The sequence below is a fragment of the Haemophilus sp. CCUG 60358 genome, from assembly GCF_001679485.1.
Lineage (GTDB): Bacteria > Pseudomonadota > Gammaproteobacteria > Enterobacterales > Pasteurellaceae > Haemophilus_D.
Genome location: NZ_LZOZ01000019.1, coordinates 115,343 through 216,580, shown reverse-complemented (window position 1 = coordinate 216,580; position 101,238 = coordinate 115,343). Strand labels below are relative to the sequence as shown.

At 38.7% G+C, this 101,238-nt stretch carries 92 protein-coding genes and 1 tRNA gene (1 of these 93 running past the window's edge); 62 read left to right on the top strand and 31 right to left on the bottom strand.

Annotated features, from left to right (window positions below):
* Positions 1-138 precede the first annotated feature (138 nt).
* Positions 139-1,237 (bottom strand): peptide chain release factor 2 gene (prfB, locus tag A9500_RS10595; protein WP_143421598.1). Its coding sequence is split into 2 segments (ribosomal slippage): positions 139-1,161 and positions 1,163-1,237, totalling 1,098 coding nucleotides; the frame shifts between segments, so codons are not numbered across the junction.
* A gap of 128 nt (positions 1,238-1,365) precedes the next feature.
* Here prfB and dsbC point away from each other — a divergent pair.
* The 4 genes from dsbC (at position 1,366) to A9500_RS10085 (ending at position 5,289) form a co-directional block, all read left to right on the top strand.
* Positions 1,366-2,052, top strand: coding sequence for a bifunctional protein-disulfide isomerase/oxidoreductase DsbC (gene dsbC / locus A9500_RS10100; protein WP_065244839.1), 687 nt, complete (start codon positions 1,366-1,368; stop codon positions 2,050-2,052).
* A gap of 103 nt (positions 2,053-2,155) precedes the next feature.
* Entirely contained in the window at positions 2,156-3,880 is a 1,725-nt protein-coding gene (recJ, locus tag A9500_RS10095) for a single-stranded-DNA-specific exonuclease RecJ (RefSeq protein WP_065244838.1), read from the top strand.
* A 48-nt stretch (positions 3,881-3,928) separates the two neighbouring features.
* Positions 3,929-4,600 (top strand): thiol:disulfide interchange protein DsbA/DsbL, encoded by a 672-nt coding sequence (locus A9500_RS10090; protein ID WP_257005720.1) that lies wholly within the window; start codon positions 3,929-3,931, stop codon positions 4,598-4,600.
* Entirely contained in the window at positions 4,600-5,289 is a 690-nt protein-coding gene (locus tag A9500_RS10085; RefSeq protein WP_065244836.1) for a 5'-methylthioadenosine/adenosylhomocysteine nucleosidase, read from the top strand. The genes A9500_RS10090 and A9500_RS10085 overlap by 1 nt, the downstream gene beginning before the upstream one ends.
* Before the next feature lie 102 nt (positions 5,290-5,391).
* Here the strand turns inward: A9500_RS10085 and A9500_RS10080 are convergent, their stop codons facing one another.
* Positions 5,392-8,259, bottom strand: a complete 2,868-nt coding sequence (locus A9500_RS10080) for a TonB-dependent receptor domain-containing protein (protein ID WP_065244835.1) — start codon at positions 8,257-8,259, stop codon at positions 5,392-5,394.
* A 390-nt stretch (positions 8,260-8,649) separates the two neighbouring features.
* Here A9500_RS10080 and cmk point away from each other — a divergent pair, with 390 nt between their 5' ends.
* The 7 genes from cmk (at position 8,650) to yciH (ending at position 14,109) form a co-directional block, all read left to right on the top strand.
* On the top strand, positions 8,650-9,327 hold the full coding sequence (gene cmk, locus A9500_RS10075; protein WP_065244834.1) for a (d)CMP kinase: 678 nt from the start codon (positions 8,650-8,652) through the stop codon (positions 9,325-9,327).
* A 96-nt stretch (positions 9,328-9,423) separates the two neighbouring features.
* Positions 9,424-11,073 (top strand): 30S ribosomal protein S1, encoded by a 1,650-nt coding sequence (rpsA, locus tag A9500_RS10070; protein ID WP_065244833.1) that lies wholly within the window; start codon positions 9,424-9,426, stop codon positions 11,071-11,073.
* Between the two features lie 151 nt (positions 11,074-11,224).
* A complete protein-coding gene (locus tag A9500_RS10065) occupies positions 11,225-11,509 on the top strand; it encodes an integration host factor subunit beta (protein WP_065244832.1) in 285 nt (94 codons plus the stop codon).
* Positions 11,510-11,601: 92 nt separating this feature from the next.
* Complete coding sequence (locus A9500_RS10060; protein ID WP_049369025.1) at positions 11,602-11,895, top strand: LapA family protein; 294 nt, start codon at positions 11,602-11,604, stop codon at positions 11,893-11,895.
* Entirely contained in the window at positions 11,895-13,073 is a 1,179-nt protein-coding gene (gene lapB / locus A9500_RS10055) for a lipopolysaccharide assembly protein LapB (RefSeq protein ID WP_065244831.1), read from the top strand. Before A9500_RS10060 ends, lapB begins: the two co-directional genes overlap by 1 nt.
* 21 nt (positions 13,074-13,094) lie before the next feature.
* Positions 13,095-13,787 (top strand): orotidine-5'-phosphate decarboxylase, encoded by a 693-nt coding sequence (gene pyrF / locus A9500_RS10050; protein WP_065244830.1) that lies wholly within the window; start codon positions 13,095-13,097, stop codon positions 13,785-13,787.
* Between the two features lies 1 nt (position 13,788).
* Complete coding sequence (gene yciH / locus A9500_RS10045) at positions 13,789-14,109, top strand: stress response translation initiation inhibitor YciH (protein ID WP_065244829.1); 321 nt, start codon at positions 13,789-13,791, stop codon at positions 14,107-14,109.
* Between the two features lie 47 nt (positions 14,110-14,156).
* On the opposite strand, the gene A9500_RS10040 is transcribed toward yciH, so the two are convergent.
* Both A9500_RS10040 and ettA read right to left on the bottom strand, forming a co-directional pair.
* A complete protein-coding gene (locus tag A9500_RS10040) occupies positions 14,157-14,513 on the bottom strand; it encodes a SirB2 family protein (RefSeq protein WP_065244828.1) in 357 nt (118 codons plus the stop codon).
* A 55-nt stretch (positions 14,514-14,568) separates the two neighbouring features.
* Complete coding sequence (gene ettA / locus A9500_RS10035) at positions 14,569-16,239, bottom strand: energy-dependent translational throttle protein EttA (RefSeq protein ID WP_065244827.1); 1,671 nt, start codon at positions 16,237-16,239, stop codon at positions 14,569-14,571.
* Positions 16,240-16,586: 347 nt separating this feature from the next.
* On the opposite strand from ettA, the gene zevA reads away from it, so the two are divergent.
* Positions 16,587-17,219: a zinc transporter binding subunit ZevA gene (gene zevA, locus A9500_RS10030; protein ID WP_065244826.1), complete on the top strand. Its 633-nt coding sequence runs from the start codon at positions 16,587-16,589 to the stop codon at positions 17,217-17,219.
* Between the two features lie 4 nt (positions 17,220-17,223).
* On the top strand, positions 17,224-18,201 hold the full coding sequence (gene zevB / locus A9500_RS10025) for a zinc transporter permease subunit ZevB (protein ID WP_065244825.1): 978 nt from the start codon (positions 17,224-17,226) through the stop codon (positions 18,199-18,201).
* A 41-nt stretch (positions 18,202-18,242) separates the two neighbouring features.
* On the opposite strand, the gene A9500_RS10020 is transcribed toward zevB, so the two are convergent.
* From A9500_RS10020 to A9500_RS09985, 8 genes are all read right to left on the bottom strand, one after another.
* Positions 18,243-18,905 (bottom strand): NAD(P)H-dependent oxidoreductase, encoded by a 663-nt coding sequence (locus A9500_RS10020; RefSeq protein ID WP_054419333.1) that lies wholly within the window; start codon positions 18,903-18,905, stop codon positions 18,243-18,245.
* A gap of 48 nt (positions 18,906-18,953) precedes the next feature.
* Positions 18,954-19,697 carry a YdcF family protein gene (locus A9500_RS10015; RefSeq protein ID WP_065244824.1) on the bottom strand — a complete coding sequence of 248 codons (744 nt, stop codon included), beginning with the start codon at positions 19,695-19,697 and terminating at the stop codon, positions 18,954-18,956.
* A complete protein-coding gene (locus A9500_RS10010; protein WP_065244823.1) occupies positions 19,697-20,653 on the bottom strand; it encodes a polysaccharide pyruvyl transferase family protein in 957 nt (318 codons plus the stop codon). The genes A9500_RS10015 and A9500_RS10010 overlap by 1 nt, the downstream gene beginning before the upstream one ends.
* Positions 20,650-22,173 carry a lipopolysaccharide biosynthesis protein gene (locus A9500_RS10005; protein WP_065244822.1) on the bottom strand — a complete coding sequence of 508 codons (1,524 nt, stop codon included), beginning with the start codon at positions 22,171-22,173 and terminating at the stop codon, positions 20,650-20,652. Before A9500_RS10005 ends, A9500_RS10010 begins: the two co-directional genes overlap by 4 nt.
* Before the next feature lie 134 nt (positions 22,174-22,307).
* Positions 22,308-24,068 (bottom strand): ABC transporter ATP-binding protein/permease, encoded by a 1,761-nt coding sequence (locus A9500_RS10000; RefSeq protein WP_065244821.1) that lies wholly within the window; start codon positions 24,066-24,068, stop codon positions 22,308-22,310.
* A 65-nt stretch (positions 24,069-24,133) separates the two neighbouring features.
* Positions 24,134-26,377 carry a TonB-dependent siderophore receptor gene (locus tag A9500_RS09995; protein ID WP_065244845.1) on the bottom strand — a complete coding sequence of 748 codons (2,244 nt, stop codon included), beginning with the start codon at positions 26,375-26,377 and terminating at the stop codon, positions 24,134-24,136.
* A gap of 184 nt (positions 26,378-26,561) precedes the next feature.
* Entirely contained in the window at positions 26,562-27,404 is an 843-nt protein-coding gene (locus A9500_RS09990; RefSeq protein WP_049374314.1) for a DNA adenine methylase, read from the bottom strand.
* Between the two features lie 42 nt (positions 27,405-27,446).
* Positions 27,447-28,817, bottom strand: coding sequence for a ParB N-terminal domain-containing protein (locus A9500_RS09985; protein WP_049374315.1), 1,371 nt, complete (start codon positions 28,815-28,817; stop codon positions 27,447-27,449).
* Between the two features lie 819 nt (positions 28,818-29,636).
* On the opposite strand from A9500_RS09985, the gene A9500_RS09975 reads away from it, so the two are divergent.
* The 19 genes from A9500_RS09975 to A9500_RS09890 all read left to right on the top strand — a co-directional run bounded on the left by A9500_RS09975 (position 29,637) and on the right by A9500_RS09890 (position 42,995).
* A complete protein-coding gene (locus A9500_RS09975) occupies positions 29,637-30,824 on the top strand; it encodes a phage major capsid protein (RefSeq protein WP_065244819.1) in 1,188 nt (395 codons plus the stop codon).
* A gap of 53 nt (positions 30,825-30,877) precedes the next feature.
* Positions 30,878-31,444 carry an HK97 family phage prohead protease gene (locus A9500_RS09970; protein WP_065244818.1) on the top strand — a complete coding sequence of 189 codons (567 nt, stop codon included), beginning with the start codon at positions 30,878-30,880 and terminating at the stop codon, positions 31,442-31,444.
* A gap of 1 nt (position 31,445) precedes the next feature.
* The gene (locus A9500_RS09965; RefSeq protein ID WP_065244817.1) at positions 31,446-32,678 is read left to right on the top strand and encodes a phage portal protein; all 1,233 of its coding nucleotides are present in this window, start codon (positions 31,446-31,448) and stop codon (positions 32,676-32,678) included.
* Positions 32,662-33,018, top strand: coding sequence for a phage head closure protein (locus A9500_RS09960; protein WP_065244816.1), 357 nt, complete (start codon positions 32,662-32,664; stop codon positions 33,016-33,018). Before A9500_RS09965 ends, A9500_RS09960 begins: the two co-directional genes overlap by 17 nt.
* Positions 33,005-33,319, top strand: coding sequence for a head-tail connector protein (locus A9500_RS09955; protein WP_065244815.1), 315 nt, complete (start codon positions 33,005-33,007; stop codon positions 33,317-33,319). The genes A9500_RS09960 and A9500_RS09955 overlap by 14 nt, the downstream gene beginning before the upstream one ends.
* 14 nt (positions 33,320-33,333) lie before the next feature.
* On the top strand, positions 33,334-33,690 hold the full coding sequence (locus A9500_RS10590) for an HNH endonuclease signature motif containing protein (RefSeq protein WP_083180425.1): 357 nt from the start codon (positions 33,334-33,336) through the stop codon (positions 33,688-33,690).
* Positions 33,691-34,012: 322 nt separating this feature from the next.
* On the top strand, positions 34,013-34,381 hold the full coding sequence (locus A9500_RS09950) for a phage terminase small subunit P27 family (protein WP_065244814.1): 369 nt from the start codon (positions 34,013-34,015) through the stop codon (positions 34,379-34,381).
* A 7-nt stretch (positions 34,382-34,388) separates the two neighbouring features.
* The gene (locus tag A9500_RS09945; RefSeq protein ID WP_065244813.1) at positions 34,389-36,056 is read left to right on the top strand and encodes a terminase large subunit; all 1,668 of its coding nucleotides are present in this window, start codon (positions 34,389-34,391) and stop codon (positions 36,054-36,056) included.
* A 15-nt stretch (positions 36,057-36,071) separates the two neighbouring features.
* On the top strand, positions 36,072-36,539 hold the full coding sequence (locus tag A9500_RS09940; RefSeq protein ID WP_065244812.1) for an HK97-gp10 family putative phage morphogenesis protein: 468 nt from the start codon (positions 36,072-36,074) through the stop codon (positions 36,537-36,539).
* Between the two features lie 462 nt (positions 36,540-37,001).
* Positions 37,002-38,006: a SlyX protein gene (locus A9500_RS09935; RefSeq protein ID WP_065244811.1), complete on the top strand. Its 1,005-nt coding sequence runs from the start codon at positions 37,002-37,004 to the stop codon at positions 38,004-38,006.
* 143 nt (positions 38,007-38,149) lie between these two features.
* Positions 38,150-38,353: an AlpA family transcriptional regulator gene (locus tag A9500_RS09930; protein ID WP_065244810.1), complete on the top strand. Its 204-nt coding sequence runs from the start codon at positions 38,150-38,152 to the stop codon at positions 38,351-38,353.
* Positions 38,354-38,363: 10 nt separating this feature from the next.
* Complete coding sequence (locus tag A9500_RS09925) at positions 38,364-38,714, top strand: hypothetical protein (RefSeq protein WP_065244809.1); 351 nt, start codon at positions 38,364-38,366, stop codon at positions 38,712-38,714.
* Complete coding sequence (locus A9500_RS09920; protein ID WP_065244808.1) at positions 38,711-39,034, top strand: hypothetical protein; 324 nt, start codon at positions 38,711-38,713, stop codon at positions 39,032-39,034. The genes A9500_RS09925 and A9500_RS09920 overlap by 4 nt, the downstream gene beginning before the upstream one ends.
* A gap of 46 nt (positions 39,035-39,080) precedes the next feature.
* On the top strand, positions 39,081-39,677 hold the full coding sequence (locus A9500_RS09915; protein ID WP_143421597.1) for a host cell division inhibitor Icd-like protein: 597 nt from the start codon (positions 39,081-39,083) through the stop codon (positions 39,675-39,677).
* Positions 39,670-39,999: a hypothetical protein gene (locus A9500_RS09910; protein WP_065244807.1), complete on the top strand. Its 330-nt coding sequence runs from the start codon at positions 39,670-39,672 to the stop codon at positions 39,997-39,999. Before A9500_RS09915 ends, A9500_RS09910 begins: the two co-directional genes overlap by 8 nt.
* On the top strand, positions 39,996-40,205 hold the full coding sequence (locus A9500_RS09905; RefSeq protein ID WP_179854571.1) for a hypothetical protein: 210 nt from the start codon (positions 39,996-39,998) through the stop codon (positions 40,203-40,205). Before A9500_RS09910 ends, A9500_RS09905 begins: the two co-directional genes overlap by 4 nt.
* Complete coding sequence (locus tag A9500_RS10780) at positions 40,186-40,797, top strand: hypothetical protein (protein WP_065244806.1); 612 nt, start codon at positions 40,186-40,188, stop codon at positions 40,795-40,797. Before A9500_RS09905 ends, A9500_RS10780 begins: the two co-directional genes overlap by 20 nt.
* 1 nt (position 40,798) lies before the next feature.
* Positions 40,799-41,242, top strand: coding sequence for a hypothetical protein (locus A9500_RS09895; RefSeq protein WP_049381862.1), 444 nt, complete (start codon positions 40,799-40,801; stop codon positions 41,240-41,242).
* Positions 41,226-42,995 carry a phage/plasmid primase, P4 family gene (locus A9500_RS09890; RefSeq protein WP_065244805.1) on the top strand — a complete coding sequence of 590 codons (1,770 nt, stop codon included), beginning with the start codon at positions 41,226-41,228 and terminating at the stop codon, positions 42,993-42,995. Before A9500_RS09895 ends, A9500_RS09890 begins: the two co-directional genes overlap by 17 nt.
* A 172-nt stretch (positions 42,996-43,167) precedes the next feature.
* On the opposite strand, the gene A9500_RS09885 is transcribed toward A9500_RS09890, so the two are convergent.
* Positions 43,168-44,385 (bottom strand): integrase arm-type DNA-binding domain-containing protein, encoded by a 1,218-nt coding sequence (locus tag A9500_RS09885; protein WP_065244804.1) that lies wholly within the window; start codon positions 44,383-44,385, stop codon positions 43,168-43,170.
* Positions 44,386-44,576: 191 nt separating this feature from the next.
* Positions 44,577-44,653, bottom strand: a tRNA-Val gene (locus A9500_RS09880).
* Between the two features lie 226 nt (positions 44,654-44,879).
* Between A9500_RS09880 and pyk the strand changes: the two genes are divergently transcribed.
* From pyk to pgi, 4 genes are all read left to right on the top strand, one after another.
* Positions 44,880-46,316, top strand: a complete 1,437-nt coding sequence (gene pyk / locus A9500_RS09875) for a pyruvate kinase (RefSeq protein WP_049374316.1) — start codon at positions 44,880-44,882, stop codon at positions 46,314-46,316.
* 148 nt (positions 46,317-46,464) lie between these two features.
* A complete protein-coding gene (locus tag A9500_RS09870) occupies positions 46,465-47,871 on the top strand; it encodes a replicative DNA helicase (RefSeq protein WP_065244803.1) in 1,407 nt (468 codons plus the stop codon).
* 23 nt (positions 47,872-47,894) lie between these two features.
* On the top strand, positions 47,895-48,977 hold the full coding sequence (gene alr, locus A9500_RS09865) for an alanine racemase (RefSeq protein WP_065244802.1): 1,083 nt from the start codon (positions 47,895-47,897) through the stop codon (positions 48,975-48,977).
* Positions 48,978-49,033: 56 nt separating this feature from the next.
* A complete protein-coding gene (gene pgi, locus A9500_RS09860) occupies positions 49,034-50,683 on the top strand; it encodes a glucose-6-phosphate isomerase (RefSeq protein ID WP_065244801.1) in 1,650 nt (549 codons plus the stop codon).
* Positions 50,684-50,735: 52 nt separating this feature from the next.
* Here the strand turns inward: pgi and A9500_RS09855 are convergent, their stop codons facing one another.
* The 7 genes from A9500_RS09855 to A9500_RS09825 form a co-directional block, all read right to left on the bottom strand.
* Complete coding sequence (locus A9500_RS09855) at positions 50,736-51,908, bottom strand: MFS transporter (protein WP_143421599.1); 1,173 nt, start codon at positions 51,906-51,908, stop codon at positions 50,736-50,738.
* A gap of 71 nt (positions 51,909-51,979) precedes the next feature.
* Complete coding sequence (locus A9500_RS09850; RefSeq protein ID WP_065244799.1) at positions 51,980-52,597, bottom strand: dual specificity protein phosphatase family protein; 618 nt, start codon at positions 52,595-52,597, stop codon at positions 51,980-51,982.
* Between the two features lie 9 nt (positions 52,598-52,606).
* Positions 52,607-54,061 carry a glycoside hydrolase family 32 protein gene (locus tag A9500_RS09845; RefSeq protein ID WP_065244798.1) on the bottom strand — a complete coding sequence of 485 codons (1,455 nt, stop codon included), beginning with the start codon at positions 54,059-54,061 and terminating at the stop codon, positions 52,607-52,609.
* Between the two features lie 62 nt (positions 54,062-54,123).
* Entirely contained in the window at positions 54,124-55,050 is a 927-nt protein-coding gene (locus A9500_RS09840) for an aminoimidazole riboside kinase (RefSeq protein WP_065244797.1), read from the bottom strand.
* A gap of 75 nt (positions 55,051-55,125) precedes the next feature.
* A complete protein-coding gene (gene tyrS / locus A9500_RS09835; protein WP_005695949.1) occupies positions 55,126-56,313 on the bottom strand; it encodes a tyrosine--tRNA ligase in 1,188 nt (395 codons plus the stop codon).
* Positions 56,314-56,521: 208 nt separating this feature from the next.
* Positions 56,522-57,238 (bottom strand): DNA/RNA nuclease SfsA, encoded by a 717-nt coding sequence (gene sfsA / locus A9500_RS09830; protein WP_065244796.1) that lies wholly within the window; start codon positions 57,236-57,238, stop codon positions 56,522-56,524.
* 91 nt (positions 57,239-57,329) lie between these two features.
* On the bottom strand, positions 57,330-58,076 hold the full coding sequence (locus tag A9500_RS09825) for an SIMPL domain-containing protein (protein ID WP_049366926.1): 747 nt from the start codon (positions 58,074-58,076) through the stop codon (positions 57,330-57,332).
* A gap of 242 nt (positions 58,077-58,318) precedes the next feature.
* Here A9500_RS09825 and A9500_RS09820 point away from each other — a divergent pair, with 242 nt between their 5' ends.
* From A9500_RS09820 to odhB, 4 genes are all read left to right on the top strand, one after another.
* On the top strand, positions 58,319-58,981 hold the full coding sequence (locus tag A9500_RS09820; RefSeq protein ID WP_005699490.1) for a Bax inhibitor-1/YccA family protein: 663 nt from the start codon (positions 58,319-58,321) through the stop codon (positions 58,979-58,981).
* Positions 58,982-59,106: 125 nt separating this feature from the next.
* Positions 59,107-59,811, top strand: a complete 705-nt coding sequence (locus A9500_RS09815) for a helix-hairpin-helix domain-containing protein (protein ID WP_065244795.1) — start codon at positions 59,107-59,109, stop codon at positions 59,809-59,811.
* Positions 59,812-59,959: 148 nt separating this feature from the next.
* Complete coding sequence (gene sucA, locus A9500_RS09810) at positions 59,960-62,767, top strand: 2-oxoglutarate dehydrogenase E1 component (protein WP_065244794.1); 2,808 nt, start codon at positions 59,960-59,962, stop codon at positions 62,765-62,767.
* A gap of 57 nt (positions 62,768-62,824) precedes the next feature.
* Positions 62,825-64,051 carry a 2-oxoglutarate dehydrogenase complex dihydrolipoyllysine-residue succinyltransferase gene (odhB, locus tag A9500_RS09805; protein WP_065244793.1) on the top strand — a complete coding sequence of 409 codons (1,227 nt, stop codon included), beginning with the start codon at positions 62,825-62,827 and terminating at the stop codon, positions 64,049-64,051.
* A gap of 101 nt (positions 64,052-64,152) precedes the next feature.
* Here the strand turns inward: odhB and cytX are convergent, their stop codons facing one another.
* Entirely contained in the window at positions 64,153-65,331 is a 1,179-nt protein-coding gene (gene cytX, locus A9500_RS09800) for a putative hydroxymethylpyrimidine transporter CytX (RefSeq protein ID WP_065244792.1), read from the bottom strand.
* A gap of 144 nt (positions 65,332-65,475) precedes the next feature.
* On the opposite strand from cytX, the gene sucC reads away from it, so the two are divergent.
* The 5 genes from sucC (at position 65,476) to cysB (ending at position 70,297) form a co-directional block, all read left to right on the top strand.
* Positions 65,476-66,642, top strand: a complete 1,167-nt coding sequence (gene sucC, locus A9500_RS09795; protein WP_065244791.1) for an ADP-forming succinate--CoA ligase subunit beta — start codon at positions 65,476-65,478, stop codon at positions 66,640-66,642.
* Between the two features lie 2 nt (positions 66,643-66,644).
* Entirely contained in the window at positions 66,645-67,514 is an 870-nt protein-coding gene (sucD, locus tag A9500_RS09790; RefSeq protein WP_065244790.1) for a succinate--CoA ligase subunit alpha, read from the top strand.
* Between the two features lie 122 nt (positions 67,515-67,636).
* The gene (locus A9500_RS09785) at positions 67,637-68,260 is read left to right on the top strand and encodes an L-threonylcarbamoyladenylate synthase (protein WP_065244789.1); all 624 of its coding nucleotides are present in this window, start codon (positions 67,637-67,639) and stop codon (positions 68,258-68,260) included.
* Positions 68,261-68,299: 39 nt separating this feature from the next.
* Positions 68,300-69,310 (top strand): 23S rRNA pseudouridine(2605) synthase RluB, encoded by a 1,011-nt coding sequence (gene rluB / locus A9500_RS09780; RefSeq protein WP_083180424.1) that lies wholly within the window; start codon positions 68,300-68,302, stop codon positions 69,308-69,310.
* Between the two features lie 15 nt (positions 69,311-69,325).
* Positions 69,326-70,297 carry an HTH-type transcriptional regulator CysB gene (cysB, locus tag A9500_RS09775; RefSeq protein WP_054419379.1) on the top strand — a complete coding sequence of 324 codons (972 nt, stop codon included), beginning with the start codon at positions 69,326-69,328 and terminating at the stop codon, positions 70,295-70,297.
* 55 nt (positions 70,298-70,352) lie between these two features.
* On the opposite strand, the gene A9500_RS09770 is transcribed toward cysB, so the two are convergent.
* Both A9500_RS09770 and prmB read right to left on the bottom strand, forming a co-directional pair.
* Positions 70,353-71,417, bottom strand: coding sequence for an MFS transporter (locus A9500_RS09770; RefSeq protein ID WP_065244788.1), 1,065 nt, complete (start codon positions 71,415-71,417; stop codon positions 70,353-70,355).
* Between the two features lie 98 nt (positions 71,418-71,515).
* The gene (gene prmB, locus A9500_RS09765; RefSeq protein ID WP_065244787.1) at positions 71,516-72,460 is read right to left on the bottom strand and encodes a 50S ribosomal protein L3 N(5)-glutamine methyltransferase; all 945 of its coding nucleotides are present in this window, start codon (positions 72,458-72,460) and stop codon (positions 71,516-71,518) included.
* An 84-nt stretch (positions 72,461-72,544) separates the two neighbouring features.
* Here prmB and smrB point away from each other — a divergent pair, with 84 nt between their 5' ends.
* Entirely contained in the window at positions 72,545-73,054 is a 510-nt protein-coding gene (gene smrB / locus A9500_RS09760; protein ID WP_065244786.1) for an endonuclease SmrB, read from the top strand.
* A gap of 33 nt (positions 73,055-73,087) precedes the next feature.
* On the opposite strand, the gene argS is transcribed toward smrB, so the two are convergent.
* Positions 73,088-74,821, bottom strand: a complete 1,734-nt coding sequence (gene argS / locus A9500_RS09755; protein WP_065244785.1) for an arginine--tRNA ligase — start codon at positions 74,819-74,821, stop codon at positions 73,088-73,090.
* Positions 74,822-74,909: 88 nt separating this feature from the next.
* Here argS and A9500_RS09750 point away from each other — a divergent pair, with 88 nt between their 5' ends.
* The 4 genes from A9500_RS09750 to dapD all read left to right on the top strand — a co-directional run bounded on the left by A9500_RS09750 (position 74,910) and on the right by dapD (position 77,244).
* Positions 74,910-75,479: a VOC family protein gene (locus A9500_RS09750; protein ID WP_065244784.1), complete on the top strand. Its 570-nt coding sequence runs from the start codon at positions 74,910-74,912 to the stop codon at positions 75,477-75,479.
* A gap of 4 nt (positions 75,480-75,483) precedes the next feature.
* Complete coding sequence (locus A9500_RS09745) at positions 75,484-75,783, top strand: hypothetical protein (RefSeq protein WP_049365853.1); 300 nt, start codon at positions 75,484-75,486, stop codon at positions 75,781-75,783.
* 23 nt (positions 75,784-75,806) lie between these two features.
* Positions 75,807-76,271, top strand: coding sequence for a glycine zipper 2TM domain-containing protein (locus A9500_RS09740; protein ID WP_065244783.1), 465 nt, complete (start codon positions 75,807-75,809; stop codon positions 76,269-76,271).
* A gap of 145 nt (positions 76,272-76,416) precedes the next feature.
* Positions 76,417-77,244, top strand: a complete 828-nt coding sequence (gene dapD / locus A9500_RS09735) for a 2,3,4,5-tetrahydropyridine-2,6-dicarboxylate N-succinyltransferase (RefSeq protein ID WP_065244782.1) — start codon at positions 76,417-76,419, stop codon at positions 77,242-77,244.
* A 72-nt stretch (positions 77,245-77,316) separates the two neighbouring features.
* Here the strand turns inward: dapD and tehB are convergent, their stop codons facing one another.
* A complete protein-coding gene (gene tehB, locus A9500_RS09730; RefSeq protein ID WP_065244781.1) occupies positions 77,317-78,177 on the bottom strand; it encodes an SAM-dependent methyltransferase TehB in 861 nt (286 codons plus the stop codon).
* 104 nt (positions 78,178-78,281) lie between these two features.
* On the bottom strand, positions 78,282-80,330 hold the full coding sequence (gene metG, locus A9500_RS09725; protein WP_065244780.1) for a methionine--tRNA ligase: 2,049 nt from the start codon (positions 80,328-80,330) through the stop codon (positions 78,282-78,284).
* Between the two features lie 161 nt (positions 80,331-80,491).
* Here metG and apbC point away from each other — a divergent pair, with 161 nt between their 5' ends.
* Positions 80,492-81,604, top strand: a complete 1,113-nt coding sequence (gene apbC, locus A9500_RS09720) for an iron-sulfur cluster carrier protein ApbC (protein WP_049364122.1) — start codon at positions 80,492-80,494, stop codon at positions 81,602-81,604.
* A gap of 73 nt (positions 81,605-81,677) precedes the next feature.
* Here the strand turns inward: apbC and A9500_RS09715 are convergent, their stop codons facing one another.
* The 4 genes from A9500_RS09715 to A9500_RS09700 all read right to left on the bottom strand — a co-directional run bounded on the left by A9500_RS09715 (position 81,678) and on the right by A9500_RS09700 (position 86,944).
* On the bottom strand, positions 81,678-82,307 hold the full coding sequence (locus A9500_RS09715; protein ID WP_065244779.1) for a histidine phosphatase family protein: 630 nt from the start codon (positions 82,305-82,307) through the stop codon (positions 81,678-81,680).
* 53 nt (positions 82,308-82,360) lie between these two features.
* Entirely contained in the window at positions 82,361-83,728 is a 1,368-nt protein-coding gene (locus A9500_RS09710) for a TolC family protein (RefSeq protein WP_065244778.1), read from the bottom strand.
* Between the two features lie 84 nt (positions 83,729-83,812).
* Positions 83,813-85,744 (bottom strand): MacB family efflux pump subunit, encoded by a 1,932-nt coding sequence (locus tag A9500_RS09705; RefSeq protein WP_065244777.1) that lies wholly within the window; start codon positions 85,742-85,744, stop codon positions 83,813-83,815.
* A gap of 18 nt (positions 85,745-85,762) precedes the next feature.
* A complete protein-coding gene (locus tag A9500_RS09700) occupies positions 85,763-86,944 on the bottom strand; it encodes an efflux RND transporter periplasmic adaptor subunit (RefSeq protein WP_065244776.1) in 1,182 nt (393 codons plus the stop codon).
* 221 nt (positions 86,945-87,165) lie between these two features.
* Here A9500_RS09700 and glnS point away from each other — a divergent pair, with 221 nt between their 5' ends.
* The 11 genes from glnS to thiL form a co-directional block, all read left to right on the top strand.
* Complete coding sequence (gene glnS / locus A9500_RS09695; protein ID WP_049365844.1) at positions 87,166-88,839, top strand: glutamine--tRNA ligase; 1,674 nt, start codon at positions 87,166-87,168, stop codon at positions 88,837-88,839.
* 66 nt (positions 88,840-88,905) lie between these two features.
* Complete coding sequence (locus A9500_RS09690; RefSeq protein ID WP_065244775.1) at positions 88,906-89,346, top strand: YcgN family cysteine cluster protein; 441 nt, start codon at positions 88,906-88,908, stop codon at positions 89,344-89,346.
* Positions 89,347-89,490: 144 nt separating this feature from the next.
* A complete protein-coding gene (locus A9500_RS09685) occupies positions 89,491-89,904 on the top strand; it encodes a 4-alpha-glucanotransferase (protein WP_257005718.1) in 414 nt (137 codons plus the stop codon).
* A gap of 11 nt (positions 89,905-89,915) precedes the next feature.
* Positions 89,916-92,105 (top strand): 1,4-alpha-glucan branching protein GlgB, encoded by a 2,190-nt coding sequence (glgB, locus tag A9500_RS09680; protein ID WP_065244774.1) that lies wholly within the window; start codon positions 89,916-89,918, stop codon positions 92,103-92,105.
* Between the two features lie 17 nt (positions 92,106-92,122).
* On the top strand, positions 92,123-94,141 hold the full coding sequence (gene glgX / locus A9500_RS09675; RefSeq protein WP_065244773.1) for a glycogen debranching protein GlgX: 2,019 nt from the start codon (positions 92,123-92,125) through the stop codon (positions 94,139-94,141).
* Entirely contained in the window at positions 94,131-95,429 is a 1,299-nt protein-coding gene (gene glgC, locus A9500_RS09670; RefSeq protein ID WP_065244772.1) for a glucose-1-phosphate adenylyltransferase, read from the top strand. Before glgX ends, glgC begins: the two co-directional genes overlap by 11 nt.
* A gap of 90 nt (positions 95,430-95,519) precedes the next feature.
* Positions 95,520-96,959 carry a glycogen synthase GlgA gene (glgA, locus tag A9500_RS09665; RefSeq protein WP_065243231.1) on the top strand — a complete coding sequence of 480 codons (1,440 nt, stop codon included), beginning with the start codon at positions 95,520-95,522 and terminating at the stop codon, positions 96,957-96,959.
* 114 nt (positions 96,960-97,073) lie between these two features.
* Complete coding sequence (locus A9500_RS09660) at positions 97,074-99,539, top strand: glycogen/starch/alpha-glucan phosphorylase (protein ID WP_065244771.1); 2,466 nt, start codon at positions 97,074-97,076, stop codon at positions 99,537-99,539.
* Between the two features lie 105 nt (positions 99,540-99,644).
* Positions 99,645-100,118: a 6,7-dimethyl-8-ribityllumazine synthase gene (gene ribE, locus A9500_RS09655; RefSeq protein ID WP_005695997.1), complete on the top strand. Its 474-nt coding sequence runs from the start codon at positions 99,645-99,647 to the stop codon at positions 100,116-100,118.
* 5 nt (positions 100,119-100,123) lie between these two features.
* Positions 100,124-100,561 (top strand): transcription antitermination factor NusB, encoded by a 438-nt coding sequence (gene nusB / locus A9500_RS09650; RefSeq protein ID WP_065244770.1) that lies wholly within the window; start codon positions 100,124-100,126, stop codon positions 100,559-100,561.
* A 57-nt stretch (positions 100,562-100,618) separates the two neighbouring features.
* Positions 100,619-101,238 carry the 5' portion of a thiamine-phosphate kinase gene (gene thiL, locus A9500_RS09645; RefSeq protein ID WP_065244769.1) on the top strand. 361 nt of this gene lie beyond the right edge of the window, so 620 of the gene's 981 nt are visible here — the first part of the coding sequence; the start codon lies at positions 100,619-100,621; the stop codon falls past the right edge of the window.

Genomic DNA, 101,238 nt, shown 5'->3' with positions numbered 1-101,238 from the left:
AGGTTGAAGAACCTGTAATTTAAATTCTGTTGTGTAGTGTTTACCCATAAAAAAATCTGCACCTCAATTGTTGGTTGTTTAGTCCAACTTTTGGGGTGCAGATCAAAATTGACCGCACTTTTTTTGTATAAGAGATGATTAAAGTCCCGCTTTTAAGCTTGCTTCAATAAAGCGGTCAAGATCGCCATCTAGCACGGCTTGTGTATTACGATTTTCAACGCCTGTGCGGAGATCCTTAATACGTGCATCATCTAACACATAAGAACGAATTTGGCTGCCCCAACCAATATCAGATTTATTATCTTCCATCGCTTGTTTATCCGCATTTTTCTTTTGTAACTCAAGCTCATACAATTTCGCTTTTAACTGCTTCATGGCTTGATCTTTATTTTTGTGTTGAGAACGATCGTTTTGACATTGCACGACAATTCCACTTGGCATGTGAGTAATACGCACCGCACTTTCAGTTTTATTGACGTGCTGACCACCCGCACCGGATGCACGATAAACGTCAATACGTAAATCAGCCGGATTAATTTCAATATCAATATCGTCATCAATTTCAGGATAAACGAAAGCCGCTGCAAACGATGTATGACGACGGTTATTGGAGTCAAATGGACTTTTACGCACCAAACGATGGATACCGGTTTCAGTACGTAACCAACCGAAAGCATATTCGCCACTAACACGAATCGTCGCTGATTTTAAACCCGCAACATCGCCATCAGAGATTTCCATTAATTCAGTTTTAAAGCCTTTGCTTTCAGCCCAACGAAGGTACATGCGAAGTAACATTTCCGTCCAGTCTTGCGCTTCTGTTCCACCAGAACCTGCTTGTAAATCGACATAACAATCGCATGCATCATGTTCACCGCTAAACATGCGTCGGAATTCGAGTTTTGCAAGTTGTTGTTCAAGCTCATCTAATTCAGCAACGGCCTCATTGAAGGTCTCTTCATCTTCCGCTTCAATAGCTAACTCAAGCAGTCCTTCAACATCTTCTAAACCTTGTTCTAAATTCTTGATGGTATCAACCACTTGTTCAAGTGAAACACGTTCTTTCCCAAGAGCTTGGGCTTTTTCGGGCTCGTTCCACACATCAGGTTGTTCTAATTCGGCATTAACTTCTTCTAAACGCTCGACTTTTGCGTCGAAGTCAAAGATACCCCCGAAGCACAGAAGTGCGCTCGGAAAGATCAGCGATTTTGTTTTTGATTGGATTGATTTCAAACATAATAAATAAACCTCTATAAGCGGCAGAAGTATAAGTCATTTTCAGTTTTTTGGGTAGTTTGGCTTGCACAAATTATCGATCCATTTATAATTCTAATCTTTGTTGTTTAGATATATTTAGGAATAAAAATGAAAAAATTACTCACCGCACTTTTAATCACTGCTTCTGCCACTGCAATGGCGAGTGATGCTGAGATTAAATCGAAGTTACAGGCATTAGGTGCGAAAAATATTGAGGTGAAAGATTCACCGGTAAAAGGCCTTAAAACAGCTGTGACTGATCAAGGTATTTTATATGTGAGCGAAAATGGTCAATATGTTTTGCAAGGCAAAATGTATGAATTAACAAATAAAGGTCCAGTTGATGTAGCGGGTAAACTTTTAGCGGATAAAGTGAATGCATTAAAAAGCGAAATGATCGTTTATCCTGCAAAAAATGAAAAATATGTTGTGACCGTATTCATGGATATTACTTGCCATTATTGCCACATCCTTCACCAACAAGTGAAAGAATATAATGATTTAGGTATTACCGTTCGTTATCTTGCATTCCCACGTGCTGGAATGAATGAAACCGCTCGCCAAATGGAAGCAATTTGGACATCGAAAGATCCGGTATTTGCATTGAACGAAGCAGAAAAAGGTAACTTACCGAAAGAATTGAAAACACCTAATATTGTGAAAAGACACTATGATTTAGGTGTACAACTCGGCGTACAAGGTACACCAAGTATTGTGACTTCAACAGGTGAATTGATTGGGGGATATTTAAAACCCAAAGATTTATTAGCTGCCTTGAAGGAATCAGCACAATAATTTTTAGTAGTGAGGGCGTATTGTATACGCCCTTTAAATATTCATATCATCAAAGCACATATTAAATGTTCCTTTAGGTGATAATTTTAAATAACAAAACACCGTGAAAAAACTTATCAAACGTCGTGAAATTCCTACCGGAAATCCTGTTTCAGATAATGCATTACTCGATCGTCTCTATCGTTCTCGCCATATTAAAAATAGCCAAGAATTAGACCGCACTTTGCAATCAATGCTGAATCCCAATCAATTACATGGTATTCAACAAGCCGTAGATTTATTGCTCGAAGCTTATCAACAGCAACAAAAGATTGTCATCGTTGGTGATTTTGATGCTGATGGGGCGACCAGTACGGCGCTTTCAGTGTTAGCTTTACGTATGCTTGGCTTTACTGATGTGGAATATCTGGTGCCAAATCGTTTTGAGCAAGGCTATGGTTTGAGTGTGCCTGTTGCTGAAATGGCAATGGAAAAAGGCGTGCAGTTATTGATGACGGTGGATAACGGGGTATCGTCTTTTGAGGGTGTGGCGTATTTAAAAGATCAAGGCGTAAAGGTGTTAATTACCGATCATCACTTACCACCAGAAATACTGCCGAATGCTGATGCCATTGTTAATCCAAATTTGCAACAATGTGATTTCCCTTCAAAATGTTTAGCCGGCGTAGGCGTAGCATTCTATTTAATGCTCGCTTTGCGTGCTAAATTTCGCGAGTTAGGTATTTTTACGGCAGAAACACAACCTAATTTTACTGAGTTACTGGATTTAGTTGCGCTCGGCACAATTGCAGACGTTGTTCCCCTTGATCAAAATAACCGTATTTTAGCCCATCAAGGGTTGATGCGAATCCGTGCGAAACGTTGTCGACCAGGAATTATTGCTCTCGCTGAAGTGGCTAATCGAGAAGTTGAAAAACTTTGCTCGGCGGACTTGGGCTTTGCGATTGCTCCACGTTTAAATGCAGCGGGTCGATTAGATAATATGTCTGTCGGTGTGGAGTTATTACTTGCAGAAAGTATGCAAGAGGCCAGAGCCCAAGCCTTAGATTTGGACAGTTTAAATCAGGCTCGAAAAGAAATTGAGCAAGGCATGAAGTTGGAAGCCTTAGAAATTTGCCGAAATCTCACCGCACTTTCTGATGAATTACCGATGGGGATCGCCTTATTCCAGCCAGATTGGCATCAAGGTGTATTAGGTATTGTGGCCTCTCGTATTAAAGATCAATACCATCGACCCGTTATTGCTTTTGCACAAGATCAAGAAGGTATTTTAAAAGGTTCTGCTCGTTCAATTGAAGGCTTGCATATGCGCGATGTATTAGAGCGTATTCATTCCCAACATCCGGATATGATTTTAAAATTTGGCGGTCATGCCATGGCAGCAGGATTAAGCATTAAAGAAAGCTTTTTCCCTGAGTTTCAAAAGATTTTTAATCAAACGGTGCAAGATTGGTTAAATGAAGATCAATTACAAGGTGTGATTTGGACGGATGGCGAACTTCAAGCAAATGAATTTAGTATTGAAACGGCAGAAGTGATAAAATCTGGCGGACCTTGGGGACAAGCCTTTCCTGAGCCTGTTTTTGATGGTGAATTTAAAATTTTTGAGCAACGTGCTATCGGGCAAAATCAAAATCATTTAAAAATGCTCGTAGAGCCTAAAAATGGCGGTCCATTATTAGATGCCATTGCGTTTAATATCGATACTCGGTATTATCCCGATTTGTCGATTAAGCAGGCAAAATTTGCTTATAAGTTAGAAATTAATGAGTTTCGTGGAAATCGAAACCTCCAATTATTAGTCGATTATATTGAACCAATTGGTTAATTTATGAAAAAAGTTTGGCAGAATAAATTATTAAAAGGATCCTTTGCAATGATATTGCTGAGTGTGACAAATGTCGCATTCGGTGAAGTCAATGCAAAGGATTTTTCTGCCAAAAATTCACCGCACTTACCGCCAGCGAATGTGGCACAGTTTGAAGATGGTCGAGATTATTTTTCATACCAAGAACCCATTGAACAAGCTAAAAGAAACGATCGTAAAATCCCTATCCAATTTTTCTTTGATTATGACTGCCGAGTTTGTTCTTCAGCTCAAGATATTTTGCAACTTTATAGCCAAATTCGTCCTAATAAAGTGGCATTAGAAGAGCATCCAGTTGCTACAAACGAAGCTAAATTTTCAGCGACAATATTCTATACATTACAGCGTTTAAAAGTGGGCGAGCTGTCAGATGTGCTGTTATTTGAAACCTCTGAAAAGGCGCGCTATACCGAATTGTCCACATTAGATAAGATGCGTGAATGGGTTGTCTCACAAGGGATTAGTAAAGCTGAATTTAATAAAGTCGTCCATTCCAAAGAAGTGAAAGAGGATGTGAGTAACGCCATTTATTTGACAGATGAATATGGTGTCTTTACTTTCCCTTATGTGGTTGTGGGCGGAAAATATGTTCTCACCGCGAGTACGCTGTATAACGATGATTATGGCGTAGCAGTATTAGATTTCTTAGTGAATAAACTCGAACAAGAAAGGAAAAAATAATGAAAATCGGGATTGTTGGTGCAATGGCACAAGAAGTGGAAATTTTATCCCAATTAATGACAGATAAAAAAGAAACAAAAGTTGCAAGTGCGGTCATTTTTGAAGGTAAAATTAATGGTAAAGAAGTCGCATTATTGCAATCTGGGATTGGTAAAGTCGCCGCGGCTATTGGCACTACCGCTTTATTACAATTGGCTAAACCGGATGTGGTTTTAAATACCGGCTCAGCAGGTGGTGTGTCAAAAGGCTTAAAGGTAGGAGATATCGTTATTTCCGATGAAACCCGCTATCACGATGCTGATGTGACGGCATTTGGCTATGAAAAAGGTCAATTACCCGCCAATCCAGCAGCTTTCCTTTCTGATCAACAATTAGCCGATTTAGCCGATGAAATTGCACAGTCACAAGGACAAAATGTAAAACGTGGTTTAATTTGCTCGGGAGATAGCTTTATTAATAGCGAAGAAAAAATTGCTCAAATTAAAGCGGATTTCCCCAATGTGACAGCAGTAGAAATGGAAGCAACAGCAATTGCACAAGTTTGTCATGCCTTTAACGTACCATTTGTGGTTGTTCGAGCTATTTCTGATGCAGGCGATGGCGAAGCGAGTATGTCATTTGAAGAATTTCTCCCACTTGCAGCAAAGCAGTCTTCGGCGTTAGTATTGGCAATGATAGATAGATTATAGTGCTTTATAATCTGTAAATAAGATGATTAATTTTTAAATAAAAAACGATAAACATTGTTTAAAAAGGCATAGTTAATTAACTATGCCTTTTATATAAAACCATTAGAATTTATAGTTTAAGCTGAGAATATAAGTTCTTCCTCGTGCAAAATTGTAAAGCACAGATTTATCTTTTATTCCGTTTTCGCAAGTATCATTTTTGCTACAAATAGAATCATTTAAGCTTGAATAATATCGTTGAGATGCCGCGTCATTGCCTGAGTCTAAAGGATCAACATAACGTTTATCTAACAGGTTCTGTACTTCGGCTTTGATAATCAAATCTTTGATAGGTTCGTAACTTATATGCAAATCTAAAATAATCGGTTGTTTATTAATTTCCTCTGTTTTCTTAATTGCATAATAAGTTCTTTCATGACTAGTATTTAATTCAAATTCAGAACCGTTAATATAGTCTTCTTGAATGGTTGCCCGTTTACTTTTCCCATAGTAACGAGCAGCGATACCAACAGTTAATTTTTGATCAAACCAGCGAGAGCCAAGTTCTAATCTTCCATAATCTTTAGGTAACATTGAGATACGGGATAGACCATAGCCTTGTTTTAGAATGTCATCTTTTGATGCGTTGTTAGGACGTGGACTTGCATCTGCATAATTGGTTGGTTGATTTGTTCGTTGATATGCATAAGACAGATTTGCAAAGAAACGTCCCATGTCATAGTTAATTTCTAACTCGACGCCGCTCTTTTTCACAATAGGCTTATAATTTTGATGAGCAATGGTAAATCTAAATCCATTATTAGCTGCCCAGTCAGGAACAACCCCATCTCTCCACCATACACCATATACATTATGAATATAATTTTTGATAAAACTACGATATCCCACTAGTTTCAAACCTAGAACATCTTCTTCTGTAAAAACAGCTTTTTTATAGGTATTAAACCCAAGTTGATAAGTTTCAGCTTGCTCAGGTTTTAATGCCGTATTTACGCCAACATCAGATACTTGAGAGAAGAACATTTCTTGAATATTTGGCATTCTATGTGTGCGCGAATAGGTGAAAAACGGCATAAAATAATCATTGATATCTGCACTAAGTGTTGCTGAGTGATTTATCGCTGTTTTATGTCCTGATTTATGCAAAATCGGTTCATTAATTTGTGTTGGTGTATTTTCATAACCTACATACTCACCGTTAAATGCATAATGCGTAAAATTGACACTATAGTCTAAATGGTAAATTCCTTTAGAAAGTGCGGTATCAAAATAAACAGTTTTAAATTGTTGTTTACCAGAAGGTTGTAAGATCACTGAACGTTGTGGTAATCCGCTTTTGCTTCCTTGGAAGCGACCTAAATAACTATAGTTTCCTTGGGAGTGTGATTCATTGTTATAAAACAAACTTAATTCTTCTGGAAAACGGTTTTTACTATACTCATTAATAAAGTAGTTAAAGCCCAATGTGGTTTTTAAATCGATTTCTTTTGGCAATAAAAAAGTATAGCTATTGTTAATATCAATAATATTTGCCACATTCTTTGTAATTAATTTATCTTCTACTTGCCAACCAGAAAAGAATGCACCTTTAGGATAAATGGTTTTACCTAAGTTATGTGCTACCATTAGATTTAGATCAAGATAGCGATTATTATTAAAGTTATAATTTAATTGATAATTACGATTTTCGATTTTTCGAGAACCAATTTTATTATCAAGGGTACGTATTTGGGCACCTAAGGTATGGCGATCGTCGCCATATTCAAATTTTAATAAATGGCTACGAGAACGAGATTGCAAACTGCCTGGTTCAATAGGAGCGACGCTATATTGATCTTTATTGCGTTCAAATGAGTTATTTGTTGAATCTACATCATTTTGTAATTCGGGGATATCTTTAGGTGGCACACCATTTTCTAATTCTCTTAGAATTTTTTTTCTAGTTTCATTTTTATAAGTATTTAGTTGATAGCTAGATGTGTTGTAACGTGGCTCGTTAGGCGTATCTTCTTCACTAACATAATCATAATTTTCTTCTTTTCTTTCAATCCGAGTAATACAACCTGGTGTTCTTGTTTCGGTCGCTCCAGTTAGCTCATCGGTTTTTGTAATTGGGTCTGTATTTCCATTAAATGTTGGATTGGGTGCGTTGCAAGACCAATGATTTTTGTTTAGATCAGGAGTCCACTGTCCAGCTGAATTTAAAACATAACCGGCATTGTGGAAATAGGCTTCTTTTTCTTTAGCAAGAATATCTTGTCCAAGCGAAGACAGGCGTTCACCCCCTCCGATACGATAATCTTGAGATACCTCACGTTGACTGTAACCATATACCACACCAACATAACCACCATTATCAAGCCATTTTCTGCCTGCAGCCATCGTCATAAAATTCGATTTAGTTGCATTGCTCCCCGTCATTCCTTTTACGATGAGCCCAAAAGGTTTGTCATCAGTGATAACATCATTAACGCCTAATGTTCTAAAATTGGCACTACCAGATAAAGTATTTACGCCATTGGAACCTGAAAAGTTACTTTTATTGACATCGACACCTGCAATGAAGTTAGGATCAAGCGATGCACCAAATTGAGAATTACCACCTGATTGACCTGAGTCCATGGCAGTAGAGTAAAAAGTTTGAGTGACGCCATCGACCATTGTATTGACACGACCTAACCCATTTTCTCCACGAATATTCACAGAAACTACGCCAGAGCCTTTATCTTGTTGAGTAAAGGCTCCCGGAATGCTACGAATCACTTGATCGATAGTTTGTGTATCTTTAAATATATGTTCTCTTGTGCTTTTAGCTTTTGCTTCTGTAAATGGTTTCTTATCATTAGTTACGTTTTTTTCGACCACATTTATTTGCTCGAGTATTTCTTCTGTTTGAGCTTCAGCAATATTAATGTTCATTGCATTTATTATGCAAAATGTAACTAAGTTTAATCTCATTTGTTTTTTCATTAATTACCCCCCCTGTATTTATGAGAAAGATTCGTATTATCCTCTTCTAAGGAGTGAAATTCAAGGGATGAGATCATGAAATTAATATAATATCTAAAGAATCATTTTCATGTTATATATTGTGAAATTCTCAATTTCTTTTATTCATTGGCTGGAAAGTATTGCAACGATTATTGATGCTTGTCTTTTATTGGTAGAGTTTGTCTTTACCTTATAAGGAGGGGCTAAGATCTGATGTTGTATGTTTTCTTTAAATTTTGTATGAATTATTAATATTAATTTAGAATTATAATAGCCAATTATTTTTTAGCATTTAGCAAAAGAATCTTTAGAGAAATAAGGTATTTATGTCTATAATGTATTGGTTTTGAAAGTAAAAGGATGAAGATTATGGGGATAATTATCACCGTTGATGGCCCAAGTGGGGCAGGGAAAGGAACACTTTGTTACGCCTTGGCAGAAAAGTTAGGTTTTACCTTATTAGATAGTGGTGCCATTTATCGCGTGACGGCATTGGCTGCGCTGAAACGTCATGCAGACTTAACCGATGAAGAAGGATTAGCGGAGTTAGCCCGTCATTTAGATATTCAGTTCATTCCGAAGAATGGAGAAGTCAATGTGCTTCTTGGTGGGATGGATGTAAGCCATTTAATCCGTACGCAAGAAGTGGCGGAAGCTGCATCAAAAGTGGCGGTTTTCCCAAAAGTGCGGTCAGCTTTACTGCAACTTCAGCAGGATTTTGGTAAAAATGATGGCTTGATTGCGGATGGGCGAGATATGGGAACGGTGGTTTTCCCAAATGCACAAGTTAAACTGTTTTTAGACGCGAGTGCGGAAGAACGTGCAAAAAGACGCTATAAACAGTTGCAAAATAAGGGAATTAATGGTAACTTTGCACAGATTTTAGCCGAGATACAAGAACGCGATTTTCGCGATAGAAATCGTGAGGTTGCGCCATTGAAACCGGCTGATGATGCTTTATTGTTAGATAGTACAACATTGAGTATTGATGAAGTCATTGCTCAAGCGTTAGCTTATATTCAACAAAAAGCGTCAATTTCGATTTAACTGTTTATTCAAGGAAGAATAGACATTTATCCTCAACCCCGCATTTTATGGATCTTAATGTGGATGTTATTAACTTAAATTAAGAAGATTATTTATATGTCAGAATCTTTTGCTCAACTCTTTGAAGAATCATTAAAAGGCCTTGAAACCCGTCAAGGTTCAATCGTTAGCGGTACTGTTGTTGCTATTCAAAAAGGCTTTGTACTTGTTGATGCAGGCTTAAAATCTGAATCTGCAATTCCTGTTGCTGAATTCCAAAACGCTCAAGGTGAACTTGAAGTTAAAGTTGGCGACACAGTAAACGTAGCTTTAGATGCAGTTGAAGATGGTTACGGCGAAACTAAACTTTCTCGTGAGAAAGCAGTTCGTCACGAATCTTGGATTGAATTAGAAAAAGCTTACGAAGAAAAAGCGACCGTTATCGGTTTAATCAACGGTAAAGTGAAAGGCGGTTTCACAGTTGAGTTAAACGGTGTTCGTGCATTCTTACCAGGTTCATTAGTTGATACACGTCCAGCACGTGAAGCGGATCACCTGCTTGGTAAAGAATTAGAATTCAAAGTAATCAAATTAGATCAAAAACGTAACAACGTTGTTGTTTCTCGTCGTGCAGTGATCGAATCTGAAAACAGCCAAGAACGTGAACAAATCCTTGAGAACCTAGCTGAAGGTTCAGAAGTTAAAGGTATCGTTAAAAACTTAACTGACTACGGTGCATTCGTAGATTTAGGTGGCGTTGACGGTTTATTACACATCACTGATATGGCTTGGAAACGTGTTAAACACCCAAGCGAAATCGTGAATGTAGGCGACGAAGTAACTGTTAAAGTATTAAAATTTGACAAAGATCGTACTCGCGTATCTTTAGGCTTAAAACAATTAGGTCAAGACCCGTGGGTTGCTATCGCTGAAAACCACCCAGTAAACAGCAAATTAACTGGTAAAGTAACTAACTTAACAGACTACGGCTGTTTCGTTGAAATCTTAGATGGCGTTGAAGGTTTAGTTCACGTTTCTGAAATGGATTGGACTAACAAAAACATCCACCCATCTAAAGTTGTAAGCCTTGGCGATACAGTTGAAGTAATGGTGTTAGAAGTTGACGAAGAACGTCGTCGTATTTCTTTAGGTTTAAAACAATGCAAACCTAACCCATGGACTCAATTCGCTGAAACTCACAACAAAGGCGACAAAGTTACTGGTAAAATTAAATCAATCACTGATTTCGGTATCTTTATCGGTCTTGAAGGTGGTATCGACGGTTTAGTTCACTTATCTGACATTTCTTGGAATGTTGCAGGTGAAGAAGCAGTTCGTAACTACAAAAAAGGTGACGAAGTTTCTGCAGTAGTATTAGCAGTAGATGCAGTGAAAGAACGTATTTCTTTAGGTATCAAACAACTTGAAGATGATCCATTCAACAACTTCGTAGCTATCAACAAAAAAGGTGCAGTAATTTCTGCAACTGTTGTTGAAGCTGACGCTAAAGGTGCTAAAGTTGAATTAGCAGGTGGCGTTGAAGGTTATATCCGTGCAGCAGACTTAACAAACGAAGTTGCAGCAGGCGATGTAGTTGAAGCGAAATACACTGGTGTTGATCGTAAAGCACGTATCGTTCACTTATCTGTAAAAGCGAAAGATCAAGCTGAAGAAGCAGTTGCAGTTGCAAACGCGAATAACAAACAAGAAGATGTTGCTATTCCAAACGCAATGGCTGAAGCTTTCAAAGCAGCTAAAGGTGAATAATTAATTCACATGAATAAGGCTGGGTCATGGACTCAGCCTTATTATTACCGGCTATAATTTACAAGGATTTAGCGGTAATTTATTATGAACTAATGCATTACCTGTAAGTCTTAATAACAAGTTTAAGTATAAATTTAAAGGAGAGTTGACGATGACTAAATCTGAACTAATTGAAAATCTATCAACAAAGCACCCAACTTTATCCGCAAAAGAAGTAGAAGGTATTGTAAAGGATATTCTTGAACTCATTGTACAATCTTTAGAAGAGGGGAATCGTATTGAAGTGCGTGGTTTTGGTAGCTTCTCTTTACACCATCGTCAACCGCGAGTGGGCCGTAATCCTAAAACCGGTGATTCTGTAAAATTAGATGCTAAATCTGTACCGCACTTTAAAGCAGGTAAAGAATTAAAAGATCGCGTAAATGTTTTTGCTTAAACATTCAATCGATATCAATAAAACGACACTTAGGTGTCGTTTTTTATTACAAATTTTGGCATAATGAAACTATTCTTAACAAGGAGATTGTGATGATTAAATATATTCTCGGACTCATTATTGTGCTAGCTATCGTAATCGTTGCGGTAACTATAGGGGCGAATAATGATCAAGTAATCACCTTTAACTACATTGTTGCTGAAAGCCAATTCCAACTTTCAACGCTAGTTGCGATTTTATTTGGTTTTGGATTAATTTTAGGTTGGTTAATTACTGGATTCTTCTACTTAAAATTAAAATTCAAAAATATGTCGTTAGCGCGTCAAGTTAAACGTCAAACATTACAAATTAACGAATTAACGACTACTCGCGATAAGGCAGTATAATGCTTGAATTACTCTTTCTGCTTCTGCCAATAGCCGCCGCTTATGGTTGGTATATGGGGCATCGGAGTGCCAAGAAAGATCAGGAAGATATTAGTAATAAACTCTCCCGTGATTATGTCACGGGGGTCAATTTTTTGCTTTCTAATCAAACGGATAAAGCCGTTGATTTGTTTCTTGATATGTTGCAAAAACAAGAAACAGAAAATGAAATTGAAAGCAACTCACAATTTGAAGCAGAGTTAACGCTCGGTAATCTTTTCCGTTCTCGAGGTGAAGTGGATCGTGCTTTGCGGATCCATCAAGCACTCGATCGTAGTCCCAATTATTCTTTCGAACAAAAATTATTAGCTAAACAGCAACTTGCCAAAGATTTCATGACAGTCGGTTTTTATGACCGCGCTGAAGCCCTTTATATTATTATGGTAGATGAGCCAGAGTTTGCAGAAAATGCACTTCAACAGCTTTTGGTGATTTATCAAAAAACAAAAGAATGGAAAAAAGCCGTTAATATCGCAGAGAAGCTTGCTAAGATCTCACCTAAAGAAAATAATGTGGAATTAGCGCAATGTTATTGTGAATATGCCTTAAGCGGTGAACTTGAAAGTGCGGTCGAAAAACGCAGTATTTTACAAAAAGCGCTGAATGTATCTCCAACCAGTGTGAGAGCATCAATGCTGCTTGCTGATTTAGAAATGGCTAATAAAAACTATCGTCAAGCCATTCATTTTTTAGAGAATATTCTTAATCAAAATCCAATTTATATTGGTGAAGTGCTGAAAACGCTCAAATATTGTTATGATGAATTAGGAGAGAGAGATAACTTTGAGTTATTCTTGATTCGAGCTAGCCAGCAGGTTAACAATACTAAAGTCGATTTAATGTTAGCAAGCGTGATTGAAGAGAAAGATGGTAAGAGTGCTGCACAATCAAAACTTTATCAACAACTTACCAAACATCCAAGTACATCTATTTTCCACCGCTTTATTCAATTCCAAATTGATGATGCAGAGGAAGGGCGAGGTAAAGAAAGCTTAATTTTGCTACATAAAATGGTCGGTGAGAGAATTAAGCAAGGCTTTGGTTATCGTTGCTCAAATTGTGGTTATCAAACCCATAAATTAATGTGGAATTGTCCTTCTTGTAAACAGTGGGAATCCATCAAACCAGAACATAATTAATTGACACAGTGAGGTAAAATTATGAATAGCAAAGTAATCGTTGCATTAGATTACGAAACGGAAGCGCAAGCGCTATCCCTCGTGGATCAAATTGATCCAAGCTTATGCCGTTTAAAAGTGGGTAAAGAAATGTTTACCACACTGGGAACAAATTTCGTTAAGCAATTACACGAGCGTCAATTTGATGTTTTCCTCGATCTTAAATTTCATGATATTCCGAATACTGTGGCAAGAGCGGTGCGTTCTGCGGCTGATTTAGGGGTATGGATGGTTGATGTCCATGCTAGCGGTGGTCTGAAAATGATGGAAGAGGCGAAGAAAATTCTCGAGCCTTATGGAAAAGATGCACCGTTATTAATTGCAGTAACCGTATTGACCAGTATGGAGGATTTGGATTTATTACAAATCGGTATTAACTCTTCACCACTTGAGCATGTTTTACGTCTTGCACATTTAACCCAGCGAGCGGGATTAGATGGCGTCGTTTGTTCACCACAAGAAGTGGAGATTTTACGTAATGCTTGTGGTCCTGATTTTAAATTAGTCACACCGGGGATTCGCCCAATTGGAAGTGATTTTGGTGATCAACGTCGCGTTATGACTCCTGCTGCGGCTATTCGTTCTGGTTCTGATTATTTGGTGATTGGTCGTCCAATTACGCAAGCTGAAAATCCAGCAGAAGTGCTTCGCTCAATTAATTCATCTCTTTTGTAATATGACAGAGAGTACTTTAGTTTATTCTACCGAAGTTGGTCGAATTAAAGAGCAAAAGCAGCCAATACAACGCCCTAAAGGTGATGGAGTGGTTCGCATCCAAAAACAAACGAGTGGTCGAAAAGGCGCAGGCGTTTCAGTGATTACAGGGCTAGATTTAGCTGATGATGAATTGAAAAAGTTAGCGGCTGAACTTAAAAAGCGGTGTGGTTGTGGTGGCTCAGTCAAGGACGGCAATATTGAGATTCAAGGCGAAAAACGTGATTTACTAAAACAACTTTTAGAACAAAAAGGGTTTAAAGTAAAGTTAGCCGGTGGTTAAGATAAAATAAAAAATCCATCTTCAATTGAAGATGGATTTTTTTATGATTAACTTTCCATGAAGTCTGGTTGGTAAGCAAAGAAAATTGCACCCAAGAAACTTAATACAGCAAATGCCAGAAATACATTATTTGGATTTGTAGCTTTGCGACTAAAATATTTAGCCGAGAAGAAGATATAAAGCATAAGCATGATAATTTTCATAATAAGCCAGCTTTGTAACTGATAACCGACCAAGAAGAAAATCGTTAAGCCACTCGCAATTAAAAGTGTGTCAACTAAGTGCGGTAAAATTTTTAGCAGTTTAATTGCTCGCCAATCTTTCCCACTTAATTGCATTCCCCCACGGATAATTAATAATCCTAAACTTAAAAATGCACAAACAATGTGCAAATAAACTAACATAATCACTCCAGATGTAAAAGGAAAGTGCGGTCAAAAGTGACCGCACTTTAATTTCTTATTTTGCAATACGCTTATATTTAATACGATGTGGTTGTGTTGCGGCTTCACCTAAGGTTTTCTTTTTCCACTCTTCGTAGTCTGAGAAGTTACCTTCGTAGAACGTCACTTTACCTTCATCACCGTAATCTAAAATATGAGTTGCAATACGGTCTAAGAACCAACGGTCATGGGAAATCACCATTGCACAACCAGGGAATTCTAAAATCGCATTTTCTAACGCACGTAAAGTTTCAACGTCTAAGTCATTGGTCGGTTCGTCCAATAACAGTACGTTACCACCACGTTGTAGAAGTTTAGCTAAGTGTAAACGACCACGTTCACCACCCGATAATTCGCCCACACGTTTTTGTTGATCTACGCCTTTGAAGTTGAAGCGTCCAACATACGCACGGCTTGGAATTTCAAAGTTACCAATAGTGAGAATATCTTGTCCGTTAGACACTTCTTCCCATACAGTTTTCTTATCATCCATTGAGTCACGGAACTGATCGACAGAGGCAAGTACCACAGTTTCACCCATCGTAATTGAGCCGCTATCCGGTTGTTCTTGACCTGAAAGCATACGGAATAGGGTAGATTTACCCGCACCATTCGCTCCGATAATACCCACGATAGCCCCTTTTGGAATGCTGAATGATAAATCATCAATTAAAGTGCGATCACCGTAAGATTTAGTGAGATGTTCTACCTCAATCACTTTATCACCTAAACGTGGACCAGGTGGAATAAAGAGTTCGTTTGTCTCGTTACGTTTTTGATATTCGCCAGAGTTTAATTCATCAAAGCGCGCCATACGTGCTTTGCTTTTCGCTTGGCGACCTTTAGGATTTTGACGAACCCATTCTAACTCTTTCGCAATTGATTTTTGACGCGCATTTTCAGTTGCTTGTTCTTGTTCTAAACGTTTCTCTTTTTGCTCTAACCAAGAAGAGTAGTTGCCTTCCCAAGGAATACCTTCACCACGGTCAAGCTCTAAGATCCAACCCGCAACGTTATCTAAGAAGTAACGGTCGTGGGTAATTGCTACAACAGTACCTTCGTAGTCATGTAAGAAGCGTTCTAACCATGCCACAGATTCCGCATCTAAGTGGTTGGTTGGCTCGTCTAATAAGAGCATGTCTGGTTTTTCGAGTAATAAACGACAAAGTGCGATACGACGACGTTCCCCCCCTGATAAATGCTCAATTTTGGCATCCCAATCTGGTAAACGTAATGCATCTGCGGCACGTTCTAACTGGTTATCTAAATTATGACCATCATGCGCTTGAATAATTGCTTCAAGATTTGCTTGCTCTGCGGCTAGTTTATCGAAATCTGCATCAGGATCCGCATAAAGCGCATAAACTTCATCTAAACGAGTCAGTGCATTTTTTACTTCAGAAACCGCTTCTTCTACCGCTTCACGTACAGTTTGTTGCGGATCAAGTTTTGGTTCTTGTGGAAGATAACCAATTTTGATACCCGGTTGTGGGCGAGCTTCACCTTCGAACTCTTTATCGACGCCCGCCATAATGCGTAAGAGGGTTGATTTACCTGCACCATTTAAGCCTAGAACCCCGATTTTTGCACCAGGGAAGAAGCTTAAAGAAATATCTTTCAAAATATGACGCTTCGGTGGCACCACTTTGCCGACACGGTGCATCGTATATACAAATTGCGTTGACATAATTTTCTCGATGTTATGAATAAAAGTGCGGTTATTTTACTTGATGTTTAGGGAATAAGCTATTTGAAAGGCAAAAAAAACCACCCATATAGGGTGGTAGGAAAGTAGTTTAGCTATATTTATGATTATTTTATTTAGGAACTTTATGAATATCAAGCAATCACTTGACGAGGCAAATAGTACATAAATTTCAGTTATAATGGAAATGCGAATGAATAATTTGTTGATACAAATCAAGAAAATCACAGGATTTTTTACGTTTAGATCGATTTTTATTCGATTTTGATTAGGAACTGCTTGTGATAAAATCTGTCTATTCAATTATTTAGCCCACTTTATTCTTATTTATGTTTAAAAAATTACTCCTAGGATTATCGCTGATTTCTCCTTTTTCGGTTCTTGCTCATCCTCACGCCTTTATTGATATGCAAACCAAACCGTTAGTGAAAGATAATCAATTAATTGGTTTTTCGACTCAATGGTTACTGGATGAAGCCAGCTCTTCAGCCGTATTGTATGACATGATGCAGACGAAAGGGGATAAGGCTGCTCAACAGAAATTAGTTGATGAGGTAATGGCAAACGTTGTGAATGAACATTACTTTAGTTATGTCTTTGATAAAGAAAATCACAAAATTAAATATAAAAAACAGCCTGAAAATTATGGCATGCGTGTTAAAGGAAATGAGGTGGAGTATTATTTTGATTTTCTTTTAGCTCAGCCACAGACTTTGCAAAATAATGAATTTACGCTAATGACTTATGACAGCACCTATTATGTGGCAATGCGTTATGTAGAAACAGGTAAAAGAGCGGTTGATTTTTCAGCACTTCCTGCAAACTGCAAAGGGGAAGTGCTCGAACCTAATGTGGATGAAAAAATTAAATCCTATGCTTCATCATTGGATAAATCGCAAAAAAATGAAGATGATTCTCTTGGTGTATTGTTTGCGCAGAAAGTAAAAATTAAATGTGAATAAAAAAATGAAGTTAAAATTGACCGCACTCTTTATCGGCTTATTAGCGATTATTTTCGCCTTGCTACCTTGGCTTTTTGTGCAAGTAGCCGATTGGCAAAAAGCCTTTAATCAGCTGATTTCTGAAAATCTACACCAAATTCAAGCACATTCATCTACAGCTGGATTGTGGTTGATTTTTGCCGCCTTTTCTTATGGTGTATTACATGCATTAGGCCCTGGACATGGGAAATTTATTATCGCTGGTTATCTTTCTACTCACGAAAGCCAGCTTAAAACCAGCGTACGCTTAAGTTTGCTTTCCTCTCTCATGCAAGGTTTTGTCGCAGTTGCAGCAACCTCCATTGTGGTGGTGATACTTAATCTTTCCTCAAAATATTTTAAACTTAGTCAGTTGTGGCTGGAACGTAGCGCACTCATTTTATTATTGTTATTGGGACTTTATTGGATTGCTCAAGGTTTAAAACGCTTGAAGAAAAAACAATCTTTTCGTATCACATCTATTCAATCATTACCGAAACAGATTGGAGCAGCTTCGCCATTTCGATATGAGCAAGGAAAAGCAAGCCAAGCGCAATGTAGTTGTGGACATCAACATCTACCCAATGATCAACAGCTTAAGCAATCGGGTGATTTAAAATCTCAACTCTTAGTGATTTTAACCATTGGTATGCGACCGTGTAGTGGCGCCATTTTTGTGCTTTTTCTCGCTTATATGCTGGATCTTTATTGGTGGGGAATTTTAGCTACTTTTGCCATGTCTTTGGGGACAGGATTAATGCTTTCGCTTTTTGCAGCGTTAGTACGCTATGCGAGAAATGTCGCGACTCGCTTAGGCCATTGGTATGGTTTAGCGGGTTCTAATCAAAAAGGCGAAGCCATGATCAAATGTATTGCGGGTGCAATGATGATCTTTTTTGCACTAAGCTTGTTATATGGCACGATGGGGGCTGTAACAGGTGGTGCAGCCTTATTCGGTGGATAAAGAAAAGGGCAGCGTTTGCTGCCCATTTATTTGAAAATAGATTATTCAACCCAAGTGACGATTTCTTCAATTGGTCGACGAGATTTTTTGGTAATGTCTCTCGCGCGATAACCAAATGTTGCGGCCACGGATACCCCCCATTCACTTGGATCAAAAAGACCTTCAGCGGCTAAAACTTCATTCATTTTATCGTAGTTAAAGCCTTCAATAGGGCAAGAATCTACACCGATAGCGGCAGCACCAGTTAGCATATTCGCTAATGCAATGTAGGTTTGTTTGCTTGTCCAGTCAAATAATGCACGCTCGCTTTCTGCGGTTTTCATTTCAACTTCTTGTAAGCCTTTATATTTTTCCAAGGCTTTTTCTAATTGCTCGCCTTGTAAACCTCTACGCACCGCAACATCACGGAAGAAAGGCGTGTCATATCGAGCATTTTTCTTCGCAAGAATGATCACTAAATGACTGCAATCATCTAATTGATATTGCATGCCCCAGCTAAAAGGTTTGAGCTTATCGCGTAATGCTTTATTTTGAATAACTAAGAACTTCCATGGCTCAGAACCGACTGAGCTTGGTGATAAACGAGCAAATTCTAAAATTGCCGCGAAATCTTCTTGGCTAATTTTTTTATTCGGATCGTAATAACGTGTTGAACAGCGATTTTCGAATACCTGAAGCATCTGTTCGCGTGTAATTTGACTCATGTTTTCTTCCTCTTAACATTATCTAATTTGTGATCTTTTGACCGTACTTTAGCGCTCTTTCCAATATCCAATCCACTCTTTGAGTAATTGCATATTTTTCGTAATTGCGCCACCTTGCGGAATAAAATGCATCATATTGAGTCCGTAACTATCGGGCGTAATGCCTTCACCTACACTTGCAGGTAACACATCAAAGCCTTGTCGTTGGAATAATAATTTTGCACGTTGCATATGCCATTCATTGGTAACTAAAATAATTTTATGAATACCTTCTTTTTCTAATATTTGTTTGGTGAAAAGGGCATTTTCTTTGGTGGTAAGTGCTTTAGGTTCAATCCATTTAGTTGGCACATTAAAGAAGTTTTGGAGCTCTTCTGCGGCGATTTTTGCCTCAATAGCGCCTGTTGGACTTGCCCCTGTAATTAATAATGGCAAGTGGGTTTCTTTTTGTAAGAAAGCAGCATAACGTAAGCGTTCAAGTTGAATAGCGGTTGAAGCTAATGGTGCGTAAAGTTCTTTGCTATCACGCAAGCCACCGCCAAGTAAAACGATCGCTTGAGCTTGTTGATAATCTTGCAGTGTTAAATGATCTTCAGTAATGAGACTGTCTTTAAGTACTTGTGCAGTGTAAGGAATGCTTAAAAGATAGAGTAGAGAGAAACCAAGTGCGGTCGAAATTCGGCTTAATTTTTTGAAATTGAATTTAGCTAGAATAAGAGACAGCCCCCACAGAATTAAAATATTAAATGGGGGAAGAATCATGGCGGTAATGAGTTTTTTCAATTCAAACATTATTTATCCAATTCAACGAAATTTAGCTCTTTTGTCCATAATTTCGCATAGCTACTATTTTTGCCATAAGAGTTATCGCAAACACGATTTGGAATTTCTAACAAGCAAGAGAAAATATGACCATGCAAGCGAGTAGTGGTCACTTTGTCGTTCGCTAAGAATACTTGCGCAACACGTTTTACAATGCGTTGAGTATAGGCATACCAGAATTGATGGCAAAGATCTTTCAGCCAACCTAAGCCAAATTTTTTCGCCATTTTACTGATTCGCCAGCTTAATGCTAAAACCACATCATCTTCGGTTGAAAGAATGTCTTCCCAGTCTTTTACATTACTGTTAGCGGGCAGTTGCGCTAAGATATTTTTTTCTACATCACTTGCTTCAATGTCTTTACGCAAGAAATAAAGTTGTTCGCCAGTTGTGCCTTGCTTGATTTCCATCGTGCCATAAAGCTGATGCGCCATATCGGGTGATAAATAAACATGATCAGAAAATTGTGCAAATAAATTCGCTGTTCTTTCGTCGCGAGCCAGTAGATGGCAATCACCGTGGTTACGGAAAAGTGCGGCTGATTTTTGTAGATTTTCTTCGTGCTTAAAATAAGCGGTTTGTGGCAACACAATAATGCGATTATTCGGAAAATGCGTCACCATTTCTTCACGGATTTTTTGATGCTGCGGATAAAGATCACCAAAGTTGCCACCACCATGTAAAAGGATGGTAGTGTTCGGTGTAATTTTTGCTTTGACTTCTTCAAGATCTAAATCATATTCGCAACGTTTTAAGGTCACGTTAATGTGGTGATCTTTAAAAAATTGCTCGGTTCCGTGATAAATCAGCAAATCGCCCACGTTCAAATGAAGCGGGTAGTCAAAATAAAATACGTCGTTTTTATCTTTGATCAGTTCAACAATAGGATTCAGTTTATTTTTTAAATCAATAAGGAGTTGATTCATTTTTTTACTCTTTTCTTTAAATAGCTAAACAAGAAATTTTTTTCTGCTGTGTTTAATCCGAAGATTAAAATGACACAGATTAATACCATTTCTAAGATGATGGATTGTCCAATAAATTCCAATAAAGAATAGCTACGGGTAGTATCTGATATATAGATGATACCTAATAGCAGGCCAAACACCACGCCGACATTCACTAAATATGAGACAAATTCTTTTTGGTTAAATTTAATTTTTTTATTAATAAAATATAATCGATAGATTTGTGAGATGACCATCGTACTAAATTTACCCACAAAGGCAAATACTGGATTATAACCTAGTGTGAACAAATAGTAAGCCAATGGTACCGTGCAAAGATCAATTAACGCCACGATGATATTGTATTGTTTTACGGTGGATGTGCCAATGGCTAATGCACTCATCCAAAATGCACCTGCCATTGCACTGATCAATAAGCAAGCAATAATAGCTTGTACAAGTTGTTCAGTATATTGCGGAAGATGATCGCCTAGCCAAAATGTCAGTAAGGTATGGGTGAAATACAATACAGGCGCAGAGAGAATCGCCATTAAATAAAGTGAATATTTTGAAATACCAAGAATTAATTGGCGATTGCGATCATAATCTTTTGCTGCATAAGACTGGACTAACTGTGGATTAGCCGCCATTTGGAAATTATTCACAAAGCTATAAACAGCACCTTCTACCTGAGTCGCAATAGCGACAGCGGCATTGACTGCTACGCCAAAGAATAAGTTAGATACCATATTCAAGCCTTGTGTTGAACCCACATAAGCGACTTGCCCCATAAGCATCCAACCGGAAAAACTCACCATTTCTTTGGTTTTACTTAAATCTTTATATAAACGGAAACGTGCGGCCTCTTTGAAATAATATTTAGTGAATAACACATAAAGGGAGAGCACGATTAAACTGACTGAAAGCAATAAGCAGCCATAAGTAATCAACTTATCGTAATGCGTAATGTGGCTTAAGATAAAGACAGAAGTTAGCTTTAAAATGGTTTCACCTAATCCCAACCAAGCATAGAATCCCATTTTCTCGTGCGCAACAATCATGGCATTGAATGGCACTTTAATGATTTCAACAAGGGCAATAATTAATGCTAATTGGTAAACGATATTTGCCGCTTGCAAGCGTTCAGCGGGGATAACTAATTTGTGATTTAAAAACCATAAACCGACGGTTTCAGCTAACACGAATACGATAAAAATAATGAGTAGGTGATTTAAGATACTAATATTAAAGACTTTATTGACACGTTGAATGTCATTCGAGGCTTTTTCTACGTTAATAAAACGCTGAGTGGTGGCGGTCATTGTGCCATTAAAAAAGGAAAATAAAACCACTACCCCCATCACAATGTTATAGATACCAAAATCTTCTACTCCCAAAACCTGTAATACCACACGAGAGATATACAGCATCGCTCCCATATTGAAGAGCATTCGGATGTAAAGAAACAGCGTATTTTTAGCAATGGTTTTATTTGACATTGTGAAAATGAAATTAGAAAAATTGGGGGAATTATAGGGGGGATTGGGGTGTGTAGCAAGCATTGTGCAAGTTCTAAGCAATTATACGGACGTAGTAAAAAGAAAAGGCTAAATATAATTTAGCCTTTTGTTATTTAGACGATGCAGACTGCCAAATCCAATTGTTTGTTATGGAATTGATGTAATGTACCACGATGGCCGACACTTAGAATGATCATATTTGGTAAGCGCTCTTTAATTGTTTTATAAAGCAGATACTCTGTTGGCTCATCAAGTGCTGATGTGGTTTCATCTAAAAAGACCACTTCTGGCTTCGTCAGTAAAATCCGAATAAATGCCACACGCTGTAATTCACCTGGTGACAAAATTGCTTGCCAATCGTTATCTATATCAAGACTATGGAGGTATTTATCCAAACAACAATCTGCGAGTGTTTTTTCCAATTCAGGATGATAAGGATCAATATCAGGATAGCAAATTGCTTCACGTAGTGTGCCTTGTGGCATATAAGGACGTTGCGGTAAGAATAAACTGGTCACACAAGGATGTTCTACCAGACCCACTGTCTCAAAAGGATAAATTCCGGCCATCGCTTTTAATAGAGATGTTTTCCCTGTGCCAGATGGACCTTGAATTAATAAAGCATCACCATTTTTTAGTTCAATATTTAAGTTATTAAGCAACAATCTGTCTTGCTCATCTTTAATACCAAAATTTGATAACGCAACACGGTTAGAACATTTCATGGGTTGATGAATTTCTAAATGATCTAATTCATCCAACTTCGTCATAAAACCATAAAGACGATTTAAGCGTGCTTGATAGAGCGTAAACTCTTCATAGAACAAACGGAAGAAGGAAAGTGCGGTCATTAATCGGTTAAATGCTTGCACAGTTTGGTGCATATCGCCCAGTTTGATTTGTCCAGTGAAAAAACGAGGCGCTTGAAGCATTAAAGGTAAGAGTTTCGCCACTCGTGTGACGCTTCCATTAAAGCCGTCTAATCCCAACATTCTCAACACAATTGCCCAACGGTTATGAATAATTTCGGCAAATTTGTTTTTCAGTAAATGCTGTTCTTGTTGTTCACCTTGATAGAATGCAATACTTTCCGCATTATCTCGCACTCGAATTAAAGAATAACGGTAGTCACCATTGAGTTTTTCTTTATTAAAGTTCAGCTTAATTAAGGGATGCCCAATCCAAACGGACATTAATGTTGCAAGGATAATAAAAGTATAAATAAAGAAAACAACACCTTTTTCGATATTTAATCCGAAAAGACTTAACACGCCAGAGAGAGACCAAAGAATGATAGTGAATTCAATGGTAGTCAAAATAGAATTAATCATACCGCGTACAATTTTTACAGTACTACTGATAAATTCACGTGCATCTTGTTCAATACGTTGATCAATATTATCGGGCAGATCTTTTTCGTATTTGAGGCGATAGTATTTTTTATTTTCTAACCATCGTTTAACAAGGACTTTATTCAAGCTTTCCAACCAACGGATTTCAAATACTTGTTGCAAGAAATAATCGGCGATGGAGTGGATAACTTGTACCAATACTAAGAGGGCATTCAGTTTTGCAAAGAACCAAAACTTATCCGCATCTAATTCCTGCATTGAGCTATAAAGCCCATTGTAGAAAAAAGAGTTGAGTACGCTGAAGCGTACTTCTAACAAAATCATCGTAAACAACACCAGTAGCATAACGATGATTTTGATGCCGTTACGGCGATTAATCGAAGGGGATGCAATATGCCAAAACTTCTGACCGAATGTGGTTTGCTTGAGTGCGAGTGTCGTCACGCTAAAGCACACAATTACCCAGAAAAGTGCAGTCAAAATCCAGCTTAAACTTGAGTTAAGTTCAGTTTGCCAATTCATTGATTATCCATAAAGTAAAAAACGAAAAAAGGGCGAAATGATTCGCCCTCGTATTGTGCGCTCAATTAAAACTCAACTTTCGTGTTGAAGATAAATTCACGTCCATAACCTAATGCAACAGGGATTAACGTGTTTGTTGCGTTACCAGAGGTGGATGGATAGTAAGTTTTATCTGCTAAGTTTTTACCGTTAAGTTGGAAAGAGACTTTCTTGCCAGAGATTTTGGTATCGTAAGCAATAAAGGCATCATATACCATGGCATGAGGTAATTTGTATGCTTTTGTGTAATCACTGTTATAAGCATGCCAAGAACCTAAATAACGAGCACCACCACCAACACGGATGTTACCAAAATCAAATTCACCTACGTTATAAGCTAGGAATAGGGAAGCTTGATGTTTTGGTACACCAGAAAGTTGTTGATTTACCGCATCAGGATAGCGCTCATTTTCAAGTGATTTTACTTTGGTGTAGGTATAGTTAGCCGCTACGCTTAGACTATCCGTAATTTGACCATTAAGATCGAATTCCACACCACGAGAACGTTGTTTGCCGACGATATTTAATTGCGCATTTGAACCAGAACCAACAGCCTCAGCTACATTACGTTTGCTGATATTGAATAATGCAAGTGTTGCATTAAAGCCTGAGTTTTCGTATTTTGCACCAATTTCAAAAGATTTACCTTGTTCTGGTTTTAAATCTCCGCTAACAGGTGTTGCAACACTCATTTGTGGACGGAAAGACTCAGAGTAGTTCGCAAAGGTCGCAATATGTGGCGTAAATTTATATACGGCACCTAATTGATATAATAACTTACCATCGTGCTGATCGGTATTTCCGGTTTTTGTTAGATTTTGGCCTTTTTTACAGTTTGCCGCATTTAAGCAATGACGTCCTGCAAATTGATCAAAGTACTCATAACGTAAACCACCCGTCATGATAAAGTTATCTGTAAAGTAGGCGGTATCTTGAATATAAACACCAACAGTTTTGAGATAGTTATATTGATAGGCGTTGCCGTTACCATTTTTATGTTCCGCAACAGGGCTGGTATAGTTTGGATTATCAATATTGATATCAGAATTCATGATGCCTTGATTATAAATAGGACCAAGATCACGAATATTACGCATTGCATCAATACCGGCTACAAAGCGGTTAGCGATATCACCAATACCAAATTCACCAACGATATTTAATGTACCGCTATGAACGCGTTGATCCCCTTGTTGCTGTTCAATCTCTCGGCGTACATTACGTGCGCTTAATTCAGGAGAGGTAATCTCTCCCTTTTTATTTTTAACTGCAGGGATAGCAACATCTGTAACGTTAATATTTGTAATACGAGCTTGATCGTAGAAATATTTGTAACGCGCATAGCTATAACCCGCATTTAATTTCCAACCATCACTTAATTTGTGTTCAATTTTGAAATCAATGTTATCGGTTTTTGCGGTTGTTTCATTATTTGGTTCATCTAAACGACGCGATACAGGAATATCCGGTAAGGCATTGGTCGCGGTTAAAAGATTTGTACCACGATCAAATGGCTCAAGAATATCTTTGTGTTCATAAGAAAGAAGTACTTTAGTTTTATCATTTTCCCAAGAAAGTGATGGTGCGTAAGTGGTATTTTTCACTTTGCCAAAATTACGCCAGTAGTCTTTTTCTTGTTTGTCATAGATAAAGCGGTAAGCAAAACCATTTCCTAAGCCACCAGTAAAATCTAATTGCGTTCCCCACAGGCTATGATTACCTAAGGTTCCACCAACGACATAACGTGGCGTTTGTTGCGGTTTTTTAGTAATGATATTAACCACACCACCTGGATCTTGAATACCATAAAGTACAGATGCAGGTCCTTTTAAAACTTCAACGGTTTCAGTTGTCGCACTAAAGTTTTTAGCTGGGCCAGCTTGTAAACCGTTACGCATAATTGAGTTGTCACGGTTTCCACCAAAACCACGTTTTTGAATAGAGTCAAACATACCACCTAACGTATTCGCTTGACTCACACCACTGACGTTATAAAGCGCATCAATGAGTGATTCAGGTTTGCGATCTTCTAGTAGTTTGGTCGAAAGAATATTTACTGTGTTTGGTGTGTCGAATACAGGCACTTCAGCTTTTGATACAACTGATGTCCCTGTCGTTTGATAACCATTTTGTTTAATTCCCGTATCTTGAACGTTAATTTGCTCAAGCGTCTCGGTGTTTGTATCTACGGTTTGCTCAGTTTCTGCAAACGTAGAAATGGAAAAACTGGTTAAAAGTGCGGTTGAAATAAGACTTAATTTAAAATTCATAATCGCTTCCCAATAGATAATAAAAGAGCCCAAAGTATAGCGAAAACGTTTACGTTGATCAATGCAAATTATTTTCATTTGCTTATGCAATTTATTCAGAAAATATTCATTCAAATTAGGTAGGGGATAAAAAGAAAAAATCCCAAGCTAAAAAAAGCTTGGGATTTCGATATAGATACTAGTTTTAATCAGATATTGCTAATGTCCTATGTGGCAACTTAATACTATCACTGTATATTATAACTTCAGTTGCTTTCATTTTTTTGCTAGCTGAATAATTCAATATATACTCTTCTTGTCGGTATTGTTGATAAATATCCCTAATATTTTGATTGTTATCATAAGATACAACCCAAGGGGTTTTAACTTTCACTAGCTTTTCTTTTATTGATTTATGATCTTGGTGATTGTAGAAATTACGATACAGTCCTTGTCCTTTTTCATAGTAAGGCGGGTCAAGGTAAATTAATGAGTTAGATGGTATAAGGTTATCTATCTCTAACAACCATTTTTCAGTATCCTGATTATATACATGAATTTTATTATTCATAGAACCAATTTTTTGGATTCGTTTGATTAGTGCTTCTTTGTTAAATCGGCAGTCTAATTTATAATTACCCGATTGTTGTAATCCTCCTATTACGCCACCTTTTAATATGCCGGAGCGATTGGTGCGGTTTAGGAAGAACGCCGCGAAACCACGTTCTATAGGAGAAATATCATCTTGTTTAAGAATTTCTTTTTGTTTGTGCCATTCCTCAATGGTTACATCAGTTTTTGATACTAATCTGATAAAATCTTCTGTTTCCTCAGTGATTGATTTCCAAAAGTGATAAATGGCCAAATCTAGATCATTGATGTGAATATCTGTACAGACACCACTAAAAAGCAAATCTAAAGCAATGCCAGCTCCACCAGCATATGGTTCTACATAGTGCCCGTGTAGGTCATTATTTTCAATAATTGATTTTATTGTTGGGGCAAATTTAGCTTTACCTCCTGGATATCTTAATGGAGTATGATACATAATAAGAGCCTATTATTAATACATGCTCATCATTATAATTCTTTAATTTGTATTTGGCCAGTGGATTTTTTTCCACATTGCAATAATAAATGAACGAAGGTTGTTATGTGCGCTAATAATTTGTGCTGAGCAAATATTGTGCGCATAATTGTGTAGTACGCCATGTAATAGATTCAACGTGCCGGAACCATCTTTTTTGGGTGTGCATTCATTGATTAGAGCTAATAACTCCTTATTCTCTATATGATGAGTTTTCTCAAAATACTGCGCAATACCAAGAATTTTTTCTCTGAGTTTTGATTTCTCGTCAATTTTTTGTGAATTGGAGCCCTCGTGAAACTGTATAGAGTTTCCAGATTTTAATAGAAAATAGTCGCAACTTTGCTCAATTAGAGCACGTAGTAATGCTGCTGTTGCGTAGGGGTGCTTTTCTATATCCATGGTATTAATTTCAGAATAAATTGATTGAATTTTACTTACTGGGATCTCTAACTCATAATCAATTAATTGTGCTGATTTACTTTTAGTTGTCTTAGTAGTTCTTTTTTGCGTAGTATTTTGGGGTGAAATGGCGCTGCTTGTAGTTGTTGTAGATGATATACCTGGAATTAACTCAATATCTTTATCTAACCGGTTGCTTGGAATTTTCCCAATATTTTTTAGGTGTTGAATATAGTCTAGTCGATTCTTTTTATTTGAGCGGGAGCCTATATTGTAATTTGGATCATCAAAATCATTAAAATATTGGGTAATGATCGCAGTGAATTCTTCTTTTGTAATATTAATGAGAATGTTGCGTTCTGTGACACCGGTGGTAATACCGAAAGCATGTCTTACCTCTGGAGTGCTTAACATACGTGTTATTGTCGTAATTACTTTCTGAGATTTCTCAGGAGAAATTAAATTATTCTCTAATGAAAAATCAAGAATCGTCAGTGCCGCGGCATGATCCGGTCTTCCATCAACGCTTTGATCAAATCGAGTTTTTTGTTCAGGGCTCCAAGGTTTTCTTGATGTATTTGAGCTAGCTGTATGCAAAGTAGATAACCAAGGTTGTGCTTCATCCCTATTTGGAAATACATGAACAGGAATTTTTGTGATTTGATTTTTTACTTTTCCTTGTAGAGTTGTAAAATATTTTTGGTATTTTTTAGGTGCCAAACACGGTTTATCTAATAGCTTTAAAGCACAAACTCGACGATTACCTTCGACTACTAATTTTTTGTTGTCTTCAGTAATAATCCCAACAAGATCTAATGGGTTCGTCATTCCTTTTTCTGCAATATCTTTTGCAAGCTCTTTTACCTTTTCATTTTCAATGAGATAACTAATAATTTCTTTTTGATTTTCAATTGGGATATGTCTTGGGTTTTTAGGGTCCAAATATAATCTTCTAATACTTACATTTGCCATATTTTCTCCTTAGGTCTTGGTTAGTTATTACAGTTCAATAACATACAGTGTTGGTCTGTAATAGTTATATCTAGAGTATTTCAATCTTATCTTTTATTACTCCAATGATGATCTGAATTTTTTGTTATAGTTTACTAGTATAGAGAAAAAATAAAATTGTTTGTAAAGAATTAACGTCAAGAACTATACAAAAATAGCTAAAAGTTGGCAATCTTTCCGTTTTAAAGATTAAGTAAAATCCTAAAGAAAAAATGTTTAACTCATTGATTTTTAAATTAAATACAGGCAATGAAAAAGCCAGTAGAAATTTACTGGCTTTGATAGATGGTGCACTAGCTGAACCCGAATTCACTTGTATAGTATTGATTTTTAATGTTTATTTTACAAAGTCTAAAATCTTGTTACTAAGCTTGTTACTAAAATTCAAATTCACCACAAATCAATGATAGTTTCTGATGCCATAATACCACTAATAAGCCGCGTGTAAAAAATTTTATAGAAAAACTGTTCACCTTGTTCACCAATCCTTAAAACTCTTTATTTATTATATAGTTATATTCTTTTTTTTGTTGTTCACCAACTGTTCACCATTGTTCACCTTTGTTCACCTTTGTTCACCAATCAAAAAAATATCTCAATATAGATTATTTAATCCTTAGCTGTTCAAAATTTAAGCAATCAAACAATCTTAACTTACCGTATCTAAACGCAACTAAACTATTGAAAAATAAGGTATTTACTTTATATTTTTTGTATATATATTGTTCTATGGGCTTTTTATAAGCCGTCTTAATTAAGATGATTTTAAAAGGATTAACTATGTTTAAAAAACTGTTAGAACTACGCCAACAAAAAGCGGAAAAAGTCGCAGCAATGCGCGCTATGTTAGACAAAGCGGAACAAGAAAACCGCTCATTGACCGAAACCGAAAACGTTGATTTTGAAAAGTTGAAAGATTTGGTCAAACAATTGAGCGATGAAATCGCCCGTTATGAAACGGTGGCCGATGAAGAACGTAACATTGCCGACAAAGGCAAGCCGGTAGAAACACGCGGTAAAACCTTCAGCAATGACGAACTACGCCACTACATTAAAACGGGTGAATTACGAAATCTTTCCACCACCGGTCAAGAAGATGGCGGTTATACCGTGATTCCACAATTGGATAAAGACGTAATGAAACGCTTAACCGATGATAGCGTGATGCGTCAAATTTGTAACGTGGTCCGCTTGCCGGTTGGTGCGAAAGAATACAAAAAACTTGTTTCCGCCGGTGGTGCAGTAGTGGCCCATGGTGAGGAAGGTCAAGCCCGCAATGGCACCACCACACCGAAACTCCATGAAGTCGCCATTGCTTTAAATCCTATCTATGCCTATCCGAAAACTACTCAAGAAATTTTGGACTTCTCCAGTATTGATGTTTTAGGTTGGTTGACCGATGAAATTACCGAAAGCTTCACCGAAACCGAAGAAACCGACTTAACCGGCGGTGACGGCACGAAGAAATCAAAAGGCTTCTTGTCCTATGAACGTTCTACCGAAGCGGACAAAGTACGCGCCTTTGGTAAGTTACAAAAATTAGAAGTTGCCGGTGCCGACAAAATCACCGCCGATACGCTCATTGATTTGTTCTACACCTTACACAGCAAATACCGTAAAAATGCCGTTTGGGTGATGTCTTCCACCATTGCGGCGGCATTACAAAAACTCAAAAACAAAAACGGCGATTTTATTTGGCGTGATGGTTTAACCGTAGATGCGCCTTCTACCCTTTTAGGTCGTCCGGTTTACTTCCTTGAGACCATGCCGGCAAGTGGTGCCAATAAACCGGTAGTTGCCTTTGGTGACTTCAAACGCGGTTACTTCATTGTAGATCACGAAACCGGCGTAAGAACCCGCCCTGATAACATTACCGAACCGGGCTTCTATAAAGTCCATACCGATAAATATCTTGGTGGTGGCGTGGTAGATAGTAACGCAATCAAGTTCATTGAAGTTACGGCTTAATCGTCAAATTCCAACGGGGGCAATTAAGCCCCCTTTTTGTTAAAAGGGAAAGTATGAATAAAGAATTTGAAATCCGTTCATCCGAAATCACCGCAGACAGCGAGAATAAAAAACTGGTTGGCTATGTGGTGAAGTGGAACAGCCCTTCTGAAGTGCTTTATTGCGATTTTGTAGAACAATTCAGTGCGAATGCGTTTAGTGAAAGTTTAAGTAGTGGTGCCGATGTACGGGCATTATTTGAACACGACCATACCAAACTATTAGGGCGTACCCGTGCGGGAACCTTAAAACTGGAAGAAGACGCAATAGGCTTACGTTTTGAATTAATGCCACCTGATACCACCTTAGGGCGTGATTTGTTGGTAAGTGTTGAACGCGGCGATATTAGCGGGATGTCTTTCGGCTTTTGGGCTAAAGAAGAAACATGGAATTTTGATGTAGAGCCTTGTCAACGCACAGTGGCCAAAGCGGAATTATTTGAAATCACCGTTACCAGCATTCCTGCCTATCCTGAAAGTAGCGTTGAGATTGCCAAACGATCAATGGCAACCGCGAAGGGAAAAACGCAAGGAAAATCCACCGCACTTTTGAAACAGTGGCTTGATGTGGCGGAGGCGTAATATGTGGAACCCGTTTAGACGAAAAGAACAACGCAGCTCACCGATGGCAATTAATGAGCTGCTTTCTTATCTTGGCGTATCAAACACCGGCGCGGGGGAATTTGTCAGCCCGAACACAGCAGAAAGTTTACCGGCGGTGATGAGTGCCGTTACCGTTATTTCAGAAGCGGTGGCAAGTATGCCTTGTTATTTGTATCAGCTTAAAGATGATGGCCGCGAGCGCGTTTATCGTCACCCGGTGGATTATCTCTTAAATGAGATGCCAAACCGTAGCCAAACACCGTATCAATTTAAATACACCATGATGCGTCATTGCCTATTAAACGGTAACGCTTATGCGGTGATTGAATGGAACAACAAAGGCGAACCAATCAGCCTTACCCCGTACGAACCAAGTGCGGTCAATATCTATCGCAAAGTTGGCGGCGAGTATATCTATCAAATTACCGATTTAGACGGCAATACCAAAAATTATCTTCAAGATGAAATCCTACATTTACGCCATTCATCCCTTGATGGCTTTATGGGTCGTTCGCCAATTACGATTTGCCGTGAAACCGTGGGCTTAGGCATTGCTCAACAGAAACACGGTTCGGCAGTGATGAAAAACGGTTTAATGGCGAGTGGATTAATTACTACCGCCGAATGGTTGGACGATGCCAAAGCACAAAAAGCGGTAAAAGCCCTTGAACGTTACAAAGGCGCGAAGAACGCAGGGAAAACACCAATCCTTGAAGGCTCAATGGAATATAAACAGTTAGGCATGACAAACCAAGATGCGGAATGGTTACAAAGTCGAACTTTCACAATTTCCGATATTGCCAGAATCTACAACATTAGCCCGATTTTCCTTCAAGACTATTCCAATAGTAGTTATTCAAACTTTAGTGAAGCCAGTCGAGCCTTTTTATCGCAAACTTTGCGCCCTTGGCTAACCAATTTTGAACAGCAGCTAAAAGATGCCTTGATGATTGATTTAGGTAGCAACAGCAAGAAACGTTACTTAATCGAATTTGATACAAGCGACTTATTGCGCACAAGTCAAAGCGAACGCTTCAAGAGTTACGATGTGGCAATTAAAGCCGGTGTAATGTGCCCGAATGAAGTTCGCCGCCGTGAAGGTTTACCGCCTTATGAGGGTGGAGAAGAATTTAGTCAAGCATGGAAACAAACCGTAGAAGTAAAACGCGGTGATGAACAAGAACCGGGGGCAAACAATGGCAATCATGATTAAGGCCGGAAAGTATAACAAGGTGATTAGCATACAAAAGCGGGATTATGACAAAGAGCGAAACAACACCCCATACGGAAACTCAAGACCGATTTGGAAGAATGTAGCCACCGTGCGCGCCAGTGTAGAACCGTTACAAGGGCGAGAATATTTTAGTGGCCCTTTTCAAATGGGTGAAAATATTATCCGCGTTCGCATTCGTTACCTTGAAGGCATTACAAACAAAATGCGGATTAAATACGGTAAACGCCTATTTGATATTTATTCGGTTATTGACAGTATGGAATCTCACAGAGAGTTACAGCTAATGTGTAAAGAGGGTGAAGCCTATGGCGAATATTGATTTAACCATTGATGAAATCAAAGCGCACTTAAATCTCGATCATGATTTAGATGATGAGTTACTGGAAGCCTATAAGGTAGCCACATTGGAAGTATGCCAAAAACATATTGGTAAAACCTTTGGGGAAGAAGAAACGGAAAAGACCATACCTTTTACCCCGGCGATTAAGATTGGTTGCTTAATGTATATCGCCTATCTCTACACGAACCGAGAAGCCGTCACAGACTTAGCCAACCTTAAACCGGCACCTATGACGATTTCCGCATTATGGGAAGTGTATAGAGAACCGTGCGCTTACTAAGGATTTTGTAACCGATGCCATACCAACCATTAAGACGTTGTAGCTATCCCGGATGTAGAAATAAAGTGAAGTCGGGCAGATGTGAAGAGCACAAGCCAAAAGACAACCGCCCAAGCAGTAGCGCACGCGGTTACGACCACAAGTGGAGCAAATACCGCGAACAATACTTAAAGCATCATCCCCTTTGTGTGATGTGCTTAGAACAAGGCAAATATACTCCGGCAACAGTGATAGACCATATCAAGCCGGTAGAGAACGGACAATCAGATCCGTTGTTTTGGGTAGCAAGCAATCATCAGTCTTTATGTCGTGATTGTCACAGCTATAAAACACGAGTGATAGACCAACGCGGATTTGGTGCGAAGAAGTGAACCGTGGTCATAATGACCATACTTAAAGGCATTCGCATAACACGAATACCTTAACTGTTTCGATATCGAAACAATTGAATTATGGTGATATATCCACAGTTGAGTTGTGGTGATATGACCATAACAGAGCTAACCAATCCAATTTTGGATTAGTCGAAATTTTGAACAAAATCCAACTTTGGACTTTGCTTTAAATTAAACGATTACAAAAAGACAATTTGAACAGGTGGGGGGAGTTTTTGAAAGAAAGTCGCAAGCCTAAAGAACCGCCCGCCCAACTCAATTTTTACGCAAGGCAATTTTTTTGAAAATAAGGAAATGTATGAGTAAGAGAAGAAACTATAAAACCCCTGATTTTTTAGATGGTATCGCTAAAACCCAATGGAAAAGCCGAATTAAACAACTTTCAGAGCGTGGCGATATTAAGGCAGAAGATTTAACGAACCTTGAAATTTATTGCGAAAACTACGCAATTTGGCGTCATTCTGTAGCAGATTTAGCCAAAAATGGCTTCATTATTGTGAATAGTCAAGGCACTCAATCAAGAAATCCAGCTTTGTCAGCGAAAGCAGATGCCGAAAAGGTGATGATTAAGATGTCATCATTGCTAGGTTTCGACCCTGTAAGCCGCAGAAAAAATCCTATTGAAGTAGATGAAGTCGATGTATTAGATGAAATCCTAACTATGTAGGCGAAATATGGAAATATGGCAAGCATACGCAGAGAAAATCAAATCGGGTGAGTTAGTGTCTTGTAAGAAGATAAAACAAGCCGTAGAGCGTTATTTTAACGATTTAAACAATCCCGATTATTTCTTTGATAAAAGCGCGGTTGATAAGTTTCTAGCTTTCTCGAAACTATGCCCACACGTTAAAGGACACTTACGCGGACAGCCTATTATCCTTTCAGATTGGCAAGTCTTTCTCTTTGCCAATATTCTAGGCTTTAAGCGTAAAGACACAGGATTAAGAAAATATCGCTCCGCTTACGTTCAAGTAGCAAGAAAGAACGCTAAATCAACGATAGCAGCCGTTTTAGCTAATTGGTTTCTAGTGATGGAAGGCGGACAACAGGATATATACACCGCAGCCGTTAGCCGAGATCAAGCAAGAATTGTTTTTGATGATGCTCGTCAAATGTGCTTACTTTCAGCTCCATTGAAAAAGCGCCTTAATATTCAACAACACAAGCTAATTAATCCGAAGAACAATAGCATTATGCGACCGCTTGCCGCTAAATCTTCAACCATTGAGGGAACAAACCCTAGTTTAGCGATTGTTGATGAATATCACCTACACGCAGACAACAGCGTATATAGCGCGTTAGAGCTAGGGCAAGGCGCACGCCCTGAAGGTTTACTCTTTGCTATTACAACAGCCGGAAGTAACGTTATTTCAGCCTGTAAACAGCATTATGATTATTGCGCTCAAATCCTTGAAGGAAATGAGCAGAATGAAAGTCTATTTGTGTTGATTTTTGAGTTAGACGAAGAAAACGAAATCGACAATCAAGAGAACTGGATAAAAGCAAATCCGAATATAGGTAAATCCATTCCTTACCTTGATTTTGAGAACACTATCAAGAAGGCTAGGGGTATTCCGTCCGAATGGGTAGAAATGCTAACTAAGCGCTTTAATGTATGGTGTCAAGGCTCTACGCCGTGGCTAGGTGATGGAAACTGGGCGCAATGTGAACGACAGTACACGGAAAGCGATTTACTTCATCAAGATTGCTATTTAGGGCTAGATTTATCAAGTACCAACGACTTAACAAGCCTTTGTTATACATTCCCACACGGAAACAAAGTGCGCTTGCTTACACGGCACTACATTCCCGAATTCCAACTTAACAACGTGGCAAATAAAAACCGCGCAATGTATCGAAACTGGGTGCGCAGTGGGTGGCTAATAGCAACGGAAGGGGATTGTATCGACTACGACAAAATCAGAGACGATATTCTGAAAGATGCTGAACGTTTCAATATCAAAATGACAGGCTTTGATGTATGGAACGCAACCCATTTACGAACACAATTACAAGCGGCTGGGCTTGAAGTAGAGCCATTCCCGCAAACATACCAACGATTTAGCCCAGTGGCGAAAAGTGCGGAAGTTTTAATAAACAGACAGATGATAGAACACAACGGCGATCCGGTGTTGGCATGGGCTTTATCAAATGTAGTTATGGAAACAGACGCGAACGCCAACATTAAACCGAACAAGAAGAAAGCAGCAAACAAAATCGACCCAGCAGTCGCCTTTCTAATGTCATTCGGCACTTATCAACTTGAATATGGTGATTTAATTTTCGAACTTTCAGATGAACACAAACACGCACTAGAACAATTTAATGGTATTGATTTATAACTACAGAGGGAAACTATGGCAGTTCAAATAAAAGGCTTAAGAGAACTTGAGCAAAACTTAAAAAAACTAAACAAGGATATAAACAAAGTCGCTGCAAAAGCAATTAGAAAAGGACTAAATAGCGCGGCCAAATCGATTGAAAAAACAATCAAGCCGAATGTTCCAATATTGAAGAGTAGCACTAATTTCCGACAAAAAGGAACAATTAAAAACAACGTTCGACATAAAACAAGGGTAGCCAAAGATAGCTTAAGCGGCATCACTGCAATTCGAGTTATGCGAACACAAGGCCGTAGAATGGCGAAAATTGGGGAAAATACGCGAGATAAATCAGATCCGTTTTACTGGTGGATGGTTGAATATGGCACAGTAAAAATGAAAGGTCGCCATTATATGGAAAAAGGCTTTAAATCTGGTGAGACACAGGCTCTAAGAATCGCAAAAGAGGTTGCAGAAGAAGAATTAAAAAAAGCGTTCAAATAATAGAAAAGCCCGACATTTCACAATGTTGGGCTATTTTGTCTAAAAACTTACATGCAGGACGCGATTAGGCATTTGTAGATCGCAGCTCCTTAAAGTTTGCGGCAAACTTCCGAAAAAGTAAGCCGCTCACATTTAGAAGACTTTGAAAATATTTCTAAATTCAAAGCGAGACTATTATAAAACTTTTTTAATGAACAAAAAATAGCCGTAGCTTAACGCATCTAAACTTTGATAAAATAGAACAAGAAATAAACAGGAAAACAAGAGAAAAATAAACCGTTCATTAGCGGAACAATAACGCATATTGGAAATGACGGAAAAGAAACTCGATTAGGCAATATCACTATCCATTTAAAGGAATAATTAATCAAATAAAGCGCATCTAGGCTGATCCCCGAAAGCAAGAAACCTTATCTTGTTGATGCGCTCCTACCAATAAGGACAAATGCGAAAGGGGCGTTTATGGTTAGTCAAAAATTCTTACCTAAAAAGGCATATTCAATTATCGATGCAGTCAAATACATATCGTTAAATTACAATATCAATATTTCAGAATACGATTTGTTAGAATATATTCAGTCAGGTGATTTGCAAGCCTCAATTCATCTTGATGGTAGAATAAATAAAATAGATAGAGTAAATAAGCGAGAAATTCCACATAATAAAACGCTAAATATTCGAAATGAAGAAATATTTTTACAATTCAACCAAAAGGACACAAAATCAAAAATAGAACATAATGAAGATTTTAATATTTATCAAATAAAACTAAATCATATTTATTTTAGTATTGATATTATATTAAATGATTGTTACTACCTCCCTGAATATTTTTCAGAGAATGATGAAATAAAGCTTTACACCGGAGAACTAGACCGTTTTAGAAATCTTGTTTTCAATGGCTATTTTCCTCTTTCTAAAGAGGTATTCGAACCATACAACACAATAGAATTGATGGAGTGTGGTTATATAGACGAATTTCCTGATATTTACGTAAACACTTTTTCTGGGCTTTATCTTCATTTACCTATATGCGAAAACAGAACAGAACTGTATTTAGAAGATGTTTACATTATTCACGAGGATATGATTGAATTTTTAAAATTATTTTCCGTAATTGATGATAGCTACGAACAGCAAGAAGAAACTCAAAAATTAAAAAATCAAATTAGAGACAAGAATAAACAAATTGAAGAATTACAAAAACAAATAGAAAAGAATAGTAAAGTAAAAAAATCAACTGCATCAGAAAATAAGAAAAATGAATTTATTAAGGCTTTACTTCAAATCAAATATGGTGCAGAAGTCGCCGAGAATCCACGCCCACACGTTTACGATCCAAATGATAGCGATAAAGGCAAAGATGGCGTAATACAAAGAGATTTTGAATCAAAAGGGCTAACCAAGCATCTTCCTAGCGGAAAAACATTAAAAAACTGGGTGAGCTCAGTCGAATTAGACAATTAATTAATTCAAAAACTGGAAAAAACTGGAAAAATCTGGAAATTTCCAGTTTATCAAATCTTCCTTCCTAAAATACCTATCGTTCGAACAACTCAACGGAATATGACGATATTCCACAGTGTTAAACAAACGATAGGTATTTTCTTATGAATCTAAATTTAAATCCAAACCAAAAACTAATCTCTGGTGAAACCACTTGCCATATTGTTGGCTTTGGTCGCACCAAACTCAATGAGCTTGTAAAGGCTAAAAAATTCCCTCAACCAATCCGCTTTTCACAAAACTTTGTCCGCTGGGATTTAGAGGAAGTGAATCAATGGATTGAAGAACAGAAGGCTGCACGTGCTTAATGGAGGGAATATGGCGACAAGATTAATGACAATCGCTAAAGAACTTATTCTAAAACCGAAAACAGGTATTAGTGAGAAAGAAAGTTATTTTAACGTTCATTTCCTAAATGCTCGTAATGAGGTAAGCGAAATTCAGCGAATTCTTGATATTGAATTGAATCGAGTGCGTGAGATTTCAGAAGTAGGGAGACACTACACCCGATACACCGTAAAAAATGGCGATCAGATACGTAAAATCGCCAACCTTTACAATGAAAAACTACGCTATCAGCAAGAAAAACGGAATCGTTGTTTAGATATGCCATTTTTCACTGAAAGCAATATTCAACATTCAATTAATTTATTAGGAGGTATCCAATGAATCTTCAGGAAAAATTTGAGCAGGAATATAAAACTGCTCCATTGACTATCACACAGAAATTAGTTTATCCGCATTTCGTCATAAATTACTCAGAAGAATTTGATTTGTTTTATTCAGTATTTAACCTGGATAAAAACAATACTTTTTGTGATGAGGTTGGCACTGAAGCACTAGATGCTTTGTTATCCGGCATAGCAATTAAACAAAGCACTTGCGAAATTCCGCTATTAGTGACTAAACAGGATTTAGATTTGATTTACTCGTTAGAGACTTCAAACCCGATTATTAATCTTGATGAGCAATATCAAACATTACAGTAAAAAAAAGCCCACGTTAGCGCGCGGGCTTATACCATGGAGTTCAATCATGAATATAATTTATGTAAATTATAAACAATGTGAAAATAATTACAATAAATTTCACTTTACAAAGTTCAGTCAAATTTGCGACTATGTCTACGCCTTAGCAAAATCTAAGGCCAGCCGTGGAAAGCTGAATTTATATCTGGCGAACGACAGCACGCCATTGAACCGTGCTTTTTTTGTTCGTAACATTCGCACACCTAAAGAATATGCGGATTTTGTTTTACATATAAATCCGATCATTCTCTCAATGGTAGAGCGTAATGAGCCGTCTTTGACGGGCTGTCTTCCAGATATGGCAGTTTTCCACCTTGTTACGCTCTACCGCCCGACAGTGGAAAGTCTAGCGGTAGATTCTGAAAATCAATATCTGGAATCTACGCAAATGTATCAATTCATCTTCGCGGCTATTCGCCGTACTGATTTATCAAATCACCTTCAAAAAATCCGTATTACCGCTGATAGCGAACGCAACGCACGCGCTAAGCTTGCCCGTGAGTTCGTCTTAGTGCTTGCTGGAAGAATTAATCTTCAAAACGCTAGCGCTTTATCCGCAAATACTTTCCGTTCAATCTCTTTCGCGGAGGTGGACCATGCTTAGTTATGATGCTATTCAAATAGCTCTTCAAGATGTTGTTAATAGTAACGATGTAAGTGAGCAGACCTTAGAGAAAATTCGCACAGAAAGCGAATGTCTTTGTGAATCTATCGAATATGGCTTAATGGAATTGGGCGATATGATAAGTCGTTTAGGTTTCTTTGCTGAGAGTGAGCAAACCTTTGATCGCCACGCGATGAGTAATGACAATGTAAAACATATTGGAGCATTAATTCAGGCTAACGCTTATTTTCTTAATACCTTACGAGAAGCCTCTATCCAAGCAACTTATCATCTCAATGGTGGAGATAAGGGGGCGAAATGATGAGTAACACGAAATTCCCTTACACCCTTGTTTTTACCTATGACAACGGCGATCAATTCACTGCGGGTCAATATTGTTCACTTAGAGACGTACTACAAGCCAAAATCAGAGCAAAAGCTGAGATTGGCGAAAAAGATATTACCGGCAGACGTTTAGAAACTATCACAGTTTTAACGGAGGACGAAAATGAAACCAAAACCAACTAACCCAATAGCACAGCTTGAGCAATGGAAGAAAAACAATGAGCAAGCAAAAATAAATAAGTTTGTGAATGAAATGAACCAATCCAAAATTGGATTGGTTAAAGGTAACAAGCTCAATATTGAGCCGGTTAAAAGTGCGGTTAAACTCAAATTTGAGAAAAACCAGAATGCAAATTTACATTCTGTAGAAAATACGCAAGGAAACGAGCACAGCGCACCTAAAGCCAAATACCAAGGCAAACTATCATTCAACCCGTTAGTGTTTGAATATACTCAGATTTCTCGCCAATTTAAGCTAATTCATGACAGCAACCGGAAATGCCTTGAAGTTTATCCAGACGAGTTTCATCACAAAGTGAAATTCCGTAATGAACTAGCTGATTTAGTAGGGAAGTTAAAAGCTGGCTCAAAGTTACTTAATGAAATGGCTAAGTCGCAAGGCGTGGAAATTAAAGATAAGTACGGAGCGCTAAAGGGATTTAATCAAGCAAATAACTACTTAATCCATAAGTTTGTTGAAGTGATAGAGCAGATTGAGCAGTTACAAGTTGAAAATATTGAAAAACAAAAATTAATCGTTAGCGAGGGCAAATAAGATGGATATGAATCAAAAACTAGATTATTCAAAACTAACTCCTATTGAGTTAAAAGCGATCGCAATTAGTTATCAGAATATGAAAAAAGATGAAGGTGAAGCATTTAACTCATCTTTCCCTTATATGACTAGTGCGATAGAAGTATTAGCAGAGCAGTTATTTGATTATCCTGCTGATAATATTGAGGAGTTAAAAACTCTTCACGATGAATTATTAGCGGCAAATAAGCATTTATTACAATTAGCTCCAGTTCCACCCTCTTTAAATCCAGAGAAAATAGTATCAGAACTAACAAACGACCAAATTGTTGATAGATTATTAAAAATTAGCCTGGTTAATTCATTAGTTGAAACGCTCTCATATTTTCAAAATATTGTGTTAATGCGCATCAGTGATATTGAAAACGGAGTGATTAAAGGGGTGAATAATGGCTCGATTAATTAATGCTCCGCACCTTGCGGATCAACCGCATGAACCTTATTCCGATTTATTTGTGCTAGCTGGCTCTAAAGCATGGAAAGCATGGGATGACGGAAAAGGTGAAGAATGGCTCTTATTATGTTCGTTGGTGGATGGTCTAGAAAGTAATCAGAAACCAGTTATTCTAGGCAAGGATCAATTAAGCAAAATTTCTTCAACGCGTATAGCTAAAGAAGATCAGCAGTTAGTGAAGATTGCTCAATATGGCGAATTAAAACAGGAGGAAATCACCGCAATTTGTCAGAATTTAGCAAAAAACACTTCGGCTAGAGAGGTGAAACTCATTGATGCGGCCGCGCAAGTGAAAGAGGATTTAAGCTCTTACATTCAACGCTTGCGAACCGATAAAAAGACCGCTGATTTAGCAACGCAATTAGCTCCACCCGAAAAACTGAAAGAAAATGACGGGGTAAATAAGAAAGCACGAGCCTTGACGAAGTGGCTAAATATGGATTTAGCATTAAACCCAAAAGACCGAGAATTATATCGCTATGACGGCATAAGCTGGCAGTTAGTAGATAAGTTTGAGTTCTTAGATAGTGCAGTAGCCTTCTTTGATGAACAGGACTTCAATTATAGCGCGCGTTCAATAGAAAGCATCATTGATACAATCAAAATTCAATCCCCTAAAATGGGAACACAGGCACAAGAATTGATTGCTTTCAATAATGGCACTTTAAACCGCACTACGTTAGAGTTCTTGCCCCATTATCGGGAAAACTGGCTAATGTCTTATATTCCGCATGAATATCTAAATTCAGCGCAAAATACGCCATATTTTGATAAATGGTTAGAGTTTGTAAGCGGTGGTAAAGAAAGCAAAAAGAACGCTATTCTAGCGGCTTTATACGCAGTTTTAACTAATCGCAATGACTGGCAATTATTCTTTGAAGTAACAGGCGATGGCGGTAGTGGTAAATCTGTTTTTGCTAATATTGCCACTTTATTAGCTGGTGAGCAGAACACAGAAAGCGGGCGCTTAGTGGATTTAGATGAACCGCGTGGCCGAGAAAGCTTTGTAGGTAAAACTTTGCTAATTTGCCCTGAACAATCGCGTTATGGTGGTGATGGTGGTGGATTGAAAAGTATTACAGGGGGCGACCCTGTGAATATTGACCCAAAACACCGCACTAAATTTAAAGCGGTTATTCCCGCAGTAGTCTTAATCGTTAATAATGAGGCGACTAGATTTACAGAGCGTAGCGGTGGGATTGAGCGAAGAAGGGTAATCTTTCACTTTGACAAAGTAGTACCTGAAAACGAGCGAGACCCTAATTTCATGGATAAGATTGAGGGGGAAGTAGGGGGTATTATTTACAAACTAATACATACCTTTGAACAGCCTGAAACCGCTAAGGCCGCTTTAAGAGAGCAACAAACAAGTGATGAGGCTTTAGAAATAAAAAGCGAATCTGACCATATCACCGAATTTTGCGGCTACTTTTATACTACGCCACAGAATGACGGTTTGTATATAGGAAATGCTAATCTAGGTGGTAAGGCAAGAACGCACCTCTATCCGGCATACTTAGCATTTACGGCTGCAAGTGGAATCTCAAATACTCTTACTTTGAGAAACTTCTCAAATTCATTAAAGCAAGGATTTGCGCAGCATAAAAATAAATTCGAATTCTTCAAAGTTAAAGGAAAATTTGGATATCGCTCCAATGTTCACTTCAAAAACTATGATGAGTTCCAAAGTGAGTTCAATTCATAAACTAGGAAATAGGGGCGAAAGCCCCTTTTTTTATGCTTTTCTCTTAAAAGGTGAACAATTAGGGTGAACAATAATGTTCACCTATTCACCCGTAACCATATGAAATAAAAGGTAAAATTGGCAAGGTGAACAGGCGAACCAATTTTTGTAATATTTTTTACACGCCGCTCATTCACACGCTTTCTTTTTCGCATCGCTCCACAAAATCACTCCATAATTGCATCACAGGGCGGCGGAGTTCTACATAATCGTAACGGTTATACGCCTGACTTGTTTTATTCCCAATGCTATGAGCAAGACAACTTTCAGCAATACGGAAATCAACTTGCTGATCTTCTAAAAACGTTCTAGCTATCGATCTCAATCCGTGAGCATCTTGAATTCCTTTGTAGCCTATTTTTCTCAATGCGTTAGCTATTAGCTCTTTACTAGCTGATTGGTTAGGCTTGTGATAGTGAGAAAATACGAATTTGTCATCGCCTGTTATAGGTTTCAATTCTTCTAAAATCTTAAGCATTAAAGATGAAAGCGGAACAATGTGAGGAAATTGCCCTTGTCTTGTTTTTTTCATTTTAATTGCTGGAATAATCCATAGTTTCTTATCGAAATCAATTTCAGACCATTCAACAGAAACCGCCTCAGCTGGACGAACCATGGAAAGTAATTGCCAGCGGAACAAAACCTTTGTTAGATGATCTCTACTTGAATTTTTGAAGTCTTGTAATAGTTTCGGTAGTTCTTCCGGTTTGATTGCCGGGTGATGTTTTTGAGACTCTTTATGGTAAGCATCAGATGCTTTCAAGCAAGAATTAAACGAAATAAATCCTATTGTTACCGCATAATTTAAAATCTGATTAGCGAGGTTTAATAAACGGTGCAGCGTATCATTGAAACCTTTTTCATTTAATGGCCGAACAGTTTTAATCAATAAAGGGGAAGTAATCTGATCGATAGGGTAATTCCCAAGAGTAGGGAATAGATAGTTTTCTAATCTTGCCCAATTCTTTTCCATTGTCATAGGCTCAATTTCTTTACTTCTTTTTTCTTTCCAAAGTAAAGCGACTTTATAGAAAGTATTTTCGTTCTGAGCGTTTTTGATAAGTTCTTGTTCTTTTATGTATTCTTGCGGATCGATACTTTGAGCGAGTAGGGCGCGATATTCTTCGCGTTTTTGACGAGCTTGCGCAAGTGTTATAGCTGGATAAGTTCCAATAGTAAAAGATGTGCGCTTATTTGTTACTGGGTGATAATAATTAAAAATCCAAGCCTTAGCACCAGTAGGCTTAATACGTAAAAAAAGACCGTTACCATCACTTAGATTGTATTCTTTATCCTTTGTTTTCGCCTTATCTACTTCGGTATTTGTGAGCGGTTTAGTAACACGAGGCATCATTTTTCCTTAGTTTTAGTAACAAGATTTTTTGAAGTTTATCACCTTGTTACTAAACTTGTTACTAAAAAGTGCGGTTAAAGACAATTAAATCCGATTAGTGACGATAAGTGAAAGGGCTGAGAAGCCTTGAAAATACTAGGAAAAACAAAACCCCGCGAGTAGTTTCACGGGGCTGTGTTTAGGGTAAATGGTGCGACTAGCTGGACTCGAACCAGTGACCCCCACCATGTCAAGGTGGTGCTCTAACCAACTGAGCTATAGTCGCGTAAAAGATGTGGCAGATGATAAACAGTTTTAACGATGAAAACAAGGGGATTTGTTTTAAGTTAAATTTAGCTGCTAAAAAAATAACCAAAATTTGTTGCAAAAACTCTCAGTGCTTGTTTTGATTTTGCAGTGGTTTAAGCGTATAATGCGCGACGGTTTTTATCTCGGATGAGCCGAAATTAAAAAAGCTTTTTTAAATTGTAACTATTTGTGGAGTTTAGATAATGTCTAGAAAATTAAGAAGAACGAAGATTGTATGTACAATGGGTCCAGCTACAGACCGCGATAACAATCTTGAAAAAATTATCGCAGCAGGCGCTAATGTTGTACGTATGAACTTTTCTCACGGTACACCAGATGATCATATTGAGCGTGCTGAGCGTGTTCGTTCGATCGCGAAAAAATTAGGTAAAACCGTGGCAATTTTAGGTGACTTACAAGGTCCTAAAATTCGTGTTTCTACTTTTAAAGACGGCAAAATTTTCTTAAATGTTGGCGATAAATTTATTCTTGATGCGGAATTACCAAAAGGTGAGGGTAATCAAGAAGCTGTTGGTCTAGACTATAAAACTCTTCCACAAGATGTTGTTCCTGGCGATATTCTTTTATTAGATGATGGCCGTGTTCAATTAAAAGTCCTTTCTACTGATGGTGCAAAAGTATTTACTGAAGTGACAGTTGGTGGTCCATTATCAAACAATAAAGGGATCAACAAATTAGGCGGTGGTTTATCTGCAGATGCATTAACTGAAAAAGATAAAGCAGATATCATCACAGCTGCACGTATCGGTGTAGATTACTTAGCTGTATCTTTCCCTCGTTCAAGTGCAGATTTAAACTATGCGCGTGAATTAGCAAAACAAGCAGGTTTAGACGCGAAAATCGTTGCTAAAGTTGAACGTGCTGAAACGGTTGTTGATGAAGCAGCAATGGATGATATTATCCTGGCTTCTGATGTAATCATGGTTGCGCGTGGTGACTTAGGTGTTGAAATTGGTGACCCAGAATTAGTTGGCGTACAGAAAAAATTAATTCGTCGTTCACGTCAATTAAACCGTGCGGTTATTACTGCAACTCAAATGATGGAATCAATGATCAGCAACCCAATGCCTACTCGTGCAGAAGTGATGGATGTGGCAAATGCGGTATTGGATGGTACTGACGCGGTAATGCTTTCAGCAGAAACTGCAGCAGGGCAATATCCAGCTGAGACTGTGGCAACAATGGCACGCGTATGTTTAGGTGCAGAAAAAATGCCAAGCATCAATATTTCTAAACACCGTTTAGATCGTGAATTCAGAGATATTGAAGAATCTGTCGCAATGTCTGCAATGTATGCAGCAAACCACTTAAGCGGCATTGCAGCAATTATTACATTAAGCCACTCTGGTCGTACACCATTATTAATGTCGCGTATCAGTTCAGGTTTACCAATCTTTGCACTTTCTCGTGTTCAAGAAACATTAAACCGTTGTGCATTATATCGCGGCGTGACACCAGTTCATTTTGATGGTGAATCTCGTAGCTCTGCGGGTGCAAAAGCAGCGATTAACCTATTAAAAGAAAAAGGTTATTTAGTTTCTGGTGATGTTGTTTTATTAACACAAGGTGATGAGTCAGAAGGTACAACTAACGTTTGTCGTACTTTAACTGTTGAATAATCAACATTCATGAATAAAAAAGAGCGGTGGATTTTTCCACCGTTTTTTTATATCTAAAATATTGAAAATATTGACCGCACTTTTTTCTTAAAACCACCTCGTATTTGCGGTATCATAAGCATAGTTTTTAGTTTAAATTGAAATCCTTATGGCCTCACAAAGACAAATCCAATCTCCAGATCAGAAAACTGAACAAGTTAGCATCCCGCCTCATTCCACTGAAGCCGAACAAGCTGTACTTGGTGGCATTATGTTGAGTAATCAACATTGGGATGGTATTGCTGAAAGAGTAATTGCTGAGGATTTTTATACTTTTGCACATAAAGCAATCTTCCAAACCATGGAAGAATTAATGCGTAACCAAACACCGATTGATTTAATCACCCTTGATCAAGCCCTTAAAGCGAAAGGTATTAGTGATTCTGTAGGCGGTTTTGCTTATTTAGCGGATCTTTCTAATAATACGCCAAATGCCATTAATATTTTGGCTTATGCTGAAATCGTGCGTGAAAAAGCGATTTTGCGTGAGCTTATTGCTGTGGGAAATCGTATCGCAGAAAATAGCTATTCTCCGAAAGGCAAAGACATCAAAATGGTGTTGGATGAAGCCGAGAGAGAAGTGTTCGCTATTGCTGAAAAACGCAGTTCTTCAACTGAAGGGCCACAAAATGTGATCAGCGTGTTGGAAAGTACCATTGCTCGAATTGATACCTTAAGTAAGCTTGAAAATCATAGCGGTGTGACAGGGGTCACAACGGGCTTTGTTGACTTAGATAAGAAAACAGCAGGGCTACAACCTTCAGACCTCATCATTGTTGCTGCACGTCCTTCTATGGGTAAAACCACGTTTGCTATGAACCTTTGTGAAAATGCCGCCATGGCAAGTGATAAGCCTGTGTTGGTATTCAGTTTAGAGATGCCTGCGGAACAAATCATGATGCGTATGATTGCCTCTCTTGCTCGCGTGGACCAAACCAAAATTCGTACTGGTCAAAATTTGGATGAAACGGAATGGAGCAAAATTGCCAGCGTGTTTGGGATGTTTAAACAAAAAAATAATCTTTATATTGATGATTCATCAGGTTTAACTCCAACAGAATTGCGCTCTCGAGCACGTCGTGTGTACCGCGAAAACAATGGTTTGAGCATGATTATGGTGGATTACCTTCAGTTAATGCGTGCACCGGCATTCTCAGACAACCGAACCTTAGAGATTGCTGAGATTTCCCGTTCGTTAAAAGCATTAGCGAAAGAATTAGAAGTCCCCGTTGTAGCTCTTTCCCAGCTTAACCGTACTTTGGAGCAACGTGCAGATAAACGCCCAGTAAACTCGGACTTGCGTGAATCAGGCTCTATTGAGCAGGATGCTGACTTGATTATGTTTATTTATCGTGACGAAGTATATAACGATAATTCTGAAGATAAAGGGGTTGCTGAAATCATTATTGGTAAACAACGTAACGGTCCGATTGGTCGTGTACGTTTAGCATTTAACGGTCAATTCTCACGCTTTGATAACCTTGCCGAACAGCGTGAATACAGAGATGATTATTAGGCAAGAGATAACGGATTAGAAAAATGAACGTAAAACCGGCAACAGCGAAAATCAGTTCGCTTGCCCTAAAACATAATTTACAAGTTATTAAAGAAAAAGCACCACACAGCAAAATTATTGCCGTGGTAAAAGCAAACGCATATGGTCACGGTGTGGTGTTTGTCTCATCCGCTTTAGAAAGCATGGTGGATTGTTTTGCTGTAGCACGTTTGGAAGAGGCGTTATCTTTACGCTCCAACGGTATTATTAAACCGATCTTATTGCTAGAAGGCTTTTTCGATGAAAAAGATCTGCCTATTATTGCAGTAAATAATATTGAGACGGTGGTACATAACCGCGAACAGCTTGAAGCATTAAAACGAGCTGTAGTACCAAGTCCAATTAAAGTCTGGTTAAAAATTGATACTGGTATGCACCGTTTAGGTGTGTCGCTTGATGAAGTGGATTATTTTTATCAAGAGCTGAAAAAACTTCCTCAAATTCAACCGCACTTAGGTTTTGTGAGTCATTTTAGCCGTGCTGATGAGTTAGATTCAGATTACACTCAAGTTCAGTTAGATCGTTTTCTTCAAGCCACAAAAAATAAAGAGGGAGAGCGAACCATTGCCGCATCAGGCGGGATTTTATTCTGGCCAGAAGCCCATTTAGATTGTATTCGCCCAGGGATTATTATGTACGGCATTTCACCAACAGATACTGTCGGTGCTGAATTTGGTTTAACTCCCGTGATGAATTTAACGTCATCTTTGCTTGCTGTACGTGATCATAAAAAAGGGGAGCCTGTTGGCTATGGCGGTATTTGGACGAGTCCGAAAGATACTAAAATTGGCGTGGTTGCCATTGGTTATGGTGATGGATATCCGCGTGATGTGCCGGAGGGTACGCCAGTTTATCTAAATGGTCGTATTGTTCCTATTGTTGGTCGAGTTTCAATGGATATGTTGACGGTAGATTTAGGCGCAGATAGCCAAGATAAAGTCGGTGATGAAGTAATTTTATGGGGTAAGGAATTACCAATTGAAACGGTAGCTAAATACAGTGGTATTTTAAGCTATGAACTGATTACAAAATTAACGCCTCGTGTTATAACAGAATATGTCGATTAATTGTTTTTGTAAGAAAGCAAAAATGTAAAGAATTCAATTTTTAAAAGGAAATATTCATGAAAAACATCAACCCAACCAATACACAAGCTTGGAAAGCACTTGAAGCTCATCAATCTCAGCTGGCTAATACCACGATTGCTGATTTGTTCAAACAAGAACAAAATCGTTTTAACGATTATTCTTTAAATTTTGAAAATCAAATCTTAGTGGATTTTTCAAAAAATAAAATTAACCAAGAAACCCTCAAATTGCTTCGTCAATTAGCCAAAGAATCTGCATTAGATGAAGCAATTAATGCTATGTTTACAGGTGAGAAAATTAATCGTACAGAAAATCGAGCCGTATTACATACCGCACTTCGTAACCGTTCAAATACACCTGTCTATGTAGATGGCAAAGATGTGATGCCGGAAGTGAATGCAGTATTAGCGAAAATGAGCGCGTTCTGTGATCGTGTGATTTCAGGTGAGTGGAAAGGTTATACAGGAAAAGCGATTACTGATGTAGTGAATATTGGTATCGGTGGTTCAGACTTGGGGCCTTATATGGTGACTGAAGCGCTTCGTCCTTATAAAAATCACTTGAATATGCACTTCGTTTCAAACGTAGATGGTACACATATCGCTGAAACGTTGAAAAAAGTAAATCCTGAAACCACACTTTTCTTAGTCGCATCTAAAACCTTTACCACACAAGAAACTATGACCAATGCGAATTCTGCACGTGATTGGTTATTGGCGGCAGCGAAAGATAACAGCGCGGTGGCAAAACACTTTGCTGCACTTTCGACCAACGGTAAAGCGGTAGCAGAATTTGGTATTGATACAAACAATATGTTTGAGTTCTGGGATTGGGTTGGTGGCCGTTATTCTTTATGGTCTGCAATCGGTCTTTCAATCGCACTTTCAATCGGCTTTGATAATTTTGAAGCACTATTAAGTGGTGCGCATGAAATGGATAAACATTTCCGTACTGCACCATTAGAAAAAAATATCCCAGCGACATTAGCGTTAGTAGGCTTATGGAATACTAACTTCCTTGGTGCACAAACTGAAGCAATTTTACCTTATGACCAATATTTACACCGTTTTGCGGCTTATTTCCAACAAGGTAACATGGAATCAAACGGTAAATATGTCGATCGTAATGGCGATGTTATCCGTGATTATCAAACTGGCCCAATTATTTGGGGGGAACCGGGTACAAATGGTCAGCATGCGTTCTATCAATTGATTCACCAAGGTACGATGTTAATCCCTTGTGACTTTATCGCGCCGGCACAAAGCCATAATCCACTAGGTGATCACCACAGCAAATTGTTATCAAACTTCTTTGCACAAACTGAAGCACTTGCTTTCGGTAAAACCAAAGAAGAAGTCGAAGCAGAATTTGTGAAAGCGGGTAAATCTTTAGATGAGGTAAAAGACATTGTGCCATTTAAGGTCTTTACAGGTAACAAACCGACCAACTCTATTTTAGTGCAAAAAATGACACCATTTGTTCTTGGCGCATTAATTGCAATGTACGAACACAAGATTTTTGCACAAGGTGTGATTTTCAATATCTTTAGTTTCGACCAATGGGGCGTGGAATTAGGTAAACAATTAGCAAATCGAATTCTTCCTGAATTGGCAGACAAAGAGAATGTTTCAAGCCATGATAGCTCAACCAATGGATTGATTAACCAATTCAAAGCATGGCGATAAGATAATAGAAAGCAAAAGAGCGATCAAAATTGACCGCTCTTTTTTATTTTAATCAAACCGATTTGACTTTCCACATACAGCCTACGCTGATAAAAATTAGTGCCACAGCGACATAAAAAACAGAGTTGTAATGCCAAATTTCCGCAATAATACCCGCAATAGGTCCTCCGATAATCCAACTACTTTTTGCTGCATTACTAAATAAGGTGGTGGCAGTGCCCATTTTAGTCGGCATTAAATCTTGGAAATACACCATCCCAATCGTAGCGGTAATACCAATAAAAATCGCATTAAGCATTTGCAATCCGATAAGCTGCCAAGTTTGCTCAGCGAATAATAAACTTGAATAGAAGGCGAGACCTGAAACTAAAGCAATCATCATCAAGCGCTTTTTACTGAAATATTTGGTGAGATAGCCCGCCAAAATCATCACAGGAATTTCCAAGCCTGCAGCCGTCCCCATTAATGTTCCTGCCAGTTCTTTGTCTAAATGTAATTCATTAATCACAAATAATGGCATATTAATGAGATACATGCTGTTACAGGTCCAAAGCAATAGATTAGCGATGAACAAGTAAATCACACTTTTTCTTGGTGGCGTATTGTCTAAAACCTCTTGATTTTTAACCGCACTTTGACGAGGAATTTTCGGCAATAATTTGCTGACGCCTGCACACAGTAAAAAGGCAGAACCTGCCACCAAATACATGTAATCAAAGCCCCAGTTTAAGGCAATGAAAAAGGAAAGTGGTGGCCCAACAATCCAAGCCAATGAGATTTGAGTTCGCATAATTGTGGTGAACATCACCGCTTCACGATGACTACTTTCAGCATATTCTCGCGCTAAAGCAAAAGATTGCGGATTAGCGGATGAACCTAGCCCTAATAGCGTTGTGCCGATAATAATTAACACATAATAATTTCGGCTATAAGCAAAAATCAGACAGCCAAGCACAGCAATTAAACAGCAAACAATCATCACTTTGCGACGGTCATCTTGCTTATCAGAATATTTTGCGAGAATTTGGCTCAAGATAATGCCAATAATGGCATTGACTGAATAGAACAAACCCACAAAAAAAGGTGAAACTTGAATCTCTTGAGAGAGATATAAACTCAAGGTCGGCGTTTGAAATGCAGATGCAATCCCCGTTAAAAAGGCAATCAATAGAAAATTGAACGCCACAATATTGGATGGCGTTGCGTTTTGTTGTTGAACAAACATAGTCATTAATTTTAATAAAAGAACATAGTTGGAAATAAAAGTGCGGTTAATTTTAACCGCACTTTCATGTTTTATTTTGTTGCGTTAGAACGTTTATCTAATTCAGCTTTGATCTTAGCCATATTTTCTTGCGTGAAGAAATTATCAATATTTTTCCAAACAGAATGATAGCCGTAAGGGCCTTGTTGCATTTCACGTTTGGCTTCATTGAGATCCCAATTTTGATAAATCACACGGTAGCTTGCAACAATTAAGCCAGTCCTGTCAGCGCCATGATAACAATGCACTAAAACCGCACCGTTTTTTTGATGTTGTTTGATTTGCCACAGAATATCAGCCACTTCATCGGGACTGATCGACCAAGTTAGTAATGGGGTATTAATCAAATTGATCTTAGTATGGCCAAATGCTTGTTTATCATCATTACGGTCAAAAAAGCGTAAATTCACAATCGTGTGAATATTCAACTTATTTAATAATGTTTCAGATTGCGGCTCTAATTGCTCACTACGGTAAAATTTATTATCAATCTGATATAAATTTTCCTGTTCGCTGATTAGCGTTGCCCAATGTTCTGTATTTTTTTGCGGTTCACTTGGTGTTGTCGTACAGGCGACTAATGAAAAAGCCGTTAAAGCAAAAAGGACATTTTTGCTCATCTTGTATAAATTGAAATGAGTTTGTTTCATAAAAACCTTTTAAATATATTGAATAGCCGGTAAATAACCGATCATTAAATCTAACGGGCGATTGCTGGTTATTGTATTCTCTCTGTTCTCAATGAAAAATCTTGATGTCATGACTTTTTCACCGTGATTCAAGAAAATTTCAATAATTGAGCGATCAAAGAAGATTTCAACGGTCTGCAAATTTTCAATTTCGCAGAAACGTTTCGTATCGAATTTCTCCATTAATTCGGTTTGTTCGCTTTGACTGCGATCTAAGCAAATCAAACCATTTTCGTAAGATAGATGCAGTGATTGTCCTTTTTCATTTTGGAAGAAGGTTAAGTCAAAGGCTTGGTTATTTACCTCAAATTTAAGATACGCACGATCTAAATTGGCAATATCCGCTTTCTCATCGAAATGAAGCGCTGAAAGTGCGGTCAGATTTTCGTCTATTTTAGCAATCGGACGTTGATAAATTTTTGTGCCTTCTAAGCGCAATTCTCTTGGCAAGGTTAAAGCAGAATGCCATTTAAATTTATCTGTTGGGTAAGTTAAATCTGGCAAACCAATCCAACCGAAAAGCACAGCACAAGTTTGATTATCTAAGCCGCCAAACGTTTGTGGTGCGTAGAAATCAAAACCCTGATCTAATTCGCCGATATATTCTGCTTCAAAGGTTAAATCCGTTAATTTACCCACAGCATAAGTCGCATGATAATTATTTTGGAATTGATGTGCTTCCCGATCTTTACCTTGTGGCGACCAAATAAACACATCTTTATCACCGAGCTTCAATAGGTCAGGGCATTCCCACATAAACACGTTTTTATTATCAAAAGCGGGTAAGGAAAGCTCGCCTAATAAACGAGGCGTATCTTCAAGATTGTCCATTTCAAAAATAATGGCTGTTCCTGTGAGGTTTTCTCGCTGTGCACCACAGATAAAACGGATTTTTCCGTCTTCAGTAAAATACGGTTTCGGGTCGCGAACATGCTCCGTATAACCTTCAGGTGCATTTTCAATTAACGGACGTTTGCTAAGCAATTTCCCATTAAGATTGAAAATTGCTAAATTTTGATAAGGTACGCGTTGATTATCACTTGGTCGACGAGTATTGCCGGTATAGAACATGGCCAATTTGTCACCAACTTTCAAAGCGCCACCAGAATAACAGCCGTGAGACTCAAAAAGCTCGCAAGGAACCAGATCATCTGCTGATTGATAATGTTGGAAATCTTTCGTGATTAAATGCTTCCAATGTTTCATCCCGTGAATTGCATCGAATGGAAACCATTGGTAGAACAGATGATACTTTTCACCATCAAAGATCAAACCATTCGGATCATTCATTAAGCCTGTTGGTGGGGCAATATGAAGGTGCGGTCGAAAATCTTTGTCTTTTTGCACGGTTTCAGCAATTTCTGCGAGTTCGCCTTTCTCTGCTGCTAGGATGCTTTTGTATTTGCCATTATTGAAAATAATCATCGTGATCGTGCCTCGTTAATGTGATCGGGTATCAAAGGTGCAATAATTTGCACCTTTAATCCTTAGTTGGCTAGGAACGCTGCTAATTGTGCTTTATTGGGTAGCGCAGACATCGCCCCTTTTGCTGTTGTAGCAAGGGCACCACAAGCATTGGCTTGACGGATAATTTGCACAAGCACATCATTTTCCTTCCAGTTTGGATGCTGTGAAAGACCTGCAAGCAGACCACCAACGAAGGCATCGCCAGCACCCGTTGTATCAACAGGCTGTAAGGGTTTTCCAGAAATCACATCTTTCTTACCTTCTAAGTGATAGAGTGCACCATCTTTACCTAAAGTCACGATAATCAATTTTTCAGGATAAAGTGCGGTCACTTTTTCAAAGGCTTTTTCAAGGCTGTCAGTATTGGTTAAAAGCGTTAATTCTTCTTCAGAGAATTTCAATACGTCAGCCAATGCAACGGCTTCCATGACCACGGTTTTCATTTCTTCTAAGCTTGACCAAAGTGATTCACGTAGATTTGGATCGAAAGAGAAGAAACCACCAGCAGCTTTAATACGACGAATTGCTTCAAAAGTGGCTTCGCGAGATGGATTATTAATCAGCGCAATAGAGCAGCAATGTAGCCATTCACCTTGTTGGAAAGGCGGTAAATCACTGGCTTGTAAGAACTGATCCGCACTTGGGTTTACCATAAAGGTAAAACTACGTTCGCCATTATCTAAGCCAACTACAACCGTAGAGGTGCGATGTTGCGGATCTAAAATCATATGTTGTGTATTCACATTTTCCGCATTTAAGGTGTCTTGCATAAATTGGCCAAGGGGATCGTTACCTACGCGACCAATAAAGGCACTTGGACTACCTAAACGTGCTACGCCAACAGCCACATTTGCAGGGGCGCCACCGGCACAACGTAAATAATGATTTTCACCGTCAGGAATAAGATCGACAACCGCATCGCCAGTTACCCAGATTTTTTGGCTCATATTATTTTCCTTCTATTGTGGATATCAGTTAAAAAATAACCGCACTTAAAAAGAGCGGTCATTTTCATAGGTGTTTTATGCGATGGTTACGCGTGCAAACTTACGTTTACCGACTTGGTAAACATTTGTACCTTTTGGTGCATTGGCTTTCATGTCTTCGACTTTTTCGCCATTGATTTTCACTCCACCTTGCTTCGCTGAGCGAATCGCTTCAGAAGTAGAAGGAACCAGTCCTGCTTCTTTTAATAAGGTGGCTAAACCAATTTCGCCTTCAAAGGTGAATTCAGGCATTTCATCCGGCATCGCACCTTTTTGGAAACGGTTAATAAATTCTTGTTCAGCTGCTTCTGCAGCCGCTTCATCATGGAAACGTGCAATGATCTCTTTCGCTAGTAAAATCTTCACATCACGTGGGTTTTTACCATTTGCTACTTCTGCTTTTAATTCTGCAATTTCAGTGAGTGGACGGAAAGAAAGTAAGTTATACCAATCCCACATTAATTCATCCGAGATCGACATGATTTTACCGAACATATCGCTTGGTGCATCTGTCACGCCGATGTAGTTGCCTAATGATTTAGACATTTTCTTCTCACCGTCTAAACCAACAAGTAATGGAAGCGTAATCGCTACTTGTGGTTTCTGACCGGCTGATTTTTGTAATTCACGACCAACAAGTAAGTTGAATTTTTGGTCTGTACCACCAAGTTCCACGTCAGCTTCTAAAGCAACAGAGTCATGACCTTGTAATAAAGGATAAATAAATTCGTGAATTGCGATAGGTTGGTTGTTACCAAAACGTTTTTTGAAGTCATCACGTTCTAGCATACGCGCTACGGTGTAGTTACTTGCTAAACGGATCATTCCTTCAGTACCCAATTTACCCAACCATTCAGAGTTGAATACGATTTTCGTTTTTTGTGGGTCTAGAATTTTGTAAATCTGTTCTTTATAGGTTTCTGCATTGCGAAGCACATCTTCGCGACTAAGCGGTGGGCGAGTGGTATTTTTGCCCGATGGGTCGCCGACCATACCCGTGAAATCACCAATTAAGAAATAGACTTCGTGGCCTAATTGTTGGAATTGACGAAGTTTGTTTAATACCACGGTATGCCCTAAGTGAATATCCGGAGCAGTAGGGTCTGCACCAAGTTTAATTTTAAGAGGGCGATTTTCTTTCAGTTTTTCGATTAAATCCGCTTCAGAAAGAATCTCATCAGTACCGCGTTTTAGTTCTGCGAGAACGGTATTAATATCAGTCATTCTATTTCCTAATGTTATTTTAATATTAAAGGCTACATTATAGAGAATATGGCTGAAATGAAAAGATTGAGATGAAAAAAAACGCCTATTTGTGGGGAAATAGGCGTGAAGTTGGAGTGATTATCTGTTTGTTTTTGGAATGGCTAGATGATAACTATTATCAAATACCTTGTCAATAACAAAATGCAAATAATTCTCAATTATTTTTTTAATTGATGTAAGGTACACTTTCTGTGAGAGAAAGTGCGGTCGGAATTCCATCTGAGATTTCAAATTTTCCCGCATAAGCATAAGCTTCAACGCCCTGAGATTTGGCGTCTTTTAAAAGGCGATCATATTCAGGATCTACAAACTCAGCGATTTTAAAACGATCGAAACCATTATGTAATCCAGCAAAGAGGACAACCGCTCGATGTCCTTGTTTTTTCATGGCTAAAAGCTCACGAACATGTTTTTGTCCACGAGTAGTCACCGCATCGGGAAACATTCCTAATGTACCTTTTACGAAGGTGATGGATTTCACTTCAACATAACAATCTGGCAAGCCTTCACCTTTAAGCAAGAAGTCGATACGGCTATTTTCTTCACCATATTTCACTTCAGGATAAATTTCATCATACATAGCGAGTTCTTTGATTTGTTTATTTTGCAAGGCTTCAAAGACTAACTGATTGGATCTGTGCGTGTTAATACAAACAAGTTGGCCATTTGTTAATTGCGTTAATTCCCAACTGTGTGGATATTTGCGAGTTTGGCTATCAGAATGAGAGTACCAAACGGTATCACCTTTTTCACCACAGCCAGTCATTGCGCCAGTATTTGCACAATGAATCGTGATCACTTCGCCATTTGGTAATTCAATATCAGTCAAAAAACGCTTATAGCGGCGAATTAATTTTGCGGATTGTAGAGTAGGGAGTTGCATAGCTTATTCCTTGTTAAAAGAAAGTGCGGTCGAATTTAATGATGAAATTGACCGCACTTTGTTCTTATAAATGTTTGGTTATATTAAACAATTATTCAATGGCATATTCAATAGTGACGACTAAGCGTGCTTTTTTCTCAATCGTGCTTGTGTCGTAGCTACCAGTGTAATCGCTAGAATCATCTGCATCGGGATTTGGCGCTTGAATGTAAAATGGCCCTTGAGAAGCGGATTTTAATACACCAACTTTTACATTACTGGTTTTCGCAAACTCTTCAGCACGAACATGTGCATCTTGTGTGGCTTTTGAAATTAATTCACGTTTAATTTGTTCAAGATTTTCTAAGTAATAGTTTGGATCACCAAAACTAATGTCTTGGTTGTTGGCAACTAATTGGTGAATATTGGTGAGTGCTTTTTGTAACTTAGTCAGTTCTTTGGTTGAAATTCTGATTGCTCTTGAAGCATCAAAGCCATTGTCTCTACTTTTGGTTTCACCTTTTTCATTTTCATAATAGTCAGTATGAGTAGAAACATCTAATTCTGTAATTTCTCGATTTTCATCAGCGAAACCTTGTGCTTTAAGGAAACGAACGGCTTCATTCAAGTTTTTTTGATTCGCTGCCATTGCATCATTATATGTTGGGCCCCAACCGCTTACACGAATAACCCATGTTCCTTGTGTTGAGGTGTAATGACTTTCTGCCAAGCCCTTAACTGAAATAGAGCCGGTCTGGCGTAAATTTTTAAATTGATTACCTAAGATAAACGCTGATGCCATCAATCCAACTGCGAGAATGATGCCAAAAATAGCGAGATAAGATTTTTTGCTGTTCATATAGTGTCCATGATGTGGAGTAAATAGAATGCTCATTATAATGTAATTCAGCTTGTTGAGTAAGTTAATTTATTCACTATAACGCATATAAAAAATAACTTTAAAAGTTGACCGCACTTTTACCTTCCTAAATTTAAAAATTAAAACAAATTCTTGATTTACCATTGACTTTTTGACCTATAGCCCTTACTTTACGGATTGATGTTTCATCAACTTTATTCTTTGTAAAATAAGGAGCTTTTATGCAATCTCGCATTGTTGTTAATTCACAGGAAGAATCACTACTTAGCACACATAAAGTGCTACGTAACACCTATTTCTTATTGGGATTAACGATGGCATTTTCGGCAGTTGTTGCTTATATCTCTATGAGCTTAAACTTGCCTTATCCAAATCTTATCGTGTTACTTGTGGGTTTTTACGGTTTACTTTTTGTCACAAATCGTTTAGCAAATAGTGCGTGGGGGATCTTGGCAGCGTTCGCGTTCACTGGGTTTATGGGCTATACCATTGGGCCAATTTTAAATATGTATGTGGCGAGAGGAATGGAAGATTTGATTATGCTTGCTTTCGCAGGTACAGCAATCGTCTTTTTTGCTTGTTCAGCTTACGTGCTAACAACGAAGAAAGATATGTCTTTCCTTTCTACCGCAATTTTCTCATTATTTATCGTGTTATTGTTAGGAATTGTGGCAAGCTTCTTCTTCCAAATTCCAGCACTAGCGGTAGGGATCAGTGCATTGTTTGTGGTATTCTCAACAATGACAATCCTCTATGAAACCAGCAATATTATTCACGGTGGCGAAACAAACTACATTCGTGCAACAGTGAGTATTTATGTGTCAATTTACAACTTATTCATCAGCTTATTAAGATTACTTTCTATCTTCTCAAGCGATGATTAGTCAGCATTAAATTTAAAGACGCTCCTTATTAGGGGCGTTTTTTTGTTTTGAACTAATTTTCTTAAGATAAGTCTTAGCATACAGGTTCGCTTGTCGAGCCCATTAATAACAAAACAGGAGTTTTTATGAAATCTTTAAAATCACTTTTAACATTAACATCACTTGCATTAGCCGTATCTGGTTCTGCATTGGCAACGAATACATCTGTATTACCAACAAAAGAATCAGTCGTAACTAATTCAAAATCAATGGTTGAAAGTACAAAAGCTGATGTGAAAAATGCGGCAAATGATAAGCTTAAATCAATGACGGATAGTGCGAGCTCAACGAAATCAAACGCATTGGATAAAGTTAATACCGCTAAAGAAAAAGCGACTTCCGCGAAAGATGCAGTGAAAGATAAAGCAACTTCTGCAAAAGATGCGGTAAAAGAGAAAGCATCTGCTTTAAAAGAAAAAGCGACTGAGAATAATCAACCGTCAATTAAAGACAAAGCCACTGAAAAATTCAATTCAGTTAAAGATAATGCGAAAGAAAAAGCATCTGAAGCAAAAACAAAAGCCGCAGATAAAGTAAAAGAAGTGAAAGAAAAAGCGACTTCAACAAAAGAGTCAGCAAAAGAGAAAGTGGCTTCTTCTGCAAAAGTAAACATCAATAAAGCGGATGCAGAAACATTACAAAAACTTTCTGGTATCGGTGAGAAAAAAGCACAAGCGATTATTGATTACCGTAACAAAGTGGGCAAAATCAAAAGTGCTGCTGAGCTTTCTAATATTGATGGTATCGGTGAAGCTACAATTGAAAAAATTACGCCATTCTTAAGTTTCTAAGAAAACTCAGATAAAACAGACCGCACTTTATGTGCGGTTTTTTGTTGAAGTAGATCACAAAATTGTAACAAAGTGTGATTTGAGGATTATTTCTTTTTTTATCCTATGTATAATGGGTGGACAACATCATGTAATACAAGGGGTAGATATGCAGCATTACAGTGCCTTTGATGAATGGTTGGCTTCAACCGCTTTGGGTGGTTCTAATCAATCGTATATTGAGGAATTATACGAACGTTATTTAGAAGATCCATCTTCAGTCGATGAAAGCTGGCGTGCTACGTTTGATGCATTGCCGAAAACAACCGCAGTAGAGCAACCACATTCACCAGTCCGTGATTATTTCCGTCGCTTAGCGAGAGAAAATACAACAGAAGCTGTGACGGTTATCGATCCAGAAGCCAGTGCCAAATTAGTTAAAGTCCTCCAATTTATCAATGCTTATCGCTTCCGCGGTCATTTAGAAGCGAAACTTGACCCAATCAATTATTATCGCTGGAAAGTATCCACCGTACCTGAATTGGATTACCGTTATCACGGTTTTACCGAACAGGATCTCAATGAAACCTTCAATATTAATCACTACGTCTATCATCGCGATAACATCAAGTTAGGTGATTTAGCTGAAATGCTGAAAGAGACCTATTGCGGCTCAATTGGTCTTGAGTTTATGCATGTTCAAGATATGGAGCAAAAAAGTTGGCTACAAAGCAAATTAGAAAGCCAATTAAATAAACCGCTCTTTACCAAAGAAGAAAAAATTAATTTATTAAGTGAATTGACCGCTGCAGATGGCTTAGAACGCTATCTCGGTGCAAAATTCCCGGGGGCAAAACGTTTCTCTTTAGAGGGAAGTGATGCCTTTATTCCATTGATGAAAGAAATTATTCGTCATGCGAGCAAACAAGGTGTACAAGATGTGATGTTTGGTATGGCACACCGTGGTCGTTTAAATATGTTAGTAAACGTGCTCGGTAAGAAACCCGAAGATCTTTTTGACGAGTTTGCGGGTAAACATTCAGGCGAGCGTACAGGTGATGTGAAATACCACCAAGGTTTCTCTTCTGACTTCGCAGTCGGTGAGCGTCGCGTGCATTTAACCCTTGCATTCAACCCATCCCATTTAGAAATTGTTAGCCCAGTAGTTATTGGTGCTGTACGTTCTCGTCAAACCAAAAAGAATGATACAGAGCGTAATCAAGTATTAGCGGTTACTGTTCATGGGGATTCCGCGGTAGCGGGACAAGGTGTTGTACAAGAAACCTTGAATATGTCTAATGCACGTGGTTATACCGTTGGTGGCACAATCCGTATTGTGATCAATAACCAAATTGGTTTTACCACCTCTAACCCAAATGACACCCGTTCAACAGAATATTGTACTGATATCGCGAAAATGATTCAGGCACCGATTATTCATGTGAATGGTGATGATCCTGAAGCAGTGGCTTTTGCGGCGAGAATGGCGGTGGAATATCGCAATTTATTCAAACGCGATATTTTCGTTGATCTGATTTCTTATCGTCGTCATGGTCATAATGAGGCTGATGAACCATTAGCCACTCAACCAATGATGTATAGCATCATTAAAAAACATCCAACGCCACGTAAAGTCTATGCAGATCGTTTAATTGCTGAAGGGGTAATTACCGAAGAAGAAGCCATCGAGATGATGAATCTTTATCGTGATGCTTTAGATAACGGCGATCGTGTAGTGAAAGAATGGCGAGAAATGGATATTGCCCAAATGGACTGGTTGCAATATCTCAACTATGACTGGACATCCCCTTACGAAAGTAAATTCCCACAAGAACGTTTCCAAACTTTAGCGGAGCGTGTCAGTGAATACCCAGAAACCTTGCGTGCACATCCTCGTGTCGAAAAAATCTATGCTGATCGCCGTGAAATGGCAAAAGGCGAGAAATTGTTCGATTGGGGTATGGCGGAAACTATGGCATACGCAACCTTATTAGATGAAGGTGCTAATGTTCGTTTATCGGGTGAAGATGCAGGACGTGGTACATTCTTCCATCGCCATGCAGTTGTGCATAATCAAAATGACGGAACAGGCTATGTGCCATTAACTCATTTGCACGCCAACCAAGGTCGTTTTGAGGTGTGGGATTCAGTATTATCCGAAGAAGCTGTATTGGCTTTTGAATATGGTTATGCGACAACAGATCCAAAAACATTAACCATTTGGGAAGCACAGTTTGGTGACTTCGCAAACGGTGCACAAATCGTGATTGACCAATTTATCAGTTCTGGTGAACAAAAATGGGGCAGAATGTGTGGCTTGGTGATGTTATTACCACATGGTTATGAAGGCCAAGGTCCAGAGCACTCATCAGCTCGTTTAGAACGTTATTTACAACTTTGTGCAGAACAGAATATGCAAGTGTGTATTCCATCTACACCAGCACAGGTTTACCACATGCTACGTCGTCAATCGATCCGTAAAATGCGTCGTCCATTAATTGGTATTTCACCAAAATCTTTATTACGTCATCCACTTGCCGTGTCAAGTTTAGATGAATTAGTAAATGGCACATTCCAAACAGTCATTGGTGAAATTGATAACATCGATCCGAAACAAGTTAAACGAGTCGTCCTATGCTCAGGTAAAGTGTATTACGATCTCTTGGAACAACGTCGAGCGAATAACCAAACAGATGTGGCGATTATTCGTATTGAGCAGCTTTATCCGTATCCACATGAAGATGTGAAGAAAGCGTTAGAGCCTTATGCTCATGTAACGGATTATGTATGGTGTCAAGAAGAGCCATTAAACCAAGGCGCTTGGTATTGTAGTAAGCATAACTTTGACAGCTCGCTTCCAGAGCATGTGAAGTTAAAATATGCAGGTCGTCCTGCCTCTGCTTCACCAGCGGTAGGTTATATGTCTTTACACACCAAACAGCAAAAACAATTGGTAGAAGACGCGCTGACACTGTAAAAGTGCAGTCGAAATTTCAGTAATTTTTAAAGAAAGAATAATTTAAAGGAAAATAAAATGACAATTGAAATTCTTGTTCCAGATTTACCGGAATCCGTTGCGGATGCAACTGTTGCAACATGGCATAAAAAAGTTGGTGAGACGGTAAAACGTGACGAAGTATTAGTAGAAATTGAAACAGATAAAGTGGTACTTGAAGTACCAGCCTTAAGCGATGGCGTAGTGACTGAAATTCTTCAAGAAGAAGGTGCAACCGTAGTAAGTAAACAGCTTTTAGGTAAACTTTCTACCCAACAGGCTGGCGATATTTCAACTGAAACAGTGAAAGACAATGAGCCAACACCTGCTGATCGTCAAAGAGCAGCCATTGAAAATAGTCATAATAATTCAGCTGATCAAGGTCCAGCTATTCGTCGTTTATTAGCTGAACACGATTTAGATGCAGAGAAAATTCAAGGTTCTGGTGTGGGTGGTCGTATTACCCGTGAAGATATTGCGCGTGAAGTGGCAAAACGTGATGCTCAAAAAGCAAAACAAGATGTGGCAACAGAGCAGAATACCATTAGCACCGTGGCATATAGCTCTCGTTCAGAAAAACGCGTACCAATGACCCGTTTACGTAAACGTATTGCGGAACGTTTATTGGAAGCGAAAAATACCACCGCAATGCTCACTACATTCAATGAAGTGGATATGCAGCCGATTATGAAATTACGTAAAACATACGGCGAGAAATTTGAGAAACAGCATGGTGTACGTTTAGGCTTTATGTCTTTCTACATTAAGGCTGTAGTTGAAGCGTTAAAACGTTATCCAGAAGTGAATGCCTCAATTGACGGTGATGACATTGTGTATCACAACTATTTTGATATTAGCATTGCCGTTTCAACGCCGCGTGGTTTGGTAACACCGGTATTACGCAACTGCGATAAACTCAGTATGGCGGATATTGAGAAACAAATTAAAGCACTAGCAGAAAAAGGCCGTGATGGTAAATTAACCGTTGAAGATTTAACAGGCGGTAACTTCACCATTACTAATGGTGGCGTATTTGGTTCTTTAATGTCCACACCAATTATCAATCCACCGCAAAGTGCAATTTTAGGCATGCATGCCATCAAAGAGCGCCCGGTTGCGGTAGATGGCCAAGTTGTGATTCGTCCGATGATGTATTTGGCCTTATCTTATGACCACCGTTTAATTGATGGTCGTGAATCAGTCGGCTTTTTAGTGGCGATTAAAGACTTATTGGAAGATCCAACTCGTTTATTATTAGAAATTTAAGCACACAGGCTTTTCTCTTTTGAGGGGAAAAGCCTTTTTTATATTGAAGTGAATAAAAGGGCGGGAACAATGCCCGCCTTTCTATCATTAAAATCTAATCTTTATTTAGCTATTTTGCGTACTAAGATTGCTAAGATAAAGGTAATGATGATAACAGGGAAAGTCAGACCTAAATCGGTTTCCCAACCTTTTTCCATAAGGAAACGATAGAGTACGAAGCCGACAAACCAAACGCCGAGTCCAACACTATCAACTGATTTTTTAACATCATGCTGTTTAAGCACAAAGAAATCAGCGATAAGCACAGCGATCATTGGCGCGAATACTGAACCAATAAAGAACAAGAAATGTTCGTATTCTGTCACTGGTAAGGTTGAGGCTAATATAATGCCCACAATCACGGTAAGTACGGAGATTGGCGTGACTTTTAATTGAGGGAAAATATTGTTTAAACTCATGCCGGTGGAATAGGCGGGAAGTGCAGTGTTAATCATGGTAGAGGCGATCACAATTAATACGCCGATAACACTTACACCAGCAAGAGAAAGAATTTGTGAGATTTCAGATTTACCGGTCACTAATGCTGCACCTAAGCCGAGAGCATACATCCAGCAGCTGGTCGCGGTATAAGTTAGCGTTGAAAGTGCGGTCGTTTTAAATGGTGTTTCGCTGTTCTTCGTGTGGTCAGATACTACTGGTAACCAAGAAAGTGGCATGACGGCAGCAATTTCTACAGCAGTACCAAATTTAATATTTTGTGCAACGTCCATGGCAATAAATGGTTTATTAGCTACTTGAATACTTAGCCACAGCATCAGTAAAAACATGGTGACAAGTGAGAGGCTTTTGAAGATACCTAATTTAGTGAAGCCGAGCAGTAGCCAAAGTATGATGAGTATGCCTAAGCCAAGTGTAAGGAATGGAAAGATGGAAGCATCAGCTGTTTGATTTAAGATAGAAATGACTTCAGCCCCCATATAAATCATGACAGCAGTCCATCCCATCAGTTGCATGGCATTGAGTAAAGAGAAAAGCGCAGAACCTTTTTCACCAAATGATATTTGTACCGTTTTCATGGCACTTTTTTGGGTTTTTGCACCGATGTAACCTGCACAGAAAAACATCGAACCACCAATAAAGTGCCCAACGACGATGGCAATTAAACCTTGTTGCCACCCTAGAGGAGCAAACCAAGTACCCGTGAGAATTTCTGCCATTGAAATAGCAGCAGTAAACCAAATGAGCGCAATCGCAAGATTGCTTGATTTTTTTGTTTGCATGTTATTATCCTTAACATGGATTGTGGTTATTCTGGCTCAGTATATAACTCAATATGTAAAGAGCAAGCCCAGAATTTAAAATAAAACAAAGTGCGGTCAAATTTTTGTTTGTTTCGCTAAACAACATCAAAATAGGAAGGAAATATGAATTTACATGAGTACCAAGCCAAGCAGCTTTTTAAGCAATATGATTTGCCTGTGAGTGAAGGAGTCGTATGTCAAACAGCAGATGAAGCTGAAATGGCGCTCTTTCAGCTAAATGGCGATGTTTGGATAGCGAAATGTCAAGTTCACGCAGGTGGACGTGGAAAAGCTGGTGGTGTGAAACTTGTACATAATACCGAAGAAGCGCGTGCTTTTGCGGATAAATGGCTTGGACAACATTTAGTGACCTTCCAAACCGATAAAAAAGGCCAACCCGTTAATAGCATTTATATTGAAGAAACTTGCCAGATTGATAAAGAACTCTACTTAGGGGCAGTGATTGATCGTGCTTCACAGAAAGTCGTTTTTATGGCGTCTTCAGCTGGAGGCATGAATATTGAAGATGTGGCAAGAGAAACGCCTGAGCTAATCCATAAAGTTGCCATTGATCCTTTGGTTGGTGGTATGCCATATCAAGGTCGCGAATTAGCCTTTAAACTTGGCTTAAATGGTGAGCAAAATAAACAATTTGCTGCTATTTTTGTGAAATTATCGCAGCTTTTTATCGAAAAAGATTTTTCTTTAGTTGAAGTGAATCCACTCGTGGTGACGAAAGAAGGTCACTTAATTTGTCTCGATGCGAAAGTAGGCATTGATGATAACTCACTTTATCGTCATCCTGATTTGCTAGCCTTACGCGATTTAAGTCAAAGTGATTCTCGTGAAGCAGAAGCTGAAAAATATCAGCTTAACTATGTCGCCTTGAAAGGTGATATCGGCTGTATGGTTAATGGCGCCGGACTAGCTATGGGAACCATGGATATCGTGAAATTATATGGCGGTAATCCAGCAAACTTCCTTGATGTGGGTGGCGGTGCAACGAAAGAGCGTGTAGCTGAAGCCTTCAAAATTATTCTCACGGATAAAAATGTGAAATCTGTCTTAGTGAATATTTTTGGTGGAATCGTACGTTGCGATCTTATTGCTGAAGGGGTTGTTGCGGCGATTCAAGAAATCGGTGTAAAAGTGCCCGTTGTGGTTCGATTAGAAGGAACCAATGCTCCGCAAGGCAGAGCAATTTTAGCCGAAAGTGGTGTAAATTTAATTGCAGCGCATACTTTACAGGAAGCTGCACAAGCGGCAGTGAAAGCAGCAAAAGGAGAATAATCATGGCGATTTTAATTAATAAAAACACAAAAGTAATTTGCCAAGGTTTCACCGGTGCGCAAGGGACATTTCACTGTGAGCAAGCATTGGCTTATGGTACAAAGTTAGTCGGTGGGATTTCACCGAATAAAGGCGGAACTACGCACTTAGGTTTACCAGTATTTAATACAGTACGTGAAGCAGTAAAAGCGACAGGCGCTACGGCAACCATGATTTATGTACCAGCACCATTTTGTAAAGATGCAATTTTTGAAGCCATTGATGCAGGCATTCAGTTAGTAGTTTGTATTACAGAAGGTATTCCAACATTGGATATGTTGTTAGTGAAACAAAAATTAAATGAAACGGGTGTCGTGATGATCGGGCCGAATTGCCCAGGCGTGATTACACCAGATGAATGCAAGATTGGTATTATGCCAGGGAATATCCATAAAAAAGGCCGAGTAGGCATTGTTTCTCGCTCAGGTACGTTGACCTATGAGGCGGTACAACAGACAACAGATGAAGGTTTTGGTCAATCTACTTGCGTAGGGATCGGTGGCGATCCTATTCCAGGATCCAACTTCATTGATATTCTAAAACGTTTCCAAGAAGATCCTGAAACTGAAGCTATCGTGATGATTGGCGAAATCGGTGGCTCAGCAGAAGAAGAGGCTGCTGCGTTTATTAAATCTCATGTGACAAAACCTGTAGTGGCTTATATCGCTGGCGTGACGGCACCAAAAGGCAAGCGTATGGGACACGCTGGAGCGATTATCAGCGGTGGAAAAGGAACGGCAGAAGATAAAATTGCTGCACTTGAAGCAGCTGGCGTGAAGACAGTGAGAAGTCTTGCTGAAATCGGTTCAGCCCTCCGTGAATTGTTGAAATAAACTACTTAAAAAATTGACCGCACTTTGGATTCGTTTTCAAAGTGCGGTCTTTTTTTATAACAAATTCTTATAACTACATCTAAATCGGTGTATAATCTCGTCAGTTTTTTAAGGACAAAATTATGAGCCAATTTTTCTATATCCACCCTGAAAATCCGCAAGCGCGTTTGATTAATCAAGCGGTAGAAATCTTACGTAAAGGTGGTGTCATTGTGTACCCGACAGATTCGGGCTATGCCTTAGGCTGTATGATCGGTGATAAACATGCGATGGATCGTATTATTGCGATTCGTAAATTGCCAGAAGGGCATAATTTTACGTTGGTATGTAGCGATTTATCCGAGCTTTCAACCTACGCAACGGTGAGCAATTCGGCTTATCGTTTAATTAAAAACAATACGCCGGGACGTTACACCTTTATTTTAACGGCAACGAAAGAACTTCCACGCCGATTAATGACCTCAAAACGCAAGACCATTGGATTGCGTGTGCCGGATAACCAAATCGCTTTGGATTTATTGAAAGCATTAGGTGAACCGATTCTATCTTGCTCACTGATGTTGCCTGATAATGAACATATGACTTATTCCGATCCAGAAGAGATTCGTGAATGTTTAGAACGTCAAGTGGATTTAATTATTCATGGTGGCTATTTAGGTCAAGAGCCAACAACGGTGGTAGATTTAACGGAAGAATCGCCAGTAATTTTACGTGAAGGAAGTGGTAGTACCGATCCTTTCATTTAACTTATTTTAGACGCTTGGGAAAGCGACAAAGGAAAACAGATGAAACCTATTCAAAAATCAGTCAGACAAGAACGTGAAAAACAAGCGGGAAAGCAACCGCACTTTGAGCGTAAAGATCGTAAAAGTGCGGTCAATTCTGACATCAAATCAACCCCTAAAGCTAAGGTAGCTAGACCATCGCGTCAATCTACTGTAGAAGGTGAAAAATTACAGAAAGTGCTTGCGCGTGCAGGGCAAGGCTCTCGTCGTGAAATTGAAGCGATGATTGCTGAAAACCGTGTGAGTGTCGATGGCAAAATGGCGACTCTTGGCGATCGTATTGATGTACATTCTGGTGTAAAAGTGCGTATTGATGGTCGAATCATCAACCTTCAACAAGCACAAAAAGAAGTATGCCGTGTATTAATGTATTACAAACCAGAAGGCGAACTTTGTACCCGCAGCGATCCTGAAGGTCGTGCAACTGTATTTGATCGTTTACCACGCTTAAATGGCGCAAGATGGATTGCAGTCGGTCGTTTAGATATTAATACTTCGGGCTTATTACTTTTCACGACAGATGGTGAATTAGCTAACCGTTTAATGCACCCAAGCCGTGAAGTTGAACGTGAATATTCCGTGCGTGTATTTGGTCAAGTGGACGATGCCATGTTAGCGCGTTTACGTAAAGGTGTGCAGTTGGAAGATGGTCCAGCCAATTTCAAAGAAATCAAATTTGCGGGCGGTGTTGGGATTAACCAATGGTACGACGTGACTCTAATGGAAGGTCGTAATCGTGAAGTGCGTCGTCTATGGGAATCACAAGGTATTCAGGTGAGTCGCTTAATTCGCATTCGTTACGGCAACATTAAGCTAATGAAAGGCTTACCGCGTGGTGGCTGGGAAGAAATGGATCTGGAAAACGTCAACTATCTACGTGAGTTAGTGGGCTTACCACCAGAAACCGAAACCAAATTAGACGTAACCAAACCTCGTCGTCGACCAAAATCAGGTCAAATTCGTAAAGCAGTAAAACGTTATACTGAGTTAAGTAAACGCTATAAAAAATAATAGGTGGTATTAGCGATGAAAATGCAGCAACTTCGCTATATTGTTGAGATTGTAAACCAAAATTTAAACGTGACAGAAGCGGCTAACGCACTTTATACCTCTCAACCTGGTATCAGTAAACAGGTTCGCTTGTTAGAAGATGAATTGGGTTTAGAGATTTTTGAACGTAATGGTAAACACATTAAATCTATTACACCAGCGGGTAAAAAGATTGTAGCTATTGCCCGTGAGCTTTTGGTGAAAGCACAAAGCATTAAATCGGTTGCCAATGAATATACCTGTCCGAATCATGGCGTGTTACGCATTGCGACAACCAATACACAAGCGCGTTATATGCTGCCAGGTGTGGTGGAACGTTTCTCTAAACAATATCCAGATGTAAGTTTGCATATTCATCAAGGTTCACCCACTCAAATTCATGATGCGTTGATTTCTGGCGAAGTAGATTTAGCGATTACGACAGAGGCACCGTATCTTTTTGATGATTTAATTCAATTGCCTTGCTATTTATGGAATCGTTCGGTGATTGTTAAACCCGATCATCCTTTAGCAAAAGTGAAAGAGCTTACCGTTGAAGAATTAGGTAAATATCCGTTAGTCACTTATACCTTCGGCTTTACTGGTGTATCTGATTTGGATTATGCGTTTAATCGCGCGGGTATTTTGCCGAATATTGTGTTTACTGCAACAGATGCTGATGTGATTAAAACCTACGTGCGTTTAGGATTAGGTGTGGGCATTATGGCATCTATGGCGCATACGCCAGCCGATACGGATTTAGTGGCGATTGATGCAGGGCATTTGTTCCGTGCGAGTATGACGCAAATTGCGTTTAAACACAGCACATTCTTACGCAACTATATGTATGATTTTATCGAATTTTTCTCACCGCACTTAACGCGTCCAATGGTTGAAAAAGCCGAGAGATTGCGTGATAACAATGCCGTGAAGAAATTGTTTGATAATGTCGAATTAGATGTGAAGTAAAATAGCAAAAATAAAAGGGCGGTCAGAATTTAAGGCGAATTCTGACCGCTCTTTTTTACAATAAAAATAAATGTGGCACTAGGTTCATGACGATAACTGTTGCGATAGAAAGCAATAATCGTGATGAGCCAAAGATAAAACCTCGGTTGGTACCATTATCAAATTTTACTAATAAATTCGCCATTGCTGTTAAGGCATAGACTTCAATCACCGTGAAGATGACTAAGTAAATGTAAGCGGAAACCACAGAAATATATTTCAACGTAATAAACCAAGGCAAGATAATACCCACAGCCAGGATTGGCGCCACCCATAAGGTTTGTTTAATCGTTAAATTAATTTTTCGAGAAAAATAACTTTGTAATGAGACTGTCAGTAAACCATTCACAAAAAGTGCAATGGGGGCGTGTTCTGGCATCCCTAATTTGTTATCAAACAGGAACGGGAAGATCACAAAGAATGAGGTTGCAATGGAAAGGGGAATAAACAACATCAAATGCACAAATAAAAATTCTTTGGTGATGATTTCTTTTATTTGGGCAAAGCGAAATTTCACTAAGGTTTGCAAAGTTTGGATTTGATAAAACGGTTTTACCATTAAGGCAAAGAGAACCGCTTCCATAGCAAAGCAGACCCAAATCAACCATTCAATATGATTGTATTTGATAAAAGGAATCACTAACAAAGGTGCAAACATAGACGACATAGAGGAGACTTTTAAATATTTTCCCTGTAATCGAGTTTTCTCTTTGTATTCTTCGCCTGCGAGCACCAATAGGCAGGCTTTCGCATTGGTACCAAACAAACAGCTGCCTAAGCCAAAACAGGTAGTGGCAATTAAAAGCAGAATGTAATTGTCTGCAGAGAGAAAGAAAATATAGGCGATCACATCTAAAAAGCATCCAAGCAACATTATTTTGGCCAGTCCAAAACGATCGCCCCAGATACCGGCTAAAATGGCTAATGCTTGATTGCAGAAGAAAAGCAACGAGAGTGAAAAGGCTATTTCACTGTTACTTAAGCCTTTTCCTTGTAAATAGATGAAAAATACCGTTTGCATGGAAAAGAATGCAAGGGTAGAAAAGAAACGACGAGTCAGTAAAAGTTTTTGTAAATTCATTGTGTTATTAAAAAAAAGAAAAGCACGCGTTAAGAACGCGCGCCAGTAATTGGTTAAGTGAGGTCAAAATTCACGACGATTTTTAACCGCACTTGAGATTAAAAAGAATCGTGATATTTCACTAAATCTTCGCGGCTGATGACAAATACACCTAGACCGCCATTTTTTAGTTCAACCCATTCAAATGGTACATCTGGATATTGCTCGATAAGGCTCACCATGCTGTTGCCCACTTCACAAACGAGCATGCCATTGGGCGTTAAATAATCCGGTGCTTGTTTTAAAATTTGTTTCGTGATTTCTAACCCATCAACACCGGAACCTAAGGCTAATTCAGGCTCATAATGGAATTCTTCCGGCATATCTGCCAAATCTTCTTCATCCACATAAGGTGGGTTGGTTACAATTAAATCATATTGTTGACCGAATAGATTTTGGAATAAATCTGATTGAATCGGGAAAACACGGTGTTCTAATTGGTGGCGTGCAATATTGATTTCCGCCACATTTAACGCATCCACAGAAAGATCGACTGCATCCACTTCAGCCTCAGGAAAGGCTTCAGCAGTAGCAATCGCGATACAACCACTTCCTGTACAAAGATCTAAAATACGTTTTGGTTCAGATTTTAAAAGCGGAGCAAATTTATCTTGGATTAATGCACTGATTGGTGAGCGAGGAATAATCGTACGCTCATCCACATAAAACTCTAATCCGCAAAACCACGCACTATTCGTTAAATAAGCAACAGGGACACGTTGCTCAATTCGGCTTAAGACTAATTGAACTAAAGTTTCTTTTTCTGAAGGAGTAAGTTTGCTACTGAATAAATCTTGCGGCAAATCGAGCGGTAATTGAAGCCCTGCAAGCACTAATTGAAGAGTTTCATCCCACGCATTGTCATGGCCTTGTCCGTAATAAATATCAGAACGGTTAAATGTGCTGTATGTCCAGCGTAAAAAATCTTGAATGGTTGTTAATTCACTTGCCACATTATCTTCTAAAATTATCGCAACAAGCTCTTGATTGTGTAAGGTTTCCATTTTGTGCCTCAATAAAAATTTTGGCTAGTTATACCATAGAATAGATGTGCTATCATTAAGCAAAATAACAAATTGAGAAAAATAATGACAGAACAAGATGATTTCGATCTTTTTCGGGCGGAAACAAAAGGGATCAAACCCATCAAGCAAGATACCTTTGTGGCACCGCGTCAAAAGAGCGGTCAAAAAAAATCCCATTTACGTGATATTCGAGAAAAAGAAGATACGCTTTTCTATTTTTCCGATGAATATGAACCCTTGCTAAATGAACATGATGGTGTCATCAAATATTTACGTGAAGGGGAAGATAGCCATTTATTGAAACAACTTCGTCGTGGCGATTTTTCACCCGAATTATTTTTGGATCTACATGGTTTAACCCGTGAGCAAGCCAAAATGGAATTGGCAGCACTGCTGTTAGCTTGTGAAGATGAGCATGTTTATTGCGCAAGCATCATGACTGGCTATGGAACCTTTACGTTGAAAAAACAAATTCCACGTTGGTTAGTTCAGCACCCTAAAGTCCGAGCGTTACACCAAGCTCCCAAAGAATGGGGCGGAGAAGCGGCGATACTTATTTTAGTGGATGTATAAATCAAAAGTGCGGTCGAAATTGACCGCACTTTTTTACATTTTTTCGATTGTCTTAATGCCTAATAACTCTAAACCTTGTTTTAAAGTTTTCTCTGTAAGAGAAGCGAGTTTTAAACGGCTTAATTTTACGTTTTCATCTTCTGCATTTAAGATTGGGCAGTGTTCATAGAATGAAGAGAATACACCTGCCAATTCATATAAATAAGCACAGAGTACATGCGGTGTACCTTCTTTGCCCACCATTTGAACGGCTTCTTCAAATTGAAGTAATTTGATCGCTAATGCACGTTCTTTTTCATCAGAAAGCTGAATCTTAGCTTCAGCAAGTGCGGTTGGATTTACATCTGCTTTATTGAAGATAGAACGAATACGCGTGTAAGCATATTGCATATAAGGCGCAGTATTACCTTCAAAGCTGAGCATATTGTCCCAATCGAATACATAGTCAGTCGTGCGGTTTTTAGAAAGATCCGCATATTTCACCGAGCCAATACCTACCGCTTCAATAACCGCTATTTTTTCATCGTCAGATAAATTGGTATTTTTCTCGTTGATTAATACAGTTGCACGCTCAATCGCTTCATCTAATAAATCTGCTAATTTTACGGTGCCGCCAGTACGAGTTTTGAATGGTTTACCATCTTTACCTAACATCATGCCAAAGTTTTTATGTTCAAGTGAGAAGCTGTCTGGCACATAACCTGCTTTACGCGTAATTAACCAAGCTTGTTGCATGTGTTGGCTTTGACGAGTATCTGAGAACACTAATGCTCGATCCGCTTTTAAGGTTTCATAACGATATTTAGCAGCAGCAATATCTGTAGTGGTATAAAGGAAACCACCATCTTTCTTCTGAACGATAACGCCCATCGGTTCGCCTTCTTTATTCTTGAATTCATCAAGATAAACGACTAACGCCCCTTCATCTTCAACGGCTAAACCTTGTTTTTTTAGATCTTCAACGATAGCAGGTAACATCGGGTTGTAAAGACTTTCACCCATCACATCTTTTTCGGTTAACGTGACATTTAAGCGATCATAGTTGCGTTGATTTTGTTGCATGGTGATATCAACTAATTTTTTCCACATGGTGCGGCAATATTCATCTCCACCTTGTAATTTCACCACATAGTTACGTGCTTTTTCAGCGAAAGCTTCATCTTCATCATAGTGTTTTTTTGCTTCACGATAGAACGCTTCAAGATCTTGAAGTTCCATTTCGCTCGCATGTTCATTTTCCATTTTTTCAAGATAAGCAATTAGCATACCAAATTGTGTACCCCAGTCACCCACGTGGTTTGCACGAATAACGTTGTGACCTAAAAATTCAAGGGTACGAACAACAGCATCGCCAATAATAGTAGAGCGTAAGTGACCTACGTGCATTTCTTTCGCAACGTTTGGTGAAGAATAATCAATTACGATAGTTTGTTTTTCATTTGCGCTTACACCAAGATTTTGATCTTTTAATGCAGCAGAAACATTATTCGCTAACCAAGTTGGGTTTAAGAAAATGTTGATAAAACCCGGACCTGCAATTTCAGTTTTTTCCGCAATATCAGAAAGATCAGCATGATCTAAAACTTTTTGTGCAAATTCACGTGGATTTAATCCTAGTTTTTTAGCTGCAGCCATGATGCCGTTTGCTTGGTAGTCACCAAATTGCGGTTTACCAGATTGACGTATAAGCGCATCACATTGCTCATCTGCACCAGCGGCAATCATCGCTTGTTTAATTTTATCGGATAAAATAGATTGAATATTCACGGTTTTTCCTAATCTTGAAATTGAATAATGAAAATAATCGGCTATGATACCGTTGTTTATAGATTTCTCAAAGTAAGAGCAGGAGAAAATGTCAAATTTAATGGAAAAATCGACCGAACTTTATCAAGAATTGCCTTTATTCCAGGAAAAAATTCAGCAATTAGCTGCCGTAATGAAAGTGAATTTGGGTGATTATCAAATCGATCATTTAGCTTTAAGAGCAAATAGTGAAGAAAAAGCAAAAAATTGGCTGACAGAGTTATTAAAGTGCGGTAGAATTTTAAGCGATAATATCGTCAATGGGCGTCCTATCTATTTGATTGAATTAGATGAGCCAGTTGATTTCATTGGTCAGCCTGTCGATGTTATTGAATTACCGTTTCCTAAAAATAAACAATATCCCCAAGAAACTTGGGAACATATTGAAATTGTAATGCCGTTTTTATCTCATGAATCTGTTGAGGATTGGGTTAATCGGATTTGCAATACATTTTTATGGAAGGAACTAACTCAATTAACCATGAAGGTGAGCGAACCTAAGGTGGAAGGGGAGCAATTGCCCAATCCATCAATTGCAGTGAGTTTTGTTGATAAAACAGAAAATCATGTTTGCATAAAGGTTCATCCTTATACAATAAAGAAAATACTCGAGGTTTAGTGTAATGAAAAAAATTACCTTAGCATTAACTGTCTTATTAAGTTTAGGTTTATCAGCTTGTTCATCTCAATCACAAAAAGATGAAAGCGCTTATAAAGGTCAAGTTATCTTCACCGAATTACAAGGTGATGATGTAAAATTAACCGTTCGTAAAAACGACTGCTCATACAAACAAGAAGGTGAAACCGAAGTTATCGTTCACAAATACGATTCAACTTTAGTAACTGGTGCTTGTGTGAAAGTATCTGACAACGGTCAAGGCGTAAAAAACGTTTCTACTTGGTCTCCAAGAAACCCAATCTAATTCATTTTTAGAAGGTTAGTTTTATGAAAAAAGTAACAGTAGCATTAGCACTTATGATGTCTATCGGCTTAACTGGTTGTGCAAATACCGATATTTTTAGCGGTGATGTGTATGAAGCTGGACAAGCAAAAGAAGCACGTTCAATTAGCTATGGCACTATTGTTTCTGTTCGTCCGGTTAAGATCCAAGCTGATAATCCAGGTGTGATTGGTAGTGTTGGTGGCGGTGCTTTAGGTGGTATCGCTGGTAGCTCAATTGGTGGAGGCACAGGTCAGGCTATTGCAACCGCAGTAGGTGCAATTGGTGGTGCTATTATCGGAAGCAAAGTTGAAGAGAAAATGAGTCAAGTTAATGCTGCAGAACTTGTTATCAGAAAAGACAATAGAGAGGAAATCGTTGTTGTTCAAAAATCTGATCCTAGTTTTGTTGCAGGTCGTCGTGTGAGAATCGTTGGCGGTTCATCATTAAATGTTTCTGTTATTAACTAACTAAACGAAAAATAGAAAAAAGCGAACCATTAGGTTCGCTTTTTTTATGCTTAAAATCAAAAGAAAGTGCGGTTGTTTTTTGCTTGAAAGTCAAAAATATGATAAAACTATCAACCGTTATTTCACATCGACAATAGGAAGCAAAATGTCAAATTTACAACAAATTATTGAAGCAGCATTTGAAAAACGTGCAGACATCACGCCTAAAACAGTTGACGCACAAACTCGTGCAGCAATCGAAGAAGTGATCGAAGGATTAGATAGCGGTAAATACCGTGTTGCAGAAAAAATTGATGGTGAATGGATTACTCATCAATGGTTGAAAAAAGCAGTATTATTATCTTTCCGTATCAATGATAACCAAATTATTGATGGTGCAGAAACTAAATACTATGACAAAGTGGCATTAAAATTTGCGGACTATACAGAAGAGCGTTTTGCTCAAGAAGGTTTCCGTGTCGTACCTTCTGCAACAGTACGTAAAGGCGCATACATTTCTAAAAACTGTGTATTAATGCCATCTTATGTAAATATCGGTGCATACGTAGGTGAAGGTACCATGGTTGATACATGGGCAACTGTTGGTTCATGTGCGCAAATTGGTAAAAATGTTCACTTATCTGGTGGTGTAGGGATTGGTGGTGTATTAGAGCCATTACAAGCAAACCCAACCATTATCGGCGATAACTGTTTTATCGGTGCACGTTCTGAAGTCGTTGAAGGCGTGATTGTGGAAGATGGTTGTGTGATTTCTATGGGCGTATTTATCGGTCAATCAACGAAGATCTATGATCGTGAAACTGGTGAAGTGTTCTATGGTCGCGTTCCTGCTGGTTCTGTGGTTGTTTCAGGTAGCCTTCCATCAAAATGTGGTAAATACAGCTTATACTGTGCAGTGATCGTGAAAAAAGTTGATGCAAAAACTTTAGGTAAAGTAGGTATCAACGAATTATTACGTTCTATTGAAGAGTAATTAAAATCCTATAAAAAAATGACCGCACTTTATATAACAAAGTGCGGTCATTTTCTTTTCTAAATTAGCGAATTATTTTTTTCTTGCTAACATTGTCGCAAATTTTAATTTAATGCGATTACCGTTTTCATCGGTTTTATGTAATTCGCCCATATTTTCGTTGTATTCTAAGAATTCCCAATCTTTGTAGTATTCTTTTAATTCACCTTCAGAGAACGTAAATGAGAACGCTAATGGACAAGGTACCTCAGGTGTAGACATCGCTGCTACAATTAAGTTATAACCACCTGGGTTGGTGTGTTCTTGCATATTATTAATAATGGCAGGAATTCGCTCACGATTTAAGAACATAAATACCACGGTAGATAAAATGAAGTCGTAGTTTTCTTGAATATTGGCGGTGTTAATATCATAAACCGCAGTTTTAATATTTAAGTTTTCTTTATCTTTAGTTTCGTTTAAGAAGGCAATGCTGTTTTCGTTGTGATCCCAAGAAGTCACATCATAACCTTTTAAACTTAAATAAAGGGAGTTACGACCTTGTCCGCAGCCTAAATCTAATACTTTGCAAGGCTTAATAATTTTAGCTGCATCAACCACATCACCATGTGTTGCAGTCATATTATATTTTTTGCTGAAGTAATCTTCTTTTTTGCAATAGAAGCCAAGCGTACATTCTAAGTCATCAGAAAGTGCTTCAACTCGGTGCCAGGCTTGTGGCTCGACAAACGGAATGTTACTTTCTGGCGTGAAAATATGCTCAGCAATAACATCACCATCTTCAGTTAGCTCATAAAACTTAAGTTTACCTTTTAATACCGTAAGTTTGCCCCAAGTGCCCACTTTTGTATTGTGTTTTTCTTGGAACATTTTAGGTAGTTTATCTTTTGTCCAAACCGGCATTTGTTTATAGCAGATAAGTTCGTTTGTCATAATGAATTCCTTTTAACTTGCATGATAAATAGCTGATTGATATGGTAGGGTATTTGATTCTATTTGGCAATAAAAAAGGCGACAGAAGTCGCCTAAATATTAAATTATTTTACTTGCATACCGGCAGTCACACCACTATCAGCTGAAAGTAAGAATAAATCACTTCCGCCTGTACCCGCAGAAAGAATCATTCCTTCTGATATACCGAATTTCATTTTGCGAGGAGCCAGGTTTGCTACCACAATAACAAAACGACCTTCCAATTCTTCGGGTTTGTTATAAGCCGCTTTAATGCCAGAGAACACTTGGCGAGTATGATCACCTAAATCTAATTCAAAACGTAAGAGTTTGTTTGATTCAGGTACCGCTTCACATTTCAACACTTTTGCCACACGCATATCGATTTTAGCAAAATCATCGATGGTAATAGTGTCAGCAATAGGTTCGATATTTGAAAGAGCGGTCGCTTTTGCCGCTGTTTTTTCTGTCGCTTTGTTTGCTTCAGCGAAAAGTGCTTTAGTTTCTTCTACAACAGCATCAATTTGTTTTTTCTCTAAACGAGAGAAAAGGGCTTTAAATGGGGTAAGCTGATGACCAAATAATGGCTGTGTAATATTATTCCAAGTTAGTTCTGTTTGTAAAAATGCTTCTGCTCGCTCAGCCAGTTTTGGAAGAACTGGTTTTAAGTAAGACATTAACACACGGAAAAGCTCGATACCCATTGAGCAAACCGCTTGTAATTCAGCTTCTTTGCCTTCTTCTTTCGCAATGACCCAAGGTGCTTTTTCATCAATATATTTATTGGCTTTATCAGTTAATGCCATGATTTCACGAATCGCTTTGTTGTATTCGCGGCTTTCATAATAAGCAGCGATTTGTTCAGTTTGTGCAGTAAATTCAGCAAAAAGCGCTTCGTCTTCTAATTTATCTGCTAATTTGCCTTCAAAACGTTTTGTGATAAAGCCCGCATTACGAGACGCTAAATTGACTAATTTATTAACGATATCTGTATTGACACGTTGAACGAAATCCTCCAAATTGAAATCAAGATCTTCGATGCGATCGTTTAATTTCGCTGCGTAGTAGTAACGCAAACATTCTGGGTCAATGTGATTTAAATAGGTGCTGGCTTGGATAAATGTACCGCGTGATTTGGACATTTTTGCGCCATCTACGGTGACATAACCGTGAGCAAACACATTGGTTGGTTTGCGGAATTCGCTACCTTCTAACATTGCCGGCCAGAATAGACTGTGGAAATACACGATATCTTTACCGATAAAGTGATAAAGTTCTGCATCGCTGTTTTCGCCCCAGAATTCATTAAAATCGATGCCTTCACGATCGCAGAGATTTTTGAATGAAGCCATGTAGCCGATTGGGGCATCTAGCCAAACATAGAAGAATTTATCTTTTGCACCTGGAATTTCAAAACCAAAATAAGGGGCATCGCGAGAGATATCCCATTGTTGCAAACCACTTTCAAACCATTCTTGCATTTTGTTTGCAATTTCAGGCTGAAGCGAGCCAGAGCGAGTCCATTCTTTTAACATCCCTTCAAAAGCGGGTAAGTCAAAGAAGAAATGTTCAGATTCTTTGATGATTGGTGTTGCACCTGATATAGCTGAACGAGGATTAATTAAATCCATCGGGCTGTAAGTAGATGCACAAACTTCACAGTTATCACCATATTGATCTTCAGCTTTACATTTCGGGCAAGTTCCTTTGACAAAACGATCCGGTAAGAACATGTTTTTTTCAGGATCGAATAACTGAGAAATGACTTTTGTTTTAATGAAACCTTTTGCTTTTAATTTATTGTAAATCTCAGCGGTGAGTTGTTTGTTTTCTTCACTGTGAGTGGAATGATAGTTATCAAAACTGATATTGAAACCTGCAAAATCACGGACGTGATCGGCTTTTGCTTTTGCGATTAATTCTTCTGGTGTAATGCCTAATTTATCAGCATTAAGCATGATTGGTGTGCCGTGCGCGTCATCTGCACAGACAAAATGAATTTTATTACCACGCATACGTTGGAAACGCACCCAAATATCTGCTTGAATGTGTTCTAACATATGGCCTAAATGAATGGCACCATTTGCATAAGGTAATGCACATGTGACTAAAATTTTACGAGGTTGAGTTGTCATTATTTTTCTCTTATTCTTTTTGCAAAAATTGCGAGTATGTTACCCGATTAGTGTGATTTTTTCTAGTTTAGTTATACTTTTAGCTTAACATTTGAGGGGGAAAAGGGGTAGAATATCCCTGACAAATTTACTCTACTACCTACTACTATTAAAGGAATATTATGGCAACTGCTTTTTCTGAAAATTTAACAGCAGAACAACAAGCTCAGGTTCTGCAACTTTTCCAACAATTTCAACACCCAAGTTTGCAAAAAGATTTAATCGCATTAAATACTTTGAAGAAAGTAGAAAAAGGTGGCGATGTATTGCGTATTGAATTACAACTGCCTTTTGCATGGAACACTGGCGTGGAGCAAGTGAAACAACAGCTTTCTGATGCGTTATTAAAAGCAACGGATAGCAAAGAAATCAAATGGGTAGTGAATTATCAAATCGCAACGTTAAAACGTGCGAATAATCAACCCGCTGTAAAAGGTGTGAAGAACATCATTGCAGTGACTTCAGGTAAAGGTGGGGTAGGGAAATCATCCGTTTCGGTGAATCTTGCGCTTGCTTTACAAGCTCAAGGTGCTCGCGTAGGGATCTTAGATGCAGATATTTACGGCCCATCTATTCCGCATATGTTAGGTGCGCCGCATCAACGCCCAACTTCACCAGATAACCAACATATTACTCCAATTAAAGCGTATGGTTTATCTGCTAACTCGATTGGTTTCTTAATGGATGAAGATAATGCAACCATTTGGCGTGGTCCAATGGCAAGTAGCGCATTAAGCCAACTTTTAAATGAAACCTTATGGGACAGCTTAGATTACTTAGTGATTGATATGCCACCGGGTACAGGTGATATCCAATTAACGCTTTCACAACAAATCCCTGTAACGGGTGCGGTAGTGGTCACAACCCCACAAGATATTGCATTATTAGATGCGGTGAAAGGTGTATCGATGTTTGAACGTGTATCGGTGCCAGTGTTAGGTATTGTGGAAAATATGTCTATGCATATTTGTAGCAATTGTGGTCATCACGAAGCAATTTTCGGTACTGGTGGAGCAGAAAAAATGGCACAAAAATACAATGTGAAAGTATTAGGTCAGTTACCGTTGAATATCCAAGTTCGTCAAGATTTGGATGCGGGTAAACCAACTGTAGTTGCTGCACCAGACAGTGAAATTGCGAAATCTTTCTTAGATTTAGCAGAGAAAGTATCAACCGAGCTTTACTGGCAAGGTTCTGTGATTCCAAGCGAGATTTTATTCCGCGAAGTGAAATAATTACAAAAACATCATAAAAATTAACCGCACTTTAGGTCATCTAAAGTGCGGTTATTTTTTTAGCGAAATTTGCTTATTTTAAATGATCTGCATCATTTATTTTCTCAACGCAAAAACCGTTCTCATCGTCATAATGCACAACACTAATTGAGGTGTTAATAAGCGATACTGATTTATCTTCATCGCGGTGATTTTGCCAGGTTGCGCCATTTAATAAGGCAAGCAATAAACGTAGAGTATGGCCATGCGACACAATGAGAATATTGCCTTGATTGTGGATCTTAATAATGTCGTGCAATGCTTTCATGGCTCGCTCGCCCAATTGTTCGAACGTTTCTCCGCCATTTACTTGAGCTTTGTAATTGGCAGGATCTTTAATGAGTTGTTTGAACTCTGGATGTTCTCTTAACGTATCAACAACTTTGCCTTCCCAAGAACCAAAATACTGTTCATTTAAACCTTGGTGATGGAAAAGGGGAATATCACGTTTGCCGATAATGTGAGAGGCAGTTGCGATAGTACGTTTTAATACGCTGGAATAAGCGGCAATGAAAGGAATATGATTAAGTGCCACACCTGTTTTTTTCGCACCATTAACGCCTTCTTCTGTTAAAGGGGAATCGCCATGTCCTTGCATTAAACCTTCCGTATTCCAAACAGTTTTACCGTGGCGAATGAAATAAAAAGTCAGCTGTTTTTTCATTTTTCATGTCCATAAAAAAGATTAAGGAAGCCGAAACTTCCTTAATCATGATTTTAACGGGAGTAATAACCTGCCATTGAACTATACACGGCATTTTCTGCCTGAATGATGTTGTATTTTGCATTCAAGATAGAAAGTTGAGAGCTTTTCTCTGTGTTTGCCGCGGTGAGCCATTCGCGTAATTCAGATACACCGGCATTGTAACGATCACGATAGTATTTAGTAATACGTTGGTTATAGCTGTGTGTTTTTTGCAAGTTAGCAAAAGCACTTTGTGCTTGTGTATAGGCGAAGTAGTTGGTATCTACGTCATTCAAGGCTTTAGTAATGCTTTGCTCGTAGTTTAAACGTGCGGTTTCATAATCTGCTTCAGAGATTTTCACGTTCCATTTTACGGTATTCCAGTTGAGGAATGGTAGGCTAATGCCGATTAAACCTGTACCAACTGGATTGTGCAATGCATTACCGACTTTAGTACCACTTGATGTTAAGCTTCCGCCTAAAGTGACTTCAGGGAACCAGCTTTTTTCAGTTGCTTTTGCATTTTTGAATGCACTGCTTAAGCGATATTGATAGCCTTTCACATCAGGACGGTTTGCAATCACAGAAACAGGTACATTTAAATTTACGCCTACATTTTTTACATTAAGAATGTGTGGGAAGTTGATATTTAATGCTTCTTCCGGTTTTAAGTTCAGTAAGTTACGTAAAGTTTGTTCTGCTGTTTTACGTTGTGTTTGATAGTTGATCAAGTTGTTACGTGCGTTCAATACCGCTTGTTGTGCTTGATCTACACTTGCGCTATCAGCCACACCTTGAGATAAACGACGTTGCATAATGCTGCTAATGTTGTTGTAGTATTTAATGCTTTCTTGCGTGGTGCTGATTGCATCATTCAAGTAGGCAATTTGATAATAGGTTGTTACAACAGAGTTGATGAGTGAAAGTTTCGTTGCTTCTAAATCTTCAGCCGTTGCTTTGTGTGACCATTCGGCGGCATCAGCGGTATCCGCTAAACGTTGCCATAGATCTAACGTATAACTCACATTTAATGCACCTTTATGACTGATGGTTGAGTTGCCACCAGTTTTCAGATTTTTACCCGCAGAAGATTGGGTTGAACCGCTAAATGCTGGAATTAAATTCGCGCCTGCAAGGTTTGCATTATATAAAGCACGGTTTACAGCAATAGACGCTTTAGCTAAATCTTTGTTGTTGACTAATGCTTGTTCTACCACACGATTTAATTGTGAATCATTGTAAAGCGCCCACCAGTTTTCTTTTACATTAAATTGTTTGGTGATTTCCGCATAATTTTGGTAATCCTGCTGGCTCGCTTTATAAGAATCGCCGATGTTAGCACAACCTGCCAGAGCAGTTGCCATTGCGATTGCTAAGGTTAATTTTTTCATTTTTAACATGGATTTTTCCTTTCTTTTTCAATTAAAGTGCGGTCAAAAATTAGTGAGAATTTTAACCGCTCTTTTGTGTTTTACAAAATTTCTTTATTCTCTCGCAAGGGCGGTAATTGGATCTAATTGTGCCGCACGTTTTGCCGGCATATAACCGAAGATCACACCAATCAGGGTAGAGAAGACCACCGCTGCAACAATTGAGCCGGTTGAGAATGCCATAGTAAAGTCAGTCATAAATACGTTAAAGAGTAGACCGATTAAACCCGAAAGTAGAATACCCGTCACGCCGCCAATTAAACAAATCAACACGGCTTCAATTAAAAATTGTTGCAGAATATTAAATTGTCTTGCACCAATAGCCATGCGCACACCAATTTCCTTAGTTCGCTCAGTGACAGAAACCAACATAATATTCATCACACCAATACCACCAACGATCAATGAAATAAAGGCGATAGAGGAAATGAGTAATTTCATCGTGCCTGTTGTGCTTTCAATAGTTTGTTTAATGGTATCGCTATTCATGATGAAGAAATCTTTTTTACCATGACGCATGGTGAGCAATTCAGTAATTCCTTTTTCAGCGACAGTCGTATTCACGGAATCATCTACTTTTACGGTAATCAAGCCAATTTTTTTACTGCCCGAAATACGATTCATCACAGTAGTGTAAGGCGCATAGAGATTAAGTGAACTACTTGCCCCGCCCATTTGTTTATCAGATACCACGCCGATAATACGTAATGGACGTTTATTAAACATCACAATTTTGCCGATAGGATTTTCATCTGGGAAAATCGACTTTTTCGCACTTTCATCGATTAAGGCTACTTGGTTGTTATCAACAACATCTTGAGCAGAAAATAAATTACCAGATTTTAGTTTTAAGCCATCTACATCAAAATATTGTTCGCCTACACCTTTTAAACTGGTCGAGGAGAAAGTTTGGTTGCCATAAATCAATGTGCCACTTGATGAGCTATTTGGCGTGACACTTTGTACATAGCTTTGTTGATTTAAGGCAGTGGCATCATTAATTGTGAGATTCTGCATTTGTTCAGCACGACGATCGCCAAAGCCTGTACCATTAAAAATGGTCATGGTATTTGTACCAATGCCTTTAATATTCTCTAAGATTTTTTGTTGTGAACCATTTCCCAATGCCACGACAGAAACCACAGACGTAATCCCGATGATAATCCCGAGCATGGTTAAAAGAGAACGCATTTTGTGGGCAATAATGGCACTCACAGACATGCGAAAGGCTTCAACAAATTGATCTTTGCTTAACCCAAAGTGCGGTTTAGATTTGGTTTGATTTTCGACCGCACTTTTTACTGCTTCTTTTTGTGTATCGCCAATGATTTCGCCATCTTTAATTTCAATCACGCGATTCGCACTGGCAGCAATTTCTCGGTCATGGGTTACCATAATAATGGTGTGTCCCTCTGCGTGTAATTGTCGCAGAATTTCCATTACATTTTGACCACTTTGCGAATCCAATGCACCAGTGGGTTCATCGGCTAAAATAATTTCGCCACCATTCATCAACGCACGGGCAATACTCACACGTTGTTGCTGACCACCAGAAAGCTGGCTTGGTTTATTTTGCCATTTATCGCCTAAGCCTAATTTTTCTAAAAGTTGTTTTGCACGAGAAAGCCGTTTTTCTTGCGACATTCCTGCATAAATAGCAGGCAAGGCGACGTTCTCAGCGGCTGTCAAACTCGACAATAAGTTATAGCGTTGGAAAATAAAGCCGAATTTTTGGCTACGCAAATCTGAAAGCTGATCTTTGCTTAATTCAATAGTTTCTTTGCCATTGATCTTGTAAGAACCACTGGTTGCCGTATCCAAGCACCCGATGATGTTCATCAAGGTTGATTTGCCTGAACCTGATTGTCCAATAATTGCCACAAAATCGCCTTTTTCAATATTTAAAGAGACATTCTTTAAAATATGAACGCGATTTTCGCCTTCACCGAAGTAACGGTTGAGATCCTTAATTTCAATAATATTCATTAATTTTCTACCGCACTTTTAGAACATTCTTGGACCACGAGGCATAGAGCCTACTTTTTCACCATTGGCCACTTGTGACACGATAACTTTTTCACCTTCGTTTAAACCAGATTTGATTTCAGTTTGGAAATCATTTTGAATACCGGTTTCAACTTCACGCTGTTCAGGTTGATTTTTGTCATTCAATACATTCACAAAGCTTTTGCCATCACGTTTTTGAATAGCCATATTGGAAACCAATAACACGTCTTTTGCATTGGTAATTTTAATGTTGTTTTCTGTCGTCATTCCGATGCGTAAGGTACGATCTGGGTTATCAATTAAAACATTGGCGTAATAGTAGATCGCACTGGTCGTTGAGCTACTGCTTGAACTTATCGAAGATGATGTTGAAGAGCTATCACTTGTCGTGGTATTGGCTGGATCAACAGAATCAATGACGGAGTGATATACAGTTTGACTATCCGATAAAATAGTAAAGCTGACTTCTTGACCTGCTTTAACTTTAGTAATATCGCCTTCTGAAATTTCAGGCTTAATTTTCATTTTGCTTAAATCAGCAATGGTTACAATCGTTGGCGTCGTTTGGTTGGCGTTAACGGTTTGACCTTCTGAAACAGGCACAGAAATAACGGTACCGTCCATTGGGGCGGTGATTTTGGTGTAACCCACATTGGTTTCTGCGGTATTCACTTCAATTTCAGCTTGTTTGATATTGGCTTCAATGGCTTCCATTTCAGCTTTCGCATTATCAAGTGTGCTTTTTGCAGTATTCAAACTATCCAAAGACGTCGCTTTTTGTGTATAAAGTTTTGATAAGCGGTTATAACTTGAAAGAGCTACATCATAAGCAGTTTTCTTCGCTTTTAATTGAGCTTGATAGCTGACCAATGCCGCTTTTTTGGTATTTAAGGTATTAATTTGGGTTGTAGAATCAATATCTGCAATCATTTCGCCTTTTTTGATTTCTTGCCCTAATTTGACATAGAGTTTAGTGATTTCACCTGAAGCTTGAGCACCAACATCAACTTCATTCACGCTTTCAACTGAACCAGAGGCGACAACTGTTTTTTCCACATTGCCACGTGTAACCGATTCAGTCAGATAGGTGGTTTCTTGTTTGTTATTGCTTGAGAAAAAATAATAAACAGCACCGGTAGCAACGAGTAATCCGAGTAAAATAAAAAAGCGTTTTTTCATAAAGACTTTGTTATCCTAAATAAAAATGAACGTTTGTTCAGTAAAGTGGTATTCTAAAGGTAAACTTTTCAGTTTGCACGAAAAATCTTCAAGTTAGACCTAAAAATCCTAAAAAATTCAGTCTTAATTTAATGAAAGTGCGGTTAGTTTTGTGATCAAATTCACAACGCCAGACTTTTCGTATAGAATGGGGAAATTATTTTCAATTTATTGAGAAATTTATGAGCAATACAGAACACACTCTAGAAAATGCGGAAAATACCCGCACACACAATTTCATTACTCAAATTATTGATGAAGATTTAGCTTCGGGTAAACACAAAAGTGTTCATACTCGTTTCCCGCCTGAGCCGAATGGCTATTTACATATTGGCCACGCAAAATCGATTTGCTTAAACTTCGGCTTGGCAAAAGAATATAACGGTTTATGTAACCTACGTTTTGACGATACCAACCCAGTAAAAGAAGACGTGGAATATGTGGATTCCATCAAAGCTGATGTGGAATGGTTAGGTTTTAAATGGGAAGGCGAACCGCGTTATGCATCTGATTACTTCGATGCACTTTATGGCTATGCGATTGAGTTGATCGAAAAAGGTTTAGCGTATGTGGATGAACTTTCTCCAGATGAAATGCGTGAATATCGTGGTACATTAACTGAGCCAGGTAAAAACAGCCCATATCGTGATCGTAGTGTTGAAGAAAACTTAGCGTTATTCGAAAGAATGAAAAACGGTGAGTTTGCGGAAGGTACATTAAGTCTTCGTGCGAAAATCGACATGGCTTCACCATTTATGGTCATGCGTGATCCTGTGCTTTATCGTATTAAATTTGCGAGCCATCACCAAACCGGTGATAAATGGTGCATTTACCCAATGTACGATTTCACTCACTGTATCTCTGATGCGATTGAGCGTATTACACACTCTCTATGTACATTAGAATTCCAAGACAACCGTCGTTTATATGACTGGGTGTTAGAAAATATTAGTATTGAACGTCCATTACCGCATCAATATGAATTTTCACGTTTGAATTTAGAAGGTACATTAACATCTAAACGTAAATTATTGAAATTAGTGAATGATGGCATTGTAGATGGTTGGAACGATCCGCGTATGCCAACCATTTCAGGTTTACGTCGTCGCGGTTATACACCGGCTTCATTACGTGAGTTCTGCCGTCGTATCGGTGTGACTAAACAAGATAACGTTGTAGAGTATTCTGCACTTGAAGCCTGCATTCGTGAAGATTTAAACGAAAACGCACCACGCGCAATGGCGGTGATTGATCCTGTTCGCGTAGTGATCGAAAACTTTGAAGGCGAAGAAACCTTAACGGCACCAAATCACCCAAATCGTCCAGAATTAGGTGAGCGTCAATTACCATTTACGAAAGAGCTTTATATTGATCGCGCAGACTTCCGTGAAGAAGCAAATAAACAATATAAACGCTTAGTATTAGGTAAAGAAGTGCGTTTGCGTAATGCTTATGTGATTAAAGCTGAACGTGTCGAAAAAGATGCAAATGGTGAAATTACCACGATTTTCTGTACTTACGATCCTGAAACCTTAGGTAAAAATCCAGCGGATGGTCGCAAAGTGAAAGGGGTAATTCACTGGGTATCTGCAGTGCATAATCATCCGGCTGAGTTCCGTTTATATGAGCGTCTTTTCACCGTACCAAACCCAGGTGCAGCAGAAGAAATCGAAAGCGTGTTAAATCCAACCTCTTTAGTGGTGAAACACGGTTTTGTAGAACAAAGCCTTGCAAATGCAGAACCTGAAAAAGGTTATCAATTTGAACGCGAAGGTTATTTCTGTGCGGATAACAAAGATAGCCGCCCAGAGCACTTAGTGTTTAACTTAACCGTAAGCTTAAAAGAAGGCTTCTAATTCTAAACAACAAAGTGCGGTCAAAAATCACGTAAATTTTGACCGCACTTTTTTATTGGTTTCACTATGCAATTTGAATCTCATTTTTGGCAAAAAAAATCGCTCCTTGAAATGACGGAATCCGAATGGGAAGCCTTATGTGATGGCTGCGGGAAATGCTGTTATCGTAAATATATTCAAGGACGAGGCAAGCGTGAAAAACTCTACTATACGCGAATTGCTTGCAATCTATTAGATGTGGAAACAGGGAAGTGTCGTAATTATCCTGAACGTTTTAAAATTGAAAGTGATTGCACCAAATTAACCAAAAAGAATTTGCCTGATTTTGGGTGGTTGCCGAATACCTGTGCATATCGTTTATTGTATGAGGGGAAATCTTTGCCCAAATGGCATCCTTTAATCAGCGGCGATCCTAATTCAGTGAAAAATGCAGGTGTTTTAATTCAAGATGGCGTACATGAAGAAGATGTCATTGATTGGTTTGAATTTGTCATTGAAACTGAATAATTTAAATTTCGCTGTTTTTTTATTCTCTTTAAACTTTGTTTTTTGATTTAGGTCACAATTTGCAAGATTGGCAATTGTATTTCAATTGTGCTTACTTATAATACTTAATAAGTATTATATAGATGTATCATTCGTTGTATGCAAATGTCCTTATCACTTAAACAATCTGCTGAAAAACTTGGCATTTCGTTTTCCCATTATGATATTGATGGGCATTTGATTGATGCATCGCCAACCAGTATTGATTATTTTATCGAGCAGTTGCAATTTCCGCCAAATATTGGACAAAATCAGCCGTTCCAAAATGTCATATGTGCCTTTGAAAATGAACCCATTCATGATGATTTAATCGCGTTTTCTTCTCCTCCTGATGCTTCTTTGCGTTATCAATTGCTCGACGAGCAAAACCAAATTCAGTTTGAAAAAACAATTCCATATTCAACCGCACTTTCATTCATTGCCTGCTTTGCCTTTTATCTATTATCGTTTAATGCTTTTTGCCGCTCAACAAACGAGAAAATACAATCGGTTGTAAATAATCAAGCTTGCAAAGCATAAAGGAGTATGTCATGACGAAATTAGTCGCTCAATCAGTAATTAATTCATTTTTTGATGGCAAACATGCCGATCCTTTTGCTGTATTAGGCATGCATGAAACTCACAATGGTATTGAGATTCGTGCTTTATTACCCGATGCAGATAAAGTCGAAGTGATTGACAAAGAAAGTCAATCCATCGTTGTTGAACTAGAAAAACTGGATGACCGCGGATTTTTTGCTGCTATTGTGCCGGAGATTCATCATTTCTTTGCCTATCAATTAAAAGTGTATTGGGGCGTAGAAGCTCAAATTATTGAAGATCCGTACCGTTTCCATCCGATGATTAATGACTTGGAGCAATGGCTATTGGCGGAAGGTTCGTTATTGCGTCCTTATGAAGTATTAGGTGCACATTTTACTGAATGTGACAGTGTACCGGGCGTAAATTTCCGTGTATGGGCGCCAAATGCTAAGCGCGTTTCGTTGGTAGGTGATTTTAATTATTGGGACGGTCGTCGTCATCCAATGCGTTTCCATCCGGCAAGTGGTGTGTGGGAGTTATTCTTACCAAAAGCCAGTTTGGGGCAACGCTATAAATTTGAATTGATTGATTGCAACGGCAACCTTCGTTTAAAAGCTGACCCTTATGCATTCAGATCGGAATTGCGCCCAGATACTGCATCAGAAATCAGTATGTTGCTGGATGTAGTCGAAATGACGGAGCAACGTCGTAAAGCGAATCAACGTAATCAACCTATTTCGATTTACGAAGTACATTTGGGATCATGGCGCCGTAATTTAGAAAATAATTTCTGGCTAGATTACGACCAAATTGCCGATGAGCTTATTCCTTATGTAAAACATATGGGCTTTACCCATATCGAGTTTTTACCACTCTCCGAATTTCCATTTGATGGCTCTTGGGGCTACCAACCGATAGGGCTGTATTCACCAACGAGTCGTTTTGGTACACCAGAAGGCTTTAAACGCTTAGTCGAAAAAGCGCACAAAGCAGGCATTAATGTGATTTTAGACTGGGTGCCAGGGCATTTCCCTAGTGATACACACGGTTTAGTGGCATTTGATGGTACAGCCTTATATGAACATGCTGACCCACGTGAAGGCTATCATCAAGACTGGAATACCTTAATTTATAACTATGGTCGTAATGAAGTGAGAAACTTCTTATCCAGTAATGCACTGTATTGGCTTGAGCGATTTGGTGTAGATGGTATCCGTGTAGATGCGGTCGCATCAATGATTTATCGCGATTATAGCCGAGCTGAAGGCGAATGGATTCCGAATCAATATGGCGGTCGTGAAAACTTAGAAGCCATTGAATTCTTAAAACATACCAACTGGAAAATCCATTCTGAAGTGTCTGGCGCGATTTCGATTGCGGAAGAATCCACTTCTTTCGGTGGCGTAACCCATCCGACCGAAAATGGGGGGCTTGGATTTAATTTTAAATGGAACATGGGCTGGATGAATGACACCCTAAGTTATATGAAACTCGATCCAGTTTATCGTCGTTATCATCACGACAAAATGACCTTCGGGATGATTTATCAATACAGCGAAAACTTTGTGTTACCGCTTTCTCACGATGAGGTGGTACACGGCAAATGTTCGTTACTCGGCAAAATGCCAGGCGATGCGTGGCAAAAATTCGCTAACTTGCGTGCTTACTACGGTTATATGTGGGGCTATCCAGGCAAGAAATTATTATTCATGGGCAATGAATTTGCTCAAGGTCGCGAATGGAATTATGAAGAAAGTTTGGATTGGTTCTTGCTTGACGAAAACCATGGTGGCCTATGGCATAAAGGCGTATTGCAATTAGTCAAAGATTTGAACGGAATTTATCAAAAAAATGCACCGCTCTTTGAGTTAGATGGTGAACCGGAAGGCTTTGATTGGTTAGTGGTAGATGATGCGGAAAATTCAGTCTTTGCTTTTGAACGTAAAAGCAGTGATGGTGAACGCATTATTGTGATCAGTAACTTCACACCTGTGCCACGCGAAGGCTATCGCATTGGGATTAATGCAGCGGGTGAATACGAAGAAATTTTGAATACTGACTCAATGTATTATCAAGGTTCAAACGTTGGTAATTTTGGCTTGGTAGAAAGCGAAGCGATCGCAAGTCACGGACGAGATAATTCGATTAGCGTGACCATTCCGCCACTCGCAACGATCTATTTAAAATATAAAGCATAACAATAGCGAAAAACACAATGTTTAGTATTTATAACAATGGCAAATCTTCCCCAATGGGATATTCTCAAACGCTGGAAAACGGCCTAAAAATTTCGAATTTTGCGCTGTTTTCTAGTGTGGCTGATGCTGTTGAACTTTGCTTGTCCCGTGATGGTAAAGAAAGCCGTTTTGCCATGAGCAGAACCGATGATATTTGGCATGTGGCAATTGAAGGCGTTGAGTTAAATGATGAGTATGCGTTCAGAATTACAGGCAAAAATGACCGCACTTTAGCCAACCCGCAAAAGTTAATGCTTGATCCTTATGCGAAAGCGGTCACTCATAAACCGGATTTAAGTTCATCAGAAGCCCGTTCAATTTTCTTGTTAAATGATGAACGAGATAATGCCGCCGTTGCACCTAAAGGTCGCATTGTGGATGAGCATTTTGATTGGTCTGGGGATTGCAAGCCGTCTATTCCTTGGGCTCAAACCATTGTGTATGAATTAAATGTTAAAGGATTTAGCCAATTAAATTCTCGTATTCCAGAAAATATTCGGGGCACTTATGCGGCTTTAGCACATCCTGAAAATATTGCGTACTTTAAATCATTGTGTATTACCAGCCTTGAATTGCTCCCAGTGAATTTCTTCATTGATGAACCACATTTACAAGAAAAAGGATTACGCAATTATTGGGGCTATAACCCATTAGCTATGTTTGCTTTAGAACCAAGTTATGCATCGGATCAAAAACAACCATTGAACGAATTTAAGAGCATGGTGAAAGCCCTGCATCAAGCGGGCATTGAAGTGATTTTAGATGTCGTATTTAACCATACGGCTGAATCCGAAAAATCATTTCCGACATTTTGCCAGCGTGGTATTGATGACAAAACCTATTACTGGCAAAACGAGCATGGTGATTACTTCAACTGGACGGGTTGCGGCAATATGCTCAATCTTGCTAATGACGTCACTCGCAAATGGGTATTAGATTGTTTACGTTACTGGGTAACAGAATGTCATGTGGATGGTTTCCGTTTCGATTTAGCCACGGTACTTGGTCGTGAAACACCTGATTTCAATCCAAATGCAAAATTGTTTGCGGAAATGGAACAGGATGAGGTTCTACAAAAAATTAAATTAATCGCAGAGCCTTGGGATATAGGCCATTACGGTTACCAAGTTGGTTATTTCCCAGCCTATTTTTCTCAATGGAATGATCGTTTCCGTGATGATATGTGTCGTTTTTGGTTATGGCAAAGTGGTGAAGTGGGGGCTTTTGCAGAACGTTTTGCTGGCTCTAGCGATATTTTTAAACGAGAAGGACGCTTATCGCATGGTAGCTTGAACTTTATTACTGCTCATGATGGTTTTACGTTACGAGATTTAGTGAGCTATAACCATAAACACAATGATGCTAACGGTGAAGAGAACCGTGACGGACGCAATGAAAACTATAGCTACAATCATGGAATTGAAGGTTCTCAACTGGATTTAGCTGATGAATGGCAAAGTGCGGTCGAAAATAACCGTGTTTTATCAGAAAAAGGATTGTTAGGTTCTTTATTACTGGCAAATGGTGTACCCATGCTGCTTGCTGGGGATGAGTTCGGCAACAGCCAATATGGCAATAATAATGCCTATTGCCAAGACAACGAAATTACGTGGTTAAAATGGGAGAATTTTAACCAAACCTTATTTGACTTTACTAAGCAAACCATTGCATTACGAAAAAAAATTCAAAGTTTGCAACAGGAGGCTTGGTGGTCGGATGAAAATGTCGAGTGGTTGAATACTGGGGGAAACCCGATGACCCTAGACGATTGGCATAATCGGGAAAGCAAAGCCCTACAAGTTATGTTGGACGGCAAATATCTTTTCTTAATTAATGCAAAAACTGAACCGCAATCTTTTTATTTGCCAAAGAGTAAATGGAAAAAGATTGCCGAAACTGAAAATAGCGTGATTCAACAATGTGATGTGAGCGGTATAGCATTTGAAGTGTTGGAACATATGGATGATGAAAACGATGGAGTTTGTTATGAAAAGTGATCTTAATAAATATGAATTAGTTAAAGATACTTTAGTGCTTATTTTGGCTGGTGGTCGTGGTTCCCGTTTACATGAATTAACCGATAAACGTGCTAAACCTGCGTTATATTTTGGTGGTAATCGTCGCATTATTGATTTTGCGCTTTCCAACTGTATTAACTCAGGCCTGAATCGTATCGGTGTTGTAACCCAGTATGCCGCTCACTCTTTATTACGCCATTTACAAACAGGTTGGTCATTCTTACCGCAAGAGCGTGGTGAATTCGTTGATATGTTACCTGCCCGTCAACAAATTGATGATTCTACGTGGTACCGTGGTACAGCGGATGCGGTGTATCAAAATATGGCGATTATCCGTAATCACTATCGTCCAAAATACATTTTGATTCTTGCCGGCGACCATATTTATAAACAAGATTACAGTGTTATGTTGATGGATCACGTGAGAAGTGGAGCAAAATGTACAGTAGGCTGTATTGAAGTACCACGTTCTGAAGCGAGTGAATTTGGTGTCATGGCAGTAAACGAAAACCTTAAAGTGAAAGCCTTCGTTGAAAAACCAAAAGATCCACCTGCCATGGTGGGTAAACCAGATACGTCGCTAGCCTCTATGGGGATCTACGTGTTTGATGCTGAGTATCTCTATAAAATGCTTGATAGAGAAGTGAATACCCCTTGCACATCTCATGACTTTGGTAAAGATGTTTTGCCAAAATGCTTGGAAGAAGGCGTGCTTTATGCGCATCCATTCAGCCGTTCTTGTATGGGCCGAAACACTGAAGGTGAAATTTACTGGCGTGATGTGGGTACACTCGATAGTTTCTGGCAAGCGAATATCGATTTAGTTTCAGAGCATCCACAATTAGATATTTATGATCAAAGCTGGCCAATTCGTGGTAATCCAGTGCAGGCTTATCCATCTAAATTCTTCTATAAAAAAGCGAATGTCAAACCGGTAGATAACTCGCTTATCGGTGGTGGCTGTGTGATTACAGATGCATCTATTAGTAATTCAGTGTTGTTTGATAGAGTCAAAATTGATGAAGACTCTTCTGTGGATCACTGTGTTGTGTTACCACAAGTACAAATTGGTAAAAATTGTACATTGAAAGACTGTATTATTGATCGCCATTGCATTATTCCAGATGGTATGGAAATCGGTGTGGATAAAGCCCTAGATAGTAAACGTTTCCGCGTGAGTTCTACTGGTAAGGTTGTACTTGTTACATCAGCCATGTTGAAAAAATTGCAAGGCGAAGAAGTTACTAATGAAGAACATTTGGATTAAAGTGCGGTCAATTTTGACGGTATTTTAAGTGAACTAAAAAGATTGTGCTGTTATCAATGACAGCACAATTTTAAGTATAAAAGGAAAATTATGAGAGTTTTACATGTTTGCTCGGAGCTGTATCCCTTACTTAAAACCGGTGGACTTGCCGATGTTTTAGGGGCGTTACCTTTTGCACAAAAAGAAATTGGTATTGATACGCGTATTTTATTGCCGGCTTATCCAAAAATTTCTGCGGGTATTGAGAACACGCATGTCGTGACAGAATTTGATAATTTTGCTGGTCACATTGTGTTACGTTATGGTGAATACAATGGCGTAGGGATTTATCTGATTGATGCGCCACATCTCTATTGGCGAGAAGGAAATCCTTATCATGATACAGATTACAATGATTATGCCGATAACTATAAGCGTTTTGCGTTATTAGGCTGGGTGGGGGCAGAGCTTGCGACAGGCTTAGATAGTTGGTGGCGAGCTGAAGTGGTTCACGCCCATGATTGGCATGCGGGCTTAGCCGCAGCTTATCTCTTCAATAAAGGTCGTCCAGCAAAATCGGTATTTACGATTCATAATCTGGCTTATCAAGGACAATTTGCTCATCGCCATTTACATGAAATTGGATTGCCAGAAGGGATGTTCCATGTTGATGGTTTAGAGTTATTTGGTCAAATTTCCTATTTGAAAGCTGGTCTCTATTATTCTGATATGGTAACAGCAGTGAGTCCTACTTACGCGAAAGAAATTACCACACCGGACTTTGCTTATGGCTTGCAAGGCTTACTAAGGGGCTTATGTGAGTCAGGTAAGTTGGTGGGAATTTTAAATGGCGTAGATCAAAAAATTTGGCATCCAAGTTGTGATGCGTATATTCAGCATCACTACAAATTGAAATCTATCGCAGGTAAGAAGAAAAATAAAGCCGATTTACAAGCTTATTTCAATTTACCACAACAGCCAGATGCACTCTTATTTGTGATGGTGACTCGCTTAACAGAACAGAAAGGCGTGGATTTACTGATTGCGACAGCGGATGAAATTGTGAAACAAGGTGGTCAATTAGCGATTCTCGGTTCAGGTGCAAAACATTTGGAAGAGGGGATTTGCCAATTAGCACAACGTTATCCAGAAAATATCGCAGTAAAAATTGGTTATGATGAAGCGCTTTCACATTTAATGGTTGCCGGTGGTGATGTGATTTTAGTTCCAAGCCGTTTTGAACCTTGTGGATTAACTCAATTATATGGGTTGCAATATGGTACATTGCCGCTTGTTCGTGCGACGGGAGGATTAGCTGATACAGTGACCAACAGTACAAGCGAAACCATTAAAGCGCGCACCGCAACGGGCTTTGTATTCCAGAAAGCCGAAGCAGATGATTTACGAAGTGCTATCCAGCATGCCTTTGCTTTGTGGCAAAAACAACGTGTTTGGGCGATGGTGCGTAATAATGCCATGGCGCAGGACTTTAGTTGGGAAAATGCGGCCACTCAATATGAGCAGCTCTATTTAGGCATTTTAAATTCATAATTCAATGGATTGACTCCCTCTTCAAAATAATCGCCTTTGAAGGGGGATTTTTGTTGTTTTTTTCGTAAAAAAGCTTAAAATTTGCGCGATTTTTTTATTGAGGTTTTACTTTCTATGATCATGGACAATTTTGATTCGCCATTTCTCTACAATCGACCAAGTCTTGATGTTGAAGGCGTGAAAAAAGCAATTGTTTATAAATTAATTTTTTTAATTGGTCGTTCACCAAAAGAGGCGAGTCAACGCGACTGGCTAAATGCGACACTTCATGCAGTGCGTGATTTAGTAACTGAAGGCTGGATTACCACCGCTCGTCAATCTCGTGCAGAAGAAACGCGTCGTGTTTATTACCTTTCTATGGAATTCTTAATTGGCCGTACACTTTCTAATGCGATGATCGCAGAAGGCGTTTATGATGTGGCAGAAAAAGCTCTGGCTGAATTAAATGTTGATTTGGAAGAGATTATTGAAAAAGAAGTGGATCCAGGTTTAGGTAACGGTGGTTTAGGTCGCCTTGCTGCTTGCTTTATGGACTCACTGGCAACATTAGCAATTCCAGCGATGGGTTATGGTATTCGTTATGAATACGGTATGTTCCGTCAAAAAATTGAAAATGGTCAACAAGTTGAACGCCCGGATGATTGGCTGGAAAAAGGTGCCCCTTGGGAATTTATGCGTCCATCAAAACGTTTCAGTATTGATTTTGGTGGTCATATTTATTTTGAAGATAAAAAATGTATTTGGAATCCAGCTGAAAAAGTGACCGCACTTGCATACGACCAAATGATCCCTGGTTATAAAAATGACTCGGCATCAACCTTACGTTTATGGTCTGCTCATGGTGGTGAGGTGTTTGATTTAGCCGAGTTTAACCGTGGTGATCACTTAGCGGCGGTGGCAACGCGTTCAGCTAACCAAAACCTTTCGCGCGTACTTTATCCGGATGATTCTACCTGGAATGGTCGTGAATTACGTTTACGTCAAGAGTACTTCTTGGTATCTGCATCTTTGCAAGATATTCTCCGTCGTCATTTAAGAACCCATGGTACATTGGATAATCTTGCTGATAAAGTCGCGATTCACTTGAATGATACCCATCCAGCATTAGCCATCCCTGAGTTGATGCGTATTTTAATCGATTTACACGGTTACTCATGGCAAAACGCTTGGGATGTGACTCGTCGTATCTTCTCTTATACTTGCCATACTTTAATGTCAGAAGCATTAGAAACCTGGCCGGTAGAAATGATGGCAAAAATCTTACCTCGTCACCTACAAATGATTTTTGAAATTAATGATCATTTCCTTGAATATGTGAAAACGTATGTCACAACTGATATGGACTTTATCCGTCGCGTTTCACTTATCGAAGAAGGATATCAACGTAAAGTGCGCATGGGATGGTTGTCTGTTGTCGGTTCACATAAAGTGAACGGTGTTGCGGCAATTCATTCAGATCTTATGATGACATCAACCTTTGCTGATTTTGCGCGTATCTATCCAGAACGTTTTACCAACGTAACAAACGGTGTGACACCGCGTCGTTGGCTTGCAGTAGCGAACCCGAAATTAGCGGCTTTATTTGATCAATACATTGGTTCTGAATGGCGTTGCGATTTAAGCCAAATTGAAAAACTTAAAGCGTTTGCAGATAAAGGTGAATTTAAGCGTGCTGTCGCAGATATCAAATACGATAACAAAGTGAAATTAGCACAATATGTGAAGAAAACACTTAACATCGATTTAGATCCACACGCATTATTTGACGTACAAGTAAAACGTATTCACGAATACAAACGTCAAATGCTTAATGTGTTACACATTATTGCTCGTTACAACGAAATGTTGGCTCACCCAGAAAAAGATTGGCAGCCTCGCGTATTTATTTTAGCGGGTAAAGCGGCTTCGGCTTACTATGCGGCAAAACAAACCATTCGTTTAATTAACGATGTAGCGAATGTCATCAATAACGATGAGCGCTTAAAAGGTCGTTTAAAAGTCGTATTTATCCCGAACTACAGCGTAAGTCTTGCACAATTAATCATTCCAGCAGCAGATATTTCTGAGCAAATCTCTCTTGCAGGAACAGAAGCATCAGGTACCAGTAACATGAAATTTGCCTTAAATGGTGCGTTAACATTGGGTACACTTGATGGTGCGAACGTTGAGATTTTAGATAACGTTGGTAAGGATCATATCTTTATCTTTGGTAATACGGTTGAACAGGTTGAAGCCTTACGTCGCGAAGGTTATCATCCGTTTGATTATTATCAAAATGACGAGCAGTTACGAGAAGTCATTGATCAAATCATTCGTGGTGATTTCTCACCAGAAGAACCAAACCGTTATCATTCTCTAATTCAAGGTTTACAATACCACGATTATTATCAATCCTTTGCTGATTTCCGCAGTTATGTGGAAGCGCAAAAAGCGGTAGATAAAAAATATCAAGATCGTGATGTATGGATAGCAAGTACCATTCAAAATATGGTGAATATGGGCTTCTTCTCATCAGACCGTACGATTCTTGAATATGCGAAAAATATCTGGAAAATTGAACCGTTAAAACTCGAGAAGTAAGTTCTTTTCCACTCATAGAAAACCCTGTCGGATTATTTCCACAGGGTTTCTTTTTATGCTAAAATCCACCGTCAAATTTATTGTTCATTCAGATTAGGAAAAAGTATGAAAGTTTTAGAAGGTGCGGTAGCTGCACCAAATGCTAAAATCGCAGTGGTGATTGCTCGTTTTAACAGTTTTATTAATGAAAGTTTATTAGAAGGTGCGGTAGATGCATTAAAACGTATCGGCCAAGTGAAAGATGAGAATATCACAATCGTTCGTGCACCAGGTGCGTATGAACTTCCATTAGTAGCACGTCGTTTAGCTGAAAGCAAAAAATTTGATGCAATCGTCGCACTAGGTACAGTAATCCGTGGTGGTACCGCTCACTTTGAATATGTAGCTGGCGAAGCAAGCAGCGGTTTAGGTCAAGTAGCAATGCAAGCTGAAATTCCAGTGGCATTTGGTGTTTTAACGACTGAAAACATTGAACAAGCTATCGAGCGTGCAGGTACTAAAGCGGGTAATAAAGGTGCAGAAGCAGCATTAACTGCACTTGAAATGGTGAACCTTTTACAACAAATTGATGCGGCATAATTCCAATGACAGAGAAAAAAGAACATGTAAAAAAAGTATCGCCACGTCGTAGAGCGAGAGAATGTGCAGTCCAAGCATTATATTCTTGGGCGCTCTCTGGTAACGCACCAGAACAAGTGGAACTCACTTTTGTGGTGGATCAAGATTTAAAAGGTGTGGATAAACCTTATTTTAGCCGCCTTTTCCGTCAAACTGTTGCGAATGTAGACGCTGTTGATTTTTCAATGAGTCATTATTTAGATCGCACGTTGGATGAATTAGATCCGATTGAAAAAGCGATTTTACGTTTAGCGGTTTATGAACTTCAATTTGAGCCAGATGTACCGTATAAAGTGGCGATTAATGAGGCAATTGAAGTGGCGAAAGTGTTTGGTGCAGATGAAAGCCATAAATACATTAATGGTGTATTGGATAAAGTCGCCCCTGCATTAGGTCGCAAATAATTATTCAAATGTAGGGTAGACAAATGTCTGCCCTTTGTTTTTTGGTGCGCAGATAAAATGAGTACGGGTGAATTTGATCTTATAGGACGATATTTCTCAATACAAAAAGGCAATCAACACTTTGTTGATTTTAGTATTGGGGATGATTGTGCGATCACTCATATTCCAGAAGGCTATCAGCTTGCCATTACCACCGATACAATGGTCGAAGGAACGCATTTTTTATCTTCTATTTCTCCCCAAGATTTAGCCTATAAAGCTATCGCGACAAATCTAAGTGATTTAGCTGCCATGGGAGCGAAACCTGCTTGGATTTCGCTTGCACTGACATTACCTGAAGTTGATGAAAACTGGCTAAGTCAATTTAGTCAAAGTCTGTTTGATACATTAAATCAATTTGATGTGACGTTAATTGGTGGCGATACAACGAAAGGCCCACTTTCTGTAACCATTACGGCACAAGGTTTCGTACCAAAAGGAAAGGCTTTATTCCGACATAACGCGAAGGTTGGAGATTTAATTTATGTATCGGGCACGTTAGGTGATAGCGCGGCGGGTTTAAATTGGATCTTACAGGGTAAAAGTGCGGTCGATTTTGATACTAAATTTTTAGTAAAACGCCATTTTCACCCGACGCCACGCGTTGAATTAGGTCAAGCCTTAGTGGATGTAGCACA

Coding starts and splice junctions, on each gene's coding strand:
- dsbC (WP_065244839.1), top strand. CDS start 1,366: ATGAAAAAATTACTCACCGCACTTTTAATCACTGCTTCTGCCACTGCA.
- A9500_RS10090 (WP_257005720.1), top strand. CDS start 3,929: ATGATATTGCTGAGTGTGACAAATGTCGCATTCGGTGAAGTCAATGCA.
- A9500_RS10085 (WP_065244836.1), top strand. CDS start 4,600: ATGAAAATCGGGATTGTTGGTGCAATGGCACAAGAAGTGGAAATTTTA.
- A9500_RS10080 (WP_065244835.1), bottom strand. CDS start 8,259: ATGAAAAAACAAATGAGATTAAACTTAGTTACATTTTGCATAATAAAT.
- cmk (WP_065244834.1), top strand. CDS start 8,650: ATGGGGATAATTATCACCGTTGATGGCCCAAGTGGGGCAGGGAAAGGA.
- rpsA (WP_065244833.1), top strand. CDS start 9,424: ATGTCAGAATCTTTTGCTCAACTCTTTGAAGAATCATTAAAAGGCCTT.
- A9500_RS10065 (WP_065244832.1), top strand. CDS start 11,225: ATGACTAAATCTGAACTAATTGAAAATCTATCAACAAAGCACCCAACT.
- A9500_RS10060 (WP_049369025.1), top strand. CDS start 11,602: ATGATTAAATATATTCTCGGACTCATTATTGTGCTAGCTATCGTAATC.
- lapB (WP_065244831.1), top strand. CDS start 11,895: ATGCTTGAATTACTCTTTCTGCTTCTGCCAATAGCCGCCGCTTATGGT.
- pyrF (WP_065244830.1), top strand. CDS start 13,095: ATGAATAGCAAAGTAATCGTTGCATTAGATTACGAAACGGAAGCGCAA.
- yciH (WP_065244829.1), top strand. CDS start 13,789: ATGACAGAGAGTACTTTAGTTTATTCTACCGAAGTTGGTCGAATTAAA.
- A9500_RS10040 (WP_065244828.1), bottom strand. CDS start 14,513: ATGTTAGTTTATTTGCACATTGTTTGTGCATTTTTAAGTTTAGGATTA.
- ettA (WP_065244827.1), bottom strand. CDS start 16,239: ATGTCAACGCAATTTGTATATACGATGCACCGTGTCGGCAAAGTGGTG.
- zevA (WP_065244826.1), top strand. CDS start 16,587: ATGTTTAAAAAATTACTCCTAGGATTATCGCTGATTTCTCCTTTTTCG.
- zevB (WP_065244825.1), top strand. CDS start 17,224: ATGAAGTTAAAATTGACCGCACTCTTTATCGGCTTATTAGCGATTATT.
- A9500_RS10020 (WP_054419333.1), bottom strand. CDS start 18,905: ATGAGTCAAATTACACGCGAACAGATGCTTCAGGTATTCGAAAATCGC.
- A9500_RS10015 (WP_065244824.1), bottom strand. CDS start 19,697: ATGTTTGAATTGAAAAAACTCATTACCGCCATGATTCTTCCCCCATTT.
- A9500_RS10010 (WP_065244823.1), bottom strand. CDS start 20,653: ATGAATCAACTCCTTATTGATTTAAAAAATAAACTGAATCCTATTGTT.
- A9500_RS10005 (WP_065244822.1), bottom strand. CDS start 22,173: ATGTCAAATAAAACCATTGCTAAAAATACGCTGTTTCTTTACATCCGA.
- A9500_RS10000 (WP_065244821.1), bottom strand. CDS start 24,068: ATGAATTGGCAAACTGAACTTAACTCAAGTTTAAGCTGGATTTTGACT.
- A9500_RS09995 (WP_065244845.1), bottom strand. CDS start 26,377: ATGAATTTTAAATTAAGTCTTATTTCAACCGCACTTTTAACCAGTTTT.
- A9500_RS09990 (WP_049374314.1), bottom strand. CDS start 27,404: ATGTATCATACTCCATTAAGATATCCAGGAGGTAAAGCTAAATTTGCC.
- A9500_RS09985 (WP_049374315.1), bottom strand. CDS start 28,817: ATGGCAAATGTAAGTATTAGAAGATTATATTTGGACCCTAAAAACCCA.
- A9500_RS09975 (WP_065244819.1), top strand. CDS start 29,637: ATGTTTAAAAAACTGTTAGAACTACGCCAACAAAAAGCGGAAAAAGTC.
- A9500_RS09970 (WP_065244818.1), top strand. CDS start 30,878: ATGAATAAAGAATTTGAAATCCGTTCATCCGAAATCACCGCAGACAGC.
- A9500_RS09965 (WP_065244817.1), top strand. CDS start 31,446: ATGTGGAACCCGTTTAGACGAAAAGAACAACGCAGCTCACCGATGGCA.
- A9500_RS09960 (WP_065244816.1), top strand. CDS start 32,662: ATGGCAATCATGATTAAGGCCGGAAAGTATAACAAGGTGATTAGCATA.
- A9500_RS09955 (WP_065244815.1), top strand. CDS start 33,005: ATGGCGAATATTGATTTAACCATTGATGAAATCAAAGCGCACTTAAAT.
- A9500_RS10590 (WP_083180425.1), top strand. CDS start 33,334: ATGCCATACCAACCATTAAGACGTTGTAGCTATCCCGGATGTAGAAAT.
- A9500_RS09950 (WP_065244814.1), top strand. CDS start 34,013: ATGAGTAAGAGAAGAAACTATAAAACCCCTGATTTTTTAGATGGTATC.
- A9500_RS09945 (WP_065244813.1), top strand. CDS start 34,389: ATGGAAATATGGCAAGCATACGCAGAGAAAATCAAATCGGGTGAGTTA.
- A9500_RS09940 (WP_065244812.1), top strand. CDS start 36,072: ATGGCAGTTCAAATAAAAGGCTTAAGAGAACTTGAGCAAAACTTAAAA.
- A9500_RS09935 (WP_065244811.1), top strand. CDS start 37,002: ATGGTTAGTCAAAAATTCTTACCTAAAAAGGCATATTCAATTATCGAT.
- A9500_RS09930 (WP_065244810.1), top strand. CDS start 38,150: ATGAATCTAAATTTAAATCCAAACCAAAAACTAATCTCTGGTGAAACC.
- A9500_RS09925 (WP_065244809.1), top strand. CDS start 38,364: ATGGCGACAAGATTAATGACAATCGCTAAAGAACTTATTCTAAAACCG.
- A9500_RS09920 (WP_065244808.1), top strand. CDS start 38,711: ATGAATCTTCAGGAAAAATTTGAGCAGGAATATAAAACTGCTCCATTG.
- A9500_RS09915 (WP_143421597.1), top strand. CDS start 39,081: ATGAATATAATTTATGTAAATTATAAACAATGTGAAAATAATTACAAT.
- A9500_RS09910 (WP_065244807.1), top strand. CDS start 39,670: ATGCTTAGTTATGATGCTATTCAAATAGCTCTTCAAGATGTTGTTAAT.
- A9500_RS09905 (WP_179854571.1), top strand. CDS start 39,996: ATGATGAGTAACACGAAATTCCCTTACACCCTTGTTTTTACCTATGAC.
- A9500_RS10780 (WP_065244806.1), top strand. CDS start 40,186: ATGAAACCAAAACCAACTAACCCAATAGCACAGCTTGAGCAATGGAAG.
- A9500_RS09895 (WP_049381862.1), top strand. CDS start 40,799: ATGGATATGAATCAAAAACTAGATTATTCAAAACTAACTCCTATTGAG.
- A9500_RS09890 (WP_065244805.1), top strand. CDS start 41,226: ATGGCTCGATTAATTAATGCTCCGCACCTTGCGGATCAACCGCATGAA.
- A9500_RS09885 (WP_065244804.1), bottom strand. CDS start 44,385: ATGCCTCGTGTTACTAAACCGCTCACAAATACCGAAGTAGATAAGGCG.
- pyk (WP_049374316.1), top strand. CDS start 44,880: ATGTCTAGAAAATTAAGAAGAACGAAGATTGTATGTACAATGGGTCCA.
- A9500_RS09870 (WP_065244803.1), top strand. CDS start 46,465: ATGGCCTCACAAAGACAAATCCAATCTCCAGATCAGAAAACTGAACAA.
- alr (WP_065244802.1), top strand. CDS start 47,895: ATGAACGTAAAACCGGCAACAGCGAAAATCAGTTCGCTTGCCCTAAAA.
- pgi (WP_065244801.1), top strand. CDS start 49,034: ATGAAAAACATCAACCCAACCAATACACAAGCTTGGAAAGCACTTGAA.
- A9500_RS09855 (WP_143421599.1), bottom strand. CDS start 51,908: ATGTTTGTTCAACAACAAAACGCAACGCCATCCAATATTGTGGCGTTC.
- A9500_RS09850 (WP_065244799.1), bottom strand. CDS start 52,597: ATGAAACAAACTCATTTCAATTTATACAAGATGAGCAAAAATGTCCTT.
- A9500_RS09845 (WP_065244798.1), bottom strand. CDS start 54,061: ATGATTATTTTCAATAATGGCAAATACAAAAGCATCCTAGCAGCAGAG.
- A9500_RS09840 (WP_065244797.1), bottom strand. CDS start 55,050: ATGAGCCAAAAAATCTGGGTAACTGGCGATGCGGTTGTCGATCTTATT.
- tyrS (WP_005695949.1), bottom strand. CDS start 56,313: ATGACTGATATTAATACCGTTCTCGCAGAACTAAAACGCGGTACTGAT.
- sfsA (WP_065244796.1), bottom strand. CDS start 57,238: ATGCAACTCCCTACTCTACAATCCGCAAAATTAATTCGCCGCTATAAG.
- A9500_RS09825 (WP_049366926.1), bottom strand. CDS start 58,076: ATGAACAGCAAAAAATCTTATCTCGCTATTTTTGGCATCATTCTCGCA.
- A9500_RS09820 (WP_005699490.1), top strand. CDS start 58,319: ATGCAATCTCGCATTGTTGTTAATTCACAGGAAGAATCACTACTTAGC.
- A9500_RS09815 (WP_065244795.1), top strand. CDS start 59,107: ATGAAATCTTTAAAATCACTTTTAACATTAACATCACTTGCATTAGCC.
- sucA (WP_065244794.1), top strand. CDS start 59,960: ATGCAGCATTACAGTGCCTTTGATGAATGGTTGGCTTCAACCGCTTTG.
- odhB (WP_065244793.1), top strand. CDS start 62,825: ATGACAATTGAAATTCTTGTTCCAGATTTACCGGAATCCGTTGCGGAT.
- cytX (WP_065244792.1), bottom strand. CDS start 65,331: ATGCAAACAAAAAAATCAAGCAATCTTGCGATTGCGCTCATTTGGTTT.
- sucC (WP_065244791.1), top strand. CDS start 65,476: ATGAATTTACATGAGTACCAAGCCAAGCAGCTTTTTAAGCAATATGAT.
- sucD (WP_065244790.1), top strand. CDS start 66,645: ATGGCGATTTTAATTAATAAAAACACAAAAGTAATTTGCCAAGGTTTC.
- A9500_RS09785 (WP_065244789.1), top strand. CDS start 67,637: ATGAGCCAATTTTTCTATATCCACCCTGAAAATCCGCAAGCGCGTTTG.
- rluB (WP_083180424.1), top strand. CDS start 68,300: ATGAAACCTATTCAAAAATCAGTCAGACAAGAACGTGAAAAACAAGCG.
- cysB (WP_054419379.1), top strand. CDS start 69,326: ATGAAAATGCAGCAACTTCGCTATATTGTTGAGATTGTAAACCAAAAT.
- A9500_RS09770 (WP_065244788.1), bottom strand. CDS start 71,417: ATGAATTTACAAAAACTTTTACTGACTCGTCGTTTCTTTTCTACCCTT.
- prmB (WP_065244787.1), bottom strand. CDS start 72,460: ATGGAAACCTTACACAATCAAGAGCTTGTTGCGATAATTTTAGAAGAT.
- smrB (WP_065244786.1), top strand. CDS start 72,545: ATGACAGAACAAGATGATTTCGATCTTTTTCGGGCGGAAACAAAAGGG.
- A9500_RS09750 (WP_065244784.1), top strand. CDS start 74,910: ATGTCAAATTTAATGGAAAAATCGACCGAACTTTATCAAGAATTGCCT.
- A9500_RS09745 (WP_049365853.1), top strand. CDS start 75,484: ATGAAAAAAATTACCTTAGCATTAACTGTCTTATTAAGTTTAGGTTTA.
- A9500_RS09740 (WP_065244783.1), top strand. CDS start 75,807: ATGAAAAAAGTAACAGTAGCATTAGCACTTATGATGTCTATCGGCTTA.
- dapD (WP_065244782.1), top strand. CDS start 76,417: ATGTCAAATTTACAACAAATTATTGAAGCAGCATTTGAAAAACGTGCA.
- tehB (WP_065244781.1), bottom strand. CDS start 78,177: ATGACAAACGAACTTATCTGCTATAAACAAATGCCGGTTTGGACAAAA.
- metG (WP_065244780.1), bottom strand. CDS start 80,330: ATGACAACTCAACCTCGTAAAATTTTAGTCACATGTGCATTACCTTAT.
- apbC (WP_049364122.1), top strand. CDS start 80,492: ATGGCAACTGCTTTTTCTGAAAATTTAACAGCAGAACAACAAGCTCAG.
- A9500_RS09715 (WP_065244779.1), bottom strand. CDS start 82,307: ATGAAAAAACAGCTGACTTTTTATTTCATTCGCCACGGTAAAACTGTT.
- A9500_RS09710 (WP_065244778.1), bottom strand. CDS start 83,728: ATGTTAAAAATGAAAAAATTAACCTTAGCAATCGCAATGGCAACTGCT.
- A9500_RS09705 (WP_065244777.1), bottom strand. CDS start 85,744: ATGAATATTATTGAAATTAAGGATCTCAACCGTTACTTCGGTGAAGGC.
- A9500_RS09700 (WP_065244776.1), bottom strand. CDS start 86,944: ATGAAAAAACGCTTTTTTATTTTACTCGGATTACTCGTTGCTACCGGT.
- glnS (WP_049365844.1), top strand. CDS start 87,166: ATGAGCAATACAGAACACACTCTAGAAAATGCGGAAAATACCCGCACA.
- A9500_RS09690 (WP_065244775.1), top strand. CDS start 88,906: ATGCAATTTGAATCTCATTTTTGGCAAAAAAAATCGCTCCTTGAAATG.
- A9500_RS09685 (WP_257005718.1), top strand. CDS start 89,491: ATGTCCTTATCACTTAAACAATCTGCTGAAAAACTTGGCATTTCGTTT.
- glgB (WP_065244774.1), top strand. CDS start 89,916: ATGACGAAATTAGTCGCTCAATCAGTAATTAATTCATTTTTTGATGGC.
- glgX (WP_065244773.1), top strand. CDS start 92,123: ATGTTTAGTATTTATAACAATGGCAAATCTTCCCCAATGGGATATTCT.
- glgC (WP_065244772.1), top strand. CDS start 94,131: ATGAAAAGTGATCTTAATAAATATGAATTAGTTAAAGATACTTTAGTG.
- glgA (WP_065243231.1), top strand. CDS start 95,520: ATGAGAGTTTTACATGTTTGCTCGGAGCTGTATCCCTTACTTAAAACC.
- A9500_RS09660 (WP_065244771.1), top strand. CDS start 97,074: ATGATCATGGACAATTTTGATTCGCCATTTCTCTACAATCGACCAAGT.
- ribE (WP_005695997.1), top strand. CDS start 99,645: ATGAAAGTTTTAGAAGGTGCGGTAGCTGCACCAAATGCTAAAATCGCA.
- nusB (WP_065244770.1), top strand. CDS start 100,124: ATGACAGAGAAAAAAGAACATGTAAAAAAAGTATCGCCACGTCGTAGA.